Source organism: Pseudomonas parakoreensis (assembly GCF_021602155.1).
GTDB lineage: Bacteria > Pseudomonadota > Gammaproteobacteria > Pseudomonadales > Pseudomonadaceae > Aquipseudomonas > Aquipseudomonas parakoreensis.
On record NZ_BQHY01000006.1, the window covers coordinates 57672 to 173014 of the forward strand.

Annotated in this window: 107 protein-coding genes (2 of these 107 cut by a window edge); 42 read left to right on the plus strand and 65 right to left on the minus strand. The window is 60.6% G+C overall.

Translation table 11 applies throughout. From position 1 onward, the window contains the following. Nucleotides 1-370: the 5' portion of a peptidoglycan editing factor PgeF gene (gene pgeF / locus L6D63_RS10680; protein ID WP_041065342.1), read on the minus strand. It extends 353 nt beyond the left edge of the window; only the first 370 of its 723 coding nucleotides appear in the window; its start codon is at nucleotides 368-370; its stop codon lies beyond the left edge, outside the window. Beyond that, complete coding sequence (rluD, locus tag L6D63_RS10685; RefSeq protein ID WP_047296633.1) at nucleotides 367-1329, minus strand: 23S rRNA pseudouridine(1911/1915/1917) synthase RluD; 963 nt, start codon at nucleotides 1327-1329, stop codon at nucleotides 367-369. The genes pgeF and rluD overlap by 4 nt, the downstream gene beginning before the upstream one ends. Before the next feature lie 151 nt (nucleotides 1330-1480). Here rluD and L6D63_RS10690 point away from each other — a divergent pair, with 151 nt between their 5' ends. The 4 genes from L6D63_RS10690 (at nucleotide 1481) to L6D63_RS10705 (ending at nucleotide 5784) form a co-directional block, all read left to right on the plus strand. Further along, nucleotides 1481-2503: an outer membrane protein assembly factor BamD gene (locus L6D63_RS10690; protein ID WP_047296635.1), complete on the plus strand. Its 1023-nt coding sequence runs from the start codon at nucleotides 1481-1483 to the stop codon at nucleotides 2501-2503. A 125-nt stretch (nucleotides 2504-2628) separates the two neighbouring features. Then, a complete protein-coding gene (locus L6D63_RS10695) occupies nucleotides 2629-2862 on the plus strand; it encodes a PP0621 family protein (protein WP_027612810.1) in 234 nt (77 codons plus the stop codon). Beyond that, nucleotides 2852-4441: a sensor histidine kinase gene (locus L6D63_RS10700; RefSeq protein ID WP_047296636.1), complete on the plus strand. Its 1590-nt coding sequence runs from the start codon at nucleotides 2852-2854 to the stop codon at nucleotides 4439-4441. The genes L6D63_RS10695 and L6D63_RS10700 overlap by 11 nt, the downstream gene beginning before the upstream one ends. Then, on the plus strand, nucleotides 4438-5784 hold the full coding sequence (locus L6D63_RS10705; protein ID WP_131671592.1) for a sigma-54-dependent transcriptional regulator: 1347 nt from the start codon (nucleotides 4438-4440) through the stop codon (nucleotides 5782-5784). Before L6D63_RS10700 ends, L6D63_RS10705 begins: the two co-directional genes overlap by 4 nt. 90 nt (nucleotides 5785-5874) lie before the next feature. On the opposite strand, the gene thiO is transcribed toward L6D63_RS10705, so the two are convergent. The 7 genes from thiO to L6D63_RS10740 are packed head-to-tail and all read right to left on the minus strand — an operon-like array spanning nucleotide 5875 to nucleotide 12647. Then, the gene (gene thiO, locus L6D63_RS10710; RefSeq protein WP_131671591.1) at nucleotides 5875-6975 is read right to left on the minus strand and encodes a glycine oxidase ThiO; all 1101 of its coding nucleotides are present in this window, start codon (nucleotides 6973-6975) and stop codon (nucleotides 5875-5877) included. Nucleotides 6976-7033: 58 nt separating this feature from the next. After that, complete coding sequence (locus tag L6D63_RS10715; RefSeq protein WP_131671590.1) at nucleotides 7034-7435, minus strand: type IV pilin protein; 402 nt, start codon at nucleotides 7433-7435, stop codon at nucleotides 7034-7036. Nucleotides 7436-7450: 15 nt separating this feature from the next. After that, entirely contained in the window at nucleotides 7451-10540 is a 3090-nt protein-coding gene (locus L6D63_RS10720; RefSeq protein ID WP_131671589.1) for a pilus assembly protein, read from the minus strand. Further along, nucleotides 10527-11006, minus strand: a complete 480-nt coding sequence (locus L6D63_RS10725) for a pilus assembly PilX family protein (RefSeq protein ID WP_131671588.1) — start codon at nucleotides 11004-11006, stop codon at nucleotides 10527-10529. The genes L6D63_RS10720 and L6D63_RS10725 overlap by 14 nt, the downstream gene beginning before the upstream one ends. Nucleotides 11007-11017: 11 nt before the next feature. Beyond that, nucleotides 11018-11731, minus strand: a complete 714-nt coding sequence (locus L6D63_RS10730; protein WP_131671587.1) for a PilW family protein — start codon at nucleotides 11729-11731, stop codon at nucleotides 11018-11020. Further along, the gene (pilV, locus tag L6D63_RS10735) at nucleotides 11728-12177 is read right to left on the minus strand and encodes a type IV pilus modification protein PilV (protein WP_041065314.1); all 450 of its coding nucleotides are present in this window, start codon (nucleotides 12175-12177) and stop codon (nucleotides 11728-11730) included. The genes L6D63_RS10730 and pilV overlap by 4 nt, the downstream gene beginning before the upstream one ends. After that, nucleotides 12174-12647 (minus strand): GspH/FimT family pseudopilin, encoded by a 474-nt coding sequence (locus tag L6D63_RS10740; protein WP_095668286.1) that lies wholly within the window; start codon nucleotides 12645-12647, stop codon nucleotides 12174-12176. The genes pilV and L6D63_RS10740 overlap by 4 nt, the downstream gene beginning before the upstream one ends. Before the next feature lie 131 nt (nucleotides 12648-12778). Here L6D63_RS10740 and L6D63_RS10745 point away from each other — a divergent pair, with 131 nt between their 5' ends. Beyond that, nucleotides 12779-13348, plus strand: a complete 570-nt coding sequence (locus tag L6D63_RS10745; RefSeq protein WP_131671586.1) for a GspH/FimT family pseudopilin — start codon at nucleotides 12779-12781, stop codon at nucleotides 13346-13348. On the opposite strand, the gene ispH is transcribed toward L6D63_RS10745, so the two are convergent. The 6 genes from ispH to murJ form a co-directional block, all read right to left on the minus strand. Further along, nucleotides 13305-14249, minus strand: a complete 945-nt coding sequence (gene ispH / locus L6D63_RS10750; RefSeq protein ID WP_047296652.1) for a 4-hydroxy-3-methylbut-2-enyl diphosphate reductase — start codon at nucleotides 14247-14249, stop codon at nucleotides 13305-13307. The genes L6D63_RS10745 and ispH overlap by 44 nt on opposite strands. Nucleotides 14250-14483: 234 nt before the next feature. After that, complete coding sequence (fkpB, locus tag L6D63_RS10755; protein ID WP_179295010.1) at nucleotides 14484-14921, minus strand: FKBP-type peptidyl-prolyl cis-trans isomerase; 438 nt, start codon at nucleotides 14919-14921, stop codon at nucleotides 14484-14486. Between the two features lie 7 nt (nucleotides 14922-14928). Then, complete coding sequence (gene lspA / locus L6D63_RS10760) at nucleotides 14929-15441, minus strand: signal peptidase II (protein WP_041065299.1); 513 nt, start codon at nucleotides 15439-15441, stop codon at nucleotides 14929-14931. Continuing rightward, on the minus strand, nucleotides 15434-18265 hold the full coding sequence (gene ileS, locus L6D63_RS10765) for an isoleucine--tRNA ligase (protein WP_131671585.1): 2832 nt from the start codon (nucleotides 18263-18265) through the stop codon (nucleotides 15434-15436). Before ileS ends, lspA begins: the two co-directional genes overlap by 8 nt. A 13-nt stretch (nucleotides 18266-18278) precedes the next feature. After that, complete coding sequence (gene ribF, locus L6D63_RS10770; RefSeq protein ID WP_003228347.1) at nucleotides 18279-19217, minus strand: bifunctional riboflavin kinase/FAD synthetase; 939 nt, start codon at nucleotides 19215-19217, stop codon at nucleotides 18279-18281. A 129-nt stretch (nucleotides 19218-19346) separates the two neighbouring features. Continuing rightward, entirely contained in the window at nucleotides 19347-20885 is a 1539-nt protein-coding gene (gene murJ, locus L6D63_RS10775) for a murein biosynthesis integral membrane protein MurJ (RefSeq protein ID WP_047296659.1), read from the minus strand. Between the two features lie 252 nt (nucleotides 20886-21137). Between murJ and rpsT the strand changes: the two genes are divergently transcribed. Further along, complete coding sequence (gene rpsT, locus L6D63_RS10780) at nucleotides 21138-21410, plus strand: 30S ribosomal protein S20 (protein ID WP_003228351.1); 273 nt, start codon at nucleotides 21138-21140, stop codon at nucleotides 21408-21410. Nucleotides 21411-21531: 121 nt separating this feature from the next. Here the strand turns inward: rpsT and L6D63_RS10785 are convergent, their stop codons facing one another. From L6D63_RS10785 to rplU, 5 genes are all read right to left on the minus strand, one after another. Next, nucleotides 21532-21999: a CreA family protein gene (locus L6D63_RS10785; protein WP_003228353.1), complete on the minus strand. Its 468-nt coding sequence runs from the start codon at nucleotides 21997-21999 to the stop codon at nucleotides 21532-21534. A 12-nt stretch (nucleotides 22000-22011) separates the two neighbouring features. Then, on the minus strand, nucleotides 22012-23130 hold the full coding sequence (gene proB / locus L6D63_RS10790) for a glutamate 5-kinase (protein WP_131671612.1): 1119 nt from the start codon (nucleotides 23128-23130) through the stop codon (nucleotides 22012-22014). Between the two features lie 123 nt (nucleotides 23131-23253). After that, the gene (cgtA, locus tag L6D63_RS10795; RefSeq protein WP_041065287.1) at nucleotides 23254-24477 is read right to left on the minus strand and encodes an Obg family GTPase CgtA; all 1224 of its coding nucleotides are present in this window, start codon (nucleotides 24475-24477) and stop codon (nucleotides 23254-23256) included. A 194-nt stretch (nucleotides 24478-24671) separates the two neighbouring features. Then, on the minus strand, nucleotides 24672-24929 hold the full coding sequence (gene rpmA, locus L6D63_RS10800; protein ID WP_003228360.1) for a 50S ribosomal protein L27: 258 nt from the start codon (nucleotides 24927-24929) through the stop codon (nucleotides 24672-24674). A 35-nt stretch (nucleotides 24930-24964) separates the two neighbouring features. Next, entirely contained in the window at nucleotides 24965-25276 is a 312-nt protein-coding gene (rplU, locus tag L6D63_RS10805; RefSeq protein ID WP_003228361.1) for a 50S ribosomal protein L21, read from the minus strand. A 241-nt stretch (nucleotides 25277-25517) separates the two neighbouring features. Here rplU and L6D63_RS10810 point away from each other — a divergent pair, with 241 nt between their 5' ends. The 3 genes from L6D63_RS10810 (at nucleotide 25518) to L6D63_RS10820 (ending at nucleotide 27451) form a co-directional block, all read left to right on the plus strand. Next, entirely contained in the window at nucleotides 25518-26486 is a 969-nt protein-coding gene (locus tag L6D63_RS10810; RefSeq protein WP_047296661.1) for a polyprenyl synthetase family protein, read from the plus strand. Between the two features lie 159 nt (nucleotides 26487-26645). Next, nucleotides 26646-26987, plus strand: a complete 342-nt coding sequence (locus tag L6D63_RS10815; protein ID WP_131671584.1) for a zinc ribbon domain-containing protein YjdM — start codon at nucleotides 26646-26648, stop codon at nucleotides 26985-26987. 206 nt (nucleotides 26988-27193) lie between these two features. Then, nucleotides 27194-27451: a PA4570 family protein gene (locus L6D63_RS10820; RefSeq protein ID WP_008078558.1), complete on the plus strand. Its 258-nt coding sequence runs from the start codon at nucleotides 27194-27196 to the stop codon at nucleotides 27449-27451. A gap of 135 nt (nucleotides 27452-27586) precedes the next feature. On the opposite strand, the gene L6D63_RS10825 is transcribed toward L6D63_RS10820, so the two are convergent. The 3 genes from L6D63_RS10825 to L6D63_RS10835 form a co-directional block, all read right to left on the minus strand. After that, nucleotides 27587-28204, minus strand: a complete 618-nt coding sequence (locus L6D63_RS10825) for a BamJ family beta-barrel-assembly machinery protein (protein WP_047296663.1) — start codon at nucleotides 28202-28204, stop codon at nucleotides 27587-27589. 122 nt (nucleotides 28205-28326) lie between these two features. Continuing rightward, nucleotides 28327-28632 (minus strand): DUF6482 family protein, encoded by a 306-nt coding sequence (locus L6D63_RS10830; protein WP_027612827.1) that lies wholly within the window; start codon nucleotides 28630-28632, stop codon nucleotides 28327-28329. Between the two features lie 135 nt (nucleotides 28633-28767). Continuing rightward, nucleotides 28768-29256, minus strand: a complete 489-nt coding sequence (locus L6D63_RS10835; RefSeq protein WP_007963798.1) for a TIGR00645 family protein — start codon at nucleotides 29254-29256, stop codon at nucleotides 28768-28770. 174 nt (nucleotides 29257-29430) lie between these two features. Between L6D63_RS10835 and L6D63_RS10840 the strand changes: the two genes are divergently transcribed. Further along, nucleotides 29431-31263, plus strand: a complete 1833-nt coding sequence (locus L6D63_RS10840) for a hypothetical protein (protein ID WP_131671583.1) — start codon at nucleotides 29431-29433, stop codon at nucleotides 31261-31263. A gap of 6 nt (nucleotides 31264-31269) precedes the next feature. Here the strand turns inward: L6D63_RS10840 and L6D63_RS10845 are convergent, their stop codons facing one another. Together L6D63_RS10845 and L6D63_RS10850 are read right to left on the minus strand one after the other, a co-directional pair. Further along, the gene (locus L6D63_RS10845) at nucleotides 31270-31599 is read right to left on the minus strand and encodes a PA4575 family protein (RefSeq protein ID WP_047296668.1); all 330 of its coding nucleotides are present in this window, start codon (nucleotides 31597-31599) and stop codon (nucleotides 31270-31272) included. Nucleotides 31600-31923: 324 nt separating this feature from the next. Then, complete coding sequence (locus L6D63_RS10850; protein WP_131671582.1) at nucleotides 31924-34362, minus strand: Lon protease family protein; 2439 nt, start codon at nucleotides 34360-34362, stop codon at nucleotides 31924-31926. Between the two features lie 277 nt (nucleotides 34363-34639). On the opposite strand from L6D63_RS10850, the gene L6D63_RS10855 reads away from it, so the two are divergent. From L6D63_RS10855 to L6D63_RS10870, 4 genes are all read left to right on the plus strand, one after another. After that, nucleotides 34640-35128, plus strand: coding sequence for a DUF3015 domain-containing protein (locus tag L6D63_RS10855; RefSeq protein ID WP_007909797.1), 489 nt, complete (start codon nucleotides 34640-34642; stop codon nucleotides 35126-35128). Nucleotides 35129-35401: 273 nt separating this feature from the next. Beyond that, the gene (locus tag L6D63_RS10860; protein ID WP_047296671.1) at nucleotides 35402-37255 is read left to right on the plus strand and encodes an Lnb N-terminal periplasmic domain-containing protein; all 1854 of its coding nucleotides are present in this window, start codon (nucleotides 35402-35404) and stop codon (nucleotides 37253-37255) included. 154 nt (nucleotides 37256-37409) lie between these two features. Continuing rightward, nucleotides 37410-37766 (plus strand): hypothetical protein, encoded by a 357-nt coding sequence (locus tag L6D63_RS10865; RefSeq protein WP_007963787.1) that lies wholly within the window; start codon nucleotides 37410-37412, stop codon nucleotides 37764-37766. A 70-nt stretch (nucleotides 37767-37836) separates the two neighbouring features. Further along, complete coding sequence (locus L6D63_RS10870; RefSeq protein ID WP_047296675.1) at nucleotides 37837-38331, plus strand: GreA/GreB family elongation factor; 495 nt, start codon at nucleotides 37837-37839, stop codon at nucleotides 38329-38331. On the opposite strand, the gene gdhA is transcribed toward L6D63_RS10870, so the two are convergent. Together gdhA and ettA are read right to left on the minus strand one after the other, a co-directional pair. After that, a complete protein-coding gene (gene gdhA, locus L6D63_RS10875) occupies nucleotides 38328-39665 on the minus strand; it encodes an NADP-specific glutamate dehydrogenase (protein ID WP_131671581.1) in 1338 nt (445 codons plus the stop codon). The genes L6D63_RS10870 and gdhA overlap by 4 nt on opposite strands. A gap of 373 nt (nucleotides 39666-40038) precedes the next feature. Continuing rightward, nucleotides 40039-41703, minus strand: coding sequence for an energy-dependent translational throttle protein EttA (ettA, locus tag L6D63_RS10880; RefSeq protein WP_047296679.1), 1665 nt, complete (start codon nucleotides 41701-41703; stop codon nucleotides 40039-40041). Between the two features lie 286 nt (nucleotides 41704-41989). On the opposite strand from ettA, the gene L6D63_RS10885 reads away from it, so the two are divergent. From L6D63_RS10885 to L6D63_RS10915, 7 genes are all read left to right on the plus strand, one after another. Continuing rightward, nucleotides 41990-45838, plus strand: a complete 3849-nt coding sequence (locus L6D63_RS10885; RefSeq protein WP_121187282.1) for a sensor domain-containing protein — start codon at nucleotides 41990-41992, stop codon at nucleotides 45836-45838. Nucleotides 45839-46075: 237 nt separating this feature from the next. Then, nucleotides 46076-47329, plus strand: coding sequence for a serine hydroxymethyltransferase (glyA, locus tag L6D63_RS10890; protein ID WP_041065242.1), 1254 nt, complete (start codon nucleotides 46076-46078; stop codon nucleotides 47327-47329). A gap of 226 nt (nucleotides 47330-47555) precedes the next feature. Then, nucleotides 47556-48128 carry a hypothetical protein gene (locus tag L6D63_RS10895; protein ID WP_236170327.1) on the plus strand — a complete coding sequence of 191 codons (573 nt, stop codon included), beginning with the start codon at nucleotides 47556-47558 and terminating at the stop codon, nucleotides 48126-48128. A gap of 83 nt (nucleotides 48129-48211) precedes the next feature. Beyond that, nucleotides 48212-48766 (plus strand): hypothetical protein, encoded by a 555-nt coding sequence (locus L6D63_RS10900; protein WP_095668275.1) that lies wholly within the window; start codon nucleotides 48212-48214, stop codon nucleotides 48764-48766. Between the two features lie 267 nt (nucleotides 48767-49033). After that, complete coding sequence (locus L6D63_RS10905; protein ID WP_095668274.1) at nucleotides 49034-50347, plus strand: C4-dicarboxylate transporter DctA; 1314 nt, start codon at nucleotides 49034-49036, stop codon at nucleotides 50345-50347. Between the two features lie 84 nt (nucleotides 50348-50431). After that, nucleotides 50432-51136: a FadR/GntR family transcriptional regulator gene (locus tag L6D63_RS10910; protein ID WP_047296689.1), complete on the plus strand. Its 705-nt coding sequence runs from the start codon at nucleotides 50432-50434 to the stop codon at nucleotides 51134-51136. Between the two features lie 23 nt (nucleotides 51137-51159). Then, entirely contained in the window at nucleotides 51160-51870 is a 711-nt protein-coding gene (locus tag L6D63_RS10915) for a GntR family transcriptional regulator (RefSeq protein WP_131671579.1), read from the plus strand. Between the two features lie 122 nt (nucleotides 51871-51992). On the opposite strand, the gene yjiA is transcribed toward L6D63_RS10915, so the two are convergent. From yjiA to L6D63_RS10930, 3 genes are all read right to left on the minus strand, one after another. Next, a complete protein-coding gene (gene yjiA, locus L6D63_RS10920; RefSeq protein WP_131671578.1) occupies nucleotides 51993-52964 on the minus strand; it encodes a GTPase in 972 nt (323 codons plus the stop codon). Between the two features lie 163 nt (nucleotides 52965-53127). Next, nucleotides 53128-53325: a YbdD/YjiX family protein gene (locus L6D63_RS10925; RefSeq protein ID WP_003228401.1), complete on the minus strand. Its 198-nt coding sequence runs from the start codon at nucleotides 53323-53325 to the stop codon at nucleotides 53128-53130. A gap of 15 nt (nucleotides 53326-53340) precedes the next feature. After that, complete coding sequence (locus L6D63_RS10930; RefSeq protein WP_131671577.1) at nucleotides 53341-55407, minus strand: carbon starvation CstA family protein; 2067 nt, start codon at nucleotides 55405-55407, stop codon at nucleotides 53341-53343. A 159-nt stretch (nucleotides 55408-55566) separates the two neighbouring features. Between L6D63_RS10930 and L6D63_RS10935 the strand changes: the two genes are divergently transcribed. Then, nucleotides 55567-55935 (plus strand): PilZ domain-containing protein, encoded by a 369-nt coding sequence (locus tag L6D63_RS10935; protein WP_095668271.1) that lies wholly within the window; start codon nucleotides 55567-55569, stop codon nucleotides 55933-55935. Nucleotides 55936-56065: 130 nt separating this feature from the next. Here the strand turns inward: L6D63_RS10935 and radA are convergent, their stop codons facing one another. The 3 genes from radA to katB are packed head-to-tail and all read right to left on the minus strand — an operon-like array spanning nucleotide 56066 to nucleotide 59614. After that, complete coding sequence (radA, locus tag L6D63_RS10940; RefSeq protein WP_003228407.1) at nucleotides 56066-57433, minus strand: DNA repair protein RadA; 1368 nt, start codon at nucleotides 57431-57433, stop codon at nucleotides 56066-56068. A gap of 43 nt (nucleotides 57434-57476) precedes the next feature. Then, entirely contained in the window at nucleotides 57477-58013 is a 537-nt protein-coding gene (locus tag L6D63_RS10945; protein WP_131671576.1) for an ankyrin repeat domain-containing protein, read from the minus strand. A gap of 59 nt (nucleotides 58014-58072) precedes the next feature. Next, a complete protein-coding gene (katB, locus tag L6D63_RS10950) occupies nucleotides 58073-59614 on the minus strand; it encodes a catalase KatB (RefSeq protein ID WP_131671575.1) in 1542 nt (513 codons plus the stop codon). A gap of 286 nt (nucleotides 59615-59900) precedes the next feature. On the opposite strand from katB, the gene mscL reads away from it, so the two are divergent. Beyond that, entirely contained in the window at nucleotides 59901-60314 is a 414-nt protein-coding gene (mscL, locus tag L6D63_RS10955) for a large-conductance mechanosensitive channel protein MscL (RefSeq protein WP_115986790.1), read from the plus strand. A 41-nt stretch (nucleotides 60315-60355) separates the two neighbouring features. Here mscL and L6D63_RS10960 read toward each other — a convergent pair whose 3' ends face one another. Next, the gene (locus L6D63_RS10960) at nucleotides 60356-61132 is read right to left on the minus strand and encodes a ferredoxin--NADP reductase (RefSeq protein WP_131671574.1); all 777 of its coding nucleotides are present in this window, start codon (nucleotides 61130-61132) and stop codon (nucleotides 60356-60358) included. A 336-nt stretch (nucleotides 61133-61468) separates the two neighbouring features. On the opposite strand from L6D63_RS10960, the gene L6D63_RS10965 reads away from it, so the two are divergent. Together L6D63_RS10965 and L6D63_RS10970 are read left to right on the plus strand one after the other, a co-directional pair. Next, nucleotides 61469-62191 carry an autoinducer binding domain-containing protein gene (locus L6D63_RS10965; protein WP_095668268.1) on the plus strand — a complete coding sequence of 241 codons (723 nt, stop codon included), beginning with the start codon at nucleotides 61469-61471 and terminating at the stop codon, nucleotides 62189-62191. A 156-nt stretch (nucleotides 62192-62347) separates the two neighbouring features. Further along, nucleotides 62348-63472 carry a methyltransferase gene (locus L6D63_RS10970; protein WP_131671573.1) on the plus strand — a complete coding sequence of 375 codons (1125 nt, stop codon included), beginning with the start codon at nucleotides 62348-62350 and terminating at the stop codon, nucleotides 63470-63472. 75 nt (nucleotides 63473-63547) lie between these two features. Here L6D63_RS10970 and L6D63_RS10975 read toward each other — a convergent pair whose 3' ends face one another. The 3 genes from L6D63_RS10975 to L6D63_RS10985 form a co-directional block, all read right to left on the minus strand. Further along, the gene (locus L6D63_RS10975; RefSeq protein ID WP_080963309.1) at nucleotides 63548-63715 is read right to left on the minus strand and encodes a DUF2474 domain-containing protein; all 168 of its coding nucleotides are present in this window, start codon (nucleotides 63713-63715) and stop codon (nucleotides 63548-63550) included. An 84-nt stretch (nucleotides 63716-63799) separates the two neighbouring features. Beyond that, nucleotides 63800-64807, minus strand: a complete 1008-nt coding sequence (gene cydB / locus L6D63_RS10980; RefSeq protein ID WP_007963753.1) for a cytochrome d ubiquinol oxidase subunit II — start codon at nucleotides 64805-64807, stop codon at nucleotides 63800-63802. Nucleotides 64808-64810: 3 nt separating this feature from the next. Beyond that, on the minus strand, nucleotides 64811-66253 hold the full coding sequence (locus L6D63_RS10985) for a cytochrome ubiquinol oxidase subunit I (RefSeq protein WP_131671572.1): 1443 nt from the start codon (nucleotides 66251-66253) through the stop codon (nucleotides 64811-64813). Between the two features lie 545 nt (nucleotides 66254-66798). Between L6D63_RS10985 and L6D63_RS10990 the strand changes: the two genes are divergently transcribed. Continuing rightward, entirely contained in the window at nucleotides 66799-68037 is a 1239-nt protein-coding gene (locus L6D63_RS10990; RefSeq protein ID WP_121187301.1) for an MFS transporter, read from the plus strand. Nucleotides 68038-68043: 6 nt separating this feature from the next. On the opposite strand, the gene L6D63_RS10995 is transcribed toward L6D63_RS10990, so the two are convergent. Both L6D63_RS10995 and L6D63_RS11000 read right to left on the minus strand, forming a co-directional pair. Continuing rightward, nucleotides 68044-68595, minus strand: a complete 552-nt coding sequence (locus L6D63_RS10995; RefSeq protein WP_047296703.1) for a DJ-1 family glyoxalase III — start codon at nucleotides 68593-68595, stop codon at nucleotides 68044-68046. Between the two features lie 66 nt (nucleotides 68596-68661). Beyond that, a complete protein-coding gene (locus tag L6D63_RS11000) occupies nucleotides 68662-69111 on the minus strand; it encodes a DUF4879 domain-containing protein (protein ID WP_131671571.1) in 450 nt (149 codons plus the stop codon). 224 nt (nucleotides 69112-69335) lie between these two features. On the opposite strand from L6D63_RS11000, the gene L6D63_RS11005 reads away from it, so the two are divergent. The 4 genes from L6D63_RS11005 (at nucleotide 69336) to L6D63_RS11020 (ending at nucleotide 73278) form a co-directional block, all read left to right on the plus strand. After that, nucleotides 69336-70631, plus strand: a complete 1296-nt coding sequence (locus tag L6D63_RS11005; RefSeq protein ID WP_047296708.1) for an NCS2 family permease — start codon at nucleotides 69336-69338, stop codon at nucleotides 70629-70631. Beyond that, nucleotides 70628-71707 (plus strand): tRNA (uridine(54)-C5)-methyltransferase TrmA, encoded by a 1080-nt coding sequence (gene trmA / locus L6D63_RS11010; RefSeq protein WP_041065191.1) that lies wholly within the window; start codon nucleotides 70628-70630, stop codon nucleotides 71705-71707. The genes L6D63_RS11005 and trmA overlap by 4 nt, the downstream gene beginning before the upstream one ends. A 270-nt stretch (nucleotides 71708-71977) precedes the next feature. Continuing rightward, complete coding sequence (gene aroQ / locus L6D63_RS11015; protein WP_025108744.1) at nucleotides 71978-72427, plus strand: type II 3-dehydroquinate dehydratase; 450 nt, start codon at nucleotides 71978-71980, stop codon at nucleotides 72425-72427. Beyond that, a complete protein-coding gene (locus L6D63_RS11020) occupies nucleotides 72424-73278 on the plus strand; it encodes a shikimate dehydrogenase (RefSeq protein ID WP_095668263.1) in 855 nt (284 codons plus the stop codon). Before aroQ ends, L6D63_RS11020 begins: the two co-directional genes overlap by 4 nt. Before the next feature lie 79 nt (nucleotides 73279-73357). On the opposite strand, the gene L6D63_RS11025 is transcribed toward L6D63_RS11020, so the two are convergent. Next, nucleotides 73358-74035: a TetR/AcrR family transcriptional regulator gene (locus tag L6D63_RS11025; protein ID WP_007963740.1), complete on the minus strand. Its 678-nt coding sequence runs from the start codon at nucleotides 74033-74035 to the stop codon at nucleotides 73358-73360. 102 nt (nucleotides 74036-74137) lie between these two features. After that, nucleotides 74138-76039 carry a 3-dehydroshikimate dehydratase QuiC gene (quiC, locus tag L6D63_RS11030; RefSeq protein ID WP_131671570.1) on the minus strand — a complete coding sequence of 634 codons (1902 nt, stop codon included), beginning with the start codon at nucleotides 76037-76039 and terminating at the stop codon, nucleotides 74138-74140. 343 nt (nucleotides 76040-76382) lie between these two features. Between quiC and L6D63_RS11035 the strand changes: the two genes are divergently transcribed. Then, on the plus strand, nucleotides 76383-77720 hold the full coding sequence (locus tag L6D63_RS11035; RefSeq protein WP_086792894.1) for an MFS transporter: 1338 nt from the start codon (nucleotides 76383-76385) through the stop codon (nucleotides 77718-77720). 128 nt (nucleotides 77721-77848) lie between these two features. Here the strand turns inward: L6D63_RS11035 and L6D63_RS11040 are convergent, their stop codons facing one another. The 4 genes from L6D63_RS11040 to L6D63_RS11055 form a co-directional block, all read right to left on the minus strand. Then, complete coding sequence (locus tag L6D63_RS11040) at nucleotides 77849-78727, minus strand: DMT family transporter (protein ID WP_047296716.1); 879 nt, start codon at nucleotides 78725-78727, stop codon at nucleotides 77849-77851. 64 nt (nucleotides 78728-78791) lie between these two features. Next, nucleotides 78792-79607, minus strand: a complete 816-nt coding sequence (locus L6D63_RS11045; protein ID WP_095668259.1) for a sugar phosphate isomerase/epimerase family protein — start codon at nucleotides 79605-79607, stop codon at nucleotides 78792-78794. A 2-nt stretch (nucleotides 79608-79609) separates the two neighbouring features. Continuing rightward, nucleotides 79610-80671 carry a Gfo/Idh/MocA family protein gene (locus L6D63_RS11050; RefSeq protein WP_121187316.1) on the minus strand — a complete coding sequence of 354 codons (1062 nt, stop codon included), beginning with the start codon at nucleotides 80669-80671 and terminating at the stop codon, nucleotides 79610-79612. A 229-nt stretch (nucleotides 80672-80900) separates the two neighbouring features. After that, complete coding sequence (locus tag L6D63_RS11055; protein ID WP_047296719.1) at nucleotides 80901-81677, minus strand: IclR family transcriptional regulator; 777 nt, start codon at nucleotides 81675-81677, stop codon at nucleotides 80901-80903. 176 nt (nucleotides 81678-81853) lie between these two features. On the opposite strand from L6D63_RS11055, the gene L6D63_RS11060 reads away from it, so the two are divergent. The 4 genes from L6D63_RS11060 (at nucleotide 81854) to L6D63_RS11075 (ending at nucleotide 86444) form a co-directional block, all read left to right on the plus strand. Further along, nucleotides 81854-83593: an FAD-dependent oxidoreductase gene (locus L6D63_RS11060; RefSeq protein WP_236170328.1), complete on the plus strand. Its 1740-nt coding sequence runs from the start codon at nucleotides 81854-81856 to the stop codon at nucleotides 83591-83593. Next, on the plus strand, nucleotides 83577-84410 hold the full coding sequence (locus tag L6D63_RS11065; protein ID WP_131671568.1) for an aldo/keto reductase: 834 nt from the start codon (nucleotides 83577-83579) through the stop codon (nucleotides 84408-84410). Before L6D63_RS11060 ends, L6D63_RS11065 begins: the two co-directional genes overlap by 17 nt. A gap of 189 nt (nucleotides 84411-84599) precedes the next feature. Beyond that, on the plus strand, nucleotides 84600-85490 hold the full coding sequence (gene ypfJ / locus L6D63_RS11070; RefSeq protein WP_095668255.1) for a KPN_02809 family neutral zinc metallopeptidase: 891 nt from the start codon (nucleotides 84600-84602) through the stop codon (nucleotides 85488-85490). Continuing rightward, nucleotides 85491-86444 (plus strand): alpha/beta hydrolase, encoded by a 954-nt coding sequence (locus L6D63_RS11075; protein ID WP_131671567.1) that lies wholly within the window; start codon nucleotides 85491-85493, stop codon nucleotides 86442-86444. It begins immediately after the preceding gene. Between the two features lie 114 nt (nucleotides 86445-86558). Here L6D63_RS11075 and L6D63_RS11080 read toward each other — a convergent pair whose 3' ends face one another. The 3 genes from L6D63_RS11080 to L6D63_RS11090 form a co-directional block, all read right to left on the minus strand. After that, nucleotides 86559-87152 carry an HAD family hydrolase gene (locus tag L6D63_RS11080; protein WP_095668253.1) on the minus strand — a complete coding sequence of 198 codons (594 nt, stop codon included), beginning with the start codon at nucleotides 87150-87152 and terminating at the stop codon, nucleotides 86559-86561. Continuing rightward, on the minus strand, nucleotides 87149-88018 hold the full coding sequence (gene tesB, locus L6D63_RS11085) for an acyl-CoA thioesterase II (protein WP_003228466.1): 870 nt from the start codon (nucleotides 88016-88018) through the stop codon (nucleotides 87149-87151). Before tesB ends, L6D63_RS11080 begins: the two co-directional genes overlap by 4 nt. Nucleotides 88019-88123: 105 nt before the next feature. Continuing rightward, entirely contained in the window at nucleotides 88124-88693 is a 570-nt protein-coding gene (locus L6D63_RS11090; RefSeq protein ID WP_121187328.1) for a GNAT family N-acetyltransferase, read from the minus strand. A gap of 82 nt (nucleotides 88694-88775) precedes the next feature. On the opposite strand from L6D63_RS11090, the gene L6D63_RS11095 reads away from it, so the two are divergent. Both L6D63_RS11095 and L6D63_RS11100 read left to right on the plus strand, forming a co-directional pair. Further along, the gene (locus L6D63_RS11095; protein WP_047296732.1) at nucleotides 88776-89696 is read left to right on the plus strand and encodes a histone deacetylase family protein; all 921 of its coding nucleotides are present in this window, start codon (nucleotides 88776-88778) and stop codon (nucleotides 89694-89696) included. 280 nt (nucleotides 89697-89976) lie between these two features. Beyond that, nucleotides 89977-91221, plus strand: a complete 1245-nt coding sequence (locus L6D63_RS11100; RefSeq protein ID WP_131671566.1) for a TIGR03862 family flavoprotein — start codon at nucleotides 89977-89979, stop codon at nucleotides 91219-91221. Between the two features lie 137 nt (nucleotides 91222-91358). Here the strand turns inward: L6D63_RS11100 and L6D63_RS11105 are convergent, their stop codons facing one another. Both L6D63_RS11105 and yedA read right to left on the minus strand, forming a co-directional pair. After that, complete coding sequence (locus L6D63_RS11105; protein ID WP_131671565.1) at nucleotides 91359-92699, minus strand: RNA helicase RhlE1; 1341 nt, start codon at nucleotides 92697-92699, stop codon at nucleotides 91359-91361. A 65-nt stretch (nucleotides 92700-92764) separates the two neighbouring features. Next, nucleotides 92765-93706 carry a drug/metabolite exporter YedA gene (gene yedA, locus L6D63_RS11110; protein ID WP_047296738.1) on the minus strand — a complete coding sequence of 314 codons (942 nt, stop codon included), beginning with the start codon at nucleotides 93704-93706 and terminating at the stop codon, nucleotides 92765-92767. Between the two features lie 163 nt (nucleotides 93707-93869). Between yedA and L6D63_RS11115 the strand changes: the two genes are divergently transcribed. Continuing rightward, nucleotides 93870-94322, plus strand: a complete 453-nt coding sequence (locus tag L6D63_RS11115) for an Lrp/AsnC family transcriptional regulator (protein ID WP_041065134.1) — start codon at nucleotides 93870-93872, stop codon at nucleotides 94320-94322. Nucleotides 94323-94451: 129 nt separating this feature from the next. On the opposite strand, the gene L6D63_RS11120 is transcribed toward L6D63_RS11115, so the two are convergent. From L6D63_RS11120 to L6D63_RS11130, 3 genes are all read right to left on the minus strand, one after another. Continuing rightward, complete coding sequence (locus L6D63_RS11120) at nucleotides 94452-95057, minus strand: 3'-5' exonuclease (protein WP_047296741.1); 606 nt, start codon at nucleotides 95055-95057, stop codon at nucleotides 94452-94454. A 35-nt stretch (nucleotides 95058-95092) separates the two neighbouring features. Beyond that, a complete protein-coding gene (locus L6D63_RS11125) occupies nucleotides 95093-95572 on the minus strand; it encodes an NYN domain-containing protein (protein WP_041065128.1) in 480 nt (159 codons plus the stop codon). Nucleotides 95573-95816: 244 nt separating this feature from the next. Further along, nucleotides 95817-96575, minus strand: coding sequence for a DUF2076 domain-containing protein (locus tag L6D63_RS11130; RefSeq protein ID WP_131671564.1), 759 nt, complete (start codon nucleotides 96573-96575; stop codon nucleotides 95817-95819). Nucleotides 96576-96753: 178 nt separating this feature from the next. On the opposite strand from L6D63_RS11130, the gene L6D63_RS11135 reads away from it, so the two are divergent. Both L6D63_RS11135 and L6D63_RS11140 read left to right on the plus strand, forming a co-directional pair. After that, the gene (locus L6D63_RS11135; RefSeq protein ID WP_047296744.1) at nucleotides 96754-97428 is read left to right on the plus strand and encodes a YciC family protein; all 675 of its coding nucleotides are present in this window, start codon (nucleotides 96754-96756) and stop codon (nucleotides 97426-97428) included. Between the two features lie 74 nt (nucleotides 97429-97502). Continuing rightward, a complete protein-coding gene (locus L6D63_RS11140) occupies nucleotides 97503-98582 on the plus strand; it encodes an endonuclease/exonuclease/phosphatase family protein (protein ID WP_131671563.1) in 1080 nt (359 codons plus the stop codon). Nucleotides 98583-98691: 109 nt separating this feature from the next. Here L6D63_RS11140 and L6D63_RS11145 read toward each other — a convergent pair whose 3' ends face one another. The 4 genes from L6D63_RS11145 to L6D63_RS11160 form a co-directional block, all read right to left on the minus strand. Continuing rightward, nucleotides 98692-99528, minus strand: a complete 837-nt coding sequence (locus tag L6D63_RS11145) for an ABC transporter ATP-binding protein (RefSeq protein WP_041065116.1) — start codon at nucleotides 99526-99528, stop codon at nucleotides 98692-98694. Beyond that, entirely contained in the window at nucleotides 99516-100319 is an 804-nt protein-coding gene (locus tag L6D63_RS11150; protein ID WP_041065113.1) for an ABC transporter permease, read from the minus strand. Before L6D63_RS11150 ends, L6D63_RS11145 begins: the two co-directional genes overlap by 13 nt. Before the next feature lie 10 nt (nucleotides 100320-100329). After that, nucleotides 100330-101316, minus strand: a complete 987-nt coding sequence (locus L6D63_RS11155; protein WP_047296750.1) for an ABC transporter substrate-binding protein — start codon at nucleotides 101314-101316, stop codon at nucleotides 100330-100332. 377 nt (nucleotides 101317-101693) lie between these two features. After that, complete coding sequence (locus tag L6D63_RS11160; protein WP_131671562.1) at nucleotides 101694-103184, minus strand: aldehyde dehydrogenase; 1491 nt, start codon at nucleotides 103182-103184, stop codon at nucleotides 101694-101696. Between the two features lie 222 nt (nucleotides 103185-103406). On the opposite strand from L6D63_RS11160, the gene L6D63_RS11165 reads away from it, so the two are divergent. Beyond that, on the plus strand, nucleotides 103407-104351 hold the full coding sequence (locus tag L6D63_RS11165; RefSeq protein WP_041065104.1) for a LysR family transcriptional regulator: 945 nt from the start codon (nucleotides 103407-103409) through the stop codon (nucleotides 104349-104351). On the opposite strand, the gene L6D63_RS11170 is transcribed toward L6D63_RS11165, so the two are convergent. The 8 genes from L6D63_RS11170 to L6D63_RS11205 form a co-directional block, all read right to left on the minus strand. Beyond that, nucleotides 104334-105518, minus strand: a complete 1185-nt coding sequence (locus L6D63_RS11170) for an MFS transporter (RefSeq protein WP_131671561.1) — start codon at nucleotides 105516-105518, stop codon at nucleotides 104334-104336. The genes L6D63_RS11165 and L6D63_RS11170 overlap by 18 nt on opposite strands. After that, on the minus strand, nucleotides 105515-106750 hold the full coding sequence (locus L6D63_RS11175) for an ATP-grasp domain-containing protein (protein ID WP_121187347.1): 1236 nt from the start codon (nucleotides 106748-106750) through the stop codon (nucleotides 105515-105517). Before L6D63_RS11175 ends, L6D63_RS11170 begins: the two co-directional genes overlap by 4 nt. A gap of 38 nt (nucleotides 106751-106788) precedes the next feature. Beyond that, on the minus strand, nucleotides 106789-108171 hold the full coding sequence (locus L6D63_RS11180) for an FAD-binding oxidoreductase (RefSeq protein WP_131671560.1): 1383 nt from the start codon (nucleotides 108169-108171) through the stop codon (nucleotides 106789-106791). Nucleotides 108172-108310: 139 nt separating this feature from the next. Then, nucleotides 108311-109210: a hypothetical protein gene (locus tag L6D63_RS11185; protein WP_236170329.1), complete on the minus strand. Its 900-nt coding sequence runs from the start codon at nucleotides 109208-109210 to the stop codon at nucleotides 108311-108313. Between the two features lie 25 nt (nucleotides 109211-109235). Next, nucleotides 109236-109976: an alanyl-tRNA editing protein gene (locus L6D63_RS11190; RefSeq protein WP_131671558.1), complete on the minus strand. Its 741-nt coding sequence runs from the start codon at nucleotides 109974-109976 to the stop codon at nucleotides 109236-109238. A 42-nt stretch (nucleotides 109977-110018) separates the two neighbouring features. Further along, nucleotides 110019-110963, minus strand: a complete 945-nt coding sequence (locus tag L6D63_RS11195; RefSeq protein ID WP_236170330.1) for a pyridoxal phosphate-dependent aminotransferase — start codon at nucleotides 110961-110963, stop codon at nucleotides 110019-110021. A 113-nt stretch (nucleotides 110964-111076) separates the two neighbouring features. Continuing rightward, the gene (locus L6D63_RS11200) at nucleotides 111077-112660 is read right to left on the minus strand and encodes a phenylalanine aminomutase (D-beta-phenylalanine forming) (protein WP_095668240.1); all 1584 of its coding nucleotides are present in this window, start codon (nucleotides 112658-112660) and stop codon (nucleotides 111077-111079) included. 4 nt (nucleotides 112661-112664) lie between these two features. Beyond that, nucleotides 112665-113678, minus strand: a complete 1014-nt coding sequence (locus L6D63_RS11205) for a TauD/TfdA family dioxygenase (RefSeq protein WP_095669282.1) — start codon at nucleotides 113676-113678, stop codon at nucleotides 112665-112667. Between the two features lie 327 nt (nucleotides 113679-114005). Here L6D63_RS11205 and L6D63_RS11210 point away from each other — a divergent pair, with 327 nt between their 5' ends. Then, a protein-coding gene (locus L6D63_RS11210; RefSeq protein ID WP_131671557.1) for an amino acid permease crosses the window boundary here: on the plus strand, nucleotides 114006-115343 show its 5' portion. 72 nt of this gene lie beyond the right edge of the window; the window shows 1338 of its 1410 coding nt (coding positions 1-1338); it begins with the start codon at nucleotides 114006-114008; the stop codon falls past the right edge of the window.

Sequence of the window (115343 nt, forward strand, 5' to 3'; positions counted from 1 at the left end):
CGCGCCAACCGGCATGGGCCGCCGCGACGCGAGTACCGGCCCGGTTGCAGAACAATGCCGGCAGGCAATCGGCAGTCATCGCCGTGCAGGCAATCCCGGGAGTTGCCGTCCAACTGGCATCGGCGGTGGCCACCACGCCCGGATCAGCATGGGCCACGACAATGCCGTGCACTTGCTGCAACCAGGCAGGCTTTATAGAGAAATGTTCGGTCAGACGCCGACGATTCTCGGCGACTGCGTCCGGGCGATCATCGACATGATCGCCCAGATTGAGGCTGTCGAACGGCGCCTCGCTGACACCTCCCTCGCGGGTGGTGACACAGGCCCTGACGCTGGCCGGCGCAGGCCAGTCCGGCGTCAGCCAGTTCATCCGACGAAGGCCTCGCGATCCTGCTTGAGCAAGGTCAGCAGCCAGACGAAATCTTCCGGCAGCGGCGATTCCCAGCTCATGCGCTCACCGGTGGTCGGATGATCCAGCTCAAGGAAGCGCGCGTGCAGCGCCTGACGCGGGAAGTGCTTGAGCGACTCGACCATGGTCGGGTTCGCAGCAGGCGGAATGCGGAAACGCCCGCCGTACGCCGGGTCGCCGACCAACGGGAAGTTGATGTGCGCCATGTGTACACGGATCTGGTGGGTCCGGCCGGTTTCCAGCTTGACCCGTACATGCGTGTGGGACCGGAAACGCTCCAGCACGCGGTAGTGACTGACGGCCGGCTTGCCGCCTTCCATCACGGCCATGCGCTGGCGCTGCTGACCATGGCGACCGATCGGCGCGTTGATCTTGCCCCCGGCGGTCACCACACCGATCACGATGCACTCGTAAATCCGGCTGACACTGCGGCTTTGCAGCTGGGCAACAAGCTTGGTCTGCGCCTGGATGGTCTTGGCCACCACCATCAGACCGGTGGTGTCCTTGTCCAGGCGATGCACGATACCGGCGCGCGGGACATTGATGATGTCCGGCACGTGGTGCAGCAAGGCATTGAGCAAGGTGCCATCAGCGTGGCCGGCAGCCGGGTGCACCACCAGGCCCGCAGGCTTGTTGATCACCAGGATGTCGTCGTCTTCATAGACGATGTCGAGCTCGATGTCCTGGGCGATCCACTCGCCCTGGGCTTCCTGCTCGGCAGTCAGCTCAAGGACGGCACCGCCATGCACGATGTCGCGCGGGCGGATGACCGCCCCGTCCACAGTCAGGCGACCTTCTTTGATCCAGGCGGAAAGGCGCGAGCGTGAGTGCTCAGCGAAGAGTTGGGCGGCGACTTGATCGAGGCGTTGGCCGCCCAAATCGGACGGCACCTCTGCGCGAAGTTCAATTTTATCGGACATGCTCTGACTGGGCGTCGGCACAGCCTTTGGTTTCGGCTGCGCGCTTGTGGTTAAATACGGCGTCTTTTGCCCCGAGGCTTTTCAACGGGGCGCTCATCATAACAGGACGGCCCCGCCCAAGACAGCGGCCGTCATAGGGACGCAAGCCGCCATGCAAGTGAAACACCTGCTGCTGATCGCCATCCTCGCATTGACCGCTGCTTGCTCATCGAAGGAAGTCGTCGACGAAAACCTGAGCGAAGCCGAGCTGTACCAGCAGGCTCAGACCGACCTGGACAACAACAGCTACACCAGCGCCACGGCCAAGCTGAAGGCTCTGGAGTCGCGGTATCCGTTCGGTCGCTACGCGGATCAGGCACAGCTTGAACTGATTTATGCCAACTATAAAAACGCCGAGCCGGAAGCTGCCAAGTCCGCCGCCGAACGTTTTATCCGTTTGCACCCACAGCACCCGAACGTGGACTATGCCTATTACCTCAAGGGGCTGACCTCGTTCGACCAGGACGTCGGCCTGCTGGCGCGCTTCCTGCCGCTGGACATGACCAAGCGTGACCCGGGCGCTGCCCGCGACTCGTACAACGAGTTCGCCCAACTGACCAGCCGCTACCCGAACAGCCGCTACGCGCCGGACGCCAAGCAGCGCATGATCTACCTGCGCAACCTGCTGGCCGCCTACGAAATCCACGTAGCCGACTACTACCTGACCCGTCAGGCCTACGTCGCCGCCGCCAACCGTGGCCGTTATGTAGTGGAAAACTTCCAGGAAACCCCATCGGTCGGCGACGGCCTGGCGGTGATGACCGAGGCTTACCAGCGTCTGCACCTGGACGAACTGGCTGCTACCAGTCTGGAAACCCTGAAACTCAACTACCCGAATCACCCAAGCCTGCAGGACGGTCAGTTCGTGCCTTCGGTTGCCGAAGCCGACAACCGTTCGTGGCTGAGCAAGGCCACTCTTGGCCTGATCGAGTCGCGTCCACCGCTGCCGCCGGGAGAAACCCGCGCCAACCAGGATGTGCAGAAGCAGTTCCAGGACGCGAAAGACGCGATCCCGAACGAGCTCAAGCCTAAAGACGAAAACGGCGACGTGATCGAGGAAGAGCGTCATGAAGCCGAAGGCAACAACGAAGATCGTTCGTGGTTCAGCTACATGACCTTCGGCGTGTTCGACTGATCACATCGGGTACATAAAAAGGGAGATCTGCGGATCTCCCTTTTTTGTGGCGGCGCGTTAATAGTCTGTGCGCTTGCCGGCTCCTTGGCTAAACTGCCGAATCATTAGCCGAAAAGCCGCCCATCATGCTTCGTTTACTGTTCTGGATTGTCCTGATTTTCGCCGCGGTATGGCTGTGGCGCAAATTCAAGGCGCCCGCCTCGTCTGCTCAATCGCCCCGCGAGCAAGACGCCGCACCGATGGTGCGCTGCGCCCACTGCGGCGTGCATCTGCCCCGCGACCGTGCGCTGAACCTTCAGCAACAATGGTATTGCAGCCAGGCTCATCTTGAGCAAGGCCCGGGCGCCAGTGATCGCTGAGGCCGCCAACGCCGACCGTAAACAGGCGCAGCGCCTGCTGCGCCTTTATCATCTTTACCGTTTGAGCGTCGGCATCACGCTGGTGCTGCTGATCTCCAGCAATATGGACAATCGCCTGCTGACGTCGGCCGACGACGATCTGCTGCGCAGTGGCAGCTGGTTGTATCTGGTGCTGAACATCCTGCTGGTGGTGTTTCTGGAAAATACCCGGCGGCCCTCGCAGCTGTTCAGTCTGGCGCTGGTGGATGTGCTGCTGCTGTGCGGTTTGTTCTACGCGGCGGGCGGGGTGGCCAGCGCGATCGGCAACCTGCTGATTGTCTCGGTGGCGATCAGCAACACCTTGCTGCGCCGGCGCATTGGCCTGCTGATTGCCGCCATCGGCGCACTTGGCATTGTCGGCTCAAGCTTCCTGCTGAGCCTGAGCCATCCCCTGAGCGCCAATGACTATCTGCAAGCCGGAACCCTGGGCGCCTTGTGCTTTGCCGCATCGCTGCTGGTCCAGGGTTTGATCCGGCGCCTGGAAGTCAGCGAAAATCTCGCCGAACAGCGCGCCAGCGAAGTCACCAGCCTTGAAGCCCTCAACGCTCTGATTCTGCAACGCATGCGCACCGGCATCCTGGTGCTCGACGAGCAGCGTCGGGTACAGCTGGCCAACCACAGTGCGAAGACCCTGCTGGCCCAGTCGCATCTTGAAGGCCATTTGATCAGCGACTATTCGCCAGCATTGGTCGAGCGCCTGCAACTGTGGCTGAGCAACCCGACCCTGCGCCCGCAGAGCCTGAAGATTCCCGGCAATGGCCTGGAACTGCAACCGAACTTCATCGCCCTCGATCAGAGCCCCAACCAGCAAACCCTGGTGTTCCTCGAAGATCTGGCGCAAGTTGCGCAGCAGGCCCAGCAACTCAAGCTCGCCGCGCTCGGGCGCCTGACCGCCGGCATCTCCCATGAAATCCGCAATCCACTGGGCGCCATCAGTCACGCCGCGCAGCTGCTGGGCGAGTCCGAGGAACTCGATGGTGCGGATCGGCGTCTGACGCAGATCATTCAAGACCACTCCCAGCGCATGAACCGAGTCATCGAAAACGTCCTGCAACTGTCGCGCCGCCAGCAGAGCGCCCCTCAGCGCCTGGATCTCAAGCCATGGCTGGAGCACTTCGTTGCCGAGAGCCGCGAACAGGCGAGCGAGCGGCAGTCGATTCATTTGCGGATCAATTCCGGGGACTTCATCACGTTGATGGATCCGGATCAGCTCACGCAGATTCTCGACAATCTGTTACGTAACGGCTGGCGCCACAGCGCCCTGCTGCACGAGCAGGCCGAGGTCTGGCTGGCGCTGTTCATCGACCCCGAGAGCCAGCTGGCTGTGCTTGAAGTCCAGGACAATGGCCCCGGTGTACCGCTTGATCAACAACCGCATCTGTTCGAACCCTTCTTCACCACCAGCAGCCAGGGCACCGGCCTTGGGCTTTATCTGTCCCGTGAGCTGTGCGAAAGCAACCAGGCGCGCCTAGACTTCAAACCACGCCAAGGCGGCGGCTGCTTTCGCATCACCTTTGCTCACGGACGGAAACAAAGTTGAACACGAGCCCACGGCAAAAAATCCTCATCGTCGACGACGAGCCGGATATCCGCGAACTCCTGGAAATCACCCTGGGACGGATGAAACTCGACACCTTCAGTGCTCGCAACCTCGGCGAAGCCCAGGCGCTGTTACAACGCAATGCGTTCGACCTGTGCCTGACCGACATGCGCCTGCCCGACGGCAGTGGGCTGGACCTGGTGCAGCACATTCAGCAACGTCATCCACAACTGCCAGTGGCGATGATCACCGCCTATGGCAGTCTGGAAACCGCGATCAACGCATTGAAGGCTGGCGCCTTCGACTTCCTCACCAAGCCAGTTGATCTGACGCGCTTGCGTGAACTGGTCAGTACCGCGTTGCGCATGCCGGCGGTGGGCGGCGCCGGCACGTCGATAGACCGACGCCTGCTCGGCGACTCGCTGCCCATGCGCGATCTGCGCAAACAGATCGACAAGCTGGCGCGCAGTCAGGCGCCGGTCTACATCAGCGGAGAATCGGGCAGCGGCAAAGAACTGGTCGCACGGCTGATCCACGAACAGGGACCGCGCGCCAGCAAACAGTTTGTGCCGGTCAATTGCGGGGCGATTCCGTCCGAGCTGATGGAAAGCGAGTTTTTCGGCCATCGCAAGGGCAGCTTTACCGGCGCGGTCGAGGACAAGCCCGGGCTGTTCCAGGCCGCGCACGGCGGCACCCTGTTTCTCGACGAGGTGGCGGACCTGCCGCTGGCGATGCAGGTCAAACTGCTGCGGGCAATTCAAGAGAAAGCCGTGCGCAGTGTCGGCGGCCAGCAGGAAGCGGTGGTCGATGTGCGCATTCTCTGTGCTACCCACAAGGATCTCGAGGCCGAGGTCGCCGCCGGGCGCTTTCGCCAGGACCTGTATTACCGCTTGAACGTGATCGAACTGCGCGTGCCGTCCCTGCGCGAACGGCGCGATGACATCCAGGTATTGGCTGCGCACATGCTCCAGCGCCTGGCGGCAGGCAGCGGTCGAGCGGCGGCCCGCCTGCATCCACAGGCGCTTGAGGCGCTGAAGAGCTACCGCTTCCCGGGGAATGTGCGAGAGCTGGAAAACGTCCTCGAACGGGCGCACACGCTGTGTGAAAACCAGTTGATCGAGGCGGCGGACTTACGGCTCAGCGAAGGTAATTGTGCGGTTGAGGGCGGCATCGCCGATCTTACCCGGATCGACAACCTTGAGGATTATCTGGAGAACGTCGAGCGCAAGCTGATCCTGCAGGCGCTGGAGGAAACCCGCTGGAATCGCACGGCAGCGGCGCAGCGCTTGAGTCTGTCATTTCGCTCGATGCGCTATCGGCTGAAGAAACTCGGTCTGGATTGATTCGTTAAAAGATCGCAGCCTGCGGCAGCTCCTACAGGAAATGCATTCCAATGCAGGAGCTGCCGCAGGCTGCGATCTTTTGCTTTTGCCTTAAATACGACCTTCAGGCGCATACGGCGCCGGATCGATAATCGGCGTACGCCCGAGCATCACATCGGCAAACAACTGACAAGACGCCGGCGCCAGCACCAGGCCGTTGCGGTAATGCCCACAGTTCAGCCACAAACCGTCAAACCCTGGCACCCGGCCGATATACGGAATCCCCTCCGGCGAACCCGGGCGCAAACCGGCCCAATGCCCCACCACTTCGGCCTCCGCCAGCGCCGGCAGCAATTCGACTGCCGAAGCCTTGAGGCTCTCCAGCGCGACCTCGGTCGGGGTCTTGTCGAAGCCTTCGTGCTCCAGCGTACTGCCGATCAGAATGTGCCCGTCGCGACGTGGAATCGCATAACGTCCCTTGGCCAGCACCATGCTCGGCAGGAAATCCGCTGCACACTTGTAGAGAATCATCTGGCCCTTGACCGGCTCCACCGGCAGCGTCAGATCCAATGTCTTGAGCAGATCACCGCTCCATGCCCCGGCCGTCAGCACGATCTGCTCGCCGCGGATCAGGCCCTTGGACGTCTCGACGCCAATCACTCGCTCGCCTTCGCGAACAAACCCGCTGACTTCGCATTGTTCGTGAATCGTCACGTTCGGCAGCGCCAGCAACGCCGCTTTCAGCGACTTCACCAGCCGTGGGTTACGCACGTTGGCCACATCGGCCATGTAGATCGCCCGGGCGAACCCGCCACCCAGCACCGGCACCGCGTCGTGCACCGCCGAGATATCCACAGCCCGCAGCGGACGGTCTTCCCGCTCAGCCCAGGCCAGTGCTTCGGTTTCATCTTCCAGATCCAGCCAGTACAGGCCGGTGGTGTGCACTTCGGGATCAACCCCGGTATCGGCAAACAGCCGCTCGCCCAGCTGTGGATAAAAATCCTGCGACCAATGCGCCAGCGCGGTGACGGCAGGGCTGTAGCGCCACGGGTACAGCGGGGAAACGATGCCGCCACCGGCCCAGGACGATTCCTGGCCGACGTTCGAGCGATCCAGCAGCACCACGCTGCGCACTTCGGAGGCGAGGTTGTAGGCGGTCAGCAGGCCAATCACCCCGCCACCGACAATCACCACTTGCTGTTGCCTGGTCATGTTTGATCCAACCGTAATGAAGACAGCGGGCGCAAAGAGGCGCCCGTAAGAAGTTACCTCAGCGGCCCCAGCAATCCTTGGTGGTCAGCCCGGTGGTAGCGTTGTTCATGCTTCTGACGCCGGTGTTGGTCAGGGTGAAATCCCCGCACTTGTCGCTCGCCATGGTCGTACCGGCCTTGCGGGTGGCGGTCAGCAGGAAGGTCTGGTCAGCGATCGTCGGGGTGATGGTGTAAAAATCATTGCCCGTGCTCAGACCGGTGATGCCGGTGTAGACGTTGTTTTTGGTGTAGAAGCGCTCGAGGATCTGCGCCTGTTCCGAAAGCAGCGACACCACTTCGGCGCGCCGGCCCTTTTTCAGGTACTCGGTGTAGCTCGGTGCGGCGATGGTGATGATGATCCCGATGATCGCAATCACGATCATGATCTCGATCAGGGTGAAGCCCCGGTTGAATCTGCGCATGCCTCAAACTCTCACTTACTGTATTTGTCGCCACATGATACGACGGCTGCCGCCACCGGATTTTTCCACCAGCGTGGTCACGGTGCCACTGGAATCGTTGACGAGCTTGCGAGTCCCGCCGTTGACGATGGCGTTCAGGGTCGGAATCCCGCCGGTGAAAACCACGCCACTGGAAATCGTGTCGTTGCTGTCGACCACGCCATCGGAATTGGTGTCGAGCACCGCGTAGTTGAGCATCTTACCGCTGAACGCATCGAGTTCGACCAGTTTGCCGGTACCGAAACTGGCACAAGGGTCCGTGGTGTCGACACTGGCGGTGGTAAACACGATGCGTCCGAGCACCAGACTGGCCTGATTGATCACCCGCTCGCCGGTCAGCACATTGTTGTACACCAAAGGCAGATACCAGCCCTTCTCCCCCGGATAGGTCGTGTCGTTCTGGCTGGTGGTGATGAACTGTCCGGTGCTGCCGGAGAACACGCCTGTCACCGCCTGCGCCTGCAGGCTGCTGACCGTCAACTGTCCGGAACCGCCGTCGGCATCCCACACTGAGTAGAACGCCTGCAAATCCTTGTTGGTCTTGTCGGCGGTCTCGTTGAATTTGCCGGTGCCGACGAAGATCTGTTTGCCCCCCAGCGAATTGTCCGCCAGCAGCGGCTGCGCGGTGATCGGCTGAGTCGCCCCGCCCGCCGTGGTGAACAGTGGTTTGCCGGAAAACGCCACGCCCCAGCTGTCGGTCGACGTCGCGCTCAGATCGAATTTCCACAGGCGCCCTTTCAAATCACCGCCGTAGGCGGCCTGCACCACGTTCGAAGAATTGACCTTGAGCTTGACCGACGACAGACCATTGGTGGTCTCGGTGCTGTCGATGACGATCTTCTTGATCAACGAACCGTCACGCACATCCAGCACATACAAAGCCGCCACTCCGGAGTTGCTGCCATAACCATTGGCAATGAACGCCGCCCAGCGACCATCGGCCAAGCGTGCCACTTCCGGGCGCGCGTAGGCATAACCCAGATCATTAAATGCGTTGGCTGTGTTCGCTGTGGCGGGTGCGCTGACTTCCCACAAGGCATTGAGCACATTGCCCGCAGACGCGTCGAACAGTTGCAGCGCGTAGAAAGTCTTGCCGCCAGCACCGGTGCCGCCGATGGCCAGGGTTTTCCAGGCGCTGTTGATTTGCGCGTCATACACACCAACCTGGCCGTCCACCAGAAATTTATGGCTGACGCCATTGATGTACGCCGGATCGGCAATCAGCCGCAGGGACGGCAACACGCTGGACGGCATGTAGGCATAACGTCGAGTGCCGTTGGCCGAGTTGATCACGTTGACGAAGCCGTCGTTGGCGTTCACCACCAGACTCGAATTCATGTTCGCTGCCTTGGTGGTCAGGTACGTGGTGTAAGTGGTGTCGCCCGACAGGTCGGAGGCGGTTTTATCACTGGGCGAAGCCAGCACCAGTGGCGAGTTGATGATGTCGCCGAGCAATACGCTGCGCACCTTTAGCCCGGTCTTGTTGGTGCCCTTGCTCCACTCCACCAGATCGCTGCCGCTGATGCCGGTGGGCAGGCTCTGGCTGAGCGCCGTCTGTTGGGACGCGGAAAAGTTGCCGTAGGCCAGCGTCACGGCGGCGTTGCTGCTGGTGTTCCACGATTGATAGGTCGGTGCGGTCGCGCCCGGGACAATGGTGGTATCGGTGGTCCACAGGGCCGCCGAGGTGTTCACCGCGCCCGCCGAAGTGAAGCCGAATGACTTGATCGTGCCACGCCAGTCCTTGGGGTCGTAGCTGGTCTGGAAATAACTGGTGCCACTGGCCAGCGTGGTGCCGCTGGTGACTCCCGCGCCACCGGAACCGGCCTTGGAGGTGATATCGCTCAACGCCGAAGACAATGCGGTGTTGAGACCGGTGCTGTCGGTCGCCTGGTAATAGCGGCCCTGCCCGTAGCTGGCAGCGTCCGAGAGCATGTCGTTGTCGGCGGTAAAACCGACGGTATAGGTATTCATGTTCTGCTTGGGAAAATCCACCGCGTTCCAGCTTTTGCCGGCAGCGTCTGTCCCCGTCGAACGCATGTCGATGTCGAACGCAAACTTGGCAATGTCATCCAGATACAGCGTGTCACCCTCGTTATCGCCATTGGGGTTGTTGCCGTCATTGTTGATGCCGTCCCAGTTCGGCAGACGACTGCCGCCCAACGGATCATTGCTCGGGAAGGTGCGGTCGTAGGTCGGCAAACCGTCGGTGATGACCACGCCGTAGTTTTTCTGGCAGCGGTACTGGATCGGACTGGTGTAAGTCGTCGGCGTGCTGTTGTAGTACGGCGCCATGCCGCGCATGTAGCGGGTGATTTCGTAGTAGGTTTCCGCCAGCGGCGTGTTGGCCACGGCACCTAAAGCGTTGATCGAGGAAATCAGCGCATTGTAGTTGGTGTCGGCCTGCGCCTGGGTCACGCTGCCGGACACCGGAGACAGGTCGCTGATGCCGCGGGCAATGTAGCCACCATTCCCGGGATTGTTGTTGGTGACCGGGTTGAAGGTCGACAGGCCCATGCGCAAGTTACGGTTGCTGGTGACCAGGGCGGTGGACACGTTGCGCGCGACGTTGATCCGGTAGTCGTTGGGAATCGCCCCGGTGGTGAAGTCGCGGGTGCCGTTGTTGATCGCCAGACTGACCACATAAGCAATGTAATCCCCCGTGTAGCGCGTATTGCCGCCGCCCACCGGATCAGGCAGTTTCAGGCACAGCGGTGCAATGCTGTTGTTGTAAAAGGCGAAGGCGCCGCCGGAACAGCCGGATGTCGGCAGGTTCGATAAAAACACCGGATCGCCGGTAATCGCTGGCGCATTCAATGCCGAACACAGGCCAAGAAACGCATTGCACTGCCGGGCCGGGGTGCGCGTGACGTTCGGGTCGAATCCTGCCGCGTAAATGATGCTGTTCATGCTGCCGGAATCGTCGATCAGCAACATTACGTTGGGCGGCACCGCCGCTGCGCTCAAGAGTGGCGAATCGGACGGCGTGAACGCATACGCCGGCGCCGCCAGATACAAGCCCAGCAGCATGCCCGTCAACAGTGTCCGGCAGCGCTCAATACTTCGCATAGACACTCTCCACCACACTGCGCGAAGTGCCAGCGATACCGATCGCAGTGACCCGATACAGGGTCGCCGACGTGTTGCTCGGCACGTTGACCGCCGTCAGAGTGGTACCGATGTTCTGTACACCATAAAAGCCGTTACCGGCTGCGATCCACGTTACGCCGGAAGTCGAATTGAGCCCCGCCGCACTGACCACCGAGGACTCTGCTGGCGGCGCACACTGCGTGGTATTGGCACACACCGCCAGCGAGTAGCTGTCGAGTTGCACCGCACTCTCGCCGATACGCAGCGCGGCCTCGGCGGTCTGGAACGACTGATTGCGCAGGCTGACGCTGCCGGCCATTTTCTCCTGCAGGTTGGCGCTCTGCATCGAGGACAGCCCGATCAAGGTCAACAGCAACAGGAACACCAGACTGACCAGCAGCGCCATTCCGCGCTGGTTTTGCCGCTGGTTGAATGCAACTTTCATCAGCCCGGCCCTCACTGCAAGCGGTTGCGCAATGCGGCAACCACGTTGAAGGTTTGATTGGCCACCCGATTGTTCGGGTCGGTGAGGGTCAGGCTCAGGCGCACACTGCGGATACGCGCCGGATCACTGGGGTTGGCGCTGTAAGAGGAAGCCGCGACGTCAGTGGCGGACGCGGCCAGGCCGAAGATCACATTAAAGGCACTGACGTTATTCACCAGCACCTGTTGGGTCGGGGTGCCGCTGCCGGTGCCTATGAGAATCTGGTTGTTGCTGAAGCTGTAGATCAAACGGCGGATCGGAAAGGCGATCTGCCCGCTCGCCGCCGCCCGCAACCCGGTATAGGCCGTGGCGCTGTTGCGGCAATCGGAGAGCACCGTCCAGGTCGGTGTGCCGCCACTGCCGCCAACATCGGCGGTGACCAGGGTCAGCTTGAGGTTGCTGTTGTCCCAGTTGATCGGCGTAACCTGCGCCGCGTAGAAATCCCCTGCCGAACTCGCGTCAGTAATCGTGCCCAGGCAGCCAAACATGCCGACCATGCGCAGTTCCTGGATCATCTTGCTCAGGACAAAACGCGCGTCTTCCTGCATCGCAGCGGCGGTGTTCTGGCTGACGTAAGTGTTTTTGGCTGCAAGGAACGTCTGCACCACCCCCAGTACGATGATCAGCCCAAGCGCCAACGCGATGAGCATTTCGATCAGGCCGAACCCTCGCTGATCATGCTTCATGGCGTGGCCACCGGGTCGACCGTGGCGCGACTGGTCAGAACGAAGCTGCGTGTGGTACCGGTGGCATTCGCGGCCCGCGAGTCATTCCAGTTGATGGTGATGGTGTACACCCGCTGATTGAGGGTGATCGTGCCCGTGGCGGTGGGCCCGCCGAAATTGACGATGTTGGTGGTGAAGTCGTAAAGATCCTGATCGCGGGCCACGCCGAGATTGCCCGAGGTCGGCGGCGTCACCGTGTAGTCGGCGGCAGCGTTGGCGCGGATGCGGTCCATCATGTCGTAGGCGATAAAGCTGGCCTGACTGGTCATCCGTGAACTGTCGGTGTATTTGAGCGCATTGAGCTGCACGGCGGCTGCGCCCAATATCCCGACCGTCAGAATCAGCAACGCGACCAGCACTTCGATCAGCGACATGCCCTCCTGTGCCTGTGTGCTCCCTGCCCTCATCCGCAACTTCCACCCGATTGAATTCGTCCGTTCAGACACACGTTCAGCGTCCTGCTTTGCGTTCCCAGCACGTAACTGATGGCCACCGCTGTCGACGGCGCCGCCAGGCCACCCAGATTATTGAAATCCAGTGCGGACACTCCTGAGGGTAGCGTCAGAGTCGCGCCGCTGCTCATCGCTGGAACAACCCGCAATACATTGGCCGCAGTGCCAGTACCGTCGTAGACCGACAATTCGCCGGTCCACACGCTGCCGCCGGCGCTCGGGCGCAAGCGTGTGGTCACGCCGCGATCAATCGCCTCCAGCCGCGCAAAGTTGATGGCACGCTGCAGGTCGCCCATTTCCGTATCGGCCTTGCTGCTCTGGATCGAGCGGGTGAAACCCGGCACCGCCAGGGTGATGAGGATCACCATCACGGCGACCGCAGCCAACAACTCGGGCAGCGTGAAACCTTTTGTACGATGATCCATCGATGCCCTCCGTTGCCGTCGGCTATACCTGCTTCTACAAACTAGAACATTCAACCGGCCTGCGTCGGTTGATTTGCCCTGCCCGGCGAAAAGGATCGTGCCGGGCTTCATGCTCCACGGAGGGAGTCGTCATGCCGCAACAGGGTTTCAGCCTGATCGAATTGCTTATGGGACTGGCGATTGGCGCAATTGTTCTGTCACTGGTCAGTCCGGCGTTCGCCGCCTTCACCGAGTCGACTCATCGCGAGCAGGCAGCGCGGTCGCTGCTCGAGGGCATTCGCAACGCCCGCACCCTGGCCATCACCCGCAACCAGAGTGTGGTAATCCATGGCATCAATGGCGACTGGAGTCAGGGCTGGCGGATCATTCTGGATCTCAACGGCAAGGGGCCGCAGGACAGCAGCAATCCGCTGCTGGTGGAGCAGGCGAGTGACGGACGAATACCGATCGTCGGCAATTGGGCGGTAAGTCGTTATGTGCGTTTCAGCAGTCTGGGACAACCGCTGATGCCCGGGCGGGCGTTTCAGGCGGGGACGCTACATATCTGCTCGGCACGCGAGCCGGTCAGCCAACTCCAGGTGGTGCTGGCGGCAACCGGTCGGGTGCGCCTGACCAGCGCAAAGGCTGAGCAGGCACTGTGCCTGAAGACGAAGAACGTCAGATCGAGCGGACGCGCAGCTCTTTCGGCATCGAGAAGGTGATGTTCTCTTCGCGGCCGGCCAGCTCATCGGCACCCGTCGCGCCCCAGGCCTGCAACTGCTGGATAACGCCGCGCACCAGAACTTCCGGCGCGGAGGCTCCGGCGGTGATGCCGATGCGCTCAACGCCATCGAACCAGCTTTTCTGCAGGTCTTCGGCGCCGTCGATCAGGTAGGCCGGCGTGGCCATGCGTTCGGCCAGTTCACGCAGGCGATTGGAGTTGGAGCTGTTCGGGCTGCCCACCACCAATACCACATCACAATCGTCAGCCAGTTGCTTGACCGCGTCCTGGCGGTTTTGCGTGGCGTAGCAGATGTCGTCCTTGCGCGGACCACCGATAGCCGGGAAACGTGTGCGCAAGGCATCGATCACGCGACTGGTGTCGTCCATCGACAGAGTGGTCTGGGTCACGAATGCCAGTTTTTCCGGGTTACGCACTTGCAGTTCGGCCACGTCTTTTTCGTCTTCGACGAGGTAGATCGCGCCGCCATTGCTGGCGTCGTACTGGCCCATGGTGCCCTCGACTTCCGGGTGACCGGCATGACCGATCAGAATGCACTCACGACCATCGCGACTGTATTTGGCGACCTCGATGTGCACCTTGGTCACCAGCGGGCACGTGGCGTCGAATACTTTCAGGCCACGGCCGGCAGCTTCATTGCGCACGGCCTGGGAAACACCGTGAGCACTGAAGATCACGATGACGTCGTCCGGCACTTGATCCAGTTCTTCGACGAAGATCGCGCCACGGTTGCGCAGGTCTTCGACCACGAACTTGTTGTGCACCACTTCATGACGCACATAGATCGGTGGCCCGAAGACTTCCAGGGCGCGATTGACGATTTCGATCGCCCGGTCCACGCCGGCGCAGAAGCCACGGGGGTTGGCGAGTTTGATTTGCATGCTGTGCCTCGTGTCTTGCGCGCAAGAAATAGCGAAAACGGTTGAAAACATTGTGGGAGCGAGCCTGTTGTGGCGAGGGGATTTATCCCCGATCGATTGCGAAGCCATCGTCAAAACAAGTCAACGCGTTCCGGTTCTGGATCGCGGTGATCGGATTCGGGGGCGCTTCGCACCCCATCGGGGATAAATCCCCTCACCACAAAAGCCCATTCCCACACTGGTTCTGCTGTGTACTCAGATCGCTTTGACGTTGATGATCTCGACGTCAAAGGTCAGCGTCTTGCCTGACAGCGGGTGGTTGAAGTCGATGGTCACTTGCGCGTCGTCGAACGCTTTCACCACACCCGGCAGCTCAGTATTGGCCGCATCCTTGAAGATCACCAGTAAACCCGGCGACAGTTCCATGTCGACAAACTGCGAACGCGAGATGATCTGTACGTTTTGCGGGTTCGGCTGGCCGAAGGCGTTTTCCGGCTCAACGGTCAGCGTACGCTTGTCGCCGGCCTTGAAGCCGAACAATGCCGCTTCGAAACCCGGCAGCAGGTTGCCATCGCCGACCTTGAAGGTCGCCGGGGCTTTGTCGAATGTGCTGTCGACCGTGTCGCCGTTCTCCAGGCGCAATGCAAAGTGCAAAGTGACTTCCGTGTTCTGGCCGATGCGTTGCTCAGCCAATACCTGTTCAGTCATGAACGGCTTCTCCGGTTTTCTTCGATTTGAACATGTCCAGTGCCAGCATCACCGCACCCACGGTGATAGCGCTGTCGGCAAAGTTGAACGCCGGGAAGTACCAGCGGTTCTGCCAGTGCACCAGAATGAAGTCGATCACATGGCCCAGGGCAATGCGGTCATACAGATTGCCCAGCGCACCGCCCAGCACCAGCGCCAGAGCGACGGCCAGCCAGGTATCGTTGCGGCCCAGACGCTTGAGCCAGACCACCAGCACCGCACTGACCACGATCGCGATCAAGGCAAACAGCCAGCGCTGCCAGCCGGAGCTGTCAGCCAGGAAGCTGAACGCCGCGCCGGTGTTGTAGGCCAGGGTCCAGCTGAAGTAATCGGGAATGATCACGATCTGCTGGAACATTTCGAGCTTGCCTTCGAAGTAGAACTTGCTGGCCTGGTCGATGACCAGAACCAGCAAGCTCAACCAGAGCCAGCCCAACCGTCCGAAACGGCCAACGGCGTTAGGCATAGTGACGAACCTCGCCGGCGCCATCGATGTTGTCCACGCAACGGCCGCAGATTTCCGGATGTTCCGGGTTCACACCGACGTCTTCACGGCAGTGCCAGCAACGGGCGCATTTCGGGAAGGCCGATTTGACGATCTTCAGTTTCAGGCCGCTGACTTCGGTGGCTACCGCGTCCGCAGGAGCCTGAACGAAAGGTGCCACGCTGGCAGTCGAGGTGATCAGGACAAAGCGCAGCTCGTTGCTCAGCTTCGCCAGGTCGGCGCTCAGCGCGTCTTCGGCGAACAGCGTCACTTCTGCTTGCAGGTTGCCACCGACGGCTTTGGCCGCACGCTGGATTTCCATCTCTTTGTTGACTGCCACCTTCACTTCCATGATGCGATCCCAGTAGGCGCGACCCAGCTCGAAGCCTTCCGGCAGCTCGGTCAGACCTTCGTACCAGGTATTGAGCATCACCGATTCGTTGCGCTCGCCCGGCAGGTACTGCCACAGCTCGTCAGCGGTGAACGCGAGGATCGGCGCGATCCAGCGCACCAGCGCTTCGGAGATGTGGAACAGCGCGGTCTGGCACGAGCGGCGTGCCTTGCTGTCGGCGCCGGTGGTGTACTGGCGGTCCTTGATGATGTCGAGGTAGAAGCCACCCAGTTCCTGCACGCAGAAGTTGTGGATCTTCGAGTAAACGTTCCAGAAACGGTATTCGCCGTAGTGTTCTTGCAATTCGCGTTGCAGCAGCAGCGTGCGATCCACCGCCCAGCGATCCAGCGCCAGCATGTCTTCAGCCGGCAGCAGGTCGGTGGCCGGGTTGAAACCGGTCAGGTTGGAAAGCAGGAAGCGCGCGGTGTTACGGATACGACGATAAGCGTCCGCGCTGCGCTGCAGGATCTGTTCGGACACCGCCATTTCGCCGGAATAGTCGGTCGACGCGACCCACAGACGCATGATGTCGGCGCCCAGGGTGTCGTTGACTTTCTGCGGCGCGATCACGTTGCCGAGCGATTTGGACATCTTGCGCCCGGACTCATCGACGGTGAAGCCGTGGGTCAGCAGTTCGCGGTACGGCGCGTGGTTGTCGATGGCGCAACCGGTCAGCAGCGACGAGTGGAACCAGCCGCGGTGCTGGTCGGAACCTTCCAGGTACAGGTCGGCACGCGGGCCAGTCTCGTGGCCCATCGGGTGCGAACCGCGCAGGACGTGCCAGTGGGTGGTGCCCGAGTCGAACCAGACGTCGAGGGTGTCGCTGATCTTGTCGTATTGCGGCGCTTCATCGCCCAGCAGTTCGGCAGCGTCGAGTTTGAACCAGGCTTCGATGCCTTCGACTTCAACGCGCTTGGCGACTTCTTCCATCAGCTCCACGGTACGCGGGTGCAATTCGCCGCTTTCCTTGTTCAGGAAGAACGGGATCGGCACACCCCAGTTGCGCTGGCGGGAGATGCACCAGTCCGGACGGTTGGCGATCATCGAGTGCAGGCGCGCCTGGCCCCAGGCCGGCACGAATTTGGTGTCTTCAATGGCTTTGAGCGAGCGCTGACGCAGGGTGTCACCGGACACAGGCTCTTTGTCCATGCCGATGAACCACTGCGCGGTGGCGCGGTAGATCAGCGGGGTCTTGTGGCGCCAGCAGTGCATGTAGCTGTGTTCGATGACGGTGGTGTGCATCAGCGCACCGACTTCGGTCAGTTTGTCGACGATGGCCGGGGTGGCCTTCCAGATGAACTGGCCGCCGAAGAATTCCAGCGACGGCACGTACACGCCGTTGCTTTGCACCGGGTTGAGGATGTCATCGTTGACCATGCCGTATTTCTTGCAGGTCACGAAGTCGTCCACACCGTAGGCCGGAGCGGAGTGAACCACACCGGTGCCGGCGCCCAGTTCGACGTAGTCGGCCAGGTACACCGGCGACAGGCGGTCGTAGAACGGGTGGCGGAAGTTGATCAGTTCCAGCGCCGAACCCGGCGCGGTGGCCAGTACGGTGCCTTCAACGCCGTAACGGGTCAGGCAGGATTCAACCAGCTCTTCAGCCAGGACCAGCAGCTTGTCGCCGATATCCACCAGCGCGTAGTTGAACTCAGGATGAACGTTCAGTGCCTGGTTGGCCGGGATGGTCCACGGGGTGGTGGTCCAGATCACGATCGAAGCAGGCTTGCCCAGCGACGGCAGACCGAACGCGGCGGCCAGTTTGGCTTCATCGGCAATCGGGAACGCCACGTCGATGGTCGAGGACTTCTTCTTCTCGTACTCGACTTCGGCTTCGGCCAGTGCCGAACCGCAATCGAAGCACCAGTTCACCGGCTTGAGGCCCTTGAACACGAAACCGCCCTTGACGATTTCGGCGAGGGCGCGGATTTCACCGGCCTCGTTCTTGAAGTCCATGGTCTTGTACGGGTTGGCGAAATCGCCGAGGACGCCGAGACGGATGAACTCGGTCTTCTGCCCTTCGATCTGCTCGGTGGCGTAGGCACGGCACAGCTCGCGGGTCTTGTCCGCGCCCAGGTTCTTGCCGTGGGTCACTTCAACCTTGTGCTCGATCGGCAGGCCATGGCAGTCCCAACCCGGAACATACGGCGCGTCGAAACCCGACAGGGTTTTCGAGCGGATGATCATGTCCTTGAGAATCTTGTTCAGTGCGTGACCGATGTGGATCGTGCCGTTGGCGTACGGAGGGCCGTCGTGCAGGACGAACTTCGGACGATCCTTGCCAATCTCGCGCAACTTTCCGTACAGGCCAATACTGTCCCAGCGCTGCAGAATCTGCGGTTCGCGCTGTGGCAGGCCGGCCTTCATTGGGAAGGCGGTGTCCGGAAGGTTTAGCGTGGCTTTATAGTCGGTCATTTAAGGCTCTTCATTAGCGATGGGCGCTAGGTGCGGCTAGTGCACGGGCGGCGGCGACATCCGCGTTGATCGCCGTTTTCAGTGCCTCCAGGGAGGCGAAACGCTGCTCTTCACGCAGCTTTTGGTGGAAAACCACCGTCAGACGCCGGTCATACAGATCGCCGGCAAAATCCAGTAGATGAACTTCAAGGTGGGCTTTGCCGTCACCTTGGACCGTGGGCCGCACGCCGATGTTGGCGACGCCTGGCCAGGTCTTGCCGTCGATGTCCACATCCACCAGGTAAACCCCGGTGAACGGCACGCGACGACGCTTGAGTTGAATGTTGGCAGTGGGCGTACCCAGTTGCCGGGCCAGTTTCTGACCATGCAGCACGCGACCGGCAATCCGGTACGGACGGCCGAGCAAGCGTTCGGCCAAGGCAAAATCGGCGGCTGCCAACGCATTGCGCACCTGGGTGCTGCTGACGCGAATGCCATCCAGCTCGACGGTTTGCGCGGCTTCCACGGTAAAACCGTGGACCTGGCCAGCCTGCAGCAGGAAATCGAAATCGCCGAGGCGGTCGCAACCAAAGCGGAAATCGTCGCCGACTTCCAGATGCTGCACGCCGAGACCGTCCACCAGGATGGTATCGACGAATTCACTGGCGCTGAGCTTGCTCAGGCGCTGGTTGAATGCCAGGCACAACACCCGGTCGACACCTTCGGCAGCCAGCAATTGCAACTTGTCGCGCAAGCGGGCCAGACGTGCCGGCGCGGTCTCCGGGGCAAAGAACTCCCGGGGCTGCGGCTCGAAAATCACCACGCAGCTGGGTACGCCCAACTCAAGCGCACGCTCACGCAGCCGGGCCAGGATAGCCTGGTGACCACGGTGAACACCGTCAAAGTTGCCAATAGTGGCGACGCAGCCCCGATGCTGGGGGCGCAAGTTGTGGAGGCCTCGAACCAGCTGCATAACGCGCTTCTTGCTCATAAAGTGGTCGATTATAACCACACCCGACGGTCGACGACAGGCAACACCGTAACGCAAAGTGCTCGAGCCGACAAAACTGCCGGCCCGCGCCCGTATTTAAAGGCTGAAACCTCAGCTCAAAGCCTTGCGATTGAAGTCACGCAGGCGGAAACCGAGCAGCAGCAACATACCGAAATACGCCACCACACCGGCAACCACCAGCGCCCCCAGACGCAGGAAGCGCTCCAGCATGTGCCCCTGATCCCAGGCCGGCATGAAATGCATGCCCAGCAACAGAACTGCCGACATCACCGCCACCGCTACCACCAGCTTGAAACCGAACGTGTACCAGCCCGGTTGCGGCTGATACATCTTTTGCTTGCGCAGTTGATAGAACAGCAACCCGGCATTGAGGCAGGCTCCGGCACTGATCGCCAGCGCCAGACCGGCGTGTGCCAGCGGGCCGATCAACACCAGATTGAACAACTGCGTGCACACCAGCGTGAAGATTGCGATTTTCACCGGGGTGCGGATGTTCTGTTGCGCATAAAAGCCCGGCGCCAGCACTTTGATCACGATAATTCCGAGCAGACCGACAGAATAGGCAATCAGCGCACGCTGGGTCATGGACGCATCGAACGCGCTGAATTGCCCGTACTGGAACAGGGAAACGGTCAGCGGTTCGGCGAGAATCCCCAGCGCCAATGCACACGGCAGCACCAGCACAAAGCACAGGCGCAGGCCCCAGTCGAGGATCCGCGAATACTCGTGGCGATCCTTGCTCGCATAGGTCTTGGCCAATGTCGGCAGCAGAATCGTGCCCAGCGCCACTCCGAGCACGCCGGACGGCAGCTCCATCAAACGGTCAGCGTAATACATCCACGACACCGACCCGGCCACCAGGAACGAAGCGAAAATGGTGTTGATGATCAGCGAAATCTGACTCACCGAGACGCCAATAATCGCCGGCAACATCTGTTTCATCACTCGCCAGACGCCGGTATCACGCAGGTTCAGGCGTGGCAGCACCAGCATGCCGATCTTTTTCAGGTGCGGCAGTTGATAGAGCAACTGCGCCAGACCACCGACCAGTACCGCCCAGCCGAGGGCCATCACCGGCGGATCGAAATAGGGCGTCAGGAACAGCGAGAACACGATCATGCTGACGTTAAGCAAGGTCGGCACGAAGGCCGGCACCGAAAAACGGTTCCAGGTATTGAGAATCGCCCCGGCCAGCGATGACAGGGAGATCAGCAATATATAAGGGAACGTCACCCGCAACAGATCAGAGGTGAGCTGGAATTTTTCCGGCGTGTCGGTAAAACCGGGAGCCGTGGCCCAGATTACCCACGGTGCAGCGATCATCCCCAGCGCGGTAACCAGCGCCAGCACCAGGGTCAGCAGGCCGGAAACGTAAGCGATAAAGGTGCGAGTCGCCTCTTCGCCCTTTTGGCTTTTGTATTCGGCCAGAATCGGTACGAAAGCCTGCGAGAACGCCCCCTCGGCAAAGATTCGTCGCAACAGGTTGGGCAATTTGAAGGCAATGAAAAAGGCGTCCGTCGCCATTCCGGCGCCGAAGGTGCGAGCGATGAGCGTGTCACGGACGAACCCCAGAATCCGGGAAAGCATCGTGATAGAGCTGACAGCGGCCAACGATTTGAGCAGATTCATTGAGGAAATTAGTGCCTGTCGATAAACAGCAGGCGAACAATGCGCCCACTTGTGCGATACTCCGCGCCGCAACAGCACAGAGCCAAAGCTCGCGAGTTTACAGGTCAAGCGCCGGAAATAAATATCCCGCCTCTTTATACCTACCACTTAGCGGAACGTTTCAAGCGCCCTTGACAAGACTTCTCTTCATCGGCATGATTCGCGGCCTATTTTGTTTGCTATTTCCTAAAAAGTCTTTCGAGGAGCTCGACGGTGGCCAACTCACCTTCCGCCAAAAAACGTGCAAAACAGGCTGAGAAGCGTCGCAGCCACAACGCCAGCCTGCGTTCCATGGTTCGTACCTACATCAAGAATGTAGTTAAAGCCATCGACGCAAAAGACGCTGAAAAAGCTCAAGCTGCATACGTTCTGGCTGTGCCAGTTATCGACCGTATGGCCGATAAAGGCATCATCCACAAGAACAAGGCTGCTCGTCATAAGAGCCGTCTGAATGGCCACGTCAAGGCACTGAAAGAAGCTGCCTAATCGACGTAGTCATTAAAAAACCGACCCTAGGGTCGGTTTTTTATTGCCCGTGATTTGATAAACGCAGAGCAAAAAAAATGCAGGAGCGAGCAAGCTCACCCCTGCAATTGGTTTTGCGCTGTTACTGCTGCACCGGCACCCACGGCACGATCGGAATTGCGGTTACCGCATTCTGCGGACTCCCTTCGATCACGCGATCGCTGTAGACCAGGTACACCAGCGTGTTGCGCTTCTTGTCGAGGAAACGCACCACCTGCATGGTCTTGAACACCAGCGACGTGCGCTCCTTGAACACCTCGTCGCCATCCTTCAGCTCGCCCTTGAACTTGATCGGGCCAACCTGACGGCAGGCAATCGACGCCTCGGCGCGGTCCTCGGCCAGCCCCAGACCACCCTTCACCCCACCCGTCTTGGCGCGAGACAGGTAGCAGGTCACTCCATCGACTTTCGGATCATCGAAGGCCTCGACTACGATTCGGTCATTCGGGCCGACGAACTTGAATACCGTCGACACCTGACCGATTTCCTCCGCCGAAGCCAGTAATGGCAACGCCATCAACAACCCCAACAATCCTTTTGCCATGCGCATGCGTAATTTCCCTCAGACCAGAATCAGGTTGTCACGGTGAACCAGTTCCGGCTCAGCCATGTAGCCCAGCACGCCGACAATCGCATCCGACGACTGACCGATGATTTTTTGCGCCTCAAGCGCACTGTAGTTGGCCAGGCCACGGGCAATCTCGCGACCATCAGGCGCCACGCAGACCACCATTTCGCCCCGGCGAAAACTGCCCTGGACCATCTTCACCCCGACCGGCAACAGGCTCTTGTGGCCCTGCGACAATGCCGACACCGCACCTTCGTCCAGCACCAGCGTGCCGCGAGTCTGCAGATGCCCCGCCAGCCATTGCTTGCGCGCTGCCAGCATGCCGCGCTCAGGCGACAGCAGCGTGCCGATGCGCTCACCCGCCTTCAAACGATCAAGCACTCGCTCCAGACGCCCGCCGACGATGATGGTATGCGCCCCGGAACGCGCCGCCAGACGCGCCGCACGCAATTTGGTCTGCATGCCGCCACGCCCCAGCGCGCCGCCGGTGCCGCCCGCCACCGCATCCAGGGTCGGATCATCGGCACGCGCTTCGTAAATCAGTTGCGCATCAGGGTTGTTGCGCGGATCGGCATCGAACATGCCGTCGCGATCGGTGAGGATTACCAGCAGATCCGCCTCAACCAGATTGGCCACCAGCGCCGCCAGCGTGTCGTTGTCGCCGAAACGGATTTCGTCGGTGACCACGGTGTCGTTTTCGTTGATCACCGGAATGACCTTCAGCTCGACCAGCGCACGCAGGGTGCTGCGGGCATTCAGGTAACGCTTGCGGTCGGACAGGTCGTCATGGGTCAGGAGAATCTGCGCCGTGTGCCGACCATGCTCGGCAAAGCTCGATTCCCAGGCCTGCACCAGACCCATCTGACCGATTGCCGCGGCAGCCTGGAGCTCGTGCATCGCACTGGGTCGCGCGGTCCATCCGAGACGGCTCATGCCGGCAGCCACAGCACCGGAAGACACCAGCACCAGCTCGACACCCGCCTCATGCAAGGCCACCATCTGCTCGACCCAGACACTCATTGCCGCGCGATCCAGCCCTTTGCCATCAGCTGTCAGCAAAGCGCTGCCGATCTTCACGACCCAACGCTGCGCACCTGTCACCTTGCTCCGCATCATCTTCAACCTTAGCTTGAGGGCAGCGCGACCCAGCGCCGCCCATGTCGTTATTTGTGACTTGCGATTTCCAGATACTAAAACGCCGCTCGATTGAGCGGCGCTTAAGTTTACTGCAACGAATCAGTCGCGCACGTAAATGATTTCCGGACCGTCTTCATCATCCACATCTTCTTCGTCCCAGTCATCGTCGCCGATGTCGTGGACCGACTTCACGCCGCTGCGGCGCAGGGCACGCTTGTCGTCCAGTGCCTGCAACTGTGCACGGGCTTCGTCTTCGATACGCTGATCGAGATCGGCCAGCTCTTCCTTGTACGCCGGGTCGTTAGCCAGACGATCGGCACGGTCTTCCAGGTAACGCATGATGTCGCGCGTCAGACGCTCAGTGCCTTCTTTGGCGATGGCCGAGATCACGTAGACCGGACCTTCCCACTGCAGGCGATCAACGATTTCCTTGACGCGCTCTTCGTGCTCTTCCTCAAGGATCTGGTCGCATTTGTTCAGCACCAGCCAGCGATCACGCTCAGCCAGCGAAGGACTGAATTTGACCAGTTCATTGACGATCACTTCAGCCGCGTCCGGTGCACTGCTGTCATCCAGCGGCGCCATGTCGACGAGGTGCAGCAACAGACGCGTACGCGCCAGGTGCTTGAGGAAGCGAATGCCCAGACCGGCACCGTCGGAAGCGCCTTCGATCAGCCCCGGAATGTCGGCAATGACAAAGCTTTTCCAGCGGTCGACGCTGACCACACCCAGGTTCGGCACCAGCGTGGTGAACGGGTAGTCGGCAACTTTCGGCTTGGCCGCCGACACCGAACGGATAAAGGTACTTTTACCGGCATTCGGCAAGCCCAGCAGACCCACGTCGGCCAGCACTTTCATTTCCAGTTTCAGGTCGCGCTGCTCACCCGGCTTGCCCGGCGTGGTCTGGCGCGGCGCACGGTTGGTACTGGATTTGAAACGGGTGTTACCCAGACCGTGCCAACCGCCCTGCACCACCATCAGTTTCTGGCCGGCCTTGGTCAGGTCGCCAATCACTTCCTGGGTGGCCGAGTCGATCACGGTGGTACCGACCGGCACGCGCAGGATCAGGTCCTCACCCTTCTTGCCGGTGCAATCGGTGCTGCCGCCGTTGGAGCCACGCTCGGCATCGAAGTGCCGGGTGTAACGGTAGTCGACCAGGGTGTTGAGGTTTTCGTCGGCCATCATGTAGATGGAACCGCCATCACCGCCGTCACCACCGTTCGGGCCGCCGTTTTCAATGAATTTTTCCCGACGGAAACTCATGCAGCCATTGCCGCCGTCGCCAGCTTTTACGCGGATCGATACTTCGTCTACAAACTTCATAACTCAACGCCTCTCGCCATACGGACGAGCCGAAAAACAATCAAGACATAAGACTCTTGCAAAAATGAGCGCAGCGACCCCAAAACACGACCTGCATCGCACGCCGACAGCCCATACAAACAGTTTTGCAAGAGACTCACCCCACAAACGAAAAAGCCCCGTCGCAAGACAGGGCTCTTCCAGCGATCTCGCGATTAAGCCGCGACAACGCTCACGTAACGACGACCGAAGGCGCCTTTTACTTCAAACTTGATCACGCCTTCGATTTTCGCGAACAGGGTGTGATCTTTACCCATGCCAACGCCGTAGCCAGCGTGGAATTGGGTGCCGCGCTGACGCACGATGATGTTGCCGGCCTTGATGACCTGGCCGCCATACATCTTCACGCCAAGGCGTTTGGCTTCTGAGTCGCGACCGTTACGGGTACTACCACCAGCTTTTTTGTGTGCCATGAGTTCAATTCTCCTAGTGAGGAATTAGGCTGTAATTAAGCCTGAATACCGGTGATTTTGATCTCGGTGAACCACTGGCGGTGGCCCATACGCTTCATGTGGTGCTTACGGCGACGGAACTTGATGATGCGGACTTTATCGTGACGACCTTGGGAGATCACTTCAGCCTTGACGGTTGCGCCAGCAACAACAGGTGCGCCGATGTTCACGTCGTCGCCATTGGCGACCAGCAGAACGCGGTCAAAAGTCACGGATTCGCCAGTAGCGACTTCCAGTTTTTCGATCTTCAGGTATTCACCTTCAGCGACCTTGTATTGCTTACCGCCGGTAACGATTACTGCGTACATGGTATTTCTCCGATAATCCTGCTCACCCAGCTCTTTATAAGAAGAGGTATTGGCTGGCATGGCTGCATGGGGCTGGAACGGCCCAAGTGCAATTGCGTAAGGCAGGTGCTGCCCAGGAAGTTCAGGGTGCGCGATTGTACGCAAGCATCGAGACTCACGCAAGAGGCCGTCCATCGCGCCTTGACAGGCCCCGGTGGGGGTCCTAGCATGCCGCGCAACCCTTCTGGAGCAACTGTCGCTGATGCAACCCCAAGCTTTCTACCGCGCGGTGGCGGACGATTTTAGCGCCGTCGACGGCATCATCAAGAAGCAGCTGACTTCCCGAGTGCCGCTGGTATCGAAAATCGGCGATTACATCACCTCGGCCGGCGGCAAACGCCTGCGTCCTTTATTGGTGCTGCTGTGCGGCAAGGCCCTGGGTCGCGAAGGCGACGACCTGCGCCTGCTGGCCGCCACCATCGAATTCCTGCACACCGCGACCCTGCTGCATGACGACGTGGTCGACATGTCCGGCATGCGCCGTGGCCGCTCGACCGCCAACGCCATGTGGGGCAACGCTCCGAGCGTGCTGGTCGGCGATTTCCTGTACTCGCGCTCGTTCGAAATGATGGTCGAACTGGGCTCGATGCCGGTGATGAAGATCCTGTCCCAGGCCACGCGCATCATCGCCGAAGGCGAAGTGCTGCAACTGTCCAAGGTGCGCGACGCCAGCACCACCGAAGAAACCTACATGGAAGTCATCCGCGGCAAGACCGCGATGCTCTTCGAAGCCTCGACCCACAGCGCTGCCGCACTGGCCGGTGCCACCGCCGAGCAGAGCGAAGCCCTGCGCACCTTCGGCGATCACCTCGGCGTGGCGTTCCAACTGGTCGACGACTTGCTGGACTACAAGGGCGACGCCGAGACCCTGGGCAAGAACGTCGGTGACGATCTGGCCGAGGGCAAACCAACCCTGCCGCTGATCTTTACCATGCGCGAAGGCACGCCAGAACAGGCTGCCCTGGTACGCCAGGCGATCCAGAAAGGCGGAATCGAAGACCTCGAAAGCATCCGCATCGCCGTGGAAGCCTCGGGTTCGCTGGAGTACACCGCGCAACTGGCCCGTGACTACGTGGCCCGTGCGATCAAGTGCCTCGACGCGCTGCCGGCCAGCGAATACCGCGATGCACTGGTAGAGCTGAGCGAGTTTGCGGTCGCCCGCACGCACTGAATTCGTCAGGCAGATCAAAAGATCGCAGCCTTCGGCAGCTCCTACATCAATCACCTGTAGGCGCTGCCGAAGGCTGCGATCTTCTGCTTTTGGCTCCATCAAAGGCTAAAACCTTATACAATGTGCGACTTTTAGCGATCCACATCCCAAGGAGCCTTAGTGAGCACGTTGCCACCCTGCCCGAAATGCAATTCCGAATACACCTACGAAGACGGTGCCCAGCTGATCTGCCCTGAGTGCGCCCACGAGTGGTCGGCCGACGGCGAAACCGAAGTGGCGTCCGATGATGCCGTGAAGAAAGATTCGGTCGGCAACGTCCTGCAGGACGGCGACACCATCACCGTGATCAAGGACCTGAAGGTCAAGGGCACCTCGCTGGTGGTCAAGGTCGGCACCAAGGTCAAGAACATCCGCCTGTGCGATGGCGACCACGACATCGACTGCAAGATCGACGGCATTGGCCCGATGAAACTCAAGTCCGAGTTCGTCAGAAAGGTCTGATCCGCTTGTCATCCATCCCGCGCCCGCCGTGGGATGGAGCTCCGCCCTCTCCCGCTTTGCGCCCGCATACTCGCGTAATAGCCAGACGCCAGCCGGTTTGACCTTACGCAATCTTTACCCGGAAAAAATCGCATTCCGCCAATAGGCACTTGCTATTTGACGAATAAGAATTATTCTCATTGAAACCTTTCAAGGAGATGAGACCCATGACTTATTTGATCGATGCCTGGCTGGATCGCCCACACCCGTACCTCAGGATCCTGCATCGGGAAACCGGCGAAGTCTGTGCGGTTCTGGAAGAAGAAGCCCTGCATGAGCTGCAGGATCAGGGCGACCTGGACGTCAGCAGCCTGAATTCCAGCGAGCCGCTGGTGCTCAAGGAGCTGGTGCGCAATCTGTTCCTGTTCTGCTATGCCCGGGCGTTGCGCCCGACCCATGAGCTGCATCACAAGATCGAAATATGAGTAGCGCGGAAAAAACTGTGGGAGCCAGCCTGCTGGCGAAAGCGGTGTGTCAGGCACGGATGATTGCCTGAAAGGACGCCTTCGCGAGCAAGCCCGCTCCCACATTATTGACCTGTCACCGGGACAGGCCAGGCATTACAGAACGTCCAGCAGCTCGACGTCGAATACCAGAACGCTGTGCGGCGGGATGCTGCCAACGCCTTGAGCGCCGTAAGCCAGTTCGCTCGGCACGTACAGGCGCCATTTGCTGCCAGCGTTCATCAGTTGCAGGGCTTCGGTCCAGCCGGCGATCACGCCGCCCACCGGAAACTCTGCTGGCTGGCCACGATCGTAGGAGCTGTCGAACACGGTGCCGTCGATCAGCATGCCGTGGTAGTGAGTACGCACGGTGTCTTCACGGGATGGCTTGGCGCCTTCGCCCTGGGTCAGCACTTCGAATTGCAGACCGGAAGCCAGGGTGGTGATGCCGTCTTTCTTGGCGTTTTCAGCCAGGAACGCACGACCTTCGCCAGCAGCCGCTTCAGCTTTGGCGGCGGCTTCGGCTTGCATGATCTCGCGGATCACCTTGAAGCTGGCGGACATGGCTTCCTGATCGACACGGCTTGGCTTGCCGGCGAATGCGTCGGTCAGACCGGCCAGGATGGCGTCCAGGCTGACACCCGGTGGCGGGTTGTCGCGCAGCTGGTCGCCCAGCTGACGGCCAATGCCGTAGCTGACGCGGGTTTCGTCGGTGGACAGATTTACTTCGGACATGACACTGCTCCGCTGTGCGGACGGCCGCAAGACTTGCCGTGCGTGCACAGCGCGTCCCGGCGCGCCCGGAACCTAAAAGGGCGAGCAGACTAGCACAGATGCCCAGCGATGGCGCGCAACGCCTACAGGGCCGAGCGCCACGCCAGCGGCACTTTCAGGCTTTCATCGACGCTGCCGCCCAGGCCGCACATTTCGTCGTGCACCGAGGTATGTACGAGGTTGAACGGCAGCACCGGAAAGTTATGCAGCAAATCCCGCGCGTGCTCCACCGAACGCAGCTGCAGCATCTCGCCCTTGAGATCACTCAACGGATACGCGGCGCCATGCATCCGCGCTTCGAGCAGATAAATCCCGCCCTCCATGGAGATCAGGTTCAGCTCATCGACCTTTCTGGCGATGGCAAACGCATTCAACTCTTGCAGGTTCATGAAAGCACCTCGTGCGATGGCGAGCCAGGACCTTTACAGGGATATGCCCGCGCGCACCAAAGCACAAGCCACAAACGACACCGCCCGTCTGTTTCGCAACAGACGGGCGATGCATTTGCAGCGAGCAATCAATGATCAGTGCTTGGTGAGCTTGTCCAGATAGCCCATCGCAAACGCCGAGATCACGAAGGTCATGTGGATGATCACGTACCACATCAGGTGCTCGGGATCGACGTTCTTGGCGTCCATGAAGATCCGCAGCAGGTGGATCGAGGAAATCGCCACGATCGACGCCGCCACTTTCATCTTCAGCGACGAGGAGTCCATGGTGCCCAGCCAACTGAGCTTCTCTTTGCCTTCATCGATGTTCAGCTCGGACACAAAGTTCTCGTAGCCGGAAATCATCACCATCACCAGCAAGCCGCCCACCAGCGCCATGTCGATCAGCGACAGCAGCACCAGGATCAGATCCGATTCGGCCATGGAGAACACGTTGGGAATGACATGAAACACTTCCTGGAAGAATTTCAATGCCAGCGCCAGCAGCCCGAGGGACAGCCCGATATAGATCGGCGCCAGCAGCCAGCGCGTGGCGTACATTGCATTTTCGATAAAGCGTTCCATTGACTCTCACACAATAAGGATTGAAATCGGCGGCGAGTATACCAGCCGACCGTGACAGCCAGAAACGGCCCGGCCCGCCCCTCCAATCAGCGCAACCTGCGTGTGTGTATGATTTTTTTTCTGCTACTGTCCAAACCATTGACCGCCTAGCGAAAGTGGACAGGACGACTGGAAATGCATGTGCGATTGCCGTTGAAAACTGCCGGGATTTGCCTCGCTCTGCTGCTGGGCGGCTGCTCTCCCGGCGAAGAGAAAAAACCCTCGGCCAGCCTCGACGCGAAGACGGCAACCTTCGAACATTCACTGGACGCCATCACCGATCCGAAGCTCAAGGATGCCGTGACCGAACTCGGCGGTTCGCTGCTGTTGCTCGAACGCGCGCAACTCAAGCTCGACAGCACACCCCTGAAAACCGTCTACGGCGAAGACACCCTCGGCATCCTCAAGCACTACCCTTCACCGCAGGCGCTGGTCGATACATTCATCAACGGACTGTTTGTGCTGCACAAGGACGCCAGCTCCGACTACCTCACCGACCTGCAACCGGTGTTCCCGTTCAACCTGAACATTCCCGGTGGTTTTCTGTTTCCGCATGGCGTGGAATGGCAGTCGGTGACCCTGAGCAACAAGCGCGTGATCACCTATCAGCCGGAATGGTCGGAAACCGATCCCGGGATTCAGTTGAGCCCGTCCAGCTCCAACATCAACAACCCCGATGATCTGACGGTGACCTACCCGTTCATCGAAGGCCTGAACGTCGACAAGAAGACTCAGCCGCAGCCAGTGAGCCTGCAGGGCAACGTCGAAGTCATCACCCCGCGCCGCCTGTTCAGCTTCAACCTGAGCCAGAAGGACGTCGGCCAGACCCGCACCGATGACAACCTCAGCGTCACCCTGCTGAAGCTTGCAAAAAACTACGCTGAAGTCGAATTCAGCAACAGCCTGCCATTGGCCCCAGAGGTCGAAGGTGTGCAGCTCAATCCGTTGATCGTTCAGGCCCGCGACACCAACGGGCAATACCTGGTGCGCGCCGGCTCTATCAATGAGAGCCCGGCACAGGTGGCTTTCTACGAGAAACAACTGGCACATCTGCAACAGCAGAAAACCTGGAGCGAGGCGCTGGAAAAACAGCTTGAGGAGGAACAGCAGGCCTTCGAGCAGCAACATCCGCGCCGCTATAACAAGGTCTACTTCAATGGCCCCATCGACACCCTCGAAGTCAGCGTGCTGGATTTCTCATCGGCGACCGTGACCCGCAAGGCGCTGGATCTGCCGGTGCGCACCTTCAGCCAGCACACCACGGACAAAACCATCCAGCCGCTGGACCCGAACGTAGTGGTCTATGACGACCTGGCGCCGAACTGGCTCAAGGGCGCGAGCCTGACCGAGGAAGCGTTGAAGGCCGGCATCCGCATCCATCAGTCCGTGGAGGAGCCGAGCGCCGCACGCATCGAGTTCTCCCACCGGCGTACCTTCAACGATGAATTGCTCGGCGATGATTTCAGCCCGGGAGAAAGCCCGGTGACGTTCTTCACCGAGAAACGCAGCGGCAAACTCGACGAGCCGATCGAACTGCCAGCCGAGGCCTATCAGGTCGATCCGCTGCAAGCGACCATCACTTACGATTTGAACCTGTTCCCGGAAACTCCGGCAATTGCTGTGGGTTCGATGCCGCTGTTTCTGGCGAGCGTCGACAAGAAAACCTACGACACCAAGGCCCTGCCCAAAGGCCTGGAGATCAAGAACAATACACTGGTGGTGGACCTGAAACGGTTCCCGGCCAACGCCTGGCGTTTCTTCGTCAAGGACGACAGCGGCAACTACCTGAAACAGATTCTCTCGGTCAGCCACGACGCGAGTGCGCAAGGCCCGGCGCTGTTCGGCGTGCATTACTTCTATGGCCGTCCAACGCAGGTGGAGACCTATCAACGAACTGAACTCAATACCGTGCAATACGGGTTTGAGGTCAAGCTCGACAAGGCGCCGTTGCCCGACACGGCGCGGTGATTGCGCCTAATGGTCGAACACGCCGACCGGACGTCCACGGCCACCGTTGATCTGGCGCAGCTGTGCCTGCAGGTGCAGGCTCCAGATCTGCGGATCGTTGGCCAGTTCGTAGCCGTGCATCGTCAGGCTTTCCACAATGGTGTCGAGAATCGACTCGGCGGCGACCGGCCCGTGAAACGGGCCCTGGGCCTTGATGGCGGAGGGTTGTTCGCCGGCCATGCCGGCAGCGAAGAGCAAGGTCCACATGCCGTTATCGCCGGCCAGGGGTTTAATGGCGCATTCGATACGGGTCACAAGACCCAGGCATTGACGGGTGAGGCAGAGGTTGCGCGACATGGCGGCGACCCTCGGTAAAACCTGTATTCAGCCTTCACGCGAAGGCTGTTTCGATCCAGTGATACTGTCGATGTCCTTGAGCTGAGAATAGAAGAAAAGTCCGCCGCGCAAGCCGGATAGAACCAGAAGGCGCCGAATGGTCATTGTGTGAATTCTGACGCCAGAGTAGTGGCACTTTTCCCGAAGATCAGCGCAAAAATCAATCTGGAAAAACACTGTGGGAGCGAGCCCGCTCGCGAATGCGGACTGTCAGGCAACTTATTCGTCGTCTGATACAGCGCTTTCGCGAGCAGGCTCGCTCCCACAGATTTACTGCATGAAGGCTCAGGCGGGTTTGGCCTCTGCCAACGCCTCTTGCGCCAACTCCTTCTCCGCGTCCTTCAGATCCTCTTCGCTGATCATCTCGGCAATCACCCGCAGACGTTCAACCACGCGTGCGTTGACGCTGCCCTCAGGAAATTCGCCTTCGGCATTCGGCTCACCGGCCGGCTCGCCGACCAACAGGCTCAAAGCCTCGTCAGCCTGACGCACCGCGTACACATGGAACTGCCCGGCGCGCACGGCCGCCAGCACCTTCTCGTCGAGCATCAGCGTGGCGACGTTGGCCTGCGGAATGATCGCGCCCTGCTCGCCGGTCAGCCCACGCGCTTCACAGAGACGGAAGAAGCCTTCGATCTTCTCGTTGACGCCACCGACCGCCTGCACTTCGCCGAACTGGTTGATCGAGCCGGTGATCGCGAAGCACTGCTTGAGCGGGGTTTTCGACAACGCCGAAATCAACGTGCAAGCCTCGCCCAGCGACGCACTGTCGCCATCGACGTAACCGTAGGATTGCTCGAGCGCAATGCTCGCGGAAATCGCCAGCGGGAATTCCTGGGCGTAACGGCTGCCCAGATACCCGGTGAGGATCATCACGCCCTTGGAGTGGATCGGCTGACCGAGATTAACCTCGCGCTCGATGTCGACGATGCCGCTGCCGCCCGGGTACACCGTGGCGGAAATCCGCGCCGGTACACCGAACGCCGAATCGCCGACTTCCAGCACGGTCAGCCCGTTGCACTTGCCGACCGCGGCGCCGTCGGTGTCGATCAGGATGATCCCGGCGAGCATGTCGTCGAGAATCCGCGCCGATACGCGGCCAGTGCGAGTGGCTTTGGCTTTCAGGGCTCGTTCGATGTGCCCGGCGTCGGTCATATCATCACCAGCCAGATGGCGAATGAAATCCGCCTCGCTGACCAGTTGGAACAGGTCGCCGATACGCGCTGACAAACGCCCCTGATGCTCGGCCAGGCGTGCGCTGTAGGTCGCCAGACGCGCCACCGCATCGGCGGTCAGCGGCGCCATGCCTTCTTCCGAAGTGCGGGTTTTCAGCAACTGGGCGAACTGCTCCAGGCTTTCGTCGACCATCGGGATGTCTTCGTCGAAGTCGACCAGCACGCGGAACATCTCCTGGAAGTCCGGATCCAGGTCCTGCAGCGTGTAATACAACTGCCGCGCACCGATGATCACCACTTTGACCTGCAACGGAATGTGCTGCGGATTCAGGGTCACAGTGGCGAAACGGCCCATCTCGCCCAGCGGCGATTCCATCTTCAATTTGCGCGATTGCAGGGCGCGCTTGAGTGCGTCCCACACGAACGGCTCACTGAGCATTTTTTCCGCTTCAAGAATCAGGAAGCCGCCATTGGCGCGATGCAATGCGCCCGGGCGCAACTGGCGATAAGTGGTGTAAAGCGCCCCTTGATCGGTGGTGTATTCAATGCGGCCGAACAGGTTTTCGTAGGTCGGATGCGGCTCGAACACCACCGGCGCACCGCCACTGTGCGGATGACCGACCACCAGGCTCGGCGCGTATTGCTCTTCCAGCAGCTTGCGCGCCACGGCGTCGGTCTTGCTGTCGTCGACCAGTTGCTCGACCACGGTTTTCAGCAGATACACCTGCATCGCTTGCAGGTAACCGCAGACCGCGGCGTTCTCCGCATACTTTTCCGACAGCGGCGACAGCAACGGCTGCAAGGCCAGGGTGATGGTTTCTTCGTTGAGCTGACGCAGCTGATTGTTCGACTCGCGCTTCCACTGCGGCAGGCTCGCGAGCTCTTCATTCAGCCGTTCTTCGAGACCGGAAATATCCTCGTGGAAACGCTCGCGCTCGGCTTCCGGCAATTGCGAAAACTCGGCTTCATCCAGCGCCTTGCCTTCGAGCATCGGGGTGAAAGCGATGTTGCTGCTGTCGCGGTACAGGGCGACGTCTTTTTCCAGGGCCAGACGTTCGATGACGTCCAGCGCCTTGTCGTAGCGCTGGTTGAAGGCGCGGTCGATGGCGCTTTTCTTTTGCTGGTAGGACGGGTGTTCGAACACCGCCGGGAACGTCGCCAGCAGGTTGTCGATCAAGCCGTTGATGTCGCCGATGAATGCGCTCGCCGTGCCCGATGGCAGCTCCAGCGCGCGGGGTTCGCGCGGCTCATCGAAGTTGTTGACGTAGACCCAGTCCGCCGGGGTCTGCAGGCGCTTGCCTTCGGCCTTCAGGTAGCGTTTGACGAACGAGAAGCGACCGGTGCCCGGTTCGCCCATGACAAAGACGTTGTAACCGGGGCGGGGCATGGCCACACCGAACTGCAAGGCTTCGACCGCACGTTCCTGGCCAAGCACACCGCGAAAGGGCTCCAGATCATTGGTGGTAGTGAAGCTGAACTGTTCAGCGGAAAACGGACGGGTCAGCGCTTCGGGCGCTAGACGCAAGCTGGCAGCAACAGGATCAGGCATCGGGCTTCCTTAACAATCAGGCGGGGCAGATAGCGGCATTCTGGCGCTGCGCGTGCCCCACTGGCAAGGCGCGCCATGCGACAAAGCATAGACAACCGGGTGACCCTGCCCCGCCCCCCGGCAAATCGGGGTTATCGCCAAATCTTTTGTAAAAACTCACGGAACCCCAGGAACGTGCCTAAACTCCAAACTGCGCGGCTGGAACGAATACTGGCCCACTGGCACCGTCAGGTGTCAGAACCCTGTCCATTGGTATGCACACAAAGAGAACAAAGCTATGAAACGGATTCTTCTCGGTACTCTCTTCACCGCTGTTTCCATCAACGCCATGGCTCAGGCGCCAGGCGGTCCGGATTGCGGTTGGGGCAACATGCTGTTCGAAGGTCAGCGTGGCACCCCGGCCCACTTCCTGGCATCCACCACCAACGGCACCTCCGGTAACGCTACGTTCGGTATGACTTCCGGCACCAACGGTTGCTCGACCAACGCGTCGCTGACCTACGGCGGTAAATCCTGGTTCGCCATGAATGGCATGATGAACGAGCTGTCCGAAGACATGGCTAAAGGCAACGGCGAAGCGCTGACGACTTACGCTGTGGTACTGGGCGTGGCGCCGGAAGACCGTGCGCATTTCGCCGCTGTCACTCACGAGCACTTCCAGCAGATCTTCAGCAAGGCTGACGTGACCGCCGAAGACGTGCATACCAACACCCTGGCTGTACTGAAATCAGACCCACGTCTGGCCAAGTACGCCACTCAGGCTTAAGCTCGACCCCACCCGCTTCTTTCGGGAAGCGGGTTTTGTTTTTTATGGCCCACCCTTCTTTGCGCGATGCAGATCAGTTGTGACATGCGCTGAACCCTGTGGCGAGGGAGCTTGCTCCCGCTGGAGCGTGCAGCGCTCCCGGTTTTTTTATAAGCGGGGCCGCTGCGCGCCCCAGCGGGAGCAAGCTCCCTCGCCACAGGGTTGGTGCGGGTTTGACTGGTCGGCATTAATGCTCGGGGTCTTTGTTTTTCTTTTCGACTTAAGTTGCCACTTATGCTCAAACGCCTTGCCTGGCTGGCGCTCTGTGTCTGCGCCCCGCTGTCCGCCGCGCCTCACATCGACCCTCAACGTTTGCAGCAACTGGCCAACGACCGCTTCTGGATTTCCCTCGGTCATTACGAAACCGCCAAGCTCGGCGGCTGGCGCAGCTATGTCAGCGACAGGAAATTCTTTCTCGCGCCTGATGGCAACGAACACCCCGACCATGAGTTGGCCGCCACCGTGCAAGCGCTGTATGCCCCGGCCAGTCTCGGCGAGCAGCACGCGCAGTGCGTCTATCCGGCCCGCACCCGCTGGCTGAAAGCCCAGCTCAATCTCAGCGATCTGCCCGCCCCCGATTGCGCCGAATTCAAGAAATGGTTCAAGGACGTCTCGCCGCACAGCGCGGTGATGATCTTTCCTGCGGCGTACCTCAACAGTCCGTCGTCGATGTTCGGCCACACCCTGCTGCGCATCGATCAGGCCGATGTGCAGGCCGACAAGACTTCGCTGTTGAGTTACGCGATCAACTTCGGCGCCTACATCGAAGGCTCCGACAACAGCATCCTCTACGCCTGGAAAGGTTTGATGGGCGGCTACCCGGGGCTGTTCGCGCTGGTGCCGTATCAGGAAAAACTCTCCGAGTACCGCAGCCTGGAAAACCGCGACCTGTGGGAATACCGGCTGAACCTGACGCAAGCAGAAACCGCACGCATGGTCGAACATGTGTGGGAGCTGAAGCAGATCCAGTTCGACTATTTCTTCTTCGACGAAAACTGCTCCTATCGCCTGCTCGAACTGCTGCAGGTGGCGCGTCCAAGCCTGCGCCTGACCGAGCAATTCCCGCTGACCGCCATCCCTACCGACACGGTCAAAGCCGTGAAGGAAGCCGGACTGGTGGAAAGTATCGAATACCGCCCGTCCCGCGAACGTGAACTGCTCAGCCGTGCCCAGCCGTTGAGCAGTGACGAACAGCAATGGGTGCTGAACGTCAGCGCCGATCAACAGGTCTTGCAGGAGCCGACCTTCAAAGCCCTGCCCCGGGATCGGCAGGCGCTGATCATCGATGCTGCGTATCGTCTGGAACGCTACCGCGCCAACGGTCAGGAACGTGATCCGCAACGCGCACAGCGCAGCTTCGAACTGCTGCGGGCGATCAACAAGAACCCGGCGCCGGAGCTGCAGGTCCCCCAACCGGGCCTGCCCGAAGACGGCCACGAATCGCGCACCTGGCAGGCCGGCATCGGCACCCGGGGCGACCGTGCGTTCGGCGAGTACGGTTTGCGCATGGCCTATCACGATCTCAACGACAACGCCGAAAGCTTCCCCCTCGGCGCGCAGATCGAAATCCTGCAGATGAAGCTGCGCCAGTACGAAGGTAACCAATGGCAATTCCAGCAACTGGATCTGGCGACCATTCGTTCGCTGACCCCGCGCAATGAGTTGCTGCAGCCGCTGTCGTGGCAAGTCACTGGCGGCCTCGAGCGCGTACCGGGCAAGCATGATGACGAGACGCTGGTCAGCCACGTCAACGGTGGCGGCGGCGGCACTTGGGCGCTCGGTGATGACGTATTGGGTTTTGCTCTCGGCACCGTGCGCGTTGAACACAACAATGACTTCGCCGAATTCGTCTCCCCGGCCGGCGGTTTCAATACCGGCGTGTTGTGGAAAAACCCGCTGGGCAATCTCAGCCTGGAAGCCAAGGGCGATTACTTCTTCAATGGTGAAGTGCGCCGTAGCCTGAGCCTGAACCAGCAGTGGGAATTGTCGCGCAACCTCGGTTTGCGCCTGAGTGCGCAGCGTGAGTTCAGTCATGTGGCGACGCCGGAAAACGAAGTGATGCTCGAAGTGAAGTGGTATCACTATTAAAAGATCGCAGCCTGCGGCAGCTCCTACAGTGGGAATGCATTTTTCCTGTAGGAGCTGCCGCAGGCTGCGATCTTTTGATCTTCCTTTCACACCCCATCAACGAATCACCTTCTAGACTTTCCCTATCAGCCGAGAATCGGCGCGGGAGAGTGCGATGTGGCGGTGTGCGGGACTGTTGGGTGTTTTGCTGTTGCTCGGGGGTTGCCAGACCACCCATGAAGACTTGATCGCCAAAGGTTATCCACCGGCCTTCGCCGACGGTTTCGATGACGGTTGCGTCAGTGGCCGGCAAGCCGCCGGCTCGATCAGTGGCGAGTTTCGCAAGAACGTGCCGCGCTACCTCAAAGACAAGCAATACGCCGAAGGCTGGACCGACGGCTTTCGCCAGTGTCAGGCGATGCTCGAGAACAAGGATCGCGAAGAGTATCGCAACGAACACTGGGACGAGCGCGAGCGCGCCTGGCAGCAACAGAAGGATCAGGACGCCGGACGGGCTTATCGCTCGCAATAGGTCGTTTCCAGACATCCAGTGAAACCAAATGCCGGCGACCATGGCCCAATTCCTATCACAGGAGGACACCATGAGCCGCGCTTTCGTCAACGAAGACAATGCCGCTGCGCAAGCCGACCAGCCCGTCGAACGGCAGGTCAGCGCGCAGCCCAATTACGTCACACCGCAGGGGCTGGCGCAGCTGCAGGCCAAAGTCACCGAGCTGCAAGCCCTGCACGCTGAACAATCGGCCAAGGGCGAACAGGCCGACAAGCAGCGCCAGGCTGATCTCGAAAGAGATTTGCGCTACTTCAACCAACGCCTCACCAGCGCGCAGGTCGCTGCCCCCGCGACCTCTACCGAAAAAGTGCAGATTGGCAGTTGGGTGACCTTTGCCGACGAGCACGACACCGAAAGTCGGGTGCAACTGGTCGGCGAAGATCAGGCCGACGCCAGTCAGGGCCTGATCAACTGGGGCTCGCCGCTGGGCCGGGCGCTGCTCGGCGCCCGCCTCAATGACGAGGTGCTGTGGCAGCGCCCCGCTGGCGATCAGGTGATTGAAGTGATTCGCATCGAACCGGCTTAAACCACGCCTTGGGCCAACATCGCATCGGCGACTTTGACGAAGCCGGCGATGTTCGCGCCTTTGACGTAGTTGATCCGCCCGTCCTCTTCGCCGTAATGCACGCAAGCGTGGTGGATCGACTGCATGATCGCGTGCAACTTGCTGTCCACCTCGCCTGCGGTCCACAGCAGGCGCATGGCGTTTTGCGACATTTCCAGCCCGCTGACCGCGACCCCACCGGCGTTCGACGCCTTGCCCGGGGCGAACAGAATGCCGGCCTCGATAAAGATATCCACAGCCTCCAGCGTGGTCGGCATGTTTGCGCCCTCGGCGACGCACACGCAGCCGTTGCGTAGCAGTGTGCGCGCGGCGTTGGCGTCGAGTTCGTTCTGCGTGGCGCACGGCAACGCGATGTCGCACGGCAGCGACCACGGCAACTGCCCGGCGCGGAACTCCAGACCGAACGCCGCGGCCAGTTCGCTGATGCGTCCGCGTTTGACGTTTTTCAGTTCCAGCAGCGCCAGCCACTGTTCTTCGCTCAGGCCCGATTCGCAATACAACGTGCCTTCGGAGTCGGACAGGGAAATCACCTTGCCGCCCAGGTCCATGACCTTGCGCGCCGCGTACTGGGCGACATTGCCGGAACCGGAGATCGCCACGCGTTTGCCTTCGACGGTCTGTCCGCGGCGCTTGAGCATTTCTTCGGCGAAGTACACGCAACCGAAACCGGTGGCTTCCGGGCGAATCAGACTGCCGCCGTAGGTCATGCCTTTGCCGGTCAACACGCTGGTGAACTGGTTGCTCAGGCGTTTGTACTGGCCGAACAGGAAGCCGATCTCCCGCGCCCCGACACCGATGTCGCCAGCCGGCACATCGACGTCCGCGCCGATGTGGCGGTACAGCTCGCTCATGAACGCCTGACAAAAACGCATCACTTCAGCGTCGCTCTTGCCCTTCGGATCGAAATCCGAACCGCCCTTGCCGCCGCCCATGGGCAATGAGGTCAGAGAGTTCTTGAAGGTTTGCTCGAAGGCGAGAAACTTCAGCACGCCCAGATTCACCGAAGGATGGAAACGCAAGCCGCCCTTGTACGGGCCGATGGCGCTGTTCATCTGGATGCGGAAACCGCGATTGACCTGGACCTTGCCCTGATCGTCGACCCACGACACGCGGAACACAATCGCCCGCTCCGGCTCGCAGATACGTTCCAGAATCCCCGAGGTCAGGTAGTGCGGATTGGCTTCGAGAAACGGCCACAGACTGCGCAGGACTTCTTCGACGGCCTGGTGGAATTCAGGTTGATCCGGGTCGCGTTTTTTCAGGCGGGCGAGGAAGGATTCGACGGATTCGATCATGGGAAAAGTCTCGGCAAATTTATTGTCGTTGGAAGCGATTGAGCCGGACTGTAACAAACGAATTGCGCACAGGAACAGCGCAAAATGTCGCAGTTATGAAATTAAATGGTGCACAGGATATAAATCAGGCGGTTTTTTGATCTGATTTTGCACCTGAATGGGGAGATCAGATTGAAGTGATGCACCAACAGTTACACCGCTATCGCTGGCAAGCCAGCTCCCACAGTTTTCGCGGCGTCCACACATTCCAGGTACAACAAAAAACCTGTGGGAGCTGGCTTGCCAGCGATGAAAGCACCCGGTATTGCTGAAGAAACCCAGGCAAAAAAAAACGGAGCCCGAAGGCTCCGCTTTTTCATCCAACCAACCCGAATCAGGCCAGTTTCTTGTGGCGGACCCGGTGTGGCTGGGCCGCCGCTTCGCCAAGACGCTTTTTGCGGTCGGCTTCGTACTCGGTGTAGTTGCCTTCGAAGAACACCGCTTGCGAGTCGTCTTCGTACGCCAGGATGTGGGTCGCGACGCGGTCCAGGAACCAGCGATCGTGAGAGATCACAATGGCGGCGCCCGGGAAGTCCAGCAGGGCTTCTTCCAGGGAACGCAGGGTTTCGACGTCGAGGTCGTTGGACGGTTCGTCGAGCAGCAGGACGTTGCCGCCCTCCTTCAGGGTCAGCGCCAGGTGCAGACGACCGCGCTCACCACCGGACAGGTCCTTGACGAACTTCTGCTGATCGCCGCCCTTGAAGTTGAAGCGACCGACGTAGGTGCGCGACGGGATCTCGTAGTTGCCGATGCGGATCTGGTCGGAACCATCGGAGATCTGCTGGAACACCGTCTTGCTGCCGTCGAGGTCTTCACGGCTCTGGTCAACACAGGCCAGTTGCACGGTTTCACCGACTTCGATGCTGCCCGAATCCGGCGTTTCCTTGCCCATCAGCATGCGGAACAGGGTCGATTTACCGGCACCGTTACCACCGATCACGCCGACAATAGCGCCCTTCGGCATGGAGAACGACAGGTTGTCGATCAGGACGCGATCGCCGTAGCCCTTGGTGACGTTCTTGAATTCAATGACCTTGTCGCCCAGACGTGGACCGGCCGGGATGTAGATCTCGTTGGTTTCCGAACGCTTCTGGAATTCCTGCGATTGCATTTCTTCAAAGCGTGCCAGACGAGCCTTGGATTTCGACTGGCGGGCCTTGGCGCCTTTGCGCACCCACTCCAGTTCTTCCTTCATGGCTTTTTCGTGAGCCGACTGCTGCTTGGATTCCTGGGCCAGACGATCGGACTTGGCTTCCAGCCAACCCGAGTAGTTGCCCTCGTAAGGAATGCCCGCGCCGCGGTCGAGTTCCAGAATCCAGCCGGCGACGTTGTCGAGGAAGTAACGGTCGTGCGTGATCGCGACCACGGTGCCCGGGAAGTCGTGCAGGAAGTGCTCCAGCCACGCCACGGAGTCAGCGTCCAGGTGGTTGGTCGGTTCGTCGAGCAGCAGCATGTCCGGAGCGGACAGCAGCAGGCGGCACAGGGCCACGCGACGTTTTTCACCACCGGACAGGTGTTCGACCTTGGCGTCCCAAGCCGGCAGACGCAGCGCATCGGCGGCGACTTCCAGTTGACGCTCCAGGTTGTGACCATCGCTGGCCTGCAGGATCGCTTCGAGCTTGGCCTGTTCGGCAGCCAGTTTGTCGAAATCGGCATCCGGATCGGCGTAAGCAGCGTAGACCTCGTCCAGACGCGCTTGCGCGTCCTTGATCACGCTGACCGCTTCCTCGACCACTTCACGCACGGTCTTGGTCGGATCAAGTTGTGGTTCTTGCGGCAGATAACCGATGTTCAGGTCCGGCATCGGACGGGCTTCGCCCTCGAACTCGGTGTCGACGCCGGCCATGATTTTCAGCAGCGTGGACTTACCCGAACCGTTGAGGCCGAGTACGCCGATCTTGGCGCCGGGGAAGAACGACAGCGAAATGTTTTTCAGGATTTCCCGCTTCGGCGGAACAACTTTGCCCAGCCGATGCATGGTGAAGACGTATTGAGCCATGGAGAACCTTGGGTCAGTGACAGATGAATGATTGGAGCGCAGGCGATGCCCGGCCAGACCGATGCGCGTCGTTCACTTGATGGTCATCAATGCGTGCGCGCTGAAAAAGTCTGAGTCTAGGAGCTGGAACGCTCCCGCGTAACCGGCAAAGCTACCTGAATGACGGAAGGCAGTCCAGCCGAGTGGGGCTGGCACTTCGCCACAACTCAAGGCATGCTAGCCGCCCTTCGGGCGTCCGGCTTATAGTGCACGTCGCGCCAGTCCAGCCAAACCGCAGGATTTCAGCTTGTCCAACGTTACCCCGCCAGCTTCTGTGAGCGCGTCCAATCCGGGGACCGGCTCGCCCCTGCGCGGAACATTGAAGGGTGCCTTGGCGACGCTGGTACTTTTGCTGCTGGCATTGCTGTTCTGGCAGTTGCTCGACCAATTGCGCGAGACCCAGAAAAACCAGCGCCAGTACACCATCGACTACACCGCCGACCTCGCCTCGCAGGTCAGCCTGAACATGTCGCTGAATGCGCAAATCGCCCTCAACCTGCTACCGATCGTCGAACAGCCGCAGTCGTCCGACGAACAGCAGGCGCTGCTGCGCAAGCTCCAGCAATCGCTGCCGGACGTGCGCAGCCTGGCCCTGCTCAGCCCGTCCGGGAAAATCCTCAACGACAGCGCCAGCGACAGCCACGACGCCGATTACCTCGCTGAACTGGTGCGCCGCAGCCGCGCCCAGGCGCATTACTTCAGCAACGCCGACGACGGCTCGGTGGTGCATCTGTTATTGCATCAGGCCAGCGGCAGCACGCGCGGCTACTGGGTGTTGCGCCTGACCCCGACCTTCTTCGACTCGCTGACCCAGCAGGGTGAAACCGGCATCCGCCCGTTGTGGCTGGTTGAAAACCGCCTCAACCACCAGATCATCAGCCGCGACGAAGCGCTGTCTTCAGCCAGGCCCGGCGTGCTGAGCCCCGACGACCTGGCCAACACTGTATTAACCGTACCGCTGAGCAGCAGCGACTGGCAGTTGCGCGGGCTGTTCGACCGTCAGCGGGTGCTCGAAGAACTGCTGCCAGCGTTTATCGGCAAATGCCTGCTGGGCCTGGCGTTCTCGATGTTGCCGGTGATCGCGCTGCTGAACATGCGTCGCCGCCAGCGCCAGTTGCATGAAGGCCGCCGGCGTTATCAGGACATCTTCGAAGGCACCGGTGTTGCGCTGTGCGTGCTCGATCTGTCCGGCCTCAAGCAAGTGTTCGACAAGGCGCAGATCCAGACCAGCGACCAGCTCAAGGCCTGGCTCGACCAACCGGCCCAGCGCCAGCAACTGCTGCAAGAACTGCGCGTCACCGAGGTCAATCAGGTCGCGCTGCAACTGCTCAATGTCCATTCCTGCGAGCACGCCTGGCAACTGCTGATCGACGGCCAGCCGCACAGCCAGTGCGCCATCGGCAACCAGGTGCTCGACGCGGTTCTGCAGCAACAGAAACAACTGGAACTGGAAATCAGACTGCCAGACATCAACGGTCGCGATCAGCACCTGTGGATGGTTCTGCGCCTGCCTGAGGAGCTGCACGACTATAAAGCGGTGATCCTCAGCATCAACGACATCACCAGCCGCAAGCTGATCGAACTGTCGCTGCTGGAGCGCGAAGGCTTCTGGTCGGACGTGGTGCGCACGGTGCCGGATCATCTGTATGTGCAGGACGTGATCAGCCAGCGGATGATCTTCAGCAACCATCACCTCGGCCAGACCCTCGGTTACAACCGCTCCGAGCTGCACCAGATGGGCGAGTACTTCTGGGAAATCCTCCTGCACCCGGAAGACGCCGACTATTACCACCGCTCACGGCAGATGCAGCGGCACGCCGGTTACAGTCAGTTGCTGCAATGTCAGCTGCGCTTCCGCCATCGTGACGGCAAGTGGCGGCGCTTCGACATTCGTGAGCAAGCGCTGGCCCGTGACAAACACGATCAGGTCACGCGGATCATCGGCGTGGCCAAGGACATCACCGAGCAGATCGAGGCCAGTGAATCGCTGCGTGACAGCGAGCAGCGCTACCGCATGCTCGCCGAAAGCATCAGCGACGTGATTTTCTCCACCGACAGCAAGCTGTCGTTGAACTACGTCAGCCCGTCGGTGCAGGCGGTGCTGGGTTACGACGCCGAGTGGATTTTCCAGAACGGCTGGCAATCGACCATCGCCAACCCGCAACAACTGAGCGGCATCTATTCCCTGATGGACCGGGTCAGCAAAGCGCTCGACAAGCCTGAGCAACTCGCACAGCTGCGAAGCCAGGTGCAGACGCAGATGTTCCTGTTCGACTGCCTGCGTGCCGACGGTCGCAAGATCCCGATCGAGCTGCGCTTGGTGCTGGTGTGGGACGAACACGGTGCCTTCGAAGGCGTGCTCGGTGTCGGTCGCGATATCAGTCAGCAACGCCGCGCCGAAAAAGACCTGCGTATGGCGGCCACGGTATTCGAGCACTCGACTTCGGCGATCCTGATCACCGACCCCGCCGGCTATATCGTGCAGGCCAACGAAGCCTTCAGCCGGGTCAGCGGTTACGCGGTGTCGGAAGTGCTCGACCAGTTGCCGAACATGCTCACCGTCGACGAGCAACAGGACGCGCACCTGCGTTACGTGCTCAAGCAACTGCATCAGCACAGCACCTGGGAAGGCGAAGTCTGGCTCAAGCGGCGTAACGGCGAGCATTACCCGGCATGGGTCGGCATCACGGCGGTACTCGACGATGAAGGCGACCTCGCCAGTTACGTGTGTTTCTTCAGCGACATCAGCGAGCGCAAGGCCAGCGAACAACGCATTCATCGCCTGGCCTACTACGACGCCCTGACCCACCTGCCGAACCGCACGCTGTTCCAGGATCGCCTGCACACCGCGCTGCAATCGGCCGAGCGGCAGAAGTCGTGGGTGGTGTTGATGTTCCTCGACCTCGACCGCTTCAAACCGATCAACGACTCCCTCGGCCACGCCGCCGGCGACCGCATGTTGAAAGACATGGCCACGCGCCTGCTGGCCTGCGTCGACGAAGACGACACCGTGGCGCGCATGGGCGGCGACGAGTTCACCCTGCTCCTGCAACACCGCTCCAGCCGCGAAATGGCGCTGAACCGGGCGATTCATGTGGCCGAGCAGATTCTCGCCAGTCTGGTGCGCCCGTTCGTGCTGGAAGGCCGCGAGTTCTTCGTCACCGCCAGTATCGGCATTGCTTTGAGTCCGCAGGACGGCAACGAACTCAGCCAGTTGATGAAGAACGCCGACACCGCGATGTACCACGCCAAGGAGCGTGGCAAGAACAACTTCCAGTTCTATCAGGCCGACATGAACGCCAGTGCGCTGGAGCGTCTTGAGCTGGAAAGCGACCTGCGCCATGCGCTGGAACAGAACGAATTCGTCCTGTATTACCAGCCGCAATTCAGTGGCGACGGCAAACGCCTGACCGGCGCCGAGGCGCTGCTGCGCTGGCGTCATCCGCGTCGCGGGCTGGTGCCGCCGGGAGATTTCATTCCGGTGCTGGAAGAGCTCGGTCTGGTGGTCGACGTTGGCGACTGGGTGATCAGCGAAGCCTGCCGCCAGCTCAAGACCTGGCATCAGAACCGCGTGCGCGTGCCGAAAGTCTCGGTGAACATCTCGGCGCGGCAGTTCTCCGATGGCCAGCTCGGTACACGCATCGCCACCATCCTGCGGGAAACCGGGCTGCCACCGGCGTGCCTGGAACTGGAGCTGACCGAAAGTATCCTGATGCGCGAAGTCAGCGAGGCGATGCAGATTCTCGCCGGGCTGAAAAACCTTGGCCTGAGTATCGCGGTCGACGATTTCGGCACCGGTTATTCATCGCTGAACTACCTCAAGCAGTTCCCGATCGACGTGCTGAAGATCGACCGCACTTTCGTCGACGGCCTGCCGTCCGGCGAACAGGATGCGCAGATCGCCCGTGCGATCATCGCAATGGCCCACAGCCTCAATCTGGCGGTGATCGCCGAGGGCGTGGAAACCCATGAGCAACTGGACTTCCTGCGCGAGCACGGTTGCGATGAAGTGCAGGGCTATCTGTTCGGCCGACCGATGCCGGCGAGCCGGTTTGAAGCGCAGTTCAGCAATGATGCGCTGTTCATGTTTGACTGAAGAAAAGATCGCAGCCTTCGGCAGCTCCTACAGGGATTGATGTCGGTCACAGTATTCGCAATCAGCCCCGATTACTGTAGGAGCTGCCGAAGGCTGCGATCTTTTCAGGCCGGCAAAAGCACCGCACATCTGTCATGAACGCCACTTGTCTGCGACATGATGTCGTTTCATATGCCATCCAAAACCCATTGGGTTAGAATGCCCCCCTTTTCTGCCCCCCGATCCTTGAGGACCGCCATGTTCAGCCGTGATTTGACTATTGCCAAGTACGACGCCGATCTCTTTGCCGCCATGGAGCAAGAAGCTCAGCGCCAGGAAGAGCACATTGAGCTGATCGCTTCGGAAAACTACACCAGCCCTGCGGTGATGGAAGCTCAAGGCTCGGTTCTGACCAACAAATACGCCGAAGGCTATCCGGGCAAGCGCTACTACGGTGGCTGCGAGTACGTTGACGTCGTTGAACAACTGGCCATCGACCGCGCCAAAGAGCTGTTCGGCGCCGATTACGCCAACGTTCAGCCGCACGCCGGCTCGCAAGCCAACGCCGCTGTTTACCTGGCCCTGCTGCAAGGTGGCGACACCATTCTGGGCATGAGCCTGGCCCACGGTGGTCACCTGACCCACGGCGCCAGCGTGTCCTCCTCCGGCAAGCTGTACAACGCCGTGCAGTACGGCATCGACGCCAATGGCCTGATCGACTACGACGAAGTCGAGCGTCTGGCCGTTGAACACAAGCCGAAAATGATCGTGGCCGGTTTCTCTGCCTACTCGCAGATTCTCGACTTCCCACGCTTCCGCGCCATCGCGGACAAAGTCGGTGCCTACCTGTTCGTCGACATGGCTCACGTGGCCGGTCTGGTCGCCGCTGGCGTCTACCCGAACCCGGTGCCTTTCGCTGACGTGGTCACCACCACCACGCACAAGACCCTGCGCGGTCCACGTGGCGGTCTGATCCTGGCGCGCGCCAACGCCGACATCGAGAAGAAGCTGAACTCCGCAGTATTCCCGGGCGCCCAGGGTGGCCCGCTGGAACACGTGATCGCCGCCAAGGCGATCTGCTTCAAGGAAGCACTGCAGCCTGAGTTCAAGGCTTACCAGGAACAAGTGGTGAAGAACGCCCAGGCCATGGCCGAAGTGTTCATCGCGCGCGGTTTCGACGTGGTTTCCGGCGGTACCAAGAACCACCTGTTCCTGCTGTCGCTGATCAAGCAGGACATCTCCGGTAAAGACGCCGACGCCGCGCTGGGCAAAGCGTTCATCACCGTGAACAAGAACTCCGTGCCAAACGACCCACGATCGCCGTTCGTCACCTCCGGCCTGCGCTTCGGTACTCCGGCTGTGACCACCCGTGGCTTCAAAGAGGCAGAGTGCAAAGAGCTGGCCGGCTGGATCTGCGACATCCTGGCTGACCTGAACAACGAAGCGGTGATCGATGCCGTTCGTGAGAAAGTCAAAGCCATCTGCAAGAAACTGCCGGTATACGGCGCTTGATGCGACGTTAAACCTGCAGCATGAAAAACCGGCCAAGTGATTGGCCGGTTTTTTTTCGTCTGCGTGAAAGTCGCTGCCGCCTCACTTAAAACTTGAAACAACAACTTCAAAGAAAAACAGGACATCAACAAAACCTAGCTGTTAGTGTTAAAAACAGAACGCGCAACAGCAACTAAAAATCCACACAAAACGAAGAAACACCCATCAAAAACTCAAGGAAGAGTTCATGACAACGAACAGGCAAAAGTCATTTATCGCAACATTAATGCTGGACCAGCACCACCTGAATATCCTGGGAGCGCTTTATGAAGAGCCGGCCTTGCGCACCGACAAATCATTTTCCGGCGGTTTTTACACCGGTACTCCCAGATTAATCGATGATGCCCACCTATTGGGTTGCCGCTTCCAAAGGGAAGTAACAAACGTACAACCCATGAACATTTATTTCCGCTGTACTGATGACTATTACCACCTTTACATACGCGATCACGCCACGCACACAGGATATTGCCTGAGCAAGGATCGCGCCGGGGTGTTAGGGGCTTTTCTGCCGGCGGGCAGCGATACCACCTCTTTCAACTTGCTGAGCCACGATAACCGGATCATCACCCTGCAGGATATGGGCGGTGATCGTCAGCGAGTGCGACTCAAGGCACGTAACGCCGGCCAGATCACAGCGTTGCGTCGACGAGGCGCACCCTACATTTATATGGCCGAGACGGATAACACAGGCCTGCCGTTCACACTGAAAATCATCGAGCGCAATGCATCGTTTCTCAGTGATCCCAACGAAATCTGACATCAACATTTCAGCATTCAACACTTACGCCACTGAACAGCCCGGCTGTTTAGTTATCAGCATTCAAAAGATCGAGTAATACCATGAGCACCAATCAGGAAAAATCCTTTATTGCAACATTGAGCACTCGCTATGGCTATCCACACTTTCCCAAGTTGACGTATGGCAGAAAGGTCACGACTCCACGTCCCGATTATGAAGCCTTTACGTTTTCCCACCACCTGGATGTTTCAAACTATCTCTTTCTCAAGCCAGATGTTGCACCGGACGCACTGACCCTTTACTTCCGCTGCCTTGATGACTACTACACTATTTATATCTTTACGCCGGGCGAGTACTACTACAGAACCATCAGCCGTGAAGAAAAAGACTTCCTGAACTCTTATGCAACCGAAGATGGGGACCAGACCACATTCAACCTGCTCAATGCCAAGGGCAATATCATCACGCTGGATCAGATCGACACGGATACGCCCACTGTCAGAATCCAGACCCGAGGCGGCGCGCTGTTGTGCGCCGGGCAAAGTCGTAACAAACATGATCCCAGAGTCGGCACGTTCGTCCGCACCAACTCGAACCGCAGCGCCGGTGTTCTCGACTTCAAGCTCAATATCCTGAAGCGCAACGCGCCTTACTGAGCAGATTGAAATCCGCCAGCGTCAGTACAAACCAGCCCGGCGCAACAGCGCCGGGCTGGTTTTTCGCGCGCGGGATCCACGGGATTATCGGGCAGGGCACCACTGGTCAGACCGGTCATGCCAATTTCCGCCCTGCCCCTTGTATTTCAGGAAATCCCGCGCGTAGACTGCGCCTGCACTGGACATACCGGTAAGACCACAATAATTAAGTCCTGAATCTGATGTGCTCCGCACACGGCAGCCAGGACACCGACCAGGATTCCTCCCATGCTCAGATGGTGCTCGCGTTCAATCTTCCTCCAAGTGGTTCTCGGACTGGTGCTCGGCATCATCTGCGGACTGACCCTTCCCGAATATTCCGCTCAGCTCAAACCCTTGGGCGACGGCTTCATCAAACTGATCAAGATGCTGATCGGCCTGATCGTGTTCTGCGTGGTGGTCAGCGGCATCAGCGGCGCAGGGGATCTGAAGAAGGTCGGGCGTATCGGCCTCAAATCAGTGATCTACTTTGAAGTACTGACCACCATCGCGTTGGTGATCGGTCTGGTGTTCGCGTTCAGCACCGGGATCGGCAGCGGCGCGAATATCCATCTGGAGCAGTTGTCCGCCGCTGACATGGGCGACATCGCCGAACGCGGCCAGCACATGCACACCACCACGCAGTTCCTGATGGACCTGATCCCGACCTCGGTGCTCGGCGCCTTTGCCGACAACAACATCCTGCAAGTGCTGCTGTTCTCGGTGTTGTTCGGCAGCGCACTGAATCTGGTGGGTGAAGCGGCCTCGGGGATCTCGCGACTGATCAACGAACTGAGCCATGTGATCTTCCGGATCATGGGCATGATCGTGCGTCTGGCACCCATCGGCGTGTTCGGCGCCATCGCCTTCACCACCAGCAAGTACGGCCTCGATTCGCTGCAGCACCTGGGCAGTCTGGTCGGTTTGTTCTACCTGACCTGCGTCGCGTTCGTCAGCGTGATCCTCGGTGTGGTGATGCGCGCCTCGGGCCTGCGCCTGTGGCCATTGCTCAAATATCTGCGTGAAGAGCTGCTGATCGTCATGGGCACCGCCTCCTCCGATGCCGTGCTGCCGCAGATCATGCGCAAACTCGAACACCTGGGCATCGGCAGCTCGACCGTCGGGCTGGTGATTCCCACCGGCTACTCGTTCAACCTCGACGGTTTTTCGATCTACCTGACGCTGGCCATTGTGTTCATCGCCAACGCCACCGGCACGCCATTGGCGATGACCGACCTGCTGACGATTCTGCTGGTGTCGCTGATCACCTCCAAGGGCGCCCACGGCATTCCCGGTTCGGCGCTGGTGATTCTGGCGGCAACACTGACAGCGATCCCGGCGATTCCGGTGGTCGGGCTGGTGCTGGTGCTGGCGGTGGACTGGTTCATGGGCATCGGCCGGGCGCTGACCAACCTGATCGGCAACTGTGTCGCCACCGTGGCCATCGCCCGCTGGGAAAAGGACATCGACGTACAGCGCGCAAACAAAGTACTCAGCGGTCAGCAGGGCTACACCTTTCAACCGCGTAAAACCGGAACTCCGGCGCACCAGCAAGAGTTCTGATTTTCAACCCCGCAGGAGCTGCCGCAGGCTGCGATCTTTTGATCTTGTTTGCGGCATCCCCTATGGGCTTACGGAGCTAGACAAGTGATCACCACATCAACCGTCGTCAACTCAGTCGTAGAAAAACTGCGCGCCGCCCTCGCCCGTGGTCAGTGGCGCTCCGGCGACATGCTGCCGGGCCAGCGCGAACTGGCCGAACAACTGGGCATCAGCCGTCCGAGCCTGCGCGAAGCGGTGATCGTTCTGGAGACCCTGGGCCTGGTCCGTTCGATGCCGGGCAAAGGCGTGGTAGTGCTCGACGCCCAGCTCAGTGACAGCCAGAGCCACGACAGCGCGGTCGCCGGCGCCAGCCTCGAAGACGTGCTGCAACTGCGCTACACCCTTGAGCCGTTCATTGTCGGCCTGGTCGCGCAGTCGATCAGCAGCAAAGAGGTCGGGCAGTTGCGCCTGACCTTGATGGACATGCGCGAAGCCCTTGACGCGGGCGACAGCGAAGCCGGCGTCAGCGCCTACATCGCCTTCCACGAAGAGCTGTTCACCCTGACCTCGAACCCGATTTTCCAGAGCGTGGTGCAACAGACCAGCAATGCCCTCAAGCAAAGCGCCGAAGTGCTGCGCAATTCGCCCGAGCATCTGGCCGAGCGCCTGGAAGAAAACGAAGCGGTGGTGCGCGCGATCCGCAGCAAGAACAGTGCTCAGGCCAGCGCCGAAATGCGTCGGCACATCCTGCGCGAAGGCCAGCGGATGGGCATCGAACTGAATATCCCGGAAGACAACCTCAGCCACTGAATGCTTCACACTGGAGACCGGCCATGAACAGTCTTGCCACGTCGCCGCACACTCGTCAGATGTCGGCACCTCTGCCCTTCTCCCGCCTGCGAGCGCCGGCAGATGCTCTGTACCCGCGGCTGTTCGAGGCGATTCTGGACCGGCGAATCGACCCGGCCAGCCGTTTCACCGAAGACAGCCTCAAGCAGATGTTTGGCGTCAGCCGCGCCGATGTACGCCGGGTACTGACGCAGTTGTCCCATGAGCAGGTGATTGTGCTGCGTGCCAATCATCGGCCGCGGGTCGCCGCACCGGATGCAGAACAGACCCGACAAACCCTGCACGCTCGGCGCCTGACCGAAGCGACGCTGGTGCGTCTGGCTTGTCAGAATGCGTCAGCGGAGGGTTTGAAACGCTTGCGCACGCTGGTCGAACGCGAACGCCTGGCCGTGGTTCAGGAGCGGCGTGCGGCGGCAATTCGTTTGTCCGGAGAGTTTCATCTGCAGTTGGCACAGATGGCGGGGAATGCACCGTTGGCGCATTTCCTTGGCAGCCTGGTGCCGTTGACGTCGCTGGCGATTGCGCGGTGTCAGCACCAGACGCATAGTTGTTGCGCATGGCAGGAGCATTTGGCGCTGCTTGAGGCGGTTGAATGTGGAGATGGGGTCAAGGCCAGTCTACTGATAAACCGGCATTTGGATGATCTGGAGCAGACGCTGCTGGAGCCAACCGTCAAGCATTGCGTTGTCGGTTGAATCGCCATCGCGGGCAAGCCCGCTCCCACAGGGTTATTGTCGTTCACAAATCATGTGTACACCTGTAAACCTGTGGGAGCGGGCTTGCCCGCGATGGCGTCAGCCCTGACACCGAAGAACCATCAGGCAGAAGCCATTTTGGCAAACCCCGCCCGGATCTTCTCTTCCGGCAAATCATCGGCAATAAACACGATCACGCTTTCCCGCGCCTCACCCTCGGCCCACTCGGTGTCCCAGTCGAAACCGTAGAGTTTCAGTACGCCCTGAAACACCAGCCGGCGATCCTCGCCAGCGATGTTCAACACTCCTTTGTAACGCAGCAATTGCTTGCCGTGCTCTTCCAGCAACTCATTCATGAATTCGCTGAGCCGATCGATATCCAGCGGCTGGTCCGTGCGCAGTACCAGGCTGGAGATGCGATCGATGGAAGGCGCCTTGCTCACCGGACGCAGACTGACCCCGCCACCCAGATCGGCATTGAGGTTGAAACCCCGCACATCAAGCAGTTGCGCCAGATCGATGTTGCCGTGCTCGACCACGCGGATCGGCGCACGGCGGTTGATCCGCGTCAGGCGTTCGCTCAGTGCATTGAACGTCGGCTCATCCACCAGATCAGTCTTGCTGACCAGCAAGCGGTCGGCAAAACCGATCTGCGCCTGGGCAATGGTCTGGGTCAAGTGCAGGTCGGCGTGGGCGGCGTCGACCAATGTGATGATGCCGTCGAGCAGATAGCGCTCACGCAATTCTTCGTCGATGAAAAAGGTTTGCGCCACAGGCGCTGGATCGGCCAGCCCGGTGCATTCGATCACCAGCCGGTCGAAGGCGATTTCGCCGCTGTCCAGGCGTTCGAGCAGCAGGTACAGGGCCTTGGTCAGATCAGTGTGAATGGTGCAGCAGACGCAGCCGTTGGCCAGGGTCATGACTTGCACCGGTTCATCGCCGAGCAACTGGGTGTCGATGCCGGCGTCGCTGAATTCGTTCTCGATCACGGCGATTTTCAGACCGTGCTCGGCTTTCAGCAGATGGCGCAGCAAGGTGGTCTTGCCGGCACCGAGGAAACCGCTGAGTACCGTTACGGGTATGGGAGAAGACAAAACAGATCCCCTTCATAAAATGAATGAACACACAAAAACAAATGTGGGAGCGAGCCTGCTCGCGAAAGCGGTGTGTCAGTCAAATCATTCATCAACTGACACTCCGTATTCGCGAGCAGGCTCGCTCCCACAGGGGGGATTGCATCAGCCGCAGGCTGTCAGCTCAACAGCACTTCGGCCCACCCTTGCCACCGTAACGCGCTTCCTGACGCTCGCGAAAGAACATCTCGTAGCTCATCACCGGTTTGTCCGGGTGTTTGGTTTGCATATGCTCGACGTAGGTGTCGTAGTCGGGCATGCCGACCATCAGGCGCGCGGCCTGACCGAGGTATTTACCGAGGCGACTCAGGTCATTGAACATGGTGCAATCCTCTGATTACGCGTCCGGCAGGGCCTGGAATGGTGATTCTTTATCCGTACGCTCTTTTTTGCCCCAAGCGGCAATGCCGACCTTGAGCGCATAGAACAGGATGCTGAAGACCACGAACAGGAACAGCGCGGTGAGCGTTGCGTTGGTGTAGGCGTTGAAGATCACGTGCTGCATCTGCTCGACGCTTTTTGCCGGTGCCAGCACCTGACCATTGGCCAGCGCATCGCTGTATTTCTTGGCCAGCGACAGGAAGCCGATCGCCGGGTTGGCGTCGAACAGCTTGATGAAGCCTGCGGTGGTGGTGCAGATCAACAGCCAAGTGGCCGGCAACAGGGTGACCCAGATGTAGCGCTGGCGCTTCATCTTGATCAGGACCACGGTGCCGAGCATCAGCGCGATACCCGCCAGCATCTGGTTGGAGATACCGAACAGCGGCCACAGGGTGTTGATGCCGCCCAGTGGATCGATCACGCCCTGATACAGCAACCAGCCCCACATCGCCACACAGCCGGCGGTGGCGATCAGGTTGGCGGTCCAGGATTCGGTACGTTTCAGCGCTGGCACGAAGGAGCCGAGCAGATCCTGCAGCATGAAGCGCCCGGCACGGGTGCCGGCGTCCACAGCGGTCAGGATGAACAGTGCTTCGAACAGGATCGCGAAGTGGTACCAGAACGCCATGGTGTTCTCACCCGGCAGCACACTGTGCAGGATCTGCGCGATACCGACCGCCAGGGTCGGCGCACCGCCGGCACGGGCCAGGATGGTGGTTTCGCCGATGTCATGGGCCACGGCTTGCAGGGCTTCCGGGGTAATTGCAAAGCCCCAGTTGCTGACTGCGGTTGCCACGGCCACCACGTCACCGCCGACCACGGCGGCCGGGCTGTTCATCGCGAAGTACACGCCCGGCTCGATCACCGAAGCGGCAACCATCGCCATGATCGCCACAAACGATTCCATCAGCATGCCGCCGTAACCGATGTAACGGGCGTTGGTTTCGTTATCCAGCAGCTTCGGCGTGGTGCCCGACGAGATCAGTGCGTGGAAACCGGATACTGCACCGCACGCGATGGTGATGAACAGGAACGGGAACAGACCGCCCTTCCACACCGGGCCGGTGCCGTCGACGAACTGGGTCAGCGCCGGCATTTTCAGCTCGGGCATGGTCACCAGAATACCGATCGCCAGAGCGATGATGGTGCCGATCTTGAGGAACGTCGACAGGTAGTCGCGTGGCGCGAGAATCAGCCACACCGGCAACACGGCGGCGACAAAGCCATAACCGATCAGCATCCATGTGATTTGCACACCGGTGAAACTGAAAGCCTTGGCCCACACCGGATCAGCGGCAATCTGCCCACCGAGCCAGATCGAACCGAGCAGCAGCAACACGCCGATGACCGAGATTTCGCCGATGCGACCCGGGCGGATGTAGCGCATGTAGATGCCCATGAACATCGCGATCGGGATGGTCGCCATCACGGTAAAGATGCCCCACGGGCTCTCGGCCAAGGCCTTGACCACGATTAGCGCCAGCACCGCAAGGATGATGATCATGATCAGGAAGCAGCCGAACAGGGCGATGGTGCCGGGGATGCGGCCCATTTCTTCACGGACCATGTCGCCCAGGGAACGGCCGTTGCGCCGGGTCGACATGAACAGGACCATGAAGTCCTGCACCGCGCCCGCCAGTACCACCCCGGCAATCAGCCACAACGTGCCGGGCAGGTAGCCCATCTGCGCCGCCAATACCGGGCCGACCAGAGGTCCTGCGCCGGCGATCGCGGCGAAGTGGTGACCGAAAAGAATGTGTTTGTTGGTCGGCACGTAGTCCAGACCGTCGTTGTTGAGCACGGCGGGGGTGGCCCGACGCGGATCCAGTTGCATCACCTTGTTGGCGATGAACAGGCTGTAGTAACGGTACGCAACCAGATAAATGGCCACCGCCGCGACCACGATCCACAAGGCGTTGATCGCCTCTCCTCGGCGCAATGCCACTACGCCCAGGGCGCACGCTCCTACGATTGCCAGCACTAGCCAGGGTAAGTGGCGTAGCAGGCTATTATTATTTTTCATTTTATTATTCCAGCCAGGGTGGACAAGAAAGACAGCCACCCCGAGTTTAGCGCTTACGGCGCCAAAGGCCATACCCCGACGTTGGTCTAGACGCCTTGTCGATTGGCAGTCACCCGCCGGTCGGGTCTATAGTCAGCGAACGCTTCCGAGGATTGCGCCATGAGCGAACACCCAGCCAATCGCCGTCGCTTCAAACGTATTGCGTTCGATGCCAGAACCGAGCTGAGTCAAGGCCAGTTCATCTGGCCGGTGAAATTGATCGATCTGTCCCTCAAGGGGCTGCTGATCGAGCGGCCGGAACCTTGGCTGGGGGACAAGGAACAGGATTTCTTCGTCGACATTCATCTGAGCGATGATGTGGATATCCAGATGGATGTGCATCTGGCCCATGAGGATCACGGGCAACTGGGGTTTGTCTGCCGGCATATCAGCCTGGAATCGATCCAACGCTTGCGGCGGTTGATCGAGCTCAACCTGGCTGACGAAGCCGAGCTTGAACGCGAACTGGGCGCACTGATCGAAATCTAGAAACCACTACAAATCCCTGTGGGAGCGGGCTTGCCCGCGAAGAGGCCGTGTCAGTCGACATTGATTTCGACTGACGCACCGCTTTCGCGGGCAAGCCCGCTCCCACAGGGTATGTGGCGTATCTGAAAGATTATTCGAACAATGCGTCGAGCGCCTGTTCGAGGCGGGTCACGGCAATGATCTGCAGCCCCGCCGGCGCCTCTTTCGGCGCATTGCCTTTGGGCACAATCGCGCGTTTGAAGCCATGCTTGGCCGCTTCCTTCAAGCGCTCCTGACCGCTCGGCACCGGGCGCACCTCGCCAGACAAACCGACTTCGCCAAACACCAACAGATCATGCGGCAACGGCCGGTTGCGCAGGCTCGACATCACCGCCGCCATCAAGGCCAGGTCGGACGCGGTTTCCAGCACCTTCACCCCGCCGACCACGTTGAGGAACACGTCCTGATCGTGAGTCGGAATGCCGCCGTGGCGGTGCAATACCGCCAGCAACATCGCCAAACGGTTCTGGTCCAGACCCAGCGTAACCCGACGCGGGTTGGCCAGATGGCTGTCATCCACCAGCGCCTGGACTTCCACCAGCATCGGCCGGGTGCCTTCCCACGTGGCCATGACTACGCTGCCCGGGACTTCCTCCTGGGCACGGGTGAGAAAAATCGCCGACGGGTTGGAGACTTCTTTCAGGCCCTTGTCGGTCATGCCGAAGACGCCGAGTTCGTTGACCGCGCCGAAACGGTTTTTCACCGCCCGCAGCAAACGCAAACGCCCGTCCGATTCGCCTTCGAAATACAGCACGGTGTCGACCATATGCTCCAGAACTCGCGGGCCGGCGAGCGCGCCTTCCTTGGTGACGTGGCCGACGAGAAAAATCGCCGTGCCGCTCTGCTTGGCATACCGCACCAGCAACGCCGCACTCTCACGCACTTGAGATACGCCACCCGGAGCAGATTGCAGCTGTTCGGTGAAAATGGTCTGAATCGAGTCGATCACCATCACCTTGGGCTTTTCCTGGCGGGCGGTGGCGATGATGGTTTCGATGCAGGTTTCGGTCATCACCCGCAGTTGATCCTGCGGCAGTCCGAGACGACGGGCACGCATGGCCACTTGTTGCTGGGATTCTTCGCCGGTGACGTACAGCGCCGGCATGCTCTTGGCGAGATTGCACAGTGTCTGCAACAGGATCGTCGACTTGCCGATGCCCGGGTCACCGCCGATCAATACCACCGAGCCGTCGACCAGACCGCCACCCAGGACCCGGTCCAGCTCACCGGACGCGGTAGAGAAACGCGGAATCTCTTCGATGCTGACTTCGGCCAGGGTCTTGATCTGCGCCTGCTGCCCGGCCCAGCCGGTACGCCCCGTGGGCGCCGTGGCGCCGCCGCTCTCGATCATGGTTTCGGTCAGGGTGTTCCAGGCGCCGCACTCGCCGCACTGGCCCGCCCATTTGGGAAAGGTTGCGCCGCATTCGGTGCAGCCGTACATGCGCTTGGCCTTGGCCATCTGGATCCCCCGGCAAAAACCGCGATGATAACGCAGCCACCGCTCAGCGCGGCACGGCGGTGCGGATTTCGCCGTTGGCCAGACGCGCGGCGCTATTGCCCAGCGGATCCTCGGCATTGAGGTCGGCGCCCTTGGCCTTGAGCGCGTCGAGCAGTTCGATGCGCTTGAACAACCCGGCGTACATCGCCGCAGTCTGGCCGGCGCCGTTGCGTTGATCGGGGCTGCAATCGGTGGCCATCAGTCGCCGGGCGATCTGCATCTCGCCCTTGAAGATCGCGCCCATCAGCGCCGTATTGCCGCGTTGATCCTGTGCACAGGCATCAGCCCCCGCCGCCAGCAATTGTTCAACTGCCGCCCCCTGGCCGTGGTACGCCGCCAGAATCAGTGCGGTGTAGCCCTTGCTGTCGCGGGTATCGAGGGAATAACCGGACTCGATGAAGGTCTCGAGCATCGGCACATCACCACGCCGGGCGGCATCGAAGTAGTAATCCTGCAACTGGGCCTTGATCGCCTCGGGGTTCTGTTCGGCCACCGCAGTCAACGACAAGCAACCGAGCAACAGTAAAAGGAAGGGACGCATAAATGCTCTCCTGGGCAGAACGGGGCCTGCATCAGGCCCCGCGTTGCATGGCGTCGAGATCAGTCGACCAGTTTCGCTGCCAGCGCCTTGACCCGGCTCAGATCACCCTTGGCCACTTTGGTCACGCCGGTGCCGTATTCCGGGTCAGCCTTATAAAGGAAGGACAGGATGATGTGCTTGCTCTCGTCATCGGTGGTCGCCAGCGAGCCGCCGAAACTGGCGATCAGGTCCTGACGCTCCTGCTGGCTGAACGAGCGATACAGATCACCGGCCTGCTTGAAGTTCTGCTCGCGCTGAATCTTCGCCTGCTGGGTGCTGCCGGACAGCGCCAGCTGGCTGTAACGCGCGCTTTGCGGCTCTTCACGCGGTTGCAGGCGACTTGGCTGATAGTTCACGCCAGACTGCGTAGCACCGAAGTTCAGCGCACCGTCCTGATTGCCATTGTTGACCGCAACTTTCGGCGCATTGATCGGCAGTTGCAGGGCATTGGCACCTAAGCGATACATTTGCGTATCGGCATAAGAAAACACCCGCCCCTGCAACAAACGATCTTCCGAAGGTTCGATACCCGGCACAACATTGGCCGGCGCCATCGCAACTTGTTCGGTTTCCTGGAACACATTGGCCGGATTACGGTTCAACACCATTTGTCCAACTTTTCGCTCAGGAATATTTGGCCAGATCTTGGTAGCGTCCAATGGATCGAAATCAAACTTGGACAAATCTTGCGGATTTAGCACTTGGATGTACAAGTCCCATTTCGGGAAATCACCCTTGTTAATATGGCTGACCAGATCATTAGTCATATGACTGTAATCCTTGCCCTGAACTTTCTCGACTTGTTCAGGTGTCAGGTTTTTGATGCCCTGCAAACTTTTCCAGTGAAACTTCACGTAGTGCACTTCGCCCTTGGCGTTCACCAACTTGTAGGCATGCACGCCATTACCGTCCATCTCGCGATAACTGGCCGGAGTACCCGAATTGGAATACAACTCGGTCAGCGTGCGGGTCGCTTCCGGCACGTGGGAGAAAAAGTCGAAACGACGCGAGTCATCGTCCAGGTTGGTACGTGGATCGGGTTTGAAGGCATGAACCATGTCCGGGAACTTGATCGCGTCGCGAATGAAGAACGTCGGGAAGTTGTTGCCCACCAGATCCCAGTTGCCATCGGCGGTGTAGAACTTGGTGGCAAAACCCCGTGGATCACGCAGGGTTTCCGGAGAGTGGTTGCCATGCACCACAGCGGAGAAACGCACGAACACCGGTGTGACCTGGCCGGCGGCGAATACTTTGGCCTTGCTCAAATCGCTGAGGTCGTTAGTCACGGTGAAGGTCCCGTGAGCCCCGGTGCCGCGGGCATGCACCACGCGCTCGGGAATGCGCTCACGGTCAAAACGCTGGAGCTTCTGGATCAGTTGCACATCCTGCAGCAACACCGGGCCGGTGGCACCGGCGGTCTGCGAATTCTGGTTGTCGCCGACCGCTGCCCCGTTATCCCGGGTCAGGGGTGCAGCGTGCACGGAGAAGGTCAGCAAGCTGGCGGCCAGCACGCCGAAAGTACGGCGATGGGGAAAAGCCCCCAGTCCAAGAGTGGAATTCATATCAGGTTCCTCTGGTTTTTTTGGGCGCATCCAGGTGCGCAAACCAGAGGCTAGAGGGCTATGGCGGTGAACATAAATAGAAAGTTCGTAACTCGACGATTGAAAAAAATGGCTTTGCGATCAGCGATTTACGGCGTATTTCGCGCGCGATTAGTGGCACTTTGCAAACTAATCGTTGATTCATGTGTCGATAAAAACGGGCATTGTAAGAAGGTGTTTCGCGCAGGACGCGTTTTGCTGATTTACACTGCGTACACCAAACTCATCTGTAACAAGGAAATAACCTATGGGCGTGCTAAGTGAGTTCAAGGCCTTCGCGGTCAAAGGCAATGTGGTCGACATGGCCGTCGGTATCATCATCGGTGCAGCCTTCGGCAAAATCGTTTCATCGTTTGTCGGCGACGTGATCATGCCGCCAATCGGCCTGTTGATCGGTGGGGTGGACTTCAGTGATCTGGCCATCACGTTGAAAGCCGCCGAGGGCAACGCCCCTGCCGTGGTACTGGCTTACGGCAAATTCATCCAGAGCGTTCTGGACTTCGTGATCGTCGCCTTTGCGATTTTCATGGGTGTCAAAGCCATCAACCGCCTGAAACGCGAAGAAGCCGTAGCCCCTTCCCTGCCGCCGGTTCCAACCAAGGAAGAAGAGTTGCTCGGCGAGATCCGCGATCTGCTCAAGGCGCAGAACAATCGGCCTTGACGGTTTCATGAATGAAAACGGCGCCTGATGGCGCCGTTTTTTTACCAGTAATTTTCCACCGCCACCTGACCGGGCCGCCGCGTCAGGCTCAGGCTCATGTGGCGTTTCTTCAGCAACGCCCGGGTGTCATCGATCATCTGCGGATTGCCGCACAGCATGACACGCGAGTGCTCAGGGGTCAGTTTCACGCCGGCTTCACGTTCCAGTTCGCCGCTTTCGATCAACGTGGTGATGCGACCGTGCAAGGCGCCAGGCCCTTGTTCGCGGGTAACCGTGGGGATGAACCGTAATTTATGGGCATGCTCTGCCAGGTAATCACGTGTGGAAAGCTCAGCGATCAATGATTGATAGGCCAGCTCCCTTGCCTCGCGCACGCTGTACACCAGAATAATTCGCTCGAAACGCTCCCACACTTCGAAGTCCTGCAGGATCGACAGAAACGGTGCCACGCCGGTCCCTGTGGATAACAACCACAGATCCCGGCCGTCGACAAAACGATCCAGCGTCAGGTAACCAAAGGCCTGGCGCTCCACCAGCACGGTATCGCCGACCTGTAACCGGCTCAGTTCGCTGGTGAATTCGCCACCCGGCACCACGATAGAGAAGAACTCGAGAAAGTCGTCGAAGGGTGAAGAAACCATCGAGTAGGCACGCCACACCGTGCTGCCATCCGCCTTGGTCACGCCCAGGCGAGCGAATTGTCCTGCGCGGAACCTGAAACCTGTATCGCGCGTAGTGCGCAACGTGAACAGGCTGGGGGTCAAGGGCTGCACGTCGAGCAAGGTCTGGGCAGTAAACTTTTCTGCACTGACAGTCATGGGCCACTCCACTGTAAAGAACCCAGACAGTTTCGCGCAAACTGACACTGTAAACACCACTGTTTTTGTAATGTCTTTTCATTTAGCTAGCGAACCCAATGAGACACAAACTCAGATACACCAATGGAGAAATTTTCAGATTTCAATCTGAAATTGAATGACACATTGAATACAACGCTCTACTCCGGGCTAATAACATTCTTGCAATCAAACTTCTCTGCAAAGAGCAAAAAAGTTCAACGCCAACTGTAGGACATGTCCTAAACTCGGTTGCGTGATGGATTCATTGGATCCAAACAGCCCAGCGCGTAAAAACGATTTCACGGAGCGTTTGTGATGGAAATGTGGAAGGAGTCGCAATTAAAGCAACTGACTTTCGCGAGAGAAATAGAGACTGCTTATCCGATCCTGCTGAGATTCGCTCAAAACATAGGCTTCAACTTTTGTGCCATCTCTTTGACATCAAATAATCGGAACGCCGACTTTAAAGCCTTGCAAATCAACAACTACCCCACGCAGTGGAACAAACTTTATGAACAGGAAAGCTACAGCAAAATCGACCCGATAGTTACGCATTGCAGCCAATCCATGCAGCCCATTGTCTGGAGCGAAGCGTTGTTCTCGCAGACGCCAGCATTGTGGAGCGCTCAACAGAAATACGGTTTGCGGCACGGCTGGTCGCAGTCGTTCCACCATGACGCCACCGGGTTGTGCAGCACACTTAGTCTGTGCAGAAAAAATGGTCCGCTAAGCCCACTCGAGTTGTACGAGCATTTTGGCTACATGTTTTACGCGACCAGTCATCTTAGTAATCTGTTTGCCAGAAACCTGCCCAAACCACCGGAAAAACCAGCCCGACCCCATCTGTCGCCGCGGGAGCTGGAAGTATTGAAGCTGTCGGCCGTTGGCAAGACAGCCTATGAGATCGCCAGGATCCTCTGCCTGAGCGAGCGAACGGTGAACTATCACGTGCAGAACATCATCCTGAAACTCGACGTTTGCAACAAAATCTCAGCGGTCTCTGCCGCCCAGCAATTGGGCCTGCTCAGCGCCAGTTAACACTAAATCCCGCGGGCAATCGGCCGGGAAAAAACGTACCATTTGCGACCTTCCTGAGTGATGACGTGCACTGCACGCCGCAGTCCACTCGGACGGTTCCGCCGCGCTATGCCCAAGGCAGCGGGCCACCCGTTGATTAATCAGAGTCCCCGCCCCATGCCTTTGCTCGACACGCCCTTCGCCCAACTCGACCTGATCCGCCAGCCCGAGCAGCAGAATGAACCGCTGCAAGCCTTCGATGCGGCTGACGAGTACCTGCTCAATCATCTGGCCGCGCAACAACCGGCGGCAGACACTCGGGTATTGGTACTCAATGACAGCTTCGGGGCCTTGGCAGCGAGTCTGGCGGGCAAGGTTCAGGTCAGCAGCAGCGGCGATTCGTTTCTCGCGTTCCAGGGGCTGGAAAAGAACCTGGTACGCAACGGCCTGGCATTTGATGCCGTGCGAGGGATTGCGGCGAGTGAGCCGTTGGTCGGGCCGTTCGACAGGGTGTTGATCCGCGTCCCCAAGACGCTCGCACTGCTGGAAGAGCAACTGATCCGTCTGCAAGGGCAACTGGCCCCCGGCGCCGAAGTGGTGGCAGCGGCCATGGTCAAACACTTGCCGCGCGCCGCCGGTGATCTGCTGGAGCGTTACATTGGCCCGGTACACGCGTCACTGGCAGTAAAAAAGGCTCGCCTGCTGATCGCGACTCCCGAGGCCAAGGCCCCGGCGACCTCGCCCTACCCGTCGCGCTACCAGCTCGACGAGCCGGCCATCGAATTGCTCAACCACGCCAACGTGTTCTGCCGTGAGGGCCTGGACATCGGCACCCGGGCCTTTCTCCCGCACCTGCCCAAAAACCTCGGCAGCGCCCGGGTCGCCGACCTTGGCTGCGGCAACGGCGTACTGGCCATCGCCAGCGCGCTGCGCAACCCTGACGCACACTACACGCTGGTCGACGAATCGTTCATGGCCGTGCAATCGGCTGCGGAGAACTGGCGCGCCGCGCTCGGCGAACGCGAAGTGATCGTGCGCGCCGGCGATGGTCTGGCCGGGCAGGAGCCGCAATCGCTGGACGTGGTGCTGTGCAATCCGCCGTTCCATCAACAGCAAGTGGTCGGCGATTTCCTCGCCTGGCGCATGTTCCAGCAGGCCCGCGACGCACTGGTGGTGGGCGGTGCGTTGTACATCGTCGGCAACCGGCACCTGGGTTATCACAGCAAGCTGGCGCGGCTGTTCCGTGGCGTTGAGCAAGTGGCGGCCACGCCGAAATTCGTGATTCTCAAAGCCCGCAAGTAAACCATCAGGCAAAAAAAACCCTCCGCGGTACAGAGGGTCATAAAACCGTGCCCAAGGGCAACGGGACGGGATGTCTCAGTGTGTGGTCAGGCCGGCCGCGCTCATGAACAGGCGCATCAGACTGGCGGCAATGAACAGCGCGCCGACGCTACCGATCCAGATCAGGGCCAACCAGCCGAGCCGCTGCCACAGCGGCTTTTTTTCGGCTTCTTCAATCTCGTGCAGGGAATGTTTGCCGTTCATTGCATCGCTCCTCCATCAGGCGATGACGTCGCCAGGGACGCCATCGCGAGCAGGCTCGCTCCCACAGGTGTGCGGGGCGGCAGTCTAGTGGTAACCGTCTTCATGGGTAACCTTGCCGCGGAACACGTAGTAGCTCCAGAAGGTATAACCCAGGATGAACGGGATGATGAACAGCGTACCGACCAGCATGAAGCCCTGGCTTTGCGGCGGTGCGGCGGCGTCCCAGATCGAGATCGACGGCGGCACGATGTTCGGCCACAGGCTGATGCCCAGACCGCTGTAACCGAGGAAAATCAGCACCAGGGTCAGCAGGAACGGCATGTAGTTGGCGTTGCGTGCCACCGCGCGGATCAGCCCGTACAAGGTGACCAGCACCAGAATCGGCACCGGCATGAACCAGAACAGATTCGGCATGCTGAACCAGCGAGTGGCAATTTCCGGATGCGCCAGCGGCGTCCACAGGCTGACGATACCGATCACGGCGAGCAGCACGAACGCCAGCGGCCGCGCCAGGTTGTGCATCTGCTCCTGCAACTTGCCTTCGGTCTTCATGATCAACCAGGTACACCCGAGCAAGGCATAGGCCACCACCAGCGCGGCGCCGCAGAACAGGGTGAACGGTGTCAGCCAGTCCAGTGAACCGCCGGCGTATTGCCGATTGACCACCGGCAAACCGTCGATGAATGCCCCGAGTGCCACGCCCTGAAAGAACGTCGCCGCCACCGAGCCGCCGATGAACGCCTTGTCCCACAGGTGACGTTTGTCGTCCTTGGCCTTGAAGCGGAACTCGAACGCCACGCCGCGGAAAATCAGGCCGATCAGCATGAAGATCAGCGGCAGGTACAGCGCCGACAGCACCACCGAATAGGCCAGCGGGAACGCGCCAAACAATGCCGCGCCCCCCAGTACCAGCCAGGTTTCATTGCCGTCCCACACCGGGGCGACGGTGTTCATCATCACGTCACGGTCGGTCTTGCCCGGGATGAACGGGAAGAGAATCCCGATCCCCAGGTCGAAACCGTCCATGACCACGTACATCATGATGCCGAAGATGATGATCACGGCCCAGATCAGCGGAAGATCAATACCCATGAGTCAAATCTCCTTTTCCAGGCTGCGCGGCGAGTCAGCGTCGGCGCCTTCGTCATCGGCGGCGGACAACGGCCGCGCCGGTGTGCGTTTCTGGCCAGGACCACCTTCGTTGGTTTCCTTGCCTTCGTCGGTTTTCGGCCCTTTGCGCACCAGACGCATCATGTAGCCGAGCCCCGCACCGAACAGCGCGAAATACACCACGACGAACATGATCAGGGTGATGCTCATCTGCATGAAGCTGTGATTGGACGAAGCATCCGCCGTGCGCATCAGCCCGTAGACCACCCACGGCTGGCGACCGATCTCGGTGGTGAACCAGCCGGCGAGGATCGCGATCAGGCCGGACGGCCCCATCCACAACGCCAGATACAGGAACGGGCGCGAGGTGTAGAGCGTGTCGCGCTTGCGCAGCCACAGGCTCCACAGACCGGTAAAGATCATCAGGAAACCGAGGCCGACCATGACCCGGAACGACCAGAACACGATGGTCGAGTTCGGCCGGTCTTCAGGCGGGAACTCCTTGAGCGCCGGCACCTGCTTGTCCAGCGAGTGAGTCAGAATCAGGCTGCCGAGGTACGGGATCTCCACGGCGAATTTGGTTTTCTCTTCTTTCATGTCCGGCCAGCCGAACAGGATCAACGGGGTCGCTTCGTTGCCTTTATTCTCCCAATGGCCTTCGATCGCGGCGATTTTCGCCGGCTGGTGCTCAAGGGTGTTGAGGCCGTGGAAATCGCCGATCACCGCCTGGATCGGCGCGACGATCAGTGCCATCCACATCGCCATCGACAGCATGGTGCGGATCGCCGGGTTGTCCCTGCCGCGCAGCAAGTGCCAGGCCGCCGACGAGCCGACGAAGAACGCCGTGGCGACGAACGCTGCCGTCGCCATGTGCATCAGGCGATACGGGAACGACGGGTTGAACACGATGGCCAGCCAGTTGGTCGGGATCACTTGACCGTTGACAATCTCGAAGCCTTGCGGCGTCTGCATCCAGCTGTTGGACGCGAGAATCCAGAACGTCGAAATCAGCGTGCCGATCGCCACCATCACCGTGGAGAAAAAGTGCAGTTTTCGTCCGACCTTGTTCCAGCCGAACAGCATCACCCCGAGGAAACCAGCCTCAAGGAAGAACGCCGTGAGCACCTCATAGGTCAGCAACGGTCCGGTGACGGAACCGGCGAAGTCCGAGAAACGGCTCCAGTTGGTACCAAACTGGTAGGCCATGACCAGACCAGAGACCACACCCATGCCGAAGTTGACGGCAAAGATCTTCGACCAGAAGTGGTACAGGTCTCGGTAAGTATCGTTATGGGTTTTCAACCACAGCCCTTCGAGCACCGCCAGGTAGCTCGCCAGACCAATGGTGATGGCCGGGAACAGGATGTGGAACGAGATGGTGAATGCGAACTGAATTCGGGCGAGATCGAGCGCCTCTAAACCGAACATAAGTCTTCCTCTGTCAGGTAATACCGGCGATGGGGCTTGTGGCCCCTGCACCTACTGCCCCCACGGATATTGAGTGCGGCGAATTCTGATTCGTTCTTTTTTAATAACCATCGCAACGCAGGGAGTCTGGCCGTCGGGCCACCAGACCATGGCCCGGGAGGGTCTTGATCTGGATCAAGCAACGTTAAAAGAGTAGTCCCATTTCCGAGGAAGAACGGCGTGGTCGTTTGCCGCGTGACAAGTTGCCTCAGCGCCTGGGCAACGCTCTGAAATACATGTCCCAGAGCGGCACGACCTGTAGGGAGGGGATTCATCCCCGATGGGCGGCGAAGCAGCCCCCCCTCCAATACACACTGCCTTTTGGTCGTGTCGGCAGTTTTTACGACTGCTACGCAGTCGATCGGGGATGAATCCCCTCGCCACAGGGGGATCGGCATCCAGTCCGGAGATAGATGTCTGGCTAACTAAATTTTTCGTCATGGCAACTTCCTGTTACAGACTGGTGATAACCTCACCGTTCCGCCCCGTGCCAGACCTGCCTTCAGATGCCCAGCCAAGAGCCCCTGCTGTTACGTCACCATCGTCCGTTTCTCGCGTTCTGGTTCGCCCGGATCTTCACCGCCAGTGGCTTTCAGATGCTCACGGTGGCGATCGGCTGGAATCTGTATCAGTTGACCGGCAACGTGCTCGACCTGGGTCTGGTCGGTCTGGTGGAATTCGCGCCACGGGTGCTGTTCATGCTGCACACCGGTCACGTCGCCGACCGCTATGACCGGCGCCGGGTCGCGGCGATCTGTCAGTCGTTGCAGGCGTTGATTGCCCTGGCGCTGGCCATCGGCAGTGCGACCGATCACGTGACCCGGGAAATGATCTTCGTCCTCGCCTTCCTGCTCGGCGGCGCGCGCTCCTTCGAGCTGCCGACCACCCAGGCGCTGCTGCCAAGTATCGTGCCCAGCGCCCTGTTTCCACGCGCGGTCGCCGCAGCGCAATCGGCTCAACAGTCAGCCACCATCGTCGCCCCCGCCCTCGGTGGCTTGCTTTACGCGTTTGGCAGTGTCTGGGTCTACGGCCCAACGGTGTTGCTTTACGTCATCGCCTGCACCTTGATGCTCAACCTGCCCGCGCGACAGACGCCATTGAACAAAGGCAAAGCCACGCTCGACTCGTTGCTGGCGGGCATCCGTTTCATTCGCAGCCGTCCGGACATTCTCGGAGCGATCTCACTGGACCTGTTCGCCGTGCTGCTGGGCGGCGCCACCGCGCTGCTGCCGGTGTTCGCCAAGGACATTCTGCTCACCGGGCCGTGGGGCCTGGGCCTGCTGCGTTCGGCGCCGGCGGTCGGCGCGCTGGGGATGTCGCTGTTTCTGGCGCGATTCGCCGTCGAGCGCAATGTCGGGCGCGTGATGTTCACCGCCGTCGGCGTCTTCGGCGTGGCGACCATCGCCTTCGGCCTGTCGACCTCGTTCTGGTTCTCACTGGCGGTGCTGGTGGTGCTCGGCGCGGCGGACATGATCAGCATGGTGATCCGCGCCTCCTTCGTGCAACTGGAAACCCCGGACGAAATGCGCGGCCGGGTCAGCGCGGTGAACGGCCTGTTCATCGGCGCCTCGAATCAGCTGGGCGAATTCGAATCCGGCCTCACCGCACACTGGTTCGGCACCGTCCCAGCCGTGGTGATGGGCGGGATCGGCACGCTGGTGGTCACCGGGACGTGGATCAAACTGTTCCCGACCCTGGCCAAACGCGACCGGATGCATGTGCCGGCGGAAGAGGTGAAGGTCTGAGGATCGTCACACCAACATCTCCCCCGCCACTTTCGCCCGCAACGCCTTGCCACCAAGTTGCTCGACCAGCGTCAGGGCAAACGCCAGTGCGGCGCCGGAGCCCTGGGCGGTGATGCAATTGCCGTCGACCACCACCGGTTGATCAACAAACGTACAGCCCGACAACTGGTGACTGACACTTGGCAGGCAGGTCATGCGTCGCTGGCGTAATACGCCAGCGGCTTGCAGGGCGATGGCCGGGGCTTCGGCGATGGCGGCGAACAGGCGTCCGGCGCTGGCCTGGTCCTTGAGCAATTGTTGCAGCGGCTGATGCGCCGCCAAATGTTGAGAACCGACAACCCCGCCGGGCAGGACGATCAGGTCAAACGTCTGCGCCAGTACATCGACCAGCATGCCGTCCGCCGTCAGGCGCGTACCGCGTGCGCAGGTCAGCATGCGCCGGCCTTCGATGCTGGCCGCCACCACTTCAATGCCGGCGCGGCGCAGCACGTCGATCAGGGTCACGCTGTGCAGATCATCGATGCCCTCGGCGAGGGTAATCAGGGCTCTAAAGGTCATGGGCGCTATCCGCTGAGTGATCTTTAAAGCGTAGTCAGCTTTGCCCTGCCTGTTTGCTGACAGCCGTTACTTGATGTAAAGCTGGGTCGACATCGTGTTGCGTGGCGCGTTGATCGAGGTGTTGCTGAAGCTGAACGTGCCTTCCTGCTTGCCCGCCAGATCGAAGGTATACAGCGAGCCGACCGTTTTGCTGCCGGGGGTGCATTCGGTCAGATTGCCGGTATCGAAAGCGCACACCGGGGCGCGGGTGCCATTCACTTCAAAACCGTCCAGCGTGGCGTGTGGCTGGTTCTGGCCATAGCCGATTTCCAGGACATACACCTTGATACTCGTCCCGCTGTGATTACATTGGGTTTGCGGCTGGTTATCGCCAATGTCTTCCAGGCCACAGGCCGGCGACTGGACCTTGATCACCTTCACCTCAGTCAACGGTGGCGCCGAGGCTGCCAGCACCGCCGTCGACCCGGTCATCAGCCCTGCCATTAACCCGAAAGCCTGCATCCAGCGCTTGCCCATGTGATCGCGTTTCCCCGAAAAATTCAGCGCGCAGTATGGCGCAGATAACCCTGCTACAAAACTTCGACGACGTTCGGCACCAACAACCGCCATATTCCTCACGCTGCTGGTATGATGCGCGGCTTTTTCCGGCCCACCACAAATTCCCAGGCGCTTGCGACGGTCTGTGCTTTGCTGTTGAGGTCGATACATTCACGGCGCCACGCGCGCCACGGGGAGCAGACATGCTGGAAAGGCTGTTTCAACTCAAGGCACACAACACCAACGTGCGGACCGAGATTCTGGCGGGCGTCACGACTTTCCTGGCCATGGCCTACATTCTGTTCGTCAACCCGAGCATCCTCGGCGAGACCGGCATGGACAAGGGCGCGGTGTTCGTCGCCACCTGTCTGGCAGCCGCCATCGGCTCGACCATCATGGGCCTGATCGCCAACTACCCGATCGCCCTCGCCCCGGGCATGGGCCTGAATGCGTTCTTCACTTACACCGTGGTGCTGCACATGGGCCACACCTGGCAAGTGGCGCTGGGCGCGGTGTTCATCTCGGCGGTGTGCTTCTTCCTGCTGTCGATCTTCCGCATCCGCGAATGGATCATCAACAGCATCCCGCTACCGCTGCGCTCGGCCATTGCCGCCGGTATTGGCCTGTTCCTGGCGCTGATCGCCCTGCATAACGCCGGTATCGTGGTCAGCAACCCGGCGACCATGGTCGGCCTCGGTGACCTGAAAGCCCCGGCCCCGATCCTCGCCACCCTCGGCTTCGCCCTGATCGTCGCTCTCGAAGCACTGAAAGTGCGCGGCGCGGTGCTGATCGGCATTCTGGCGGTGACCATCATTTCCATCGCCATGGGCTTCACCCCGTTCGGCGGCGTGACCTCGATGCCACCTTCGCTGGCCCCGACCTTCATGCAACTGGACATCAAGGGCGCCCTGGACATCGGTCTGGTCAGCGTGATCTTCGCCTTCCTGTTCGTCGACCTGTTCGACAACTCCGGCACCCTGATCGGCGTCGCCAAGCGCGCCGGCCTGATGGGCAAGGACGGCCACATGCCGAAAATGGGTCGTGCACTGATCGCCGACAGCACCGCGGCGATGGCCGGTTCGCTGCTGGGTACTTCGACCACCACCAGCTACATCGAATCCGCTGCGGGCGTGAGTGCCGGCGGCCGTACCGGTCTGACAGCGATCGTTGTGGCGATCCTGTTCCTGTTGGCGCTGTTCTTCTCGCCACTGGCGGCCAGCGTTCCGGCGTTCGCCACCGCACCGGCGCTGCTGTTCGTCGCCGTGCTGATGACCTCGGGCCTGGCGGAAATAGACTGGGAAGACATCACCGTTGCCGCACCGGTCGTGGTCACCGCGTTGGCGATGCCGTTCACTTACTCGATCGCCAACGGCATCGCCTTCGGTTTCATCGCCTGGACCGTGATCAAACTGCTGTCGGGGCGCGCCCGTGAGCTGAACCCGGCGCTGGTGATTCTGTCGATTCTGTTCGTGATCAAGTTGGGTTGGTTCAACGCATGACATTCGATTCCCAGGCCTACGCCACTCAGCTCGAAGACAAGGTCACGCGTTTGCGTGACCTGCTGGCCCCGTTCGATGCGCCAGAGCCAACCGTGTTCGACTCGCCGCTGCAGAACTTCCGCCTGCGCGCAGAATTTCGCCTGTGGCGCGAGGCCGGCGAACGGCACTACGCGATGTTCTCCCAGGACGACAAACGCACGCCGATCCTGATCGAAGAGTTCCCGATTGCCAGCCTGCGCATCAACCAGTTGATGCCGCAGCTCAAGGCCGCGTGGCAGGCCAGCGCGGCGCTGAGCCACAAGCTGTTCCAGGTGGAATTCCTGACCACTCTGGCCGGCGACGCGATGATTACCCTGTGCTATCACCGTCCGCTGGACGAGCACTGGCATGCGGCCGCGTCGAAGTTGGCGGCTGATCTCAACGTCAGCGTCATCGGGCGCTCCAAGGGCAAGCGCGAAGTGATCGGCCACGATTACGTGGTGGAGAAACTCGACGTCGGCGGTCGCACCTTCAGCTACCGTCAGCCGGAAGGCGCGTTCACCCAGCCCAACGGCACGGTGAACCAGAAGATGCTCAACTGGGCCTACGAAGCACTGGGCGATCGTCCTGACGATCTGCTGGAGCTGTATTGCGGCAACGGCAACTTCACCCTGCCGCTCGCCACCCGCGTGCGCAACGTGCTGGCCACCGAGATCAGCAAGACCTCGGTCAACGCCGCACTGAGCAACCTCAGCGAAAACGCTGTGGATAACGTCACGCTGGTGCGGCTGTCCGCCGAAGAGCTGACCGAAGCACTCAACGAAGTGCGCCCGTTCCGTCGCCTGCAGGGCATCGACCTGAAGAGCTACGAGTTCGGCAGCGTATTCGTCGACCCGCCGCGCGCCGGCATGGACCCGGACACCTGCGAGCTGACCCGGCGCTTTGACAACATCCTGTACATCTCCTGCAACCCGGAAACCCTGGCGGCCAACATCGCCCAACTGCACGACACGCACCGCATCAGCCGCTGCGCGATGTTCGATCAGTTCCCGTGGACGCATCACATGGAGTCCGGGGTGTTGCTGACCCGGCGTTGATGGCCAATGCCAGATGCGAGAAAGCCGTCGTGATTGACGGCTTTTTTGTGGACGCCACAAAAGATCGCAGCCTGCGGCAGCTCCTACCTCTGGAATGCAACCCTCCTGTAGGAGCTGTCGCAGGCTGCGATCTTTTGTTTTGTGCGATTAACGAACACTAAGCGCCAAGGGCAACGCCGTTCAATTGACCAAGGTAACCATCTGGTACATTTTACCTCCACAGGCTGAAACCCTCAGCCCAAGCCAAAAACAATAAGTGGAGTTTGCCCCATGCCCCCTATCGTTCTGGTGCTCAACGGCCCGAACCTGAACCTGCTCGGCACCCGTGAACCGGCAACCTACGGTCACGAAACCCTGGCCGATATCTCTGCCCTGTGCGGGCGCGCCGCCGAAGAATTCGGCCTGGCCGTGGAGTTTCGCCAGACCAATCACGAAGGCGAACTGCTCGACTGGATTCACGCGGCACGCGGCCGTTGCGCCGGGATCGTGATCAACCCGGCAGCCTGGACGCACACCTCGGTGGCGATCCGCGACGCCTTGGTCGCCAGTGAGTTGCCAGTGATCGAAGTGCACCTGTCCAACGTGCATGCCCGCGAGCCGTTCCGCCATCACTCGTTCGTCTCGGCCATCGCCACGGCGGTGATGTGCGGCTTCGGCAGCCATGGCTATCGCCTGGCTCTGGAGCATTTCAGTCAGCGACTGAAGGGGCGCGCAGCATGACCCGTAAACCGGTAATACTGGCTGGCCTGATCGGTGCGGGCATTCAAGCCTCGCGCACGCCAGCCCTGCATGAACACGAAGGCGATGCCCAAGGCTTGCGCTATCTGTATCGGCTGATCGACCTCGATCAGTTGCAACTCGACAGCAATGCCCTGCCCGACTTGCTGCAAGCCGCCGAGCGAATGAACTACACCGGCCTGAACATCACCTTCCCGTGCAAGCAGGCGATCATCCCGCTGCTCGACGAACTGTCGCCGGAAGCCCGCGGCATCGGCGCGGTCAACACCGTGGTGCTCAAGGACGGCAAACGCATCGGCCACAACACCGATTGCCTGGGTTTTGCCGAAGGTTTTCGTCGCGGCTTGCAAGATGTCGCCCGTGAGCGTGTCGTGCAGATGGGTGCCGGTGGCGCAGGCGCGGCGGTGGCCCATGCGCTGTTGAGCGAAGGCGTGCAGCAACTGAGTATTTTCGACGTCGACCGCGAGCGCGCCGAGAGTCTGGCGAACAACCTCAACCAGCATTTCGGCTCAGGTCGCGCGGTGGCCGGGCGCGATCTGCCGAGTACGCTGAATCAGGCCGATGGTCTGGTGAACACCACGCCGATGGGCATGGCCAAACTGCCGGGCATGCCCGTGCCGGTGGAGTTGCTGCGCAAGCAATTGTGGGTCGCGGAGATCGTGTACTTCCCGCTGGAAACCGAACTGCTGCGCAACGCCCGCGCCTTGGGCTGCCGCACGCTGGACGGCGGCAACATGGCGGTGTTTCAAGCGGTGAAGGCGTTTGAGCTGTTCAGCGGCGTGGTGCCGGATGCACAGCGCATGCTGGCGCATTTTCAAAGCATGAACGTTTAAAAGATCAAAAGATCGCAGCCTTCGGCAGCTCCTACAGGGCCTTGTGTAGGAGCTGCCGAAGGCTGCGATCTTTTGCTTGTCAGGGCTGCAAGTAGCGCAACACCGACTCGCAGATCATCTCGCGATGACGCTGCTTGATGCTTTCGTCCGGCAGGTCGATCTGAAAGATCTCACCGAACGTGTGGCGGTTCGAGACGCGGTAGAAGCAGAACGAGCTGATCAGCAAGTGCACATCCAGCGCGTCGAGCCCGGCGCGGAACACCCCTTCTTCAGCACCGCGGCGCAAAATCTCGCCCAGCGAATCGAGGATCGTATTGTTCATCGCCTTGATCGCATCGGAACGCTTCACGAATTCGGCGTTGTGGATGTTTTCGATGCAGACGATGCGCACGAAATCGACGTTACGGTCGTGGTGATCAAAGGTAAATTCCACCAGTCGGCGGATCGCCACCACCGGCGGCAACTCGGCCAGGTGCAGGCGGTTTTCGGTGCTGCGGATATCGCCGTAAAGCTTCTCCAGCACCTCGACGTACAACTGCTCCTTACTGCCGAAGTAGTAATAGATCATGCGTTTGGAGGTATGGATACGCTCGGCGATCGCGTCAACGCGGGCACCGGACAAACCCTGCTGGACGAACTCGACGATCGCCTCCTGCAGGATGTTCTCGCGGGTCTTTTCCGGGTTGTTCTTGCGACTCTTGCGCGGCTCGATGCCGGATTCGACGGGAGCGGCGGGGAGTTCTGAAGTCATTGTCATTGCGGGCTCACGGCCATCACTGCACAGGTGGGCGATTATGGGCCGCGCTGCACAGTGAAGGAAGCCACGCGGCCCGTGTTTAATCCCGCGTTTACGAATTTCCTACAACTTCGCCTGGCGCACCGCGCCGCTGCGTGATTTGGCCATCGCCGCCAGACGTACCGCGACGTTCGCCGCACCATAACCGGCATAGCCGTTTTTACGCTGGATGATCTCGAAGAAGAAGCGTCCCTCGAACGGCTCGGTATAAACGTGGAACAGCTCACCGCCCTGGGCATCGCGGTCGTAGAGCACGTTGTAGTACGCCAGCTCGCTGAGGAATTCATCGTCGAAATCGAAGCGCGCAGCGAGGTCGTCGTAATAGTTGAGCGGAATATCCAGCAACGGCACCCCCGCCTCTTTGGCGCGGCTGACTTCAGCGAAGATGTCGTCACAATCGAAGGCGATGTGATGCACACCCGAGCCGCGATAACTCGACAGCGCATGGGAGATCGCGGTATTGCGGTTCTCCGAGATATTCAGCGGCAAGCGGATCGAACTGTCGCGGCTGCGCAACGCGCGGCTCTTCACCAGCCCGTACGGATCGGGCAGCACCACCTCATCGTCGGCCTCGAAATCCAGCAGGCTCTTGTAGAACAGCACCCAACTGTCGAGGCTGTCGGCCGGCAGTGCCATCGCCATGTGATCGATGCGCTTGAGGCCGCCACGGGCCTGAGCGTTCGGCAGCAGATTGAAGTCGGTGCCATAGACATCCGCCGCTTCATCCACCAGATAAATCAGGCTGCCGTCCGGCGCGCGCACCGCGGCCAGTTCCAGTTCGTTGGGGCCGACCAGACCGCGATAGGGCTGGCCCTTATAGGCGACGGCGCGGGCCAGGGCGCTGGCGCTGTCCTTGACCCGCACGGCGGTGGCGCACAGCGACGGGCCGTGCGCCTCAAAGAAACTGTGGCCGAACGAATACGGTTCGGCGTTGAGGATCAGGTTGATATCGCCCTGACGCAGCAGGCTCACGCTCTTGGAGCGATGCTGCCCGGCCTTGACGAAGCCCAGGCGCTCTAGCCAGTTGCTCAGTTTGGCGCCGAGGCTTTCGTCGACAGCGAACTCCAGAAACTCAATGCCGTTGTACTCGCTGGCCGGTGGCGTTTCGAAGAGGATTTCGCGGTTGGCCACCGGCGTCGGTTGCTGCTCCAGCCGCTGACGGGTCTTCTCTTCCAGGTACAGCAGCGAACGCAGACCATCGGCGGCATTCGCTCGTGGTGGCGCGGCACGGAAGCCGTCGTTGAAAATTTCCAGCGACAACGGGCCGGTGTAACCGCTCTGGATGATCGGTGCGAGGAAGCCGGGCAGATCGAACTCACCCTGCCCCGGGAAGCAGCGGAAATGCCGGCTCCACTCCAGCACATCCATGGCGAGGATCGGCGCGTCGGCCATTTGTACGAAGAAGATCTTGTCGCCGGGAATGTCGGCGATCGCGCTTGGATCGCCTTTCAATGACAAGGTGTGAAAGCTGTCGAGCAGCACGCCAAGCGCCGGATGATCGGCCTGACGGACGATGTCCCAGACCTGTTGATACGTATTGACGTGCCGGCCCCAGGCCAGCGCTTCATAGCCGATGCGCAACCCGCGCGCGCCGGCCCGCTCGGCCAGCAGGCGCAGGTCATCGACCAGAATCTGTTGATCGCCGACGCTGTCTGCCGAGGCGTTGCTGCAGACCAGCACCAGATCGGTGCCCAGTTCCTGCATTAAATCGAACTTGCGCTCGGCCCGCTCCAGATTGCGCGCCAGCCGATCACGCCGGCAACCCTCGAAGTCGCGAAACGGCTGGAACAGCGTGATCGCAATGCCTAGGTCAGCGCACATCTGCCTGATTTCCCGCGGGCTGCCGTCGTAATACAGAAGATCGTTCTCGAAAATCTCGACCCCGTCGAACCCGGCGGCGGCAATGGCTTCGAGCTTTTCCGGCAGGGTGCCGCTCAGGGAAACGGTGGCAATTGAACGCTGCATGTTTCTACTCCCGATGGGGATCGTCTTGTCACGCGCCTCTGTAGGAGCTGCCGAAGGCTGCGATCTTTTGATCTTCACAAACAAAGATCGCGGCCTTCGGCAGCGCCTGCAGAGGTACGTTTTTTATCGTGAGGAAATTATTGGCTGCATCGTCTTCAGCAGCAATTTAAAGTGTACCAGCCGGTTAGTTTTGCGTGCGATTATCGAACACTATGGCGTTTCGACGAATTGACGATTTTTCGTCCACTGCCCACCATCGACTCCACATTGAGTCCGGATATGAACCTTCGGTCGCAGTGCGTGCAAACAACACCACATAACAAATTCAAAAACGGGTGGAACAATGATTCCTTCACAGACTTCCCGCATGGCTCCGGCCATGAGCACTGCCACGGGTGGCATCGGCGACAAGATCCGCGGCGCCATGGCCGTCGGCAAGACCCGTTGGGGCATGCTGGCGCTGGTGTTTTTCGCCACGACCCTGAACTACATCGACCGCGCCGCCCTCGGCGTCATGCAGCCCATTCTTGCCAAGGAAATGAGCTGGACGGCGATGGATTACGCCAACATCAACTTCTGGTTTCAGGTCGGCTACGCGATCGGCTTCGTCCTGCAGGGACGCCTGATCGACCGGGTCGGCGTGAAGCGCGTGTTCTTCTGCGCGGTGCTGCTCTGGAGCCTGGCCACCGGTGCCCACGGTCTGGCGACGTCGGCCGTCGGCTTCATGGTCTGCCGGTTTATCCTCGGCCTGACCGAAGCGGCCAATTACCCGGCCTGCGTGAAAACCACGCGCCTGTGGTTCCCGGCCGGCGAACGCGCGGTGGCCACCGGCATCTTCAACGCCGGGACCAACGTCGGCGCGATGTTCACGCCGATGCTGCTGCCGCTGATTCTCCACGTCTGGGGCTGGCAGGCGGCGTTCCTCTGCATGTCGGCATTGGGCGGGATCTGGCTGCTGTTCTGGGGCTTGAAATACTTCAACCCGGAAGACCATCCGAGCGTCAAACAGTCGGAGCTGGAATACATCCAGAAAGAAGTCGAACCGGAACAGGCCCGCGTCCCGTTCTCACGCATCCTGCGCATGCGCGGCACCTGGGCGTTCGCCCTCGCCTATTCGCTGACGGCGCCGGTGTTCTGGTTCTACCTGTATTGGTTGCCGCCGTTTCTCAATCAGCAATACAACCTGGGCATCAACGTCACCCAGATGGGTATTCCGCTGATCATCATCTACGTGACGGCCGACTTCGGCAGCGTCGGTGGCGGCATTCTGTCTTCGTTCCTGATCGGTCGCGGCATGAACTCGATCAAGGCGCGACTGCTGTCGATGTTCCTGTTCGCCTGCTGCATCATCGGTGTGATCATGGCGGCCGGCTCGAGCAACCTGTGGGTCGCCGTCGCGGCAATCTCCCTGGCGATCGGCGCGCATCAGGCCTGGACCGCGAACATCTGGAGCCTGGTGATGGACTACACGCCCAAGCACATGATGAGCACGGTGTTCGGTTTCGGCGGCATGTGCGCAGCGATTGGCGGGATGTTCATGACCCAGATCGTCGGCCACATCCTGACCGTCACCAACAACAACTACACGGTGCTGTTCACGCTGATCCCGGCGATGTACTTCATTGCGCTGACCTGGATGTACTTCATGGCACCGCGCAAGATTCCTGACGTCACCGAATAACTGGCCCGTACCACGTCCCCCTGTGGGAGCGGGCTTGCTCGCGAAAGCGCCCAGTCAGTCACTGAAGATGCCGACTGAAACGACGCCTTCGCGAGCAAGCTCGCTCCCACAGGGTTTATGTCTCTGTCTCACCTACGGCTCTGCTGCCACGCCGCCGCCAGGCCGCTGCAACAGATCACCACAATGCCGATCACCGTCAACAGGCTCGGCGTGTGATTGAACACCACCCAGCCCAACAGCCCGGCAAACACGATCTGACAGTAACCGAACGGCGCCAGCAATGCCGGCGCGGCGTGCCGAAACGCCTGGGTCAGAAACAGGTGCGCGGTCATCCCGCAACTGCCCAGCGCCAGCATCAGTGCGGCGTGCGTCAACGTCGGCACCTGCCAGAAGAACGGCACCAGCGCACTCATCACCAACGTGTTGCACAGACCGGCAAAGAAGTTGCTGGTGGTCGGGCTATCGACCTCACTGAGCTTGCGCGTCAGCAGTTGATAGAAGCAGAAAAACAACGCCGAGCAGAACGGCAGCAGCACCGCCGGAGTGAACAGTTCACCGCCCGGGTGAACGATGATCAGCACGCCGATGAATCCGCAGATCACCGCAATCCATTGCCCGCGCGTTACCCGTTCCTTGAGCAACGGCACCGACAATGCCGTCACCAGCACTGGCGCAAGAAAGTTGACCGCCGTGGCCTCGGCCAGCGGGATGTACAACAGCGCCGTGGTGAAAAAGAGACTGGTGCCGAGCAGACACAGCGCCCGCGCCAACTGCCACAACGGCCGTTTGGTGCGCAGCACGCGCAGCCCCGATTGCGGCAGGAAGATCCCCGCCATCAGCAAGGTGTGCACCAGATAACGCGCCCATACCACCATGACGATCGGGTAGAAACCCGAGAGGTATTTCGACAGCGCATCGTGGCTGGAGAACAGAAAAGTCGCCACGACAATCAGCAAAATCCCCTTGAAGGGTTGGTTGACACCGGAGAGCGGGGTGCTGACGGTCATTGGATATCTCTGAAGGAAAAATAAACAGTGGCGAGGACGCTGGCGCCCCGCCACCCACACTGACTTACAACTGCGCCAACAATTCCCGCGTCCTGTCGAGCGCCCTCTGCGCTCGTTGCAATCCGCTGACGCCCTGCTCCAGCAGTTTTACCGTGGGGATCTCCAGGCTCAATGGAATATTAGCTGGCAGACTGCGCAACAAACCGTGCAGGTCGCAATCGCCCTCGCCGGGAAACCGCCGCTCGTTGCGCGCCTGACGCAAGATCTCGGCCATGTCCGCCGGTCTCGGCCCCGCCACATCGCACAATTGCGCATAACGCAGGCGCGCCGGTGCGACGCTGGCCAGATCCTCCAGCCGTGAGCCGGAGCGATCGAAATGAAAGGCATCGACCAGCACCGCGGCATTTTCCCGATCGGCATTGGCGACGATGCGCAACGCCTGTTCGAGGTTGCACGCATCGGTCCAGGGCATGAACTCCAGATGCGGGTGCAAACCGTAAGGCGCCGCCAGATCACACAGCGCGGCAAAGTTGTCGGTGAGCCGTTGCTCGTCAGGATCATTGCCGGCGACGAGTAATTCACTGGCGCCAAACTCCGCGCCGACGGCCAGCAGCTTCTCGAAATCGGCGACCACGGTGTGCGGTTTCAGGCGCAGGATTTCCACGTCGAGCACCGCGATGCCAGTGTCGCGCAAACGCCTCAATGTCTGCCGCCGCAGATCACCATCGGCCACCAGCGGAAAGTGATACTCCTCCGGCGTCGCCGGTTCCAGGCGCAGGCCGACATGGCTGTAACCGGCACGCACCGCGACCTCGATCATTTGCGGTGGCGACAATTCGAGTACGGTGAGACTGGCCAGAGACAGGATTCGTTCGTCCATGTTCAAGCCTCGACCGCTGCCGGAGAACAGGCACGGCCGCTGGCCGCCGCTTCACGAATCGCCTCGACCAGCGCCAGGGTTCGCGCGGCATCGGCGGCACTGACCAAGGGTTCGACTTCACGCCGCGCGACCTGCACAAAATGTTGCAGCTGCAAACGCAACGCGTCCCCGCCCTCACACTGTTCTTGCAGCGCGATCAGCGGTTCGTGCCAGCCGGCATCGACCTGATCGGCAGGGTAATGCCAACGCTTGAGTTGCGGAATGCTTAACGCTCCGGCAGTGCCCGCCAGCAAATAACACGGCTGATCGGCCTGACGCGGGTAAACCGGGTTCTCTGCGGAATTCAGCTCCCAGCTCCACGGCGCGGCGACCGCATCGGAACCGCTCAGCGTCCCCAGTGCACCGCCGGCAAATTGCAGTAACACCGCGACGCTGTCTTCGTTGGCAAAACCCCGCACCGCGTTGTCCGTGACGGCCTGCACCGACTGCACCTCCCCGCACAGGTGACGCAGCAGATCGAGGTCGTGAATCAGGTTGGTCAGCAACAGGCCCGCGCCCGGCTCACGGCGCCACGGGACCTCGAAATAGCGGTCGGGTTTGCGTAACTGGAACAGCGCAGTAACCATGGTCAGCCGCCCGAGCGCGCCGCTGCGCAGCAATTGGTGGGCACGCACGATCAACGGATTGTGCCGCCGATGATGGCCGACCAGCACCGGCACGCCGCTGCGTTTGACCGCCGCCACCAGTTTGCGCACCTCATCCCTGTTCACGCCCACCGGTTTCTCCAACAGCACCGGCACGCCGGCGGCGAGGCAATCCAGCGCCGTGCTGACGTGCTGATTATTCGGGTTGGCCACAATCACCGCATCGGGCCGCACCTGCTCCAGCATCTGCCGATGATCGGCGAAATACGCCACGCCCCACTGCGCCGCCAGCGCGGGAGCCTGCGGGCCGGGATCGGCCACTGCACACAACCGGGCTTCATCGAGGGTTTGCAAGTGCTGGTAATGCTGTTGGCCCATGTTGCCGGCGCCGATCAGGGCGATACGAAGGGGCGGAGTCAAGGCGCGATCCTCTTGTGATTGTTGTCGGAAATGTCACTCCAGTAACAATCTAGAACTGCGTTCCAGAATCAAACACCCACTAATGGAAAATCCGTGCGAACACCGCACAATTTCGTACACGACGCTCAACCTGTAGGAGCTGCCGCCGGCTGCGATCTTTTGCTCTTGATCTGAAAAACAAAGTCAAAAGATCGCAGCCTGCGGCAGCTCCTACAAAGATCGGCGCGGGTCAGACAAACAATTCAGACGCCAGGCTCGCCGCCGACAACTCCTCGGTGAACTTCATCAGCAACGGCGCCAGTTCATGCAGCCGTGCGCCAGGCATCCGCGCGCTTGGCCCGGCGATGCTCAGTACGCCGATCACCCGGCCGTCAACGGGGTGCTTGACCACCGCGGCAATCGCCGAAGTGCCCACCGCCGAACTTTCCTCGACGCAGGCATAACCCTGCTCCCGCGCCAGCCGCAGGCGCTCCAGCAATTCGATATTGGAGCGCGGCGCATTCGGCCCAATGCCCACTGGCACTTCCGCGCCCTGGCGCTCGACCAGCGACAAGGCTTCGGCGTCGCTCATGCAGGCCAGCCACGCGTGCCCGGAGGCGGTGTAGAACAACGGCGCGTCGCGGCCCATGTCCGGGTCATAACGCAGGCCCGTCCGGGCGCCCTGCGCCTTGGCGATCCAGGTCTGGCGCTCGCCATCGATCACTCCCAGACGCACCAGCTCACCGGTTTCCTGCGCCAGTCGATCCAGCACCGGTTGCACGATGTCGGCACCGCTGCTCGCCAGATACTGAAACCCCATCGCCACCAGTTTGGTCGACAAGTGATAGCGCAGAGTGTCTGCATTCTGCCGTACGTAACCCAGCCGAATCAGCTCGGCGAGCATACGGTGAGTGGCGCTTTTCGGGATGTCGAGCTGCTCGGCCAGGGTCTGCATCGGCAGCCCGCGCGGCTCACTGGTGAGGCTTTCCAGCACACTGAAAACCCGTTCGATCTGACTGCCGGCCATGGGAAGATCCAAATGAAATTTCGCCGATTCTAAAAGACATCCGAGACAAAGGGAAATCCGGAACCGGCAGTGCGATAACCGCCCACTTTACGGAAACAGGTCTTGTGGCAGACGCGCTTCATTCGCTAATTTCTGGAATCCAATTCCAATAAAATCCAGTTGCGGAGCTTTGCTTGATGCCTGCCGAACTTCCCGAAATCGACTGCGACGTGCTGGTCGTCGGCTCCGGCGCTGCCGGTTTATCCACAGCGGTCACTGCCGCCTGGCACGGTCTGAAAGTCATCGTGGTTGAAAAGGATCCGCTGTTCGGTGGTGCCACGGCGTGGTCCGGCGGCTGGGCGTGGGTACCGTGCAATCCACTGGCGCGACGTGCCGGCATCGTCGAAGACATCGAGCAACCGCGCACGTACCTGCGCCACGAACTCGGCGAGCATTACGACCCGTCCATGGTCGACGCCTTCCTCACTGCCGGACCACAGATGGTCGCGTTTTTCGAACAGCACACCGCTTTGCAATTTGCCGACGGCAACGCCATCGCCGACATCCATGGCGATACGCCGGGCGCTGGCACGGGCGGGCGCTCGGTCATCGCGGCGCCTTACGACGGACGCCAAGTCGGACGCCTGCTCAAGCGCCTGCGTACAACGATGCGCGAAACGTCCTTCATGGGCATGCCGATCATGGCCGGCGCCGACCTTTCGGCGTTCCTCAATCTGACCCGTTCGCTGAAAGCGGCTTGGCATGTAACCCGTCGTTTTACCCGACACATGCTGGATCTGGCGGTACACGGCCGGGCCATGCAACTGGTCAACGGGGTGGCGCTGGTCGCAAGGCTGGCGAAATCCGCCGAGGACCTTGGCGTCCTGTTATGGGAGTCGGCCCCGGTGAGCGAACTGCTGCGCAATGAAGCAAGGGTTTGCGGCGCCGTGATCAACAGCGCAAGAGGCCCGATCCGCGTCCATGCACACAAAGCCGTGGTGCTGGCCGCCGGCGGTTTCGCCAATGACATCGAGCGGCGCAAGGCCCTGTTTCCGCGTACGCCCACAGGTCATGAACACTGGGCACTGCCACCGCTGGCAGTCAACGGCGATGGCCTGCGTCTGGGCGAAAGCGTCGGTGCCACGGTCAACACCGACCTGGCGTCGCCCGTGGCCTGGGCGCCGGTCTCGCAAGTACCCCATGCCGACGGCAGCATCGGCCATTTCCCGCACATCATCGAGCGCGGCAAACCGGGAATCATCGGTGTACTGCGCAACGGCCAGCGTTTCGTCAATGAAGCCAATGGTTACTTCGACTACGTCAGCGCCATGGTTGCCGCCACCCCGGAAGGCGAGGAAGTCGCCTCGTGGCTGATCTGCAGCCGCGCCTTTCAACGGCGTTATGGCCTGGGCATGTCGCGGCCATTTCCCGTTCCGCTGTCAGGATTTATCCGCAGCGGCTATCTGAAAACCGGCAACACCCTTGAAGAATTGGCCAGCGCCTGCGGTATCGATCCCGGCGGGTTGCGCCGCACTGTTGATCACTACAACTCGCATGCGCGCCTTGGCGAAGACCCGCTGTTCGGTCGCGGCGCAACGCCCTACAACCGCAAACAGGGCGATCCGGCGAACCTTCCCAACCCCTGCGTTGCCCCAATAGAGGCCGGCCCTTTTTATGCCGTGAAAGTGCAACCGGGCTGCTTCGGCACCTTTGCCGGGCTCAAGGTCAACCCGCAGGCACAAGTGCTCGACGCCCATGCCCAGCCCATCGCCGGGCTCTACGCCGCCGGTGGCGACATGGCCAGCATCATGGGCGGGCACTATCCGGCGGGCGGGATCAACCTCGGCCCGGCGCTGACGTTCGGCTACATCGCCGCCCGCCATATCGCCGGTATCACTGCTTTCGAACAGGAGATCGACCATGCAGCACATCGTTAACGCCCAGGGTTTGAACATGCCGAAACTCGGCCTCGGCACCTGGCCGATGCTCGGCGACGAATGCACTCGTGCCGTCGAGCAAGCACTGGAACTCGGCTACCGGCACATCGACACGGCAGCGGCCTACAACAACGAAGACGCGGTCGGACAAGCGTTGGCGAACACATCGACACCCCGCGAGCAGATTCATGTCACCACCAAGGTCTGGTGGGACCAGTTGCAACCCGACGCCATGCGCCACTCGATGGAACGAAGCCTCAAGGCTTTGCGCAGCGAGTACGTCGACCTGTTCATGATCCACTGGCCGAGCACTGACTGGGACTTGCCGCGCACGCTTGAAACCCTCGCATCCTTCAAGGAGCAAGGTCTGGCTCGCCACATCGGCGTGGCGAATTTTCCGCTGCCGCTGCTGCGTAAAGTCGTCGAGGAATACGCCATCCCTCTGTCCGCGATCCAGGTCGAGTACCACGTCCTCCTCGGACAAAACGCCTTGCTCGACTATGCCCGCCAACACGATCTGGCACTGACGGCCTACACGCCATTGGCGCGCAACAAGGTCTCGGACATCGCGCAGATTCAGCAGATCGCGAAAAAACACCGTGTGCTGCCGACTCAGATCGCATTGAAATGGCTGCTCGATCAGCCCAACGTCGCGGCGATTCCCAAGGCCAGCAGCCGCGCCAATCAACTGGCGAACCTGGCTTCGCTGCAGGTTGAACTGGACGCTGAAGACCGCGCACTGATCGCCGCACTGCCGAAAAATCAGCGTCAGGTCAGCCCGGACTTCGCCCCGGTGTGGGACGCCTTCGATCGCTGACGCACAGTGCGGAAGGAGAAATCCGCCAACGGATTGAATTAGTCGCGCACACGCTCGTCAATAACAGGCCCGTCCTCGTCACCCGAGGCCGGGCCTGCTCGCGTGTGCGCCAATGGACGGACGACCGGACTGGCGCCACACTCACACACCAGCAACACTCATCACCACGTACAGATAGAGGATTCCCACATGCTATGGAAAAAAGGCCGACGCAGTGACAACGTCGTCGATGCCCGTGGCGATGATAGCGGCGGCGGTGGTGGCATGCGGTTCGGTGGCGGCAAAGGCCTGAGCCTCGGGGCGATCCTGCTGATCGTCGGCATCGGCTGGATCACCGGCCAGGACCCGCTGCAGATCCTCGGTCAGCTCACCGGGCAAATGACCGAACAATCGGCACCGGCTTCGACGCAAACCCGTCAGGCGCCACCGGCCAACGACCAGCAGGCCGAATTCGTGCGTTCGATCCTCGGCGATACCGAAGACACCTGGGGCGCGATTTTCCAGCAGGCCGGCCGCCAATATAAGGACCCGACGTTGGTGCTGTTCAGCAACCGGGTGAATTCCGCCTGCGGTCTGGCGACCTCGGCGACCGGCCCGTTCTATTGCCCGGCGGATCAGAAAGTCTATCTGGACATGGCGTTCTTCCAGGAAATGGCCCAGCGCTTCAAGGCTGCCGGCGACTTCGCCCAGGCCTACGTGATCGCGCACGAGGTCGGCCACCATGTGCAGACGCTGCTAGGCGTCTCGGCGAAAATTCAGGCAGCCCGGCAACAGGGGCGGCAGATGGAGGGCGATGGCGGTTTGCTGGTGCGTCAGGAATTGCAGGCTGACTGCCTGGCCGGCGTCTGGGCCTACCATGCGCAGCAGCGCCTGAACTGGCTGGAACCGGGTGACGTCGAAGAGGCCTTGAACGCGGCCAACGCCATCGGTGATGATCGCCTGCAACAACAGGGTCAGGGCCGAGTGGTGCCGGACTCGTTTACCCATGGTACGTCGGCGCAAAGGGTGCGCTGGTTCAAAACCGGATTCGCCCAGGGCCAGGTCGGCCAGTGCGATACCTTCGCGGCGAAAAACCTGTAAATGCGAAAATGGCTTTTGGCGTTACTGATCATCGGCGGCAGCGCGCACGCGGCGGGCGTCGATGCCATCAGCTCCGGGCGTCTGCAGTTGAAGGCCGGCGAAATGGCCGTGGGCATCAGCCCCGCACCGGAAAAAATCGAGCGGGTGCTGATCGTCATTCACGGCCGTCTGCGCAATGCCGAGACCTACCGCAAGAGTGCCGAACACGCCACCGAACTAGCCGGACAAACCGCGCACACGCTGGTGATCGCGCCGCAGTTTCTCAATGAAAGCGACGTCGCCCTGTACTCGCTGCCCAACACGTTGCTGCGCTGGAAAGGCAACGAGTGGATGGGCGGCGGGTTATCCACAGGGCCGAATCCGCTGAGTTCCTACGCCGCGCTGGATGAAATCGTCGCCCGGGTCAGCGACCGCAAGCAGTTTCCGGATGTGAAACAGATTGTGATTTTCGGCCATTCCGGTGGCGGCCAAGTGGTGCAGCGTTATGCCCTGCTGGCCAAGGACCAACCGGCGCTGAAGGCCAACGGCATTCGCCTGCGCTATGTGGTGGCCAATCCGTCGTCGTACGCGTATTTCAACGAACAGCGGCCGGTGGCCTTCGATCACGCACAGTGCCTTGGGTTTAATCGCTGGAAGTACGGTCTGAGCGACATGCCGGTGTACGCCGGTGGGCAATCGCCATTGCAGCTTGAAAGCCGTTACATCAAGCGCGAGGTGATTTATCTGCTCGGTCAGCAGGACACCGACCCGCGGCATCCGGCGCTGGACAAAAGCTGCGCCGCCGAAGCCCAGGGTGCGTATCGACTGGAACGCGGCAAACTGTTTTTCGGCTACCTGCTGCGCCGGCACCCGGAAGGGGTGAATCAGCGGCTGGTTGAAGTGCCCGGGGTCGGGCATAACGGCGATGGGATGTTGACGTCGCCGGAGGGGCAGAAAGCGCTGTTTGATCAATGATTTTGCAGTGGCCGCTCAGGCCTCATCGCGGGCAAGCCCGCTCCCACAGGGGAATGCATTTCAAATGTGGGAGCGGGCTTGCCCGCGATGGGGCCCTTTCAGGCGCTAAAGAACTCAGGCCAGAAGCATACGCCGCAACTCGACACAATCCTGCGCATGCCAGTCCGTCAGCTCCGGCCACGGGTTGTCCGGCAGATTCACCAGCACCGTCCGCGCCCCGGCCGCTCGCCCGCAATCCAGATCAAAGCGGTAATCCCCGACCATCACCATCTCGCGCGCCGGCACCTTCCAGGCCTCGGCCAGTTTCAGCAACCCGCCGGGATGTGGCTTGGGCGGTGCTTCATCGCGGCCCAGCACATCTTCCACAGCGAAACAGTCGGCCAGGCCAATCGCTTCGAGCGTCACATGCGCCAGCTCCCGCGCGTTGCGCGTCAGGATGCCCAGGCGATAGCCACGCCCGTGCAGATCGCGCACCAGCTCCACCGCACCGGCAGCCGGTTTCGAACCCAACGCCAGATCGCGCTCATGCTCCAGCAGCCAGGCATGTTTCGCCGCCGCTTCGTCGGCCGGCAGCGCCGCGAGGTGGGTGAGAATGTCATCCTCGGGCGGAATCGCCAGCGCCACGCGGATCGCCGCAAAGTCATGCACGGCGACCGTCAGGGTGCCGTCCATGTCGAACACCCAGTGCTTCACATCGCTCAGGCTCATGCCCAGTCCTTGCGGTGACGAATCAGGCCTTCCTGGGTCACCGACGCCACCAGTTGCCCGGCGCGATTGTACACGCTGCCACGGGAGAACCCACGGGAATTGCCGGCCCACGGGCTGTCCATCGCATAGAGCAACCAGTCATCGGCGCGCAGATCATTGTGGAACCACAGCGCGTGATCGAGGCTGGCGACCTGCATGTCTTTCTGCCAGACCGACTTGCCGTGAGGCAACATCGAAGTGGTCAGCAGACCGAAGTCCGAAGCGTAGGCCAGCAGGTATTTGTGCAGCGCCGGAATATCCGCCAGCGCGCCATCAGCACGGAACCACACGTATTTCACCGGATCGGCCGGCTGCGGGTTGTACGGGTCTTTTTCAGTGACCGGGCGCACTTCGATCGGTTTCGGGCAGAGCAATTTTTCGCGCATGTGCTCGGGAATCAGGTGCGCGCGTTGCTGGGTCAGTTCCAGCTCCGACGGCAGGTTTTCCGGACCGACCACCACCGGCATCTGGCTCTGGTGCTCGAAGCCTGCTTCGTCGTACTGAAACGACGCGCTGCAGGTAAAAATCGGGTGGCCCTTCTGGATCGCGGTGACCCGCCGGGTGCTGAAGCTGCCGCCATCACGCACGCGATCCACCGAGTACACGACTGGCAATTTGGCGTCGCCCGGGCGCAGGAAATAACCGTGCATCGAATGCACATGGCGCGCCTCTTCAACCGTCTGACTGGCCGCCGACAGCGACTGGCCGAGCACCTGCCCACCGAACAACTGACGGAAACCCAGGTCCTGGCTACGGCCACGGAACAGGTTTTCCTCGATCGGCTCCAGGGTCAGCAGGTCGACCAGATCTTCCAACACTTGGCTCATTCAGACTCTCCTCACACAACGCTATGCCGCGCAGTCTTGGCTGCGGCGGCCCATTCAGGTTCTGGCGCGAGCCATTGTCGCGCCATTGTAAACGTCCGTGTCGGCTTAGCCATGCAGGGTTTGCAGCCATTGCTCCCTGGTAATCCGGTACAACACATGCCGGCGTAACGGGTGATCGACGGCAATTTTGGGGTGATCGAAATCATCGGCCGGATCGTGCTGCATGCCAATCGCTTGCATGACTTTCTCCGAGGGCAGATTGCTCTGGGCGGTGAAGGACACGATTTCCTTCAGCGACAACCGGTCAAAGCCGCAACGCAGAGCGGTCCATGCCGCTTCGCTGGCATAGCCCAGCCCCCAATGCTCGCGGGCCAGGCGCCAGCCGATTTCCACCGCTGGCGTGAACGGGGCATCGAAACCGACCACACCCAGACCGGTGAAACCGATGAACTCGCCGCTGTCCTTGCGCTCCAGCGCCCATAATCCGAAGCCGTGTTCGGCAAAATGGCCGCGCACCCGACCAATGAGCGAAGCACTTTCCAGGCGGCTCAAGGGCTGTGGAAAGTAACGCATGACCTGCGGATCGGCACACATCGCCGCAAATGCCGGCAAATCCTCGTCCTGCCATTGGCGCATCAGCAATCGCGCACTTTCCAGTTGCAGTATCGGCTCCATCATGCCCCTCCGTTTCCATGCCGCAAGTCTACATCGCTGGTAGGATCGTTCACTCTTTCCATCGTTCCTACATGAAGTCGCCATGCCACTGCCGTTGATCTACCACGAAGACTACAGTCCCGAGTTTCCGGCGGATCACCGCTTTCCGATGGACAAGTTCCGTTTGCTGCGCGACCACCTGGTCGACAGCGGCCTGACCCGCGACGCCGACCTGCTGCGCCCGGAGATCTGCCCCAACGACATCCTCGCTCTGGCCCATGACCGTCGCTATATCGAACGCTACATGAGCGGCGAGTTGTCCCGCGAAGACCAGCGGCGCCTTGGCTTGCCCTGGAACGAAGCGCTGGCGCGGCGTACGGTGCGGGCGGTCGGCGGTTCGATTCTGGCGGCAGAGAAAGCCCTGGAGCATGGTCTGGCCTGTCACCTCGCCGGCGGCACCCATCACGCCCACTACGATTACCCGGCCGGCTTCTGCATTTTCAATGACCTGGCGATCATCAGCCATTACCTGCTGCAAAGCGGCCGGGTGAACCGGGTGCTGATTTTTGATTGCGACGTGCATCAGGGTGATGGCACCGCACGCATCCTCCACGACACGCCGGAGGCGATCACCGTTTCCCTGCACTGTGAAAAGAATTTTCCTGCCCGCAAGGCCGAAAGCGATTGGGACATTCCGCTGCCCAAAGGCATGGGCGATGGCGACTACCTGAAGGTGGTGGATGACACGCTCAACTACCTGCTGCCGCTGTATCAACCGGACCTGGTGCTGTACGACGCCGGGGTCGATGTGCACAAGGACGACGCCCTCGGTTATCTGCAACTGACAGACGAAGGCGTCGCCGCCCGCGATGAAAGCGTGATGCGCCATTGCCTGGGCCGCGACATCCCGGTGGTTGGCGTGATCGGCGGTGGCTACAGCAAGGATCGCCACGCCCTCGCCCGCCGCCACGGCATCCTGCATCACAGCGCGCAACGGGTCTGGACGTCACACGGTTGTCACTGAGCTGTGCTGCGTTACCCACAATGGCTGTGGAATGGCCTGTGGATAACCTGAGCGAAAGGGACTACAGCCCACAGCGAGCATGGCGTACAGCGCGATGATTGTTTTTTGACCAGGCCACCAGATTCACCGTCGATCCCCCTGTAGGAGCTGCCGCAGGCTGCGATCTTTTGATCTTTGTTTTCTAAGGGCCAAGATCAAAAGATCGCAGCCTGCGGCAGCTCCTACACGGATCCCGGCTGTTAGAATGCGCGCCTTATCCCGCCATACCGCAGCGCACGCCATGACCCAGACCTCCGCCCCCCTCCCCGCTCACGTCGTCATCATCGGCGGTGGCCCCGCCGGCCTGATGGCCGCCGAAGTGCTGAGCCAGGCCGGTGTGCGTGTCGACCTGTACGACGGCATGCCCTCGGTGGGGCGCAAGTTCCTGCTGGCCGGGGTCGGCGGCATGAACATCACCCATTCCGAACCTTACCCGGCGTTCCTCGCGCGCTACGCCGAACGCGCACCGCAGATCGCGCCGTTGCTGCGCGGCTTCGACGCCGACGCGTTGTGCCGCTGGATTCATGAGCTGGGCATCGAGACCTTTATCGGCAGCTCCGGCCGGGTGTTCCCCACCGACATGAAAGCCGCACCACTGTTGCGCGCCTGGCTCAAGCGTCTGCGCGACAGCGGCGTGGTTGTCCACACCCGCCATCGCTGGCTCGGCTGGGATGAACATGGCGCACTGCGCATCAGCAGCCCCGACGGCGAAATCACCGTCAAACCCGACGCCACCCTGCTCGCCCTCGGCGGTGGCAGTTGGTCGCGGCTGGGTTCGGATGGCGCGTGGATGCTGCCCCTGGAGCAAAAAGGTGTAGGACTGGCGCCGTTGCAGCCGAGCAATTGCGGCTTCGAGGTGCAGGGCTGGAGCGAATTGCTTGTCAGCAAATTCGCCGGAGCACCGCTGAAAAATGTCGCCATCGGTTTGAACGACGATATCCCACGCTTGGGCGAATGCGTGATCACCGCGACCGGGGTTGAAGGCAGCCTGATCTATGCGCTGTCGGCACCGATTCGCGAGGCGATCAACGCGCAGGGTTCAGCCACGGTGCACATCGATCTGTTGCCCGGCCGGCCTGTGGATAAATTACAGGCAGCGTTGGGCAAACCGCGCGGCTCGCGCTCGATGGCCAAGCATCTGCACAGTCAGGTCGGGATTGATGGGGTGAAAGCGGCGTTGTTGCGCGAGCTGAGTGACGCGGCGACCTTTGCCGATCCGGCGCTGCTGGCGCGGGCGATCAAGGCGTTGCCGTTGACCCTGGTGAAAACCCGTCCGCTGGACGAAGCGATCAGCAGTGCCGGTGGCGTGACGTTCGAGGCGCTGGATGAGCGCTTGATGCTCAAGACCTTGCCGGGAGTGTTTTGCGCGGGGGAGATGCTGGATTGGGAAGCGCCGACGGGCGGCTATCTGCTGACCGGGTGTTTTGCCAGCGGTCGGGCGGCGGGGTTCGGCTTGCTCGAGTGGCTTCAGCACAAATCCCTGTAGGAGCTGCCGAGTGAAACGAGGCTGCGATCTTTTTACCGTTAAAAACAAGATCAAAAGATCGCAGCGTACCGCAGCTCCTACAGGGAAATGCATTCCCAATTGACGAGCGAAGGCGTCCTCACAGACGCCGCGTCACATCAAGGTTTGCGCTTGCGCGGCCCGGTATTGAACACCGGCACTTTACGCACAGGCTTGATCGACGGCTCAGGTGCCTGAGTTTCGCCACTGTCGACCCACTTGCCCAGATTGCGCTTGCCGCCACCACCGCCGGAGGTCTTCGGTTTTTTCGGCTTCTTCGGCTTCTTGATCACCTGACCGCTGGCATCGGTCTCCGGCACACGGTGCTCAGGTTCGAAGTCCGGCTCGTTCTGGCGCTTCAAGGTCTGACGGGTGAGCATCTCGATGGCCGAGAGCATGTTCACTTCATCGGCACACACCAGCGAGATCGCCTCGCCCGTTGCACCGGCACGGCCGGTACGACCGATGCGATGAATGTAATCCTCGGCCACGATCGGCAGGTCGAAGTTGACCACCAGCGGCAAATCTTCGATATCCAGCCCCCGAGCCGCGACGTCGGTCGCCACCAGAATCTGCACTTCACTGAGTTTGAAACGATCCAGTGCACGCTGACGGGTCGCCTGCGGTTTGTCGCCGTGGATACCGTCGGCGTTCACACCAAGGCCCTGGAGTTTTTCCACCAACGCGTCCACGCCGTTGCGGGTCTTGGCAAACACCAGCACCTGCTTCCACTTGTTCTTGCGCATCAGGTGCACGAACAGTTCCGGCTTGCGCTTCTTGTCCACCGTCACCACCCACTGTTTGACGGTGTTGGCCGCCACGTTGCGCGGGCTGACTTCGATGGTCAGCGGATCGTTGAGCATCTGCCCGGCCAGCAGGCGAATGTCATCGGAGAAGGTCGCGGAGAACAGCAGCGTCTGACGCTTCTTCGGCAGCGCGCGATAGATGTTCGCCAGCTCTTCGGAAAAGCCGAGGTCGAGCATGCGATCGGCTTCGTCGAGTACCAGGGTTTGCAGCTGATTGAATTTCAACGCGTTCTGGCGGAACAGGTCGAGCAGACGGCCCGGAGTCGCCACCAGCAGGTCGACGCCGCCGCGCAGTTTCATCATCTGCGGGTTGATGCTCACGCCGCCGTACACCGCATAAGTGCGCAACGGCAGGTTTTCCGCGTACTGGCGCACCGATTCGTGCACCTGCTCGGCCAGTTCGCGGGTCGGCACCAGAATCAGCGCACGCACCGAGTTGGCGGTGACTTTCGGCCCTTCCATGGCCAGCAACTGCAGCAGCGGCAAGGCGAAACCGGCAGTCTTGCCGGTACCGGTCTGGGCCGCAGCCATCAGGTCGCGACCGGCCAGCACGGCCGGAATGGCTTGCGCCTGGACTGGCGTCGGGGTCTGGTAGCCGAGCTTCTCAAGGGAGCGCAGCAAGGGTTCGATCAGGCCAAGGGTGGCGAAAGTCATGGGAGTACCGTAGGAAAAATCAGCGCGGTTGCGCAAAACAAGGGTGCAATGGCGCGCAGTTTACCCTAATTCACACGCGGTTCTGCTGGAACGGCGGTCTTCGGCGGCTCCACGACCAGCGGCTGCGCCGGCCGCCGCCATTGCGGCAGACCGATCAGCACCACGGCACTGATGATCACCAGCATCGCCAGCGCTTCTTCCATACCGATGGTCTCGCCGACAAACACGATCCCCAGCAACACCGCCACCGCCGGATTGACGTAGGCATAGCTGGTGGCCGCCGCCGGACGCACGTGTTTGAGCAGGTACATGTAGGAATTGAAGGCGATGATCGAGCCGAAGAAGATCAGATACCCCAGGGCCAGCCAGCCTTCCACCGGTGGCAGGGCTTTCAGGTGTTCGCCGCTGACCGCGCTGCCGATCAGCAGGACCACGCCGCCCACCAGCATTTCCACGGCACTGGCCATCGCCCCTTGTGGCAGCGGCAGGTGTTTGCTCCACACCGAGCCGAAGGCCCAGGTCGCCGCCGCGAAAATCAGCAACGCCGCGCCCAGCGGGCTCGATTGCAGATTGGAGCCCATGTTGAGCATGGCGATGCCGATAATTCCCAGCGCCACCCCGGCCCACTCCAGCCGCGTATTGCGCGCGCCCCAGAAATAGCCGCACAACAACGTAAACAACGGCACGGTCGCCACTGCCAGTGCCGCCACGCCGGACGCCACACCCGTGTGCTCGGCGACACTGACCGCGCCGTTACCGAAGCTGAGCAACAGAATCCCGATGATCCCCGCCGCTTTCCACTGCACCCAGGTCGGCGCCGGCGCGCCACGCCAGCGCAGGAAGGCGTACATCAGGCTGCCGGCAATCACGAAGCGCACCCCGCCGAGCATCAGCGGCGGCCAGTATTCGACGCCGAGGCGGATCACCAGATAGGTCGATCCCCAAATTACATACAGCGCGAAAAACGCGGCGATCAACGGCAAGGAAAAACGGCGCAAGGCAGGCATGGGCAGCTCGACAGTCAAAGGCAGGGTGAGGATTATTCTAGAAAGGCCCGCGAGCAAAAATAAGTTACAAAACCTGTTTATCGCGCCGGTACACTTTTGAAACAACGGAGATCGACGGGATAAGCCGTGATTTCGAAAGTCTGGCATTTTCAGGAGTCCGGCCTTGGACAAATACGACCGCATGCTGCTCAGCGCCCTGTTGGAAAACGGTCGCGCGTCTTACGCCGATCTGGCGCGCAAGGTGAACCTGTCCGCCCCGGCAGTGGCCGAACGGGTGGCCAAGCTTGAGGCGTCCGGCGTGATCACCGGGTACCAGGCGAACATCGACCTGTCGAAAATCGGTTTGCCGATCCAGTGCATGATCGAGTTGCGCCTGCACCAGAACGGCAGCCAGAAGGTCTACGATGAACTGGTGAAAATCCCGCAACTGACCGAGTGCTTCCGTGTGACCGGCGATCCATGCGTGATGATGAAGGGCGCGGTGGGCTCGATGACCGAACTGGAGGAGCTGATCAATCACGTGGCGAAGTTTGGCTTCAGCAAGACCTCGATTGTGTTGTCCAGCGCAATCGAGAAGCGCGTGCCGCTGAGCCATATAGAAGCCAACGGCAAATAGTTCGGGCCAACCACAAATCCACTGTAGGAGCTGCCGAAGGCTGCGATCTTTTGATCTTGCTTCTGAAAATCAAAGTCAAAAGATCGCAGCCTTCGGCAGCTCCTACAGGGTTCTGTGTCGGGCTGGGGATCAGCGGTAGCGCTGCAGGTGTTCGCTGACTTTGGCCGCCGGGACTTTCTGCAATTTGCACAGCAAGTCATGGTTCAGCTCACGTACGCCGTGCTTGCTGCGCAGTTCATCCGCCAGATGCGCCATCAGGTTGGCCGCCATCTCCGCATCCGCCATGGCCCGGTGCGCCTGGCCGGTGTGCGGCAGGCGCGCAAATGCGGTGAGCGTACCGAGCTTGTGATTGGGTGCCGCGGGCATCAGGCGCCGGGCCAGCAGCAGTGAACAGGCGAAGTTCTGCAGACGGGTGCGTTTGATCCGTCCCAGTTCAAAGTCCCAGAATTTCTGGTCGAACGAAGCGTTGTGCGCCACCAGCGGCGTGCAGCCGACGAATTCGTTGACCTCTTCCATCACCCGCTCCGCCGCAGGCGCGCTACGCAGCATGGCGTTGCTGATGCCGGTCAGTTGCTCGATGAACGCAGGGACGCGCACACCGGCATTCATCAGGCTCTGGTAACGCTCGACGATACGGCCGTTTTCCAGCATGACCACGGCGATTTCCGTGGCGCGGCAGCTGCTGTTCGGCGACAGGCCGGTGGTTTCAAAGTCGATGACTGCAATGCGTTCCAAACCGGGTTCAACTCCGTTCAAATCAATTTTTCAGCTTAATTCTTCAGCAACAACGCGCCTTCGATCGGCACGTAACGGCTGGCGGCGCGGATCAGCGAGTTGGCGGTCAACCCGGGCACGCCGTAGGCGACTGCCTGTACGCCGTGCTTGCTGATGATGCGTTCGAGCAGCATGTCGAAGTCACCGTCACCGGAGGCCAGGACGATTTCGTCGACGTGGTCGGCGGCGTCCATGATGTCGAGGGTGATGCCCACGTCCCAGTCGCCCTTGGCCGAGCCGTCGCTGCGCTGGATGTAGGGTTTGAGTTTCACGGTGAAGCCGAGGTTGCGCAGGATCTGCTGGAACTGCTGCTGCTTGCTGTCGCCGCGATCGATGGCGTAAGCATAGGCCTCGACGATCTGCCCGTGCTTGCTCACATCCGCCCACAGCGCGGCGTAGTTGAAATGGCAACCATAGGCCTGACGCACGGTGTAGTAGAGGTTCTGCACGTCGGCGAACACTGCGATTTTTTTCACCGGGATTCCTGTGAGCGCATAGCGCACGAAGCGGGATCAGGCGCCAGGCCCGAAAAAGGCGCTCAGTATGCCAGCCCACAGGAAGGTGGCGCGAATAATCGACTCACCACTCCAGACGGATGGTGGACTGTGGCGAGGGGATTTATCCCCGATGGGCAGCGCAGCGGCCCCGAAAATGGGACTGCTGCGCACTCCATCGGGGATAAATCCCCTCACCACAGGTTTGATACTGGCGGCTTATTACTCAGACGAACGAATCGTCGTCATCGAAAAACGACGAGCTGTCATCGCTGTAGTCCGTGTCGGTAAACCCGCCCTGGTCATTGCCGGAGAAACCGTTATCGGCGACACGCTGGTCATTGCCCCAGTCGTTGCCGCTCTGGTCGGCCACCTGCGCCGGTTCTTCCTTGATCACTTCAACGATTTCTTCAGGCTGCTGGTTGTGATGGAACAGGCTGCTGATGCCCTGCGCCAGCATCACGCCACCGGCCACGCCAGCGGCGGTTTTCAGGGCGCCGCCGAGGAAGCTGCTGCCCGCAGCCGGGGCGGCTTGCTGCGCGTAATTGGGCGGTGGTGCGGCATAGTTCTGTTGTGGCGCTGGCGCAGAGTAGTTCTGCTGCGGTGCCGGTTCACGCCAGCCGCCGGTGGAGGCCGGAGCGCTCTGGGTCGGCGCCGGACGCGAGCTGCTGCCGCCGAAGATGCTCGACAGGAAACCGCCACCGCCGCTTGGCGCCGGGGCCGCACTCTGGGACTTGGCCGCTTGCAGTTCAGCCTGCAACTGCTGGACTTGTTGGGTCAGTTGCTTGTTCTGTTCGTCGAGGCGCTTGATGGCCGCCTCTTGCACCAGAATCGCCTGGGTCATGAAATAACCTGCCGCCGGCTGGCGGCTCAGGTGTTCCTTGATCCGCGCCTCGGCCTGGGCGTCGCGCGGGGCTGCCTCCGTTTCGGCCTGTTGCAGCCGGGAAAACAGTCCATCGATCAGGGTTTGCTCTTCGCTGTTCATGGCGACCTCGTAGATTGCCGGGGATAACGTTGCCCGTGCCCACTGCGGACATGGCGCACCTCTGTAATGGAGGCAGTGACAGGATGTTTCAACGACCTTTACCGAATGTTTACGTTTGTGTCGGCCCACGCATCATCGGTTAAAGTGAGCCACTGTTTTCCACCTGCGATACCGACTGATGAATGCCTTCGATGTACTGCGCGACTCTCTGTATTTTTTCAAACGCCACCTGGGCAGCATCGTGCAGCTGTGCCTGCCACTGGTGATCTTCGAGGCGGCGCTGCAGCAAGTGGTGGATCACGTCACCGACCCGGACAGTTTCTCCGCCGCCAGCGTGGTGGTCGGTCTGCTGGTGTATCCGCTGTACACCGCCGCGCTGATCCTGTTCCTCGACGCCCGCACCCGCGGCGAAGCTCCGCGCAATCTCGATCTGCTGGCGATGTCCGCGCGCCTGTGGCCGCGTTTCGCCCTGCTCACGGCGCTCAATACCTTGCTGATTCTGCTGGGGCTGTCGTTGTATTTCCTGCCAGGCTTGATGCTGATGGTCATGCTCGCATTTGGTGAGTACCTGCTGGTGTTGCGCGGTATGGGGCCGTTGCAGGCGATGAAGGAAAGCCTGCGTCTGACCCGTGGGCATTTCTGGCGGATCCTGCTGTGCATTCTGTGTGTGATGGGGCCGTTGTGGCTGCTCAAGGGCGCGACCCTGGCGGCGTACCCCGACCCGCAGAATCCGCTGATCGCGGTATTGATCGACAGTGCGCACAGCTTTCTGCAGCTGTTCACCAGCGTGGTGTTGTTCCGCCTGTTCATGCTGATCAGCGAATTGCCTGACAAACGTAGCGGAGCAGTCTGACTTCAGGAGACTTGGGCCAAGCGTCTGCGGTCGGGTATGCTCGCAAGCACTTTTGTAACGCGATAAGCCGAGCCATGCCCCGTCTGCTGCGCTACACCCTATTGTTGATTGTGCTCGCCATCGCCCTGATCGGCGGGCTGATCTACAGCCTGACCTGGCGCCCCGGCGCGCGCGAAACCTTGCCGGTCACCTGCACCGGCACCCCACCGACACTGGTGCCCGGGCAGGCACTGAAAGTCATGAGCTGGAACGTGCAGTACCTGGCGGGCAAGCGCTACGTGTTCTGGAACGACCTCGCCCAAGGCACCGACGAAGCGCCAACCCCGGAAGACATGGCCTTCAGCCTCGACGAGGTGGCGCGGGTGATCCGGGACGAGCAGCCCGACGTGGTGCTGCTGCAGGAACTGGATGACGGCGCCAAGGCCAGTGATTACCAGAACCAGCTCAAGTTGCTGCAGGAGCGGGTCACCGACCTCTACCCGTGCAGCGCTCACGCGTTCGACTGGAAGGCCGATTTCGTTCCCGACCCGCATATTTTCGGCAGCGTTGGCCGGCAATTGGCGACCCTCAGCCGCTACCGCATCGAACACGCCGAACGCCTGCAATTACCGGTGCCGCCGGCGAATATCATCGCTCGACAGTTCGCACCCAAGGATGCGTTGCTCGCCACCAAGCTGCCGCTGAGTGACGGCGGGCAACTGACGGTATTCAACACCCATCTGGATCGCGCCAGCCAACCCGACGACACCTTGCAGGCGCAAGTGACGGCGGTGGCCAAGGTGCTCGACAAGTATGAGAGCCAGGGCCTGGCGTGGCTGATCGGCGGTGACTTCAACCTGTTGCCGCTGGGCCAGTATCAACGCCTGCCCGCCGAGCAGCGCACGCCTTATTCCATCGACAGCGCCCTGCACCTGTTATGGGACAAGTACCCGATGATCCCGACCAACAACGAGGCTAGCGGCGTCGACCGCGCCCACTGGCTGACCCACTACCCCAACGACCCCGGCCTCAACGGTCCGGATCGCACCGTCGACTACCTGTTCTACAGCCCGAAAATCAAACGGGTCGAAGCGAGCGTGCGCCAGGACGATACCTTGCGCATTTCCGATCATCTGCCGGTGATTGCGCGGTTTCTGCTGCCCGCTGCTCCCTGATCACCAATTACCGCTGTAGGAGCTGCCGAAGGCTGCGATCTTTTGACTTTTTTAAGGATAAGATCAAAAGATCGCAGCCTGCGGCAGCTCCTACAGGGGACTCATGCGATCAATGAACTTCTTCCAGGTCGTCATGCAACAACCCGAAAATCTCCCGTTTCATGTCGATAAACGAGCGCTCCATTACCATGTCCAGTGAGCGCGGACGCTCGATCGGCACGTCGAGGATCTGCTTGATTCGCCCCGGTTTGGCGCCCATGACATAGACCCGGTCGCCCAGCAGGATCGCCTCGTCGATATCGTGGGTGACGAACAACACAGTCTTCTTGCTGTTGCCCCAGACCCGCAACAATAACTGCTGCATCTGCAAACGGGTCTGGCTGTCGAGGGCGCCGAACGGTTCGTCCATCAGCAGAATCTGCGGGTCGTTGGCCAGCGCCCGGGCAATCGCCACACGCTGCATCATCCCGCCCGAGAGTTGCTTGGCGTAATTGTCAGCAAACCCGGCAAGCCCGACTTCGTTGACGTAGTAATCGACAATTTCCTTACGCCGCGCCGCCGGCATGCCGCGCCGCTTGAGGCCGAACTCGACGTTCTGCCGCACCGTCAGCCACGGAAACAGTGTGTAGCTCTGGAACACCATGCCGCGATCGGCACCGGGGCCCTGCACTTGCTGGCCGCCGACGTAGATCTCGCCTGAGGTTGGCTCGGCGAGGCCGGCGGTCAGGTACAACAGGCTCGATTTGCCGCAACCTGACGGCCCGACCAGCACCGCGAACTGCTGATCCGGCACCTCGAACGACACCTGTTCCAGCGCCGTGAACGTACCGCCATCAGGCTTTTTGTAGCGCAGGCTGACCTTGTCCACTTGCAGGCGCGGGGCGGCTTGCGGCGCCGCAGCGCGCGATTCGGTAAAGCGATGATTGGCGGCAGTTACTGAGCCCATGCGGCAACCCTCAGGCGGAGAAAGCGGAACAGTTGATCGGTGACCAGCCCCAGCAGGCCGATGATCGCGATGGCGAGGAAAATCACGTCGACCTGAAAACCGCGCATGGCTTTCAGGCTCAGGTAACCGAGGCCGCTCGACGCAGCGACCAGTTCGGCCACCACCAGATAGGTCCAGGCCCAGCCCATGGTCACGCGCAAGGTGTCGAGCACGCCGGGCACCGAGGCCGGGGCGATCACATGCAGCACCGCGTCGCGGCGGTTGGAACCGAGCGTGTAAGAGGCGTTGATCAGGTCCTTGGAGATGCCCTTGGACACATCCGCGATCATCACCAGTTGCTGGAAGAACACGCCGAAGATGATCACCGATACCCGCTGTTCCAGACCGATGCCAATCCACAGGATGAACAGTGGCACGAACGAGGTCACCGGCAGGTAACGGATGAAGTTGACCAGCGGTTCGAGAAACGCCTGGACGATGCGAAAGCTGCCCATCAGCAACCCCAGCGGCACCGCCACCAGCGACGAGACGATGAACCCGACCATCACCACTTCGACACTGGCCCACACATGGGTGCCAAGGGTGCCGTCGCGGCTCAGGCGCACGGCGGCTTCAACCACCGCGCCGGGCGTCGGCAGAAACATCCCCGGGACGATGCCGCCGTAGGACAGCCCGGCCCACAGCCCGACCAGCAACACCCAGGCCAGACCACTGGCGCTCCATACCACCGGCACCGGCAAGCCGGTCTTCGGTGTGATGCAGCGACTCAGCCATGAATTGCGCTTGAACATGACCAGTCTCCTAGAGCGGGCTGACGAAACGGTTATCCACCAGATCGTCGTTACTGACGTTATAGGGCTTGCCCTGCAATTCGCTGGCGGTTTCGTTGGCCAGTTTAATCAGCGGTGCGCTGTCACCCGGCGCGCCCGGTTTGCCCAGCAGCTTCTCGCTCATGGCCTGATCGTAGAAACGCACGCCTTGCGCTGCAGCAGCCAGTTCCTTCGGATCGGACAGATAACCGCCGACGCCCTTGGCCATGATTTCGTAGGCTTGCTGTGGATGGTCCTTGGTGTATTGCACCGCTTTGTAGAGACCGGCGACCAGCGCCTTGACGTCTTCGGGCTGCTTCTCGATCACCGTGCAGTTGAGCGCCACGACATCGACAATCACCCCGGGCGTGCTGCTGCTGTCGATCAGCACTTTGCCCTGCTGCTTGTCGCGCACCATCGACAGGTGCGGTTCCCAAGTCACGGCGGCCGGCACGCGACCGGCAATGAACGCGGTGGCAGCATCGTCGGCAGTCATGTTCTGCACGGTGATGTCGCTCATTTTCATGCCGTTCTTTTTCAGCAGATAGGAGAGCCAGAACTGCGAGGTCGAACCTTCGTTGACGGCCACGGCCTGGCCCTTGAGTTCCTGCAACGACTTCACGTCCTTGCCCACCAGCACGCCGTCGCCACCATGGCTGTCATCCAGCGCCGCCACGGCTTTGAAGCAGAACTGCGGCCGGTACTTGAGCACTTCGTCGATGGTCGAGGCCGAACCGGAGAGTTGTCCGGAAGCCTGTGCGGCCATGTACATCGAAGCTTCTTCGACCACCGGCAATTCGACGGTCAGGCCGTTTTCCTTGAAGTAGCCCAGGTCCTGAGCCAGATACAGCGTGCCATAACCCACCCAGGTGGTATGGCCGATGGACAAGGTGCCGGCCTGCGCGCCGGTCGCGACCGTGGCCGCCAGGGCGGTGATCGCCAGTGGATGGGTGAGACGGAGACACAAGGACTTGATCATGGAGCACTCCCGACGCTGTTGATTTAGTTTTGTCATGGGCAGTACGGCCAGCACCAATGATGTGAATCCACACTGCGGTCTCTGCTGGACGCTGGCGTGAACCACCGGGCTGGCAAGATCGATGGTGGCCCATGTGCGGGCTGAGGAAAATCAGGAAATTGTTGGCAGCAAATGATGAAAAAACTGCTTAGCGTGCACCGCAAAAGCGCGGGGTTGGCGGGGATGCTCACGGTCGGTGCAAGCCAGGAATTTTCACTGCCTGGGAGAATGCCATCGCTGGCAAGCCAGCTCCCACAGTAATCGTTGGTGTACCCGGAATGGGTGGACACCACAAAACCTGTGGGAGCTGGCTTGCCAGCGATAGGGTCTACGCGGTCTCAGCGCAACTGAAACCAGGTGGTTTTCAACTGGGTGTATTTGTCGAACGAGTGCAGCGACAGGTCGCGGCCGAAGCCCGATTGCCTGCCGCCGCCGAACGGCACGGTCACGTCCAGCGCATCGACGGTATTGACCGATACCGTGCCCGCCCGCAGCCTTCGCGCCACGCGGTGTGCGCGATGCAGATCATCGGTCCACAGCGACGCCGCCAGCCCGTACACACTGTCGTTGGCCAGGCGCACCGCCGCGTCTTCATCATCGAACGGCACCACCGCCAGCACAGGGCCGAACACCTCTTCGCGAAACAACGCCATGTCGGCACTCACGCCGGTGAAGATCGTCGGCTCGATGAAGTTGTCCGAGCCGTTGAAGCGCCGTTGCTGACCGCCACACACCAGGCTCGCACCCGCCTGCCCGGCCTCGCGGATGGCGCGCATGATGCTCGCCGTCTGCCGGTGATCGACGATCGCTCCGGCACGACTTTGCGGGTCGAGCGGGTCACCCGGCAACCAGCGCTCGGCCTGGGCTTTGAGGCGTTCGACAAACGCATCATGGATCGAACGCTCGACCAACAGTCGCGAGTTGGCCGAACACACTTCGCCCTGATTGAAGAAGATCCCGAAAGCGGCTTTTTCCGCCGCCAGGTCCAGATCCCGGCAATCGGCGAACACCAGATTGGCACTCTTGCCACCGCACTCCAGCCACACTTGTTTGAGGTTGGATTGCGCCGAGTACTGCATGAAATATTTGCCGACCTGCGTCGAGCCGGTGAACACCAGACAATCGACATCCGCGTGCAGGCCCAAGGCTTTGCCGGTCTGCTCGCCAAGCCCCGGCAACACGTTGAGCACGCCCGGTGGCAGGCCCGCTTCCAGTGCCAGCTCGGCCAGACGCAACGCGGAAAACGGTGATTGTTCGGCCGGTTTGAGGATCACTGAGTTACCCGCCGCCAGCGCTGGCGCAAGCTTCCACGCGGCCATGTCCAACGGGAAATTCCACGGCACCACCGCTGCCACCACACCCAGTGCTTCACGGGTAATGGTCGCCAGCACATTGACGGCGCCGGGAGCGATCTGGTCGTAGAGTTTGTCGATGCTTTCGGCGTACCAGCGAAACACCCCGGCGGCGCCCGGCACATCAATGTTGTAGGCGTCCATCACCGGTTTGCCCATGTTCAGCGAGTCGAGCAGGGCCAGCTCCTGACGATGCTCCATCAACAGCTCGGCCAGGCGCAGCAGCACTTGCTTGCGCTCGGCGGGCGGGCGTTGCGCCCAGATGCCGGCCTCGAACACATGTCGCGCGTTACGTACCGCCGCGTCCACATCCGCCCCGCCACAGGCCGCGACATTGGCCAGCAACTGGCCGGTGGCGGGGTTGATCGCGGCGAACGTCTGCCCCGATTGCGCGGCGCAGTGCTGGCCGTTGATCACGGCTCGATCGGGAAACTTCAAGGCACCGGCCTGGCGCTGCCACTCTGCAAGTTCGAACACGTCGAATGCTCCTTGGACGTTATTGTGCAGTCGATGGTGGCGCAGGCCCGGACGGGCGAAAATTAGTAAAAATGTCTTCGCAGGCAATGAAAAAACTGCTCAATCGGTTTCCCCAAAACCGCTGTGGATGACTAAGGTTCAAGGATAAGAACAACGTCGCGCAGCGGACGCGGCGGCGCACAAATTGCTTGGAAGTCGAGTCCGCTCGTCCTGAGGTTTGCCGTGGCCGCCTACAATTTGCGTCAGTTGAAATACTTCATCACCACCGTCGAATGCGGCAGCGTTGCCGAAGCCTCGCGCAAGCTGTACATCGCACAACCGGCGATCTCTACGGCGATCAAAGGTCTGGAAGACAGCTTCGCGGTGCAGCTGCTGATTCGCCATCACGCTCAGGGCGTATCCCTGACGCCGAGCGGTGCACGGTTCTTTCGCAAGGCGCAGGAGCTGTTGCGCATGGCTCGGGAGTTCGAGCAGAACGCCCTCGCCGATAACGACATCGTCGCCGGACAGATCGACATCGGCTGCTTCGAAACCGTCGCGCCGTTGTACCTGCCGCAATTGATCGCCGGGTTTTCCGCGCTGTATCCGGGCGTGAAAATCCGCATCCGCGACGGCGAGCAACAGGAACTGGTGCAAGGCCTGACCTCGGGCAGTTTCGACCTGGTGATCCTCTATGAACACGAACTCGATGCCACCATCCAGACCGAGCCGCTGATGCCGGCGCAACGGCCGTATGCGCTATTGCCGGCCGACCACCGTTTCGCCCAGTACAAGCAAGTGTCGCTGCGCGATCTGTGTCTGGAGCCGATGATTCTGCTCGACGTGCAGCCAAGCCGAACCTACTTCGTCAGCCTGTTCGAGGAACTGGGCCTGACCCCGCGCATCGAGTTCAGCTCGCCGTCGATCGAGATGGTCAGGGGCATGGTCGGTCAGGGTTTCGGTTTCTCGATCCTGGTGACCCGGCCCCACTCGGAATGCACCTATGACGGCAAGAAAGTGGTGTGCGTGGACATCGTCGAAGACGTCACCGGCTCAGGTCTGGTCGCCGCGTGGCTCAAGCGCGGGCAACTGACCAAACCGGCACAGCTGTTCGCCGACTATTGTCGCGAACAGTTGACCGCCAAGACCGCTGCCTGCCGCACCGAGCCATCAGGCAACCGGGACTGAGCGCTGTTCCACGTCGATGCCGATCAACGGGCGTTTGAGCGCAATCGATACCCAGGCGCCCACGGCGGCGATGACGCAGGCGGCAAACCCCAACAGAAACGACATGAAGCTCAGCTCGTTGGCCACTGCCAGCAGGCCGAGCACGGCGGCGGTAGCTTCGGCAGCGCCCCAGACACAGGTCTGCACGGCCATCGCCACGGAACTGCGCCCGCGCCAGATCTTCACGGCCTGAGCCTGGTACAGCGGGCCGCAGATCATCTCGCCGATCACGATAAACACCACCACGACAAACAGGATCGCCTGCGCCTGTGACGAAATGATCAACAGCAGGCAGCCCGCGCCGATCAACAGGTTGGAAACGATGACCCGCCACAACCGCGAGACACGCTGCGCGAATGAGGTCACGTAAACCTGGCTGAAGATGATGATCCCGCTGGCCACCAGAAACAGCACGCCGACCAGTTCACTGGAAAAGCGCTCGGTGGCATAGGTAGGGAACACGTAATAAAACTGCGCATAGCCGATCATGGTCAGAAAGTTGATCGCCATGAACGCCACCACCTTGGGCGATGCCTCGGTTTCGCCCGGCGTGGAAGCACGCGCGGCAAACGCCACGCCTGCACTACGCGCGACCTGCGGAATCAGCCGCGTGGAAGCCGTGGCCAGCACGCCCAACAACAGCGGCAGGGCGACAAACCAGTAACCGGTGCCGGCAAGAATCAACGACGCCACGAACGGCGCGACCCCGGCCCCTGCGTTCGCCGCAACATTCTCGTAAGAGAGCACGCGTTCGTGCTCGCCCTCGCGAAAGTACTGCACGATGTAGGAAATCTGCGAGATCGTGGCGATCGAATTGGAGACACCGAACACCACAACCAGTACGACCCAGATCAACACGTTGGTAATGCCCATCGCGGCGGTGACCAGCATCAATAGCGCCGCCACCGCCACACAGAACAAGGCCAGGGCTATTTCCCGGCGTCGCTCGACCTTGTCCAGCATGCCCTGAAAAGCCAATGCGCCGATGCGGTTGGAGACAATCGCGAACCCGACAACGATCCCCGCCGCACTGGTACTGAGACCCACGGAGGCATTGAGCCAAATGGCCATGAACGGATAAAAACAGCTCCAGGCCGCGGACGAAAGAAACCGGACGAAGTAAATCATTTGAATACCGGGCTTCTAGGGCCGCGATCGGTCAGGACACGTACCTGGCCAATCTCGCGCGCGACGACATCGGCATAGCCGGTGAGCATGCCGACCCAAGCGTAGTCGGACGTGCCGATGGGCTGGATCACGCTGCCGACGTTGGCAATGGGCGTGTGAATGGAAGCCATCGGCGGAATCTCCCAGTCATGCACGACGGCTTCGTGATCCAGGCAGTACCAGTAGCTCAGGGTCTGGCGGCAAGATTCGACCGGCTGGTATTGAAGCGCAGCCTCCAGCAAGCCCAGTGGCAGCAGCGCCACGTGCTGCAGGACGGTCGCTGGCGCCAGATCGTAGGCCAGCGCAATCTGTTCAACGATGCTCGCGCCGCCCAGGCGCCCCATGTTGGCATCGATCAGATAAGCCGTGGCGTCGTTCGCAATGAACTCGCAATGGAAGAAGCCATTGTCGAACCCTGAACGGGCAATCAGATCGCGGACCGCCTTCTCGATTTTCGCACGCACGGGCAAGGCCATGCGGGCGTCGGCCGGGAACTGGTTGGCAACCTCCGTGAATCCCACTCGGTCGCGCCTGGACAGTCCGAGGAAGACCACCCGCCCCTCCTGGGCAAAGCCTTCCAGGCTGACGAGATCACCCGCGCAATGCGCCTGGACAATCCAGGCAGTGTCTTGCGGGTCGTCGATTCCGCTGTTCAGGATGGCGGCGCGGATTACTGCGCCAGGGTCAGCGTCCGGTGCAATCGAGAGCAGGGTGGTGGCCACCGCGCCAGAGCCGACCGAGGGTTTGAGCACCACATCGTTTTGTTGCCCGGGTGTCAGCCAGGGAATGACCACGTCGCCATCGCTCAGCGACACACAGGTCTCGGCGGGCACATGTTCCGGGATCAAGCGGCCGACGAAGCCCTTGGAGGACAGCCGGGCAAACACCTCAGGCGGCGCCTTGAAGCCGAATTCTTCGGCAATCGCGGATACGACCGGGAACAACTCGTCAAAGAATGTCGTGATGCTGCGAATCACGCCAACCAGTGCGGGATGGGCGTTCAGGTAAGCGGACAGCGCGACTCTGTCGGTAAAGGCAGGAATGCAGGTGACCCCTTCGAACACGTTTTTCGCCGCGCCATGAAAACCCGAGGGATCAACGGACAGTATCGGTTCGAAGCCCGCACCGCGGATCGCCTCGCACACGTACTTGATGGAGACCTTGTTGATGCCCACTATCAAAATATGATCCATATCTTTCACATCCATCCTTAAAAACAAAAATTCGACCGTTATCGAGCGTCAACCCGTAACGATTGATACATCTTGCCGGGGTTGAACAGGTTGTCCGGATCCAGGGCCGATTTGATGGCTCTCATGAATTGCAGCGCTGCGCCGTGTTGCGCCGACATCCACTTCAGTTTTCCCTGCCCTACCCCGTGCTCGCCGCTGACGGTGCCGCCGAACGACAACGCGCGACTCGACAGCCGGCTGAGGAACGCCTGAATGTCCGCACTTTCGTCTTCACCTTCATCGAGCATGATCAGCAGGTGAAAATTACCGTCACCGACATGACCGATAAGCGGCGCATCAAGACCGGAGGCCGCAATGTCGGCGGCCGTGGCGCTGATGCAGGCACTCAGACAGGACAGCGGGACGCAGACATCGGTGGCCAGCCCCTTGCGGCCTTTGTAAAAAGCGTGAAAGGCCCACCAGGCGTCATGTCGGGCTTTCCACAGGGCCGTGCGTTCTTCAAGGCGCTCAGAGATCCTGACCTGCCCGCCGTACTCACCGGCGCAATCCTTGAACAGCTCGACACTGCTGGCGACCGTCGACCGGTCGCCGTGGAACTCCAGAAACAGATGCGGCGTTTCCACCAGCCCCAGTGCCGCAGAATAGGCATTGCACGCACGCACCGCCGTGGCATCCAGCAGCTCGATCCGGGCGATCGAGAGTCCTTGGCCCAGGGCACTGGCCACCGTCTGTACCGCGTTATCCACCGAGTCGAACGAACAGACACCGGCAACAATGGCCTCGGGCACCGGATGCAGGCGCACTTGCAGTTCGCTGAAGATGCCCAGAGTGCCCTCTGAACCGATGGCAATCGCCAGCAGATCCAGACCCATGGCCGATTTGGGCGCGCGGGAACCAATGGCGGCGACCGAGCCGTCCGCCATGATCCAGCGTGCGGCTTTGACATTCCCGGCCATGGTCCCGTAGCGCACCGAGTTGGTCCCCGATGCACGGGTCGCCGCCATTCCGCCCATGGAAGCGTTGGCGCCAGGATCGACGGAAAAGAACAGTCCGGTCTCACGCAAGTGGCTGTTGAGTTGCTCGCGGGTAACGCCCGGCTGAACCGTGGCGGTCATGTCGGTGACGTTCACATCGACAATCGCGTTCATTTCCGAGCAGTCGACGCAGACGCCACCCTGTGGCGCATTGATCTGCCCTTCGAGGGACGAACGCGCACCCGACGGGATCAGCGCCACGCCGTACTCACGGCAAAGCTTCACGACCTGAACGATTTCGTCTTCGCTGCGAACGGTCACTACCGCATCGGGGGGACTCAGCTCGATGCCGGGAGGCGCCTGGCAGAACTGTTGCCGGATTCCCTGTTCGAGCCTCAAGCGTTCGCCGAACAACTGACGCAGTTTTTCTACGACTGGAGCATTCATTCATCTCATCCCTGTTCTGACTGATGACGGCCGGGTTGCGGTTCTGCGCCCCGTTTTCTGTACTGTCCGCGCACTCCTGTGAACGGTTGGTTCTTGCCGGGCCATGCCACACAGAAGCGGCGAAGCGCCCGGCAGTTGTTCACTCCTCGTCTTTTTCACCGACGCGGGCCGCGCGCCCGTCGTACTCCGGACGCCCGGAAACCACCAGCCCGAAGAAATAAGGCTGTGCGCCTGAATCCTCCAGCTGACGGCCAGACTTGTTATGCACTTCGATGACCGAGAACAGGTCCACCAGACGGTCCTGAATCTGTTCTATTTCGGCGTCCTTGAGTGTCACCATCGAGCTGTATTTGAAAGAGCCTGAAACATCGAAGTATTCGCTCTTCTCCGGTTTGAGCAGCGACCGGTCCACTTCATGGCGCAGGAACTGATCCTTCAACTTCAACGCATCCACCGTCCTGGGCATCCTCAACGTGGGTGCATGCCGGACAAACGGGTCATCCGGCGTTGCGCGCGGCTTGGAGACCAGGTTCAGGAACGCTTCAGTGTCCTGGTCATAAGCCAGACCGATCTGCTGGCACACCAGCTGAATCTCCGCCACTGAGGCACTGTCGACCATGTAGAGATACGTCATCAATGGCAGCAGTTCGAACTGCGCCTCGAACGCGGCGATCACCTCTTCGGTGACAATGAACTCACGCTCGTAGCGACTCAGGCTCAGGGCCCGGCGCAAGATTCTGGAGTCGTGTTCGCGCAGTTCCAGGCGCGAAGTGAGATCGGTCACCTCGACGCCTTTGCCGAACAACATTTCGTGGACGTCCGCCGGCAACAAATCCCTGAAGTAGTGCCAGAAATAATCAAAACTGGCTTTACTGGCCGCGTCGATGCCAAGGTGATCATGCAGTTCGACGGCAGCATCGATACTCAGGTATTTCCTTCCGGCCTCGACGTCGCGGTAGTAATTGGCCGAGAACGGAATATTGACCTCGTCGAGAAACGTGGAGATCTTCAGATGCCCCGCGTCGATTCGAAACTGCATGAGAAATGCGCCAAACGCACGTTTGCTATCCAAGCTCTTCCGCCTCTGCCGACAAAGTGACAATCACTCTGGTCGTGTTTTTCTTGATCTTCATACTGGAAGTCACCACGCCTATTTCTTGCGTATTACGCACATGAACGCCCCCACAGGGGATTGACCAGTCTTCGCATTGCCACCAACGAAATCCCTGTCCCTGGCGGGTATCCGCTTCCGTACGAATCTCATGACTTGCAGAGCAAAACTCGTTCAAGGCATCTGTTGCGCGCCTCAGACTGTCTTCGTCGAACTCACCGACAAACTCGTATTGGTTCTCGCCACCCTCGTCGCTCAGCGGCGAACGAACCGGATGCGCAATCGCTCGCCCGAGCGTCCGCTCGAGCATGCAATGAATCAAATGCATCGCCGAATGAACCCGCATCTGATGATATCGCAATGACCAATCCAGCGTGGCGGTCGCCTGCCGGTCGCTCACCTGCGTCTGCAGCTCAGCGAACGTTTCGTCGTCAATGCTCAGGTAATGCCTGATCTGATCGTCCCGTTTTTTCGTCGCGACGATCTCCAGCGTGCGCAGTGCCTCACCCTCCCCCGCGAGCGGAATGTTCAATACCCCCCGATCGCCCAGTTGCCCGCCTCCCTGGGGGTAGAACACGGTTTCGCCGAGGAGTGCGAAAGGCAGACCGGCGTCGTCGCGCTCCAGTCGATCAACTCGGCAGTCCAGTTGCTTCAAGTAGGGTTCAGCGTGAAACAACGTCAGCGTCTGGCTCATTTTTACCTCAGTCAAGGTTTCACTGATCTTGCCCTGCCGGCCTCAGGCAAGTTCCAGGGTTTGCAGTTTTTGCTTCAGTACAGCGCGCAACCGGGTCATCTGCGCCTGGTTGCCGAAGGAGATTCGCAGACACGTCTCAAGACCATAGTCGGTCAACCGGGACGTCAGGAAACCTTCCCTCTCCAGATGCTGATGCAAATCCTGGCAGCGTGGCGCGGTGACGCATTCGACGAAAACAAAGTTGACGCAGCGGCTTCTGGCTTCAATGCCGTGAGACTTGAACAGGCTCACGAGCTCCTGCCCCCACGCCTGACAATACGCCGCCGTTTTGTCCAGATGATCGCCGTCCTGCAGGACGTATTCGCCTGCCAGGGCGGAAAACGAACTGACGTTGTACGGCGCACGCCGCGCTTGCAGCGCCGGCACCTGATCGCCGCTCGCATAAGCCCAGCCAAGGCGCAGGCCGGCAATACCGTAGGCCTTGGAAAACGTGCGCAGGCATATCGCGTTTTCCCGGCTGTTGACGATCTGAATGCCAGCCGTGTTTTCCCGATCCGGCGCAAACTCTGCGTACGCTTCGTCGATGATGACGGTCGTGCCGGGTGGAATCAGCGCCACCAGCGATAACAGCTGCGAGGGCAACAGATAGTCGCCCAATGGATTGGATGGATTGACCAGGACCACGACGTCGGGCTTTTGCTCAAGAGCAAGTTGCAATGCCGCCTCATAGTCGCCGCTGGCATCCGGGGTCATCTCGCTGTAGTTGGCCCCCAGCAACGCGGCCCGGATTTTGTACATCTTGAAGCAGTGCTGCTGCGTCACGATGCGACTGCCGGGCTTCAACAGGCTACGCAACGCAATGTCGATCAGTTCGTCCGAACCGGCGCCCACCACGACGCGCTCGGGATCGACGCGCCAGCGCTCGCCGATTGCCAGGCGCAGAGACTTGTAAGTGACTTCGGGGTATTCGCTGAGCAGCGTCGGCATCGAGGCGCACAGCTGCAGGGCCAGGCCCGATGCACCCAGCGGATTTTCGTTGGCATGCAGCCGGACCGGCTCAGTGATTGACGTTGCCAACAGGTCACTCTTTCCCGACGAACTCATCGGCCGTGCCCTCCCAGTACCTGGGTAACGAGCGCTTCCAGGTAAGCGGTCAACGCCACATCCCGATCCAGATATGGAATGTGTTCACGCACCCGCGCATGCCAGGCGCGGCCCTTCGGCCCGAGTCTGGCGTTGCCACGGATATCGGCGGCCTGGGCTGCACAGATCAGCTCAAACGCGACGACGTAACGCGTGTTCTGCAGCACTTCGGTCACCCGGCGCGCGGCGACAAGACCGAAGGAAACCACGTCCTGGAAATCGCCGGTGGTGGTCAGGGTCTGGATCGAGACGGGGGTGGCCAGCGAACGGTTTTCTGCCGTCAGCGACGCCGACATGAATTGCCCGCCCATGAGGCCGAAACGCAGGCCACCGTTTTCCGCGCACAGGAATGACGGCAGGCCATTGCTGTTGGCTTTGGTCAGGAAGCGATCAATCCGCCGATCCGAAAGATTGCACAGGGTGATGATGGATATCGTCAGGTAGTCCATGGCCGAAGCGATGTATTGCCCATGAAAATGGCCATTGTGAAAAACCTCGCCGTTTTCAGGGGTGATCAACGGGTTGTCGTTGGACGAGTTCAGTTCGTTGCCGACCACGCGCTCGACAAATTCGATGGTCTCCAGCACCGGCCCGAGGATTTGCGGCGTGCAGCGAATGGAATAGGCATCTTCGATGGGCATGTCTTCCTGGCGTACCTGGTCGGTGCGCAGGGCGCTCAATTGCGAAGAGAGTTCAAGATCGTCAATCGCCAGTTCCGAGCCTTGCAGATCGGCCCAGATGGCCTCGGCAATTTTTTGCTGGCCCAGGTGCGGTTTCAACTGGTGAACATCCGGATGGAAAGGACGTACCCGAGCCTGCAGCGCTTCAAACGAGAAGGCCGAGATCGACGTGTATTGTTCGAGCAGTTCCCGGGCTTCAACCACATTCATCGCCGCCACCGCGACCATGCAGGAGGTGCCATTGATCAGCGCCAGCCCTTCCTTGTAACTCAGGTGCAGCGGCGCCAGGCCCAATTGCTCGAGCGCTTGCGCCGCCGGAATCCGGACACCGTTGAGGTAGGCATGACCGTCCCCGGTCAGCATCCGCGCAACCGCCGCCAGCGGCCCCAGGTCGCCACTGGTCCCCAACGAGCCCTTGCTCGGGATTTCCGGGATCAGGCCGGCGTTGTAAATGGCGATGTAGCGGTCGAAATTTTCCAGCGAAAGTGCCGAGTTGCCACGGGACAGCGATACGATCCGCGCAAACATGGTGGCTCGCGCCACACTGTCCGGGAACCGCTCGGCAACGTTGGTCGAGACGCCCTGAATCAGGTTCGATTGAAGCTCGTGGGCTTTGTCGATGGGCACCAGATGGTCAACGAAACCACCCATCCCGGTGTTCACCCCATAAATCACCGCGCCTTGTGCAACCAGATTTTCCAGGGCGTCTCGCGATGCCTGAACCCGTTGCCGGGTGGCTTGCGAAGCGACCACCTTTGCCCCGGGCCGGGAATACCTGATCAAGTCCTTGAGACTGACATCGACGCCGGGGGTCAGTACAAACGTGCTATCCGACGTGAAGTTTCTTTCCTGAATCGTCATCTTTTCATCCCTGAGCTGCGTGTGGCTGATCATTCGCCCAATTGGCGATGATCACGTTGATGGTCCTGTTGCCGGAAAAGGCGCGCCGGCCGTGGGCATACTGGAAATTGTCGAGCAGCAAAATATCGCCCGCCCGCAGATCGACATCCTGTTCCAGACGTCTGACGGTGTGGAACAACTCCAGAGTCAGGTCCTGCGGCAGTGGTTCGCCGTCACCGAAACACATGGCCTCCAACAGTTGCGGCGTGTTGCGCTGCGCCTCGGCCAAATCACTGGCGTCCTGTTCACGACCGTCGATACGCGCCCATTCGATCATCGCGGCCGCGCCCCAGAAGTGCGCCTGATTGCACCAGATGTCCGCCGCTTTGCGCGGGTGTCGGCGCATCGGGGCGATACAGTCCTGCCAGAGGATCAGGTCGCCGCCACTCCACTCGAAGTCCCAACCGCGCGCCCGGCACAGCACTTCTGCCTCGGCGGTGCTGGAAGTGGAGAACGTCTCCTGCCAGCTTTTTTTCACCCCGGGCTTGAGATTCACCCGCGCCTCGCCGGGCAGCGTGCGGCGCAACTTGAGCCCGCGATCGGTCAGTTGCTGCAGGGTGGCGCGATCAATCAACTGCTCCAGTTTGCGCATGTCCCCGACCACGGATTCACCGCCACGCTCCGCAGGCTCGACACACACGAAAGCGATGATTTCGGGCGGATGTTGTACATAGGCCATTTCCTGATGAAGGATCACCGACCAGTCGGGCGGGGTGCGCGTCGCTTCCATGACCTTGCCCTGGATCGTCGAGCGTGGAGAGCTGCCGCCGACGTAATCGCGCGTGTGAAAACCCAGCGCACCGATGGCCCGTTCAAACACCTCGGGATCCCTGCACGGCGTGGCACCGCGAATGAGCACCGCGCCTTCACTCAGCAGTTGTGCCCGAATGTCCTGCGCCGCCGCTGAAAAATAGCCCGCCGGATCGGCCTCGGCGCCGACCACAAAATCGAATGTCCCTAGTGCATTGCAGCCCGTCACCGTCATCACTCCTCAGTCCCTGGAATCGTTGGCATGTCCCTGTGCGATGCATTAGATACCATCCCCCATTTACAAATTCAACAGATAGAAATATGTTTCTTCCAATAGATTTTTATGTGCGACGCGCACGAAATCGCGCGCAACCAAGCTGAAAACTCGATCTAACTGATTGATAAAAATAGAAATAATCTGAAGGAACAGAATCCGTATGACTGTGGAGAATTACCCGTCCCCCACTGTTGGCACCGTCGCGTCACTGCATCGGCCCGCCTCGCCCCGCGCAAGTGTCTTGCAAACACTCAAGCAACCTTGCGAGTACCCTTTCTCATGAGCGGACTCCATGCGCACTCAGGTCAACTGCAACGCAGCCTGAAAAATCGACACATCCAATTGATCGCACTGGGAGGCGCCGTCGGCACGGGGTTGTTTCTGGGCTCGGCGGGCGCACTCAAGTCTGCCGGGCCCTCGATGATCCTCGGCTACGCCATTTGCGGCTTCATCGCCTTCATGATCATGCGACAACTGGGCGAGATGATCGTTGAAGAGCCGGTTGCCGGCTCTTTCAGCCATTTCGCCCACAAGTATTGGGGCGCATTCGCCGGCTTCCTGTCGGGATGGAACTGCTGGATGCTGTACACCCTGGTCGGCATGTCCGAGCTGACAGCCGTCGGCAAATACGTGCATTACTGGTGGCCCGAGATACCGATCTGGGTATCGGCTGCGGTGTTTTTTGTGCTGATCAATGCACTCAACCTGATCAACGTCAAAGTGTTCGGCGAGGCGGAATTCTGGTTCGCCATCATCAAGGTGTTGGCGGTGATCGGGATGATCGTCATGGGCAGCTACCTGCTGGTCAGCGGTAACGGAGGGCCGCAGGCATCGTTGAGGAACCTGTGGCAGCACGGCGGTTTTTTCCCCCACGGGATGGCCGGCCTGGCCATGTCCATGGCGGTTATCATGCTGTCCTTTGGCGGGCTGGAAATGCTCGGTTTTACCGCCGCCGAAGCGCAAAACCCTCGTCGCGTGATCCCCAAGGCAATCAATCAGGTGATCTACCGCATCCTGATTTTCTACATCGGCGTACTCGTCGTGCTGTTGTCATTGATGCCGTGGGACAGCCTGCTGACGTCACTCAATGCCTCCGGCGATACCTACAGCGGCAGCCCGTTCGTACGCGTGTGGTCAATGCTCGACAGCAATACCGCCGCGCACATTCTCAACTTCGTGGTCCTTACCGCGGCGTTGTCGGTCTATAACAGCGGCACCTACTGCAACAGCCGGATCCTGCTCGGTCTGGCCCGGCAGGGTGACGCGCCACAAAGCCTGGTCAAGATCGACTCGCGCGGGGTTCCTGTGCGCTCGATCCTTGCAACGGCTGCGGTGACCTTGGTCGCGGTGGTGCTGAACTACGTGATTCCGCAGCAGGCCCTCGAAATACTGCTTTCGCTGGTGGTGGCGACGCTGCTGATCAACTGGGCGATGATCAGCCTGGCCCACGGCAAATTTCGCCGGCACCTGAACGAGACCCGGCAGACACCACAGTTCAAGGCGCTGTGGTACCCCTACGGTAACTATGTCTGTCTGGCCTTCATGGTGTTCATCATGGCGGTCATGCTGATGGACCCCGTCAACCGGATGGCGGTCTACGCGATTCCGCTGTGGATC

Bases quoted from the DNA above. Each gene is read 5' to 3' on its own strand.
- rluD (WP_047296633.1), bottom strand. From the start codon at position 1,329: ATGTCCGATAAAATTGAACTTCGCGCAGAGGTGCCGTCCGATTTGGGC.
- L6D63_RS10690 (WP_047296635.1), top strand. From the start codon at position 1,481: ATGCAAGTGAAACACCTGCTGCTGATCGCCATCCTCGCATTGACCGCT.
- L6D63_RS10695 (WP_027612810.1), top strand. From the start codon at position 2,629: ATGCTTCGTTTACTGTTCTGGATTGTCCTGATTTTCGCCGCGGTATGG.
- thiO (WP_131671591.1), bottom strand. From the start codon at position 6,975: ATGACCAGGCAACAGCAAGTGGTGATTGTCGGTGGCGGGGTGATTGGC.
- L6D63_RS10715 (WP_131671590.1), bottom strand. From the start codon at position 7,435: ATGCGCAGATTCAACCGGGGCTTCACCCTGATCGAGATCATGATCGTG.
- L6D63_RS10720 (WP_131671589.1), bottom strand. From the start codon at position 10,540: ATGCGAAGTATTGAGCGCTGCCGGACACTGTTGACGGGCATGCTGCTG.
- L6D63_RS10725 (WP_131671588.1), bottom strand. From the start codon at position 11,006: ATGAAAGTTGCATTCAACCAGCGGCAAAACCAGCGCGGAATGGCGCTG.
- L6D63_RS10730 (WP_131671587.1), bottom strand. From the start codon at position 11,731: ATGAAGCATGATCAGCGAGGGTTCGGCCTGATCGAAATGCTCATCGCG.
- pilV (WP_041065314.1), bottom strand. From the start codon at position 12,177: ATGAGGGCAGGGAGCACACAGGCACAGGAGGGCATGTCGCTGATCGAA.
- L6D63_RS10740 (WP_095668286.1), bottom strand. From the start codon at position 12,647: ATGGATCATCGTACAAAAGGTTTCACGCTGCCCGAGTTGTTGGCTGCG.
- L6D63_RS10745 (WP_131671586.1), top strand. From the start codon at position 12,779: ATGCCGCAACAGGGTTTCAGCCTGATCGAATTGCTTATGGGACTGGCG.
- ispH (WP_047296652.1), bottom strand. From the start codon at position 14,249: ATGCAAATCAAACTCGCCAACCCCCGTGGCTTCTGCGCCGGCGTGGAC.
- lspA (WP_041065299.1), bottom strand. From the start codon at position 15,441: ATGCCTAACGCCGTTGGCCGTTTCGGACGGTTGGGCTGGCTCTGGTTG.
- ileS (WP_131671585.1), bottom strand. From the start codon at position 18,265: ATGACCGACTATAAAGCCACGCTAAACCTTCCGGACACCGCCTTCCCA.
- ribF (WP_003228347.1), bottom strand. From the start codon at position 19,217: ATGCAGCTGGTTCGAGGCCTCCACAACTTGCGCCCCCAGCATCGGGGC.
- murJ (WP_047296659.1), bottom strand. From the start codon at position 20,885: ATGAATCTGCTCAAATCGTTGGCCGCTGTCAGCTCTATCACGATGCTT.
- L6D63_RS10785 (WP_003228353.1), bottom strand. From the start codon at position 21,999: ATGCGCATGGCAAAAGGATTGTTGGGGTTGTTGATGGCGTTGCCATTA.
- proB (WP_131671612.1), bottom strand. From the start codon at position 23,130: ATGCGGAGCAAGGTGACAGGTGCGCAGCGTTGGGTCGTGAAGATCGGC.
- cgtA (WP_041065287.1), bottom strand. From the start codon at position 24,477: ATGAAGTTTGTAGACGAAGTATCGATCCGCGTAAAAGCTGGCGACGGC.
- rpmA (WP_003228360.1), bottom strand. From the start codon at position 24,929: ATGGCACACAAAAAAGCTGGTGGTAGTACCCGTAACGGTCGCGACTCA.
- rplU (WP_003228361.1), bottom strand. From the start codon at position 25,276: ATGTACGCAGTAATCGTTACCGGCGGTAAGCAATACAAGGTCGCTGAA.
- L6D63_RS10810 (WP_047296661.1), top strand. From the start codon at position 25,518: ATGCAACCCCAAGCTTTCTACCGCGCGGTGGCGGACGATTTTAGCGCC.
- L6D63_RS10820 (WP_008078558.1), top strand. From the start codon at position 27,194: ATGACTTATTTGATCGATGCCTGGCTGGATCGCCCACACCCGTACCTC.
- L6D63_RS10825 (WP_047296663.1), bottom strand. From the start codon at position 28,204: ATGTCCGAAGTAAATCTGTCCACCGACGAAACCCGCGTCAGCTACGGC.
- L6D63_RS10830 (WP_027612827.1), bottom strand. From the start codon at position 28,632: ATGAACCTGCAAGAGTTGAATGCGTTTGCCATCGCCAGAAAGGTCGAT.
- L6D63_RS10835 (WP_007963798.1), bottom strand. From the start codon at position 29,256: ATGGAACGCTTTATCGAAAATGCAATGTACGCCACGCGCTGGCTGCTG.
- L6D63_RS10840 (WP_131671583.1), top strand. From the start codon at position 29,431: ATGCATGTGCGATTGCCGTTGAAAACTGCCGGGATTTGCCTCGCTCTG.
- L6D63_RS10845 (WP_047296668.1), bottom strand. From the start codon at position 31,599: ATGTCGCGCAACCTCTGCCTCACCCGTCAATGCCTGGGTCTTGTGACC.
- L6D63_RS10850 (WP_131671582.1), bottom strand. From the start codon at position 34,362: ATGCCTGATCCTGTTGCTGCCAGCTTGCGTCTAGCGCCCGAAGCGCTG.
- L6D63_RS10855 (WP_007909797.1), top strand. From the start codon at position 34,640: ATGAAACGGATTCTTCTCGGTACTCTCTTCACCGCTGTTTCCATCAAC.
- L6D63_RS10860 (WP_047296671.1), top strand. From the start codon at position 35,402: ATGCTCAAACGCCTTGCCTGGCTGGCGCTCTGTGTCTGCGCCCCGCTG.
- L6D63_RS10865 (WP_007963787.1), top strand. From the start codon at position 37,410: ATGTGGCGGTGTGCGGGACTGTTGGGTGTTTTGCTGTTGCTCGGGGGT.
- L6D63_RS10870 (WP_047296675.1), top strand. From the start codon at position 37,837: ATGAGCCGCGCTTTCGTCAACGAAGACAATGCCGCTGCGCAAGCCGAC.
- gdhA (WP_131671581.1), bottom strand. From the start codon at position 39,665: ATGATCGAATCCGTCGAATCCTTCCTCGCCCGCCTGAAAAAACGCGAC.
- ettA (WP_047296679.1), bottom strand. From the start codon at position 41,703: ATGGCTCAATACGTCTTCACCATGCATCGGCTGGGCAAAGTTGTTCCG.
- glyA (WP_041065242.1), top strand. From the start codon at position 46,076: ATGTTCAGCCGTGATTTGACTATTGCCAAGTACGACGCCGATCTCTTT.
- L6D63_RS10895 (WP_236170327.1), top strand. From the start codon at position 47,556: ATGACAACGAACAGGCAAAAGTCATTTATCGCAACATTAATGCTGGAC.
- L6D63_RS10900 (WP_095668275.1), top strand. From the start codon at position 48,212: ATGAGCACCAATCAGGAAAAATCCTTTATTGCAACATTGAGCACTCGC.
- L6D63_RS10905 (WP_095668274.1), top strand. From the start codon at position 49,034: ATGCTCAGATGGTGCTCGCGTTCAATCTTCCTCCAAGTGGTTCTCGGA.
- L6D63_RS10915 (WP_131671579.1), top strand. From the start codon at position 51,160: ATGAACAGTCTTGCCACGTCGCCGCACACTCGTCAGATGTCGGCACCT.
- L6D63_RS10925 (WP_003228401.1), bottom strand. From the start codon at position 53,325: ATGTTCAATGACCTGAGTCGCCTCGGTAAATACCTCGGTCAGGCCGCG.
- L6D63_RS10930 (WP_131671577.1), bottom strand. From the start codon at position 55,407: ATGAAAAATAATAATAGCCTGCTACGCCACTTACCCTGGCTAGTGCTG.
- L6D63_RS10935 (WP_095668271.1), top strand. From the start codon at position 55,567: ATGAGCGAACACCCAGCCAATCGCCGTCGCTTCAAACGTATTGCGTTC.
- radA (WP_003228407.1), bottom strand. From the start codon at position 57,433: ATGGCCAAGGCCAAGCGCATGTACGGCTGCACCGAATGCGGCGCAACC.
- L6D63_RS10945 (WP_131671576.1), bottom strand. From the start codon at position 58,013: ATGCGTCCCTTCCTTTTACTGTTGCTCGGTTGCTTGTCGTTGACTGCG.
- katB (WP_131671575.1), bottom strand. From the start codon at position 59,614: ATGAATTCCACTCTTGGACTGGGGGCTTTTCCCCATCGCCGTACTTTC.
- mscL (WP_115986790.1), top strand. From the start codon at position 59,901: ATGGGCGTGCTAAGTGAGTTCAAGGCCTTCGCGGTCAAAGGCAATGTG.
- L6D63_RS10960 (WP_131671574.1), bottom strand. From the start codon at position 61,132: ATGACTGTCAGTGCAGAAAAGTTTACTGCCCAGACCTTGCTCGACGTG.
- L6D63_RS10965 (WP_095668268.1), top strand. From the start codon at position 61,469: ATGGAAATGTGGAAGGAGTCGCAATTAAAGCAACTGACTTTCGCGAGA.
- L6D63_RS10970 (WP_131671573.1), top strand. From the start codon at position 62,348: ATGCCTTTGCTCGACACGCCCTTCGCCCAACTCGACCTGATCCGCCAG.
- L6D63_RS10975 (WP_080963309.1), bottom strand. From the start codon at position 63,715: ATGAACGGCAAACATTCCCTGCACGAGATTGAAGAAGCCGAAAAAAAG.
- cydB (WP_007963753.1), bottom strand. From the start codon at position 64,807: ATGGGTATTGATCTTCCGCTGATCTGGGCCGTGATCATCATCTTCGGC.
- L6D63_RS10985 (WP_131671572.1), bottom strand. From the start codon at position 66,253: ATGTTCGGTTTAGAGGCGCTCGATCTCGCCCGAATTCAGTTCGCATTC.
- L6D63_RS10990 (WP_121187301.1), top strand. From the start codon at position 66,799: ATGCCCAGCCAAGAGCCCCTGCTGTTACGTCACCATCGTCCGTTTCTC.
- L6D63_RS10995 (WP_047296703.1), bottom strand. From the start codon at position 68,595: ATGACCTTTAGAGCCCTGATTACCCTCGCCGAGGGCATCGATGATCTG.
- L6D63_RS11000 (WP_131671571.1), bottom strand. From the start codon at position 69,111: ATGGGCAAGCGCTGGATGCAGGCTTTCGGGTTAATGGCAGGGCTGATG.
- L6D63_RS11005 (WP_047296708.1), top strand. From the start codon at position 69,336: ATGCTGGAAAGGCTGTTTCAACTCAAGGCACACAACACCAACGTGCGG.
- trmA (WP_041065191.1), top strand. From the start codon at position 70,628: ATGACATTCGATTCCCAGGCCTACGCCACTCAGCTCGAAGACAAGGTC.
- aroQ (WP_025108744.1), top strand. From the start codon at position 71,978: ATGCCCCCTATCGTTCTGGTGCTCAACGGCCCGAACCTGAACCTGCTC.
- L6D63_RS11020 (WP_095668263.1), top strand. From the start codon at position 72,424: ATGACCCGTAAACCGGTAATACTGGCTGGCCTGATCGGTGCGGGCATT.
- L6D63_RS11025 (WP_007963740.1), bottom strand. From the start codon at position 74,035: ATGACAATGACTTCAGAACTCCCCGCCGCTCCCGTCGAATCCGGCATC.
- quiC (WP_131671570.1), bottom strand. From the start codon at position 76,039: ATGCAGCGTTCAATTGCCACCGTTTCCCTGAGCGGCACCCTGCCGGAA.
- L6D63_RS11035 (WP_086792894.1), top strand. From the start codon at position 76,383: ATGATTCCTTCACAGACTTCCCGCATGGCTCCGGCCATGAGCACTGCC.
- L6D63_RS11040 (WP_047296716.1), bottom strand. From the start codon at position 78,727: ATGACCGTCAGCACCCCGCTCTCCGGTGTCAACCAACCCTTCAAGGGG.
- L6D63_RS11045 (WP_095668259.1), bottom strand. From the start codon at position 79,607: ATGGACGAACGAATCCTGTCTCTGGCCAGTCTCACCGTACTCGAATTG.
- L6D63_RS11055 (WP_047296719.1), bottom strand. From the start codon at position 81,677: ATGGCCGGCAGTCAGATCGAACGGGTTTTCAGTGTGCTGGAAAGCCTC.
- L6D63_RS11060 (WP_236170328.1), top strand. From the start codon at position 81,854: ATGCCTGCCGAACTTCCCGAAATCGACTGCGACGTGCTGGTCGTCGGC.
- L6D63_RS11065 (WP_131671568.1), top strand. From the start codon at position 83,577: ATGCAGCACATCGTTAACGCCCAGGGTTTGAACATGCCGAAACTCGGC.
- ypfJ (WP_095668255.1), top strand. From the start codon at position 84,600: ATGCTATGGAAAAAAGGCCGACGCAGTGACAACGTCGTCGATGCCCGT.
- L6D63_RS11075 (WP_131671567.1), top strand. From the start codon at position 85,491: ATGCGAAAATGGCTTTTGGCGTTACTGATCATCGGCGGCAGCGCGCAC.
- L6D63_RS11080 (WP_095668253.1), bottom strand. From the start codon at position 87,152: ATGAGCCTGAGCGATGTGAAGCACTGGGTGTTCGACATGGACGGCACC.
- tesB (WP_003228466.1), bottom strand. From the start codon at position 88,018: ATGAGCCAAGTGTTGGAAGATCTGGTCGACCTGCTGACCCTGGAGCCG.
- L6D63_RS11090 (WP_121187328.1), bottom strand. From the start codon at position 88,693: ATGGAGCCGATACTGCAACTGGAAAGTGCGCGATTGCTGATGCGCCAA.
- L6D63_RS11095 (WP_047296732.1), top strand. From the start codon at position 88,776: ATGCCACTGCCGTTGATCTACCACGAAGACTACAGTCCCGAGTTTCCG.
- L6D63_RS11100 (WP_131671566.1), top strand. From the start codon at position 89,977: ATGACCCAGACCTCCGCCCCCCTCCCCGCTCACGTCGTCATCATCGGC.
- L6D63_RS11105 (WP_131671565.1), bottom strand. From the start codon at position 92,699: ATGACTTTCGCCACCCTTGGCCTGATCGAACCCTTGCTGCGCTCCCTT.
- yedA (WP_047296738.1), bottom strand. From the start codon at position 93,706: ATGCCTGCCTTGCGCCGTTTTTCCTTGCCGTTGATCGCCGCGTTTTTC.
- L6D63_RS11130 (WP_131671564.1), bottom strand. From the start codon at position 96,575: ATGAACAGCGAAGAGCAAACCCTGATCGATGGACTGTTTTCCCGGCTG.
- L6D63_RS11135 (WP_047296744.1), top strand. From the start codon at position 96,754: ATGAATGCCTTCGATGTACTGCGCGACTCTCTGTATTTTTTCAAACGC.
- L6D63_RS11140 (WP_131671563.1), top strand. From the start codon at position 97,503: ATGCCCCGTCTGCTGCGCTACACCCTATTGTTGATTGTGCTCGCCATC.
- L6D63_RS11145 (WP_041065116.1), bottom strand. From the start codon at position 99,528: ATGGGCTCAGTAACTGCCGCCAATCATCGCTTTACCGAATCGCGCGCT.
- L6D63_RS11150 (WP_041065113.1), bottom strand. From the start codon at position 100,319: ATGTTCAAGCGCAATTCATGGCTGAGTCGCTGCATCACACCGAAGACC.
- L6D63_RS11155 (WP_047296750.1), bottom strand. From the start codon at position 101,316: ATGATCAAGTCCTTGTGTCTCCGTCTCACCCATCCACTGGCGATCACC.
- L6D63_RS11170 (WP_131671561.1), bottom strand. From the start codon at position 105,518: ATGATTTACTTCGTCCGGTTTCTTTCGTCCGCGGCCTGGAGCTGTTTT.
- L6D63_RS11175 (WP_121187347.1), bottom strand. From the start codon at position 106,750: ATGGATCATATTTTGATAGTGGGCATCAACAAGGTCTCCATCAAGTAC.
- L6D63_RS11180 (WP_131671560.1), bottom strand. From the start codon at position 108,171: ATGAATGCTCCAGTCGTAGAAAAACTGCGTCAGTTGTTCGGCGAACGC.
- L6D63_RS11185 (WP_236170329.1), bottom strand. From the start codon at position 109,210: ATGCAGTTTCGAATCGACGCGGGGCATCTGAAGATCTCCACGTTTCTC.
- L6D63_RS11190 (WP_131671558.1), bottom strand. From the start codon at position 109,976: ATGAGCCAGACGCTGACGTTGTTTCACGCTGAACCCTACTTGAAGCAA.
- L6D63_RS11195 (WP_236170330.1), bottom strand. From the start codon at position 110,963: ATGCCGACGCTGCTCAGCGAATACCCCGAAGTCACTTACAAGTCTCTG.
- L6D63_RS11200 (WP_095668240.1), bottom strand. From the start codon at position 112,660: ATGACGATTCAGGAAAGAAACTTCACGTCGGATAGCACGTTTGTACTG.